107 protein-coding genes, 1 pseudogene and 1 other annotated feature (1 of these 109 running past the window's edge) are annotated in these 115,343 nt (G+C 58.4%); of the genes and pseudogenes, 61 read left to right on the forward strand and 47 right to left on the reverse strand.

Translation table 11 applies throughout. From position 1 onward, the window contains the following. Positions 1-54: 54 nt before the first annotated feature. Positions 55-471, reverse strand: coding sequence for an Rrf2 family transcriptional regulator (locus GPK94_RS06245; protein ID WP_215655104.1), 417 nt, complete (start codon positions 469-471; stop codon positions 55-57). 187 nt (positions 472-658) lie between these two features. On the opposite strand from GPK94_RS06245, the gene GPK94_RS06250 reads away from it, so the two are divergent. The 4 genes from GPK94_RS06250 (at position 659) to GPK94_RS16415 (ending at position 2,745) form a co-directional block, all read left to right on the forward strand. Further along, on the forward strand, positions 659-1,660 hold the full coding sequence (locus GPK94_RS06250; protein WP_215655106.1) for an NADP-dependent oxidoreductase: 1,002 nt from the start codon (positions 659-661) through the stop codon (positions 1,658-1,660). Between the two features lie 22 nt (positions 1,661-1,682). After that, positions 1,683-1,982 (forward strand): hypothetical protein, encoded by a 300-nt coding sequence (locus GPK94_RS16405; RefSeq protein WP_346727997.1) that lies wholly within the window; start codon positions 1,683-1,685, stop codon positions 1,980-1,982. Between the two features lie 219 nt (positions 1,983-2,201). Then, entirely contained in the window at positions 2,202-2,444 is a 243-nt protein-coding gene (locus GPK94_RS16410) for a 4Fe-4S binding protein (RefSeq protein ID WP_346727998.1), read from the forward strand. 109 nt (positions 2,445-2,553) lie between these two features. After that, positions 2,554-2,745 carry a hypothetical protein gene (locus tag GPK94_RS16415; protein ID WP_346728001.1) on the forward strand — a complete coding sequence of 64 codons (192 nt, stop codon included), beginning with the start codon at positions 2,554-2,556 and terminating at the stop codon, positions 2,743-2,745. A gap of 70 nt (positions 2,746-2,815) precedes the next feature. On the opposite strand, the pseudogene GPK94_RS06260 reads toward GPK94_RS16415, so the two are convergent. From GPK94_RS06260 to GPK94_RS06290, 7 genes and pseudogenes are all read right to left on the reverse strand, one after another. Then, positions 2,816-3,898: pseudogene (locus GPK94_RS06260) on the reverse strand (site-specific integrase); the annotation flags it as partial. Between the two features lie 4 nt (positions 3,899-3,902). Then, positions 3,903-5,060, reverse strand: coding sequence for a site-specific integrase (locus GPK94_RS06265; RefSeq protein WP_215655114.1), 1,158 nt, complete (start codon positions 5,058-5,060; stop codon positions 3,903-3,905). 4 nt (positions 5,061-5,064) lie between these two features. Then, a complete protein-coding gene (locus GPK94_RS06270) occupies positions 5,065-5,370 on the reverse strand; it encodes a hypothetical protein (protein ID WP_215655118.1) in 306 nt (101 codons plus the stop codon). A 137-nt stretch (positions 5,371-5,507) separates the two neighbouring features. Beyond that, entirely contained in the window at positions 5,508-7,289 is a 1,782-nt protein-coding gene (gene mobP3, locus GPK94_RS06275; protein WP_215655120.1) for a MobP3 family relaxase, read from the reverse strand. Next, positions 7,286-7,696 carry a hypothetical protein gene (locus GPK94_RS06280; protein WP_215655122.1) on the reverse strand — a complete coding sequence of 137 codons (411 nt, stop codon included), beginning with the start codon at positions 7,694-7,696 and terminating at the stop codon, positions 7,286-7,288. Before GPK94_RS06280 ends, mobP3 begins: the two co-directional genes overlap by 4 nt. Positions 7,697-8,002: 306 nt before the next feature. Continuing rightward, complete coding sequence (locus GPK94_RS06285) at positions 8,003-8,419, reverse strand: helix-turn-helix domain-containing protein (protein WP_215655123.1); 417 nt, start codon at positions 8,417-8,419, stop codon at positions 8,003-8,005. Beyond that, positions 8,416-8,625, reverse strand: coding sequence for a helix-turn-helix domain-containing protein (locus GPK94_RS06290; RefSeq protein ID WP_215655125.1), 210 nt, complete (start codon positions 8,623-8,625; stop codon positions 8,416-8,418). Before GPK94_RS06290 ends, GPK94_RS06285 begins: the two co-directional genes overlap by 4 nt. Before the next feature lie 150 nt (positions 8,626-8,775). On the opposite strand from GPK94_RS06290, the gene GPK94_RS06295 reads away from it, so the two are divergent. The 13 genes from GPK94_RS06295 to GPK94_RS06345 all read left to right on the forward strand — a co-directional run bounded on the left by GPK94_RS06295 (position 8,776) and on the right by GPK94_RS06345 (position 18,211). After that, complete coding sequence (locus GPK94_RS06295; RefSeq protein ID WP_215655127.1) at positions 8,776-9,996, forward strand: DUF6076 domain-containing protein; 1,221 nt, start codon at positions 8,776-8,778, stop codon at positions 9,994-9,996. After that, entirely contained in the window at positions 9,993-10,127 is a 135-nt protein-coding gene (locus GPK94_RS16260; protein ID WP_256447316.1) for a hypothetical protein, read from the forward strand. The genes GPK94_RS06295 and GPK94_RS16260 overlap by 4 nt, the downstream gene beginning before the upstream one ends. A gap of 57 nt (positions 10,128-10,184) precedes the next feature. Next, positions 10,185-10,826 carry a hypothetical protein gene (locus tag GPK94_RS06300; protein ID WP_215655129.1) on the forward strand — a complete coding sequence of 214 codons (642 nt, stop codon included), beginning with the start codon at positions 10,185-10,187 and terminating at the stop codon, positions 10,824-10,826. 283 nt (positions 10,827-11,109) lie between these two features. Next, entirely contained in the window at positions 11,110-11,781 is a 672-nt protein-coding gene (locus GPK94_RS06305) for a response regulator transcription factor (RefSeq protein ID WP_215655131.1), read from the forward strand. Continuing rightward, complete coding sequence (locus GPK94_RS06310; protein ID WP_215655133.1) at positions 11,778-12,869, forward strand: HAMP domain-containing sensor histidine kinase; 1,092 nt, start codon at positions 11,778-11,780, stop codon at positions 12,867-12,869. The genes GPK94_RS06305 and GPK94_RS06310 overlap by 4 nt, the downstream gene beginning before the upstream one ends. Further along, a complete protein-coding gene (locus GPK94_RS06315) occupies positions 12,866-13,393 on the forward strand; it encodes a hypothetical protein (protein ID WP_215655135.1) in 528 nt (175 codons plus the stop codon). The genes GPK94_RS06310 and GPK94_RS06315 overlap by 4 nt, the downstream gene beginning before the upstream one ends. Positions 13,394-13,517: 124 nt before the next feature. Then, positions 13,518-13,652, forward strand: a complete 135-nt coding sequence (locus GPK94_RS16265) for a hypothetical protein (protein ID WP_256447317.1) — start codon at positions 13,518-13,520, stop codon at positions 13,650-13,652. A gap of 49 nt (positions 13,653-13,701) precedes the next feature. Continuing rightward, on the forward strand, positions 13,702-13,971 hold the full coding sequence (locus tag GPK94_RS06320; RefSeq protein ID WP_215655137.1) for a hypothetical protein: 270 nt from the start codon (positions 13,702-13,704) through the stop codon (positions 13,969-13,971). Between the two features lie 189 nt (positions 13,972-14,160). Continuing rightward, positions 14,161-15,642 (forward strand): phospholipase D-like domain-containing protein, encoded by a 1,482-nt coding sequence (locus tag GPK94_RS06325; protein WP_215655139.1) that lies wholly within the window; start codon positions 14,161-14,163, stop codon positions 15,640-15,642. Between the two features lie 23 nt (positions 15,643-15,665). After that, entirely contained in the window at positions 15,666-16,190 is a 525-nt protein-coding gene (locus GPK94_RS06330) for a hypothetical protein (RefSeq protein WP_215655367.1), read from the forward strand. Positions 16,191-16,253: 63 nt separating this feature from the next. After that, entirely contained in the window at positions 16,254-16,415 is a 162-nt protein-coding gene (locus tag GPK94_RS06335) for a hypothetical protein (RefSeq protein WP_215655141.1), read from the forward strand. A 136-nt stretch (positions 16,416-16,551) separates the two neighbouring features. Continuing rightward, positions 16,552-17,463: an ATP-binding cassette domain-containing protein gene (locus GPK94_RS06340; protein ID WP_215655143.1), complete on the forward strand. Its 912-nt coding sequence runs from the start codon at positions 16,552-16,554 to the stop codon at positions 17,461-17,463. After that, positions 17,456-18,211 (forward strand): hypothetical protein, encoded by a 756-nt coding sequence (locus GPK94_RS06345; protein ID WP_215655145.1) that lies wholly within the window; start codon positions 17,456-17,458, stop codon positions 18,209-18,211. Before GPK94_RS06340 ends, GPK94_RS06345 begins: the two co-directional genes overlap by 8 nt. 342 nt (positions 18,212-18,553) lie before the next feature. Here the strand turns inward: GPK94_RS06345 and GPK94_RS06350 are convergent, their stop codons facing one another. After that, positions 18,554-18,694: a hypothetical protein gene (locus GPK94_RS06350; RefSeq protein ID WP_215655147.1), complete on the reverse strand. Its 141-nt coding sequence runs from the start codon at positions 18,692-18,694 to the stop codon at positions 18,554-18,556. Positions 18,695-18,837: 143 nt separating this feature from the next. Beyond that, positions 18,838-19,179 carry a dihydropteridine reductase gene (locus GPK94_RS06355; RefSeq protein ID WP_215655149.1) on the reverse strand — a complete coding sequence of 114 codons (342 nt, stop codon included), beginning with the start codon at positions 19,177-19,179 and terminating at the stop codon, positions 18,838-18,840. Between the two features lie 263 nt (positions 19,180-19,442). Here GPK94_RS06355 and GPK94_RS06360 point away from each other — a divergent pair, with 263 nt between their 5' ends. From GPK94_RS06360 to GPK94_RS06370, 3 genes are all read left to right on the forward strand, one after another. Then, positions 19,443-19,712, forward strand: a complete 270-nt coding sequence (locus GPK94_RS06360) for a hypothetical protein (protein WP_215655151.1) — start codon at positions 19,443-19,445, stop codon at positions 19,710-19,712. A 109-nt stretch (positions 19,713-19,821) separates the two neighbouring features. Then, positions 19,822-20,190, forward strand: coding sequence for a hypothetical protein (locus GPK94_RS06365; RefSeq protein WP_215655153.1), 369 nt, complete (start codon positions 19,822-19,824; stop codon positions 20,188-20,190). Between the two features lie 194 nt (positions 20,191-20,384). Next, positions 20,385-21,320, forward strand: a complete 936-nt coding sequence (locus GPK94_RS06370) for a hypothetical protein (protein WP_215655155.1) — start codon at positions 20,385-20,387, stop codon at positions 21,318-21,320. On the opposite strand, the gene GPK94_RS06375 is transcribed toward GPK94_RS06370, so the two are convergent. Both GPK94_RS06375 and GPK94_RS06380 read right to left on the reverse strand, forming a co-directional pair. After that, positions 21,286-21,567: a GNAT family N-acetyltransferase gene (locus tag GPK94_RS06375; protein ID WP_215655162.1), complete on the reverse strand. Its 282-nt coding sequence runs from the start codon at positions 21,565-21,567 to the stop codon at positions 21,286-21,288. The genes GPK94_RS06370 and GPK94_RS06375 overlap by 35 nt on opposite strands. 945 nt (positions 21,568-22,512) lie before the next feature. After that, a complete protein-coding gene (locus GPK94_RS06380; RefSeq protein WP_215655164.1) occupies positions 22,513-22,959 on the reverse strand; it encodes an Rrf2 family transcriptional regulator in 447 nt (148 codons plus the stop codon). 185 nt (positions 22,960-23,144) lie between these two features. Here GPK94_RS06380 and GPK94_RS06385 point away from each other — a divergent pair, with 185 nt between their 5' ends. The 12 genes from GPK94_RS06385 (at position 23,145) to GPK94_RS06440 (ending at position 33,656) form a co-directional block, all read left to right on the forward strand. Then, positions 23,145-24,146 carry an NADP-dependent oxidoreductase gene (locus GPK94_RS06385; protein WP_215655166.1) on the forward strand — a complete coding sequence of 334 codons (1,002 nt, stop codon included), beginning with the start codon at positions 23,145-23,147 and terminating at the stop codon, positions 24,144-24,146. Between the two features lie 22 nt (positions 24,147-24,168). Next, a complete protein-coding gene (locus GPK94_RS06390; protein WP_256447326.1) occupies positions 24,169-25,005 on the forward strand; it encodes a nitroreductase family protein in 837 nt (278 codons plus the stop codon). A gap of 15 nt (positions 25,006-25,020) precedes the next feature. Then, positions 25,021-25,782 carry a 4Fe-4S binding protein gene (locus tag GPK94_RS06395; RefSeq protein WP_215655171.1) on the forward strand — a complete coding sequence of 254 codons (762 nt, stop codon included), beginning with the start codon at positions 25,021-25,023 and terminating at the stop codon, positions 25,780-25,782. Continuing rightward, the gene (locus GPK94_RS15995) at positions 25,766-26,029 is read left to right on the forward strand and encodes a hypothetical protein (protein ID WP_252192537.1); all 264 of its coding nucleotides are present in this window, start codon (positions 25,766-25,768) and stop codon (positions 26,027-26,029) included. The genes GPK94_RS06395 and GPK94_RS15995 overlap by 17 nt, the downstream gene beginning before the upstream one ends. Before the next feature lie 460 nt (positions 26,030-26,489). Next, positions 26,490-27,527 (forward strand): anaerobic sulfite reductase subunit AsrA, encoded by a 1,038-nt coding sequence (gene asrA / locus GPK94_RS06405; protein WP_215655179.1) that lies wholly within the window; start codon positions 26,490-26,492, stop codon positions 27,525-27,527. Between the two features lie 14 nt (positions 27,528-27,541). Further along, positions 27,542-28,333 (forward strand): anaerobic sulfite reductase subunit AsrB, encoded by a 792-nt coding sequence (gene asrB, locus GPK94_RS06410; protein ID WP_215655188.1) that lies wholly within the window; start codon positions 27,542-27,544, stop codon positions 28,331-28,333. A gap of 18 nt (positions 28,334-28,351) precedes the next feature. Beyond that, entirely contained in the window at positions 28,352-29,419 is a 1,068-nt protein-coding gene (gene asrC, locus GPK94_RS06415) for a sulfite reductase subunit C (RefSeq protein WP_215655196.1), read from the forward strand. 394 nt (positions 29,420-29,813) lie between these two features. Beyond that, a complete protein-coding gene (locus tag GPK94_RS06420) occupies positions 29,814-30,182 on the forward strand; it encodes a nuclear transport factor 2 family protein (RefSeq protein ID WP_215655198.1) in 369 nt (122 codons plus the stop codon). A gap of 192 nt (positions 30,183-30,374) precedes the next feature. Continuing rightward, complete coding sequence (locus GPK94_RS06425; RefSeq protein ID WP_215655200.1) at positions 30,375-30,719, forward strand: aldo/keto reductase; 345 nt, start codon at positions 30,375-30,377, stop codon at positions 30,717-30,719. A gap of 254 nt (positions 30,720-30,973) precedes the next feature. Continuing rightward, a complete protein-coding gene (locus GPK94_RS06430; protein ID WP_215655202.1) occupies positions 30,974-31,852 on the forward strand; it encodes a LysR family transcriptional regulator in 879 nt (292 codons plus the stop codon). Between the two features lie 150 nt (positions 31,853-32,002). After that, the gene (locus GPK94_RS06435; protein WP_215655204.1) at positions 32,003-32,533 is read left to right on the forward strand and encodes a flavodoxin family protein; all 531 of its coding nucleotides are present in this window, start codon (positions 32,003-32,005) and stop codon (positions 32,531-32,533) included. Between the two features lie 13 nt (positions 32,534-32,546). Continuing rightward, positions 32,547-33,656, forward strand: coding sequence for an aldo/keto reductase (locus tag GPK94_RS06440; RefSeq protein WP_215655205.1), 1,110 nt, complete (start codon positions 32,547-32,549; stop codon positions 33,654-33,656). A 205-nt stretch (positions 33,657-33,861) separates the two neighbouring features. Here GPK94_RS06440 and GPK94_RS06445 read toward each other — a convergent pair whose 3' ends face one another. The 12 genes from GPK94_RS06445 to GPK94_RS06495 all read right to left on the reverse strand — a co-directional run bounded on the left by GPK94_RS06445 (position 33,862) and on the right by GPK94_RS06495 (position 52,388). Continuing rightward, the gene (locus GPK94_RS06445; protein WP_215655207.1) at positions 33,862-34,914 is read right to left on the reverse strand and encodes a hypothetical protein; all 1,053 of its coding nucleotides are present in this window, start codon (positions 34,912-34,914) and stop codon (positions 33,862-33,864) included. A gap of 62 nt (positions 34,915-34,976) precedes the next feature. Continuing rightward, entirely contained in the window at positions 34,977-35,561 is a 585-nt protein-coding gene (locus GPK94_RS06450) for a hypothetical protein (protein ID WP_215655209.1), read from the reverse strand. Positions 35,562-35,863: 302 nt separating this feature from the next. Next, complete coding sequence (locus GPK94_RS06455; protein WP_215655211.1) at positions 35,864-45,115, reverse strand: S-layer homology domain-containing protein; 9,252 nt, start codon at positions 45,113-45,115, stop codon at positions 35,864-35,866. Positions 45,116-45,129: 14 nt separating this feature from the next. After that, entirely contained in the window at positions 45,130-45,378 is a 249-nt protein-coding gene (locus GPK94_RS06460; protein ID WP_101691926.1) for a DUF2442 domain-containing protein, read from the reverse strand. A gap of 105 nt (positions 45,379-45,483) precedes the next feature. Beyond that, complete coding sequence (locus GPK94_RS06465; protein ID WP_215655213.1) at positions 45,484-47,868, reverse strand: LuxR C-terminal-related transcriptional regulator; 2,385 nt, start codon at positions 47,866-47,868, stop codon at positions 45,484-45,486. A 282-nt stretch (positions 47,869-48,150) separates the two neighbouring features. Next, entirely contained in the window at positions 48,151-48,777 is a 627-nt protein-coding gene (locus GPK94_RS06470) for an N-acetyltransferase (RefSeq protein WP_215655215.1), read from the reverse strand. A 29-nt stretch (positions 48,778-48,806) separates the two neighbouring features. Then, a complete protein-coding gene (locus tag GPK94_RS06475; protein ID WP_215655217.1) occupies positions 48,807-49,364 on the reverse strand; it encodes a DNA-3-methyladenine glycosylase I in 558 nt (185 codons plus the stop codon). Between the two features lie 72 nt (positions 49,365-49,436). Beyond that, positions 49,437-50,054, reverse strand: coding sequence for a type A chloramphenicol O-acetyltransferase (gene catA / locus GPK94_RS06480; RefSeq protein WP_215655219.1), 618 nt, complete (start codon positions 50,052-50,054; stop codon positions 49,437-49,439). Between the two features lie 120 nt (positions 50,055-50,174). Then, positions 50,175-50,708 (reverse strand): TlpA disulfide reductase family protein, encoded by a 534-nt coding sequence (locus GPK94_RS06485; RefSeq protein ID WP_195279581.1) that lies wholly within the window; start codon positions 50,706-50,708, stop codon positions 50,175-50,177. Further along, positions 50,701-51,576 carry a 4Fe-4S binding protein gene (locus GPK94_RS06490; protein ID WP_215655221.1) on the reverse strand — a complete coding sequence of 292 codons (876 nt, stop codon included), beginning with the start codon at positions 51,574-51,576 and terminating at the stop codon, positions 50,701-50,703. Before GPK94_RS06490 ends, GPK94_RS06485 begins: the two co-directional genes overlap by 8 nt. After that, entirely contained in the window at positions 51,569-51,700 is a 132-nt protein-coding gene (locus GPK94_RS16000) for a CD1871A family CXXC motif-containing protein (protein WP_252192538.1), read from the reverse strand. The genes GPK94_RS06490 and GPK94_RS16000 overlap by 8 nt, the downstream gene beginning before the upstream one ends. 13 nt (positions 51,701-51,713) lie before the next feature. Next, entirely contained in the window at positions 51,714-52,388 is a 675-nt protein-coding gene (locus tag GPK94_RS06495; protein WP_215655222.1) for a hypothetical protein, read from the reverse strand. A 131-nt stretch (positions 52,389-52,519) separates the two neighbouring features. Between GPK94_RS06495 and GPK94_RS06500 the strand changes: the two genes are divergently transcribed. The 3 genes from GPK94_RS06500 to GPK94_RS06510 all read left to right on the forward strand — a co-directional run bounded on the left by GPK94_RS06500 (position 52,520) and on the right by GPK94_RS06510 (position 55,702). Then, entirely contained in the window at positions 52,520-53,194 is a 675-nt protein-coding gene (locus tag GPK94_RS06500) for a response regulator transcription factor (protein ID WP_215655224.1), read from the forward strand. Beyond that, positions 53,191-54,333 (forward strand): HAMP domain-containing sensor histidine kinase, encoded by a 1,143-nt coding sequence (locus GPK94_RS06505; RefSeq protein WP_215655226.1) that lies wholly within the window; start codon positions 53,191-53,193, stop codon positions 54,331-54,333. Before GPK94_RS06500 ends, GPK94_RS06505 begins: the two co-directional genes overlap by 4 nt. Positions 54,334-54,571: 238 nt before the next feature. Then, entirely contained in the window at positions 54,572-55,702 is a 1,131-nt protein-coding gene (locus tag GPK94_RS06510) for a DUF4317 domain-containing protein (protein ID WP_186963356.1), read from the forward strand. A 75-nt stretch (positions 55,703-55,777) separates the two neighbouring features. Here the strand turns inward: GPK94_RS06510 and ilvD are convergent, their stop codons facing one another. Beyond that, complete coding sequence (ilvD, locus tag GPK94_RS06515) at positions 55,778-57,460, reverse strand: dihydroxy-acid dehydratase (RefSeq protein ID WP_101691915.1); 1,683 nt, start codon at positions 57,458-57,460, stop codon at positions 55,778-55,780. 559 nt (positions 57,461-58,019) lie between these two features. Here ilvD and nrdD point away from each other — a divergent pair. The 5 genes from nrdD (at position 58,020) to GPK94_RS06540 (ending at position 66,826) form a co-directional block, all read left to right on the forward strand. Next, a complete protein-coding gene (nrdD, locus tag GPK94_RS06520; RefSeq protein WP_215655228.1) occupies positions 58,020-60,200 on the forward strand; it encodes an anaerobic ribonucleoside-triphosphate reductase in 2,181 nt (726 codons plus the stop codon). Between the two features lie 23 nt (positions 60,201-60,223). Then, on the forward strand, positions 60,224-60,751 hold the full coding sequence (nrdG, locus tag GPK94_RS06525) for an anaerobic ribonucleoside-triphosphate reductase activating protein (RefSeq protein ID WP_101691913.1): 528 nt from the start codon (positions 60,224-60,226) through the stop codon (positions 60,749-60,751). Between the two features lie 157 nt (positions 60,752-60,908). Continuing rightward, complete coding sequence (locus GPK94_RS06530; protein WP_215655230.1) at positions 60,909-62,483, forward strand: glycosyl hydrolase family 18 protein; 1,575 nt, start codon at positions 60,909-60,911, stop codon at positions 62,481-62,483. A 225-nt stretch (positions 62,484-62,708) separates the two neighbouring features. Further along, positions 62,709-64,223, forward strand: coding sequence for a 4Fe-4S dicluster domain-containing protein (locus GPK94_RS06535; protein ID WP_193537291.1), 1,515 nt, complete (start codon positions 62,709-62,711; stop codon positions 64,221-64,223). Positions 64,224-64,399: 176 nt separating this feature from the next. Next, complete coding sequence (locus tag GPK94_RS06540; RefSeq protein ID WP_215655233.1) at positions 64,400-66,826, forward strand: HAD-IC family P-type ATPase; 2,427 nt, start codon at positions 64,400-64,402, stop codon at positions 66,824-66,826. A 61-nt stretch (positions 66,827-66,887) separates the two neighbouring features. Here the strand turns inward: GPK94_RS06540 and GPK94_RS06545 are convergent, their stop codons facing one another. The 11 genes from GPK94_RS06545 to GPK94_RS06595 all read right to left on the reverse strand — a co-directional run bounded on the left by GPK94_RS06545 (position 66,888) and on the right by GPK94_RS06595 (position 82,445). Next, positions 66,888-67,961 (reverse strand): HD domain-containing phosphohydrolase, encoded by a 1,074-nt coding sequence (locus GPK94_RS06545; protein ID WP_186963360.1) that lies wholly within the window; start codon positions 67,959-67,961, stop codon positions 66,888-66,890. Positions 67,962-67,992: 31 nt separating this feature from the next. Next, entirely contained in the window at positions 67,993-68,340 is a 348-nt protein-coding gene (locus GPK94_RS06550) for an Hpt domain-containing protein (RefSeq protein ID WP_215655234.1), read from the reverse strand. Between the two features lie 192 nt (positions 68,341-68,532). Then, the gene (locus GPK94_RS06555; RefSeq protein ID WP_193537285.1) at positions 68,533-69,882 is read right to left on the reverse strand and encodes an amidohydrolase; all 1,350 of its coding nucleotides are present in this window, start codon (positions 69,880-69,882) and stop codon (positions 68,533-68,535) included. 42 nt (positions 69,883-69,924) lie between these two features. Beyond that, positions 69,925-72,180, reverse strand: coding sequence for a xanthine dehydrogenase family protein molybdopterin-binding subunit (locus GPK94_RS06560; RefSeq protein ID WP_101691906.1), 2,256 nt, complete (start codon positions 72,178-72,180; stop codon positions 69,925-69,927). A 15-nt stretch (positions 72,181-72,195) separates the two neighbouring features. After that, entirely contained in the window at positions 72,196-74,415 is a 2,220-nt protein-coding gene (locus GPK94_RS06565; RefSeq protein ID WP_215655241.1) for a molybdopterin cofactor-binding domain-containing protein, read from the reverse strand. A 454-nt stretch (positions 74,416-74,869) separates the two neighbouring features. Then, on the reverse strand, positions 74,870-76,075 hold the full coding sequence (locus GPK94_RS06570) for a 4Fe-4S binding protein (protein ID WP_215655244.1): 1,206 nt from the start codon (positions 76,073-76,075) through the stop codon (positions 74,870-74,872). 26 nt (positions 76,076-76,101) lie between these two features. Then, entirely contained in the window at positions 76,102-76,578 is a 477-nt protein-coding gene (locus tag GPK94_RS06575; protein WP_101691903.1) for a (2Fe-2S)-binding protein, read from the reverse strand. A 14-nt stretch (positions 76,579-76,592) separates the two neighbouring features. After that, positions 76,593-77,462, reverse strand: a complete 870-nt coding sequence (locus GPK94_RS06580) for an FAD binding domain-containing protein (protein ID WP_186963363.1) — start codon at positions 77,460-77,462, stop codon at positions 76,593-76,595. A 10-nt stretch (positions 77,463-77,472) separates the two neighbouring features. Beyond that, positions 77,473-79,797 (reverse strand): xanthine dehydrogenase family protein molybdopterin-binding subunit, encoded by a 2,325-nt coding sequence (locus GPK94_RS06585; RefSeq protein WP_215655247.1) that lies wholly within the window; start codon positions 79,795-79,797, stop codon positions 77,473-77,475. Between the two features lie 89 nt (positions 79,798-79,886). Beyond that, complete coding sequence (locus tag GPK94_RS06590) at positions 79,887-81,203, reverse strand: amidohydrolase family protein (RefSeq protein ID WP_193537279.1); 1,317 nt, start codon at positions 81,201-81,203, stop codon at positions 79,887-79,889. 234 nt (positions 81,204-81,437) lie between these two features. Then, on the reverse strand, positions 81,438-82,445 hold the full coding sequence (locus GPK94_RS06595) for an ornithine carbamoyltransferase (RefSeq protein ID WP_101691899.1): 1,008 nt from the start codon (positions 82,443-82,445) through the stop codon (positions 81,438-81,440). A 104-nt stretch (positions 82,446-82,549) separates the two neighbouring features. Here GPK94_RS06595 and GPK94_RS06600 point away from each other — a divergent pair, with 104 nt between their 5' ends. The 3 genes from GPK94_RS06600 (at position 82,550) to GPK94_RS06610 (ending at position 85,769) form a co-directional block, all read left to right on the forward strand. Beyond that, positions 82,550-83,767, forward strand: a complete 1,218-nt coding sequence (locus GPK94_RS06600; protein ID WP_101691898.1) for a YgeY family selenium metabolism-linked hydrolase — start codon at positions 82,550-82,552, stop codon at positions 83,765-83,767. A gap of 168 nt (positions 83,768-83,935) precedes the next feature. Next, entirely contained in the window at positions 83,936-85,393 is a 1,458-nt protein-coding gene (locus GPK94_RS06605; protein ID WP_215655249.1) for a PLP-dependent aminotransferase family protein, read from the forward strand. Between the two features lie 52 nt (positions 85,394-85,445). After that, the gene (locus GPK94_RS06610; protein WP_215655251.1) at positions 85,446-85,769 is read left to right on the forward strand and encodes a hypothetical protein; all 324 of its coding nucleotides are present in this window, start codon (positions 85,446-85,448) and stop codon (positions 85,767-85,769) included. Between the two features lie 110 nt (positions 85,770-85,879). Here the strand turns inward: GPK94_RS06610 and sigK are convergent, their stop codons facing one another. Next, positions 85,880-86,587, reverse strand: coding sequence for an RNA polymerase sporulation sigma factor SigK (gene sigK, locus GPK94_RS06615; RefSeq protein WP_193537273.1), 708 nt, complete (start codon positions 86,585-86,587; stop codon positions 85,880-85,882). A 252-nt stretch (positions 86,588-86,839) separates the two neighbouring features. Here sigK and GPK94_RS06620 point away from each other — a divergent pair, with 252 nt between their 5' ends. Further along, the gene (locus tag GPK94_RS06620; protein ID WP_252192539.1) at positions 86,840-88,633 is read left to right on the forward strand and encodes a Na/Pi cotransporter family protein; all 1,794 of its coding nucleotides are present in this window, start codon (positions 86,840-86,842) and stop codon (positions 88,631-88,633) included. A 63-nt stretch (positions 88,634-88,696) separates the two neighbouring features. On the opposite strand, the gene GPK94_RS06625 is transcribed toward GPK94_RS06620, so the two are convergent. Further along, positions 88,697-89,467, reverse strand: a complete 771-nt coding sequence (locus tag GPK94_RS06625) for a hypothetical protein (RefSeq protein WP_193537270.1) — start codon at positions 89,465-89,467, stop codon at positions 88,697-88,699. Between the two features lie 191 nt (positions 89,468-89,658). Between GPK94_RS06625 and GPK94_RS06630 the strand changes: the two genes are divergently transcribed. From GPK94_RS06630 to GPK94_RS06700, 15 genes are all read left to right on the forward strand, one after another. Beyond that, positions 89,659-90,729: an FAD:protein FMN transferase gene (locus GPK94_RS06630; RefSeq protein WP_215655254.1), complete on the forward strand. Its 1,071-nt coding sequence runs from the start codon at positions 89,659-89,661 to the stop codon at positions 90,727-90,729. Then, entirely contained in the window at positions 90,698-91,117 is a 420-nt protein-coding gene (locus tag GPK94_RS06635; protein WP_195279596.1) for a NusG domain II-containing protein, read from the forward strand. Before GPK94_RS06630 ends, GPK94_RS06635 begins: the two co-directional genes overlap by 32 nt. 70 nt (positions 91,118-91,187) lie before the next feature. Continuing rightward, positions 91,188-92,675: a glycerol kinase GlpK gene (glpK, locus tag GPK94_RS06640; protein WP_215655256.1), complete on the forward strand. Its 1,488-nt coding sequence runs from the start codon at positions 91,188-91,190 to the stop codon at positions 92,673-92,675. Positions 92,676-92,771: 96 nt separating this feature from the next. Next, a complete protein-coding gene (locus tag GPK94_RS06645; protein ID WP_101691869.1) occupies positions 92,772-93,203 on the forward strand; it encodes a hypothetical protein in 432 nt (143 codons plus the stop codon). Between the two features lie 45 nt (positions 93,204-93,248). Further along, positions 93,249-93,483: a binding site (T-box leader), on the forward strand. Positions 93,484-93,548: 65 nt separating this feature from the next. After that, positions 93,549-95,237: a 2-isopropylmalate synthase gene (gene leuA / locus GPK94_RS06650; protein ID WP_101691868.1), complete on the forward strand. Its 1,689-nt coding sequence runs from the start codon at positions 93,549-93,551 to the stop codon at positions 95,235-95,237. 130 nt (positions 95,238-95,367) lie between these two features. Further along, entirely contained in the window at positions 95,368-96,093 is a 726-nt protein-coding gene (locus GPK94_RS06655) for a phosphatase (RefSeq protein ID WP_215655258.1), read from the forward strand. 1 nt (position 96,094) lies between these two features. Then, entirely contained in the window at positions 96,095-97,135 is a 1,041-nt protein-coding gene (locus tag GPK94_RS06660; protein ID WP_215655260.1) for a transglutaminase domain-containing protein, read from the forward strand. A gap of 196 nt (positions 97,136-97,331) precedes the next feature. Next, positions 97,332-98,420 carry an iron chelate uptake ABC transporter family permease subunit gene (locus tag GPK94_RS06665; protein ID WP_346728000.1) on the forward strand — a complete coding sequence of 363 codons (1,089 nt, stop codon included), beginning with the start codon at positions 97,332-97,334 and terminating at the stop codon, positions 98,418-98,420. Continuing rightward, positions 98,420-99,397, forward strand: coding sequence for an iron chelate uptake ABC transporter family permease subunit (locus GPK94_RS06670; RefSeq protein WP_186963386.1), 978 nt, complete (start codon positions 98,420-98,422; stop codon positions 99,395-99,397). The genes GPK94_RS06665 and GPK94_RS06670 overlap by 1 nt, the downstream gene beginning before the upstream one ends. A 4-nt stretch (positions 99,398-99,401) precedes the next feature. Further along, a complete protein-coding gene (locus GPK94_RS06675) occupies positions 99,402-100,154 on the forward strand; it encodes an ATP-binding cassette domain-containing protein (protein ID WP_215655262.1) in 753 nt (250 codons plus the stop codon). Positions 100,155-100,192: 38 nt separating this feature from the next. Beyond that, positions 100,193-101,191: an ABC transporter substrate-binding protein gene (locus GPK94_RS06680; RefSeq protein ID WP_193537260.1), complete on the forward strand. Its 999-nt coding sequence runs from the start codon at positions 100,193-100,195 to the stop codon at positions 101,189-101,191. 127 nt (positions 101,192-101,318) lie between these two features. Next, positions 101,319-102,275: a tRNA-dihydrouridine synthase family protein gene (locus GPK94_RS06685; RefSeq protein WP_215655264.1), complete on the forward strand. Its 957-nt coding sequence runs from the start codon at positions 101,319-101,321 to the stop codon at positions 102,273-102,275. Next, on the forward strand, positions 102,269-104,323 hold the full coding sequence (locus GPK94_RS06690; protein WP_215655266.1) for an ASKHA domain-containing protein: 2,055 nt from the start codon (positions 102,269-102,271) through the stop codon (positions 104,321-104,323). The genes GPK94_RS06685 and GPK94_RS06690 overlap by 7 nt, the downstream gene beginning before the upstream one ends. Positions 104,324-104,502: 179 nt before the next feature. Next, a complete protein-coding gene (locus tag GPK94_RS06695) occupies positions 104,503-105,228 on the forward strand; it encodes a GntR family transcriptional regulator (protein ID WP_215655268.1) in 726 nt (241 codons plus the stop codon). Between the two features lie 75 nt (positions 105,229-105,303). Next, positions 105,304-105,594, forward strand: coding sequence for a hypothetical protein (locus GPK94_RS06700; protein ID WP_101691859.1), 291 nt, complete (start codon positions 105,304-105,306; stop codon positions 105,592-105,594). 84 nt (positions 105,595-105,678) lie between these two features. Here GPK94_RS06700 and GPK94_RS06705 read toward each other — a convergent pair whose 3' ends face one another. The 8 genes from GPK94_RS06705 to GPK94_RS06740 all read right to left on the reverse strand — a co-directional run bounded on the left by GPK94_RS06705 (position 105,679) and on the right by GPK94_RS06740 (position 112,905). Further along, a complete protein-coding gene (locus GPK94_RS06705; protein WP_215655270.1) occupies positions 105,679-107,088 on the reverse strand; it encodes a DUF4340 domain-containing protein in 1,410 nt (469 codons plus the stop codon). Beyond that, entirely contained in the window at positions 107,075-108,523 is a 1,449-nt protein-coding gene (locus GPK94_RS06710) for a GldG family protein (RefSeq protein WP_215655272.1), read from the reverse strand. The genes GPK94_RS06705 and GPK94_RS06710 overlap by 14 nt, the downstream gene beginning before the upstream one ends. Next, positions 108,523-109,386, reverse strand: a complete 864-nt coding sequence (locus tag GPK94_RS06715) for an ABC transporter permease (RefSeq protein ID WP_193537250.1) — start codon at positions 109,384-109,386, stop codon at positions 108,523-108,525. Before GPK94_RS06715 ends, GPK94_RS06710 begins: the two co-directional genes overlap by 1 nt. Further along, positions 109,383-110,381, reverse strand: coding sequence for an ABC transporter ATP-binding protein (locus tag GPK94_RS06720; RefSeq protein WP_215655274.1), 999 nt, complete (start codon positions 110,379-110,381; stop codon positions 109,383-109,385). The genes GPK94_RS06715 and GPK94_RS06720 overlap by 4 nt, the downstream gene beginning before the upstream one ends. Positions 110,382-110,852: 471 nt before the next feature. Then, complete coding sequence (rpsR, locus tag GPK94_RS06725) at positions 110,853-111,092, reverse strand: 30S ribosomal protein S18 (RefSeq protein WP_087238992.1); 240 nt, start codon at positions 111,090-111,092, stop codon at positions 110,853-110,855. A 113-nt stretch (positions 111,093-111,205) separates the two neighbouring features. Continuing rightward, positions 111,206-111,679: a single-stranded DNA-binding protein gene (locus tag GPK94_RS06730; protein WP_101691856.1), complete on the reverse strand. Its 474-nt coding sequence runs from the start codon at positions 111,677-111,679 to the stop codon at positions 111,206-111,208. A 12-nt stretch (positions 111,680-111,691) separates the two neighbouring features. Then, positions 111,692-111,988 carry a 30S ribosomal protein S6 gene (gene rpsF, locus GPK94_RS06735; RefSeq protein WP_101691855.1) on the reverse strand — a complete coding sequence of 99 codons (297 nt, stop codon included), beginning with the start codon at positions 111,986-111,988 and terminating at the stop codon, positions 111,692-111,694. 149 nt (positions 111,989-112,137) lie between these two features. Continuing rightward, on the reverse strand, positions 112,138-112,905 hold the full coding sequence (locus tag GPK94_RS06740) for a hypothetical protein (protein WP_215655276.1): 768 nt from the start codon (positions 112,903-112,905) through the stop codon (positions 112,138-112,140). A gap of 231 nt (positions 112,906-113,136) precedes the next feature. On the opposite strand from GPK94_RS06740, the gene GPK94_RS06745 reads away from it, so the two are divergent. Together GPK94_RS06745 and GPK94_RS06750 are read left to right on the forward strand one after the other, a co-directional pair. Next, the gene (locus GPK94_RS06745) at positions 113,137-114,492 is read left to right on the forward strand and encodes an MATE family efflux transporter (RefSeq protein ID WP_186963401.1); all 1,356 of its coding nucleotides are present in this window, start codon (positions 113,137-113,139) and stop codon (positions 114,490-114,492) included. Between the two features lie 96 nt (positions 114,493-114,588). Further along, entirely contained in the window at positions 114,589-115,044 is a 456-nt protein-coding gene (locus tag GPK94_RS06750; protein WP_215655278.1) for a hypothetical protein, read from the forward strand. A 74-nt stretch (positions 115,045-115,118) separates the two neighbouring features. Here the strand turns inward: GPK94_RS06750 and galU are convergent, their stop codons facing one another. Beyond that, positions 115,119-115,343: the 3' end of a UTP--glucose-1-phosphate uridylyltransferase GalU gene (gene galU, locus GPK94_RS06755; RefSeq protein WP_101691851.1), read on the reverse strand. The gene runs 645 nt beyond the window's last position; 225 of the gene's 870 nt are visible here — the last part of the coding sequence; its start codon lies off the right edge, out of view; its stop codon occupies positions 115,119-115,121.

Genomic DNA, 115,343 nt, shown 5'->3' on the forward strand with positions numbered 1-115,343 from the left:
TTTGATCTCATTCTTGACTCAGTCGAAGATTTTCATACTGTCGAGGAACGTCGATTACACAGAATTTTCTGCGGTCTCCAGCGTAATGCTTTCCATGGTTTTCTGGACTGCGTCCTCGATTTTTCTGTACGGTATCTGCAATACCTTACGGATGTTTTGGGCCACTGGGCAGCTTCTCCCCTCACAGGGATGAATCCCAATGATGGAGGTCACACCCTCCGGCTCCAGTGCAGAATAGATCTGGTACAGGGTAATCTGGGATGGGTCGGCGCACAGCTCCGCACCGCCGGTTCCACGGGGCACGGTAATAAGCCCCGCCTTTTTCAAAGCGCTGAGAATGTTGCGGATGACCACAGGATTGCTCCCCGTACTTTGGGCCAGAAGATTGCTGGTCACCTTGGCAATCCCTTTCGCTTCATGAATGAAAATCAGGCAGTGAACCGCAACAGAACATTTTATACTGATCTGCATAGATACCTCTATATCCTTTCAAAGATAAACACGCTATAACTTGATGTAACTATTGACTTTACATCTATCAGGTGCTAAACTGGAGGAGATGTAATTTCATTATTTACATCTATTATTTTATCGGTTCTTGTGAAAAAAAGCAAGTGAGATTCCATAAAAACTGTTTCTATGCAAAAAGAGGTCTTCCATGAAAGCAGTCCAGATCAAAAACTACTCCAAAAATATCAATACAACCCTGAACGATATCCCGAAACCCCAAATTTCAGATTCCGAAGTGCTGATTCAAGTAAAGGCGGCAGCAGTCAATCCGGTGGAACTTCTGATTCTGACAGGCAGTGTCAAGTTGATTCAGGACTATCCGATGCCCCTGACTTTGGGTAATGAGTGCTCCGGTATTGTAGAGCAAACCGGCAGCAAGGTCAGAGAATTTCAAAAGGGAGACCGAGTCTATACTCGCCTTCCCATCAACAAAATCGGTGCCTTTGCGGAATATGTAGCTGTGGATCAAAAAGAGATTGCCAAAATGCCCAAAGGATACGATTTTGCCACTGCCGCAGCCATCCCTCTGACCGGCTTGACCGCCTATCAAGCCATCACGGAGGAATTGGAGGCAACGCCCGGGCAAACGCTTCTGATTCCCGGTGGTTCGGGCAGTTTTGGTCAGATGGCGGTTCCTATCGCTAAGGCCCTGGGACTGCGCGTAGTTGTGACCGGCAACGCCCGGGCAAAAGAGCAGTTTCTCGCCACGGGAGTTGACCGGTATCTCGACTACAAAACCGAAAACTATTGGGAAATATTGTCCGATGTGGACCATGTGATTGACACTTTAGGTCCTGACGAGTTTGAACACGAACTGGCGGTGCTGAAAAAGGGTGGGCGGCTGGTGAGCCTGCGAACCGGCCCCAACAAAGCATTTGCCCAGCGCAAGCAGTTTTCTGGCTTGAAAAAACTGCTCTTTTCTCTGGCAGGCAGCAAATATGACAAGGCCGCTAAAAAACAGGGCAAGGAATACCGGTTTGTATTTGTCCGTTCCGACGGCGCGCAGCTCCGGAAAATCACAGAAATCGTGGAACAGCAGCAGGTCAAGCCTGCCGTAGATCCCCATATTTTTTCTCTGGATCAGGTCAAGGACGCGCTGCAGCTTGTGGCCAAGGGACCGCTCAACGGCAAAGTGATCATCCAACTTTAACTCACACAAGGAGGAATTACACATGAAACTTTATAACATCGTGTTCAGTCCTACGGGCGGAACAAAACAGGTGGCCGACTGTTTCACCGGCGCACTGGAGGGAGATGTAACCACCGTTGACCTAACCGACAGCAAGCAGGATTTTCGTACCGTTTCACTGACAAAAGAGGATGTAGCGGTCATTTCCGTGCCGTCCTACGGTGGCCGTGTTCCCGCTGTGGTGGCAGAGCGACTGGGTATGGTACACGGCAACGGCGCTCGTGCCGTTCTGGTCTGCGTCTATGGCAACCGCGCCTATGAGGACACGCTGGTAGAGCTGTAGGACACCGCCAAGCAGGCTGGTTTTCAGGTAATTGCCGCCATAGCTGCGGTAGCGGAGCACTCCATTGCCCGGCAGTTTGCTGCTGGACGGCCTGATGTACAGGATGCAAAGCAGTTTGCCGCCTTTGCCCAGCAGATTCAGAATAAACTTTCCACCGGAGCCTCTTCGGAACCCGCCCTTCCCGGCAACCGTCCCTACAAAAAAGCCGGAAGAGCCGGTATGGTACCCAAGCCCACCAAGGATTGTACCCGGTGTGGTGTGTGCGCGGCAGAATGTCCCGTACAGGCCATCAGCAAGGAAGATCCAAAAAAGGTGGACGAAAAGGCATGCATCTCCTGTATGCGCTGCATCGCTGTATGCCCGCAGGGCGCTCGCAAGGTAAATCCTGTCATGCTCTCGGCAGCCAGTCTGATGCTGAAAAAGGTATGCTCTGAGCGTAAAGAATGCGAGCTGTTCCTTTGATATCGGGAGCAACCCACTTTGGAAGTGAGAACATAGTATGAAAATAGGCGTGATAGATGTAGGCGGCGGGCTGAGAGGGATCTATGCCGTCGGCGTATTCGATTATTGTATGGATCACGATATTCACTTTGATTTGGGAATCGGCATCTCAGCGGGCAGCGCCAACTTGGCATCTTTTGCTGCAGGCCAAAGAGGACGCAACTATCAATTCTACATGGAATACGCTTTTCGCAAACAGTATATGGCGGCTCTACTGGCACAAAGTCCTGCTTTTGGGGTTCATCTGTCTGTTCCGGCATGAGGTCCACTTCTGCCTTGGCGATACCCTGGTCGATGTTCAGCGCCGCTTTTCGCCGCATCTCATCGGTGATATGGGTATAGGTGTTCAGCGTGGTCGCCGAGGAGACATGACCGATGATGGTGGAGAGGGTCTTTACATCCATCCCATTCTCCAATGACAGCGTGGCAAATGTGTGCCGCAAGTCGTGAAATCTTACCCGCTTACACCCTGCACGCTCCAAAATCACTTGGAGCCGCTTTCGGACATAGCCGGGGTCGATGGGCTGTTCCGGCTTGGTTCTTGACGGGAACATTAGCTCAGAGAAGACGCCTTTTTTGTACTCTGCCAGCAGCTCCACCATGGCGGGCGGCAGGATGATGGTGCGGTTGGCCGCCTTGGTCTTGGGTTCGCTGATGATCAGTTTGCCGCCCACCGGATAGACCTGCTTGTCGATACGCAGTTTCCCGGTGGCGAAGTCCAGGTCGTCCCATCGGAGGGCCAACAGCTCGCCCCGGCGCATCCCGGTGGTCAGCTCCAGCAGGAAGGGCTCGTACATCCCCTCTGCCTTGGCCTGGATGAGAAAGCGCTGGATCTCCTCTTGAGTCAGGATTTTCATCTCCTTGCCCTTCAAAGGCGGAAGCTTACAGCCCACCGCTGGGTTGGAGTGAATCAGCTTTTCCTCCACCGCCTTGTCCAGCGCCATCTGACAGACGGCGTGGCAGCTGTGCACCGAGCGGTCCGCCATACCAGGGCCTCGTCGCTCCACATTGGCCTTCCGCCCGCTCTCCTTCATGCGCCGGAAAAACTGCTGGAGCTCCGCCTGAGTCAGTTGGTTCAGTGGGATGTCTCCCAAGCCCGGGATCAGATGATTGTAGATCCACCCCTCATAACTGAGCTGGGTTGTCTGCCGGAGCCTGGGTTTGGAGTAATTCTGGTACCAGTAGTCCAGCCAGTCACGTACAAGCATATCGGACCGCACCTGGACAGGGCGCACCACCTGGCAGGTACTTTTCAGGGCCTCCAGTTTTACGATACATTCTTTCTTCGTTTTGGCCAGCACATTTTTTGTCTTAGGGTTGCCCGCCTCATCGTAGCCCACCACCACACGACCCTCCCAGCGGCCGTCCTTGCGTAGGCGAACAGTGCCTTCGCCCTTCTTTCTCTTGCCCGCCATTCTATCACCTCACCATGATATTTTCCATGAAGCCACCCACGATCTCACTGGCCCGCTTCTGCATATCGCCCGTCACATGGGTATAAGTATCCAGGGTAAACGACGCCTGAGTGTGGCCCAGGATTCCCGATAGGGTCTTGGCATCCACTCCGCTGGCCAGAGCGTGGGTGGCGAAGGTGTGACGGAGATCGTGAAAGCGGATGCTGGGCAGCCCTGCCCGTTTCAGCAGCGTTTTTAAGTGATTGTAGGCGGTGCCGGGACTGGCGGGCTGCTCCGGCCGGAGCGGATTTGGGAAGATCCACTGGGAGCAGGAGTGTTTCTTCCTCTGAGCCAGAAGCCCCGCCGTGCTGGGCGGCAAGGTGATGGTCCGCTTGCCTGTGCCTGTCTTAGTCTCGCCGGCAACCAACCTGCCACCTTTCTGGACATGGAGCGTCCTGCGGACGGAGAGGGTCCCATGTGCCTCGTCGAAGTCACTCCACATAAGGCCGCAGATCTCACCCTGCCGCAATCCGGTGGTCAGCTCAGTATAGAAGAAGTCGTGCCAGGTGCTGTCCGCCCGGATCACATCCATGAATTGCTCCAGCTGAGCGTCATTAAGAATCTGCTTCGGGGCCGTTTTCTTCTTGGGCAGGGTGATGCCCTCAGTTGGGTTTCGGGCGATAAGGTTTTCCCGCACCGCCGCGTCCATGGCCTGGTGGAATACCCCGTGGATGCGGCGGATGGTCGCGCCGGACAACTGGTATCCGTACTCCGGGTGGAGTTCCTTCCGCCCGTTTTTCTGGAGTTCCCGGTACAGCTTCTGGACATCCTCTCGGGTAACCTTCCCCACCGGCTTGTCTCCCAGGTAAGGCTTGATATTTCGCTCGACATATCCCCGGTAACCCTCCATTGTAGAGGGTCGCACCGAGGGGGCAGCGTACTCCTCCAGCCAGCGATCCAGCCACTGGCCCAGGGGCATTTTGCTGTTCTCGCTCAGATCCACATCCCGATATTCCTCAATGTTCTGATGGAGCTTTTTCAACAGTTCCTTTTGAGTTTTGGCGGATAGATAGCGGAAGATGGGCTCACCGCTTTCCTTGTGACCGACGACGATGCGCCCTTCCCAGCGGCCATCCTCCCGCTTGCGGACCATGCCGTCCCCAGATGGTCTGCGCTTTCCCATATACTCACCCCTCCTTTCCTATTTGACGGCAGACACGCTCTGTCTCCTCCTCATCGAAGGAATACAGACCATCCACCTCCAGTTCTTTGCTCAGTCCCCAGGCCAGTTTGAATCCAGCCATAAAGCTGGCCAGGGAAGTCTCCTCCCGCAGCAGATTCTGAGTATCCACCAAGTGCATGAGCCTGCGGCGCTGCATCTTATCTAAGAAGTCTCGGACCTCCTGGCGGGTGTTCTCGATGTCCTCTTCCAACTCACTGAAGTCTGGTTCCCGGTAAAATCGCTGGTGCAGGGCTCTCATGTAATCGTTCATGTGTACCACCTCCTGTCAGCGACACAACATACCACAAGGTTTTGTCAATAGCCATCCCAATCCCAGCGAGTTATCAATTTGTTATCAATTGCCCGGCGCTTATTTTTGTTTATGCGGCGCAAGTTTAGAAGGGCGCATCACATCCCGCCCATGGTCATGCCATCCATGTTCTGCTCCTCCTCATGGTCATCCGGCTTGTGGCCCATGGCGATCTTCTTCTGACGGATCTTCTGGCGCAGTTTGCGATCCGCTCTCTGACTGCCCGGCGGGCAGGGCGGAATGGAGTTATCCTGAAATATCCGGCCCATGTGATGGAGCAGTTTGGTGACAGAGAGGAGCACATTGGGACTGCGGTTGTCATTGAAGTGATCCAGGAAGAACTGGGCGTACTCGTTTCCCTGTGATGCGGACGCCCAGAACCAGCGGTACGCCTGCTCCCGATCTTGAGCCACATCCTGGCCGGTGAGGTACAGCTTGCCCAGGGTGTACTGCGCATACTGGTTGCCCTCCTGAGCGGCATCGCTCAGATACTCTACCGCCTTGGCCGTATCCTTTGGGACATTCTTTCCCTCCAGATACAGTTTCCCCAGCCGGTAGGCGGCCCAGGTGTTGCCCTGCACCGCTGCTTTCTCATACCAGGACACCGCTTCCTCCATCCGCTTTTGACTTTGCAGCAGTTTACCAAGGGCGTACTGTGAGAAGTCATGGCCGGCTTCGGCGGCACGGCGGAACCACAGCTCCGCCTGTTCGTCGTCCGGCAGCACACCCATACCATCCCGCCAGCATTTGCCCAACAGGTGAGCTGCCACGGTGAAGCCGACATCCCAGAGCTGTTCCAGCATCCGAACCTGCTCCGCCTTTTCCGCTTCTGTGTTTTCATATACCGAGAGGATTTCTTTCGCGTTCTGGTAGGCCTCGGCCATCTGCCAGCGGGAGGACCAGGCGTAATATACCTCCGCCTGGTCCTCGTCCACCTCATCTTTCATGGCCGTATCTTCGAAGGTGAAGGTACCCAAGCGCAGTTCCTCCGCCTCCCGGATGACCATGTTCTTGATGGCCTTGAATTCCGGTTGCTGGGACAATGGTTTGTGTTCTCTTGGCGTGTCTTTGTAGTACCGCTCCAACTCATCCCGCATTCGGTTCCATTGTTCATAGCACTCCGCCACCTCTGGGAGCCTGGCCAGCTCATCCACGATGGCATCCACCTGCGCCTTTACTGGCTTTTTGAGGTAGCCGTACATCTTTTTACCTTTGACCTCAGATAACATTTCGGCCAGCGTTTCCATCTGCCCAGCGATGATAGGACTGTCGCAGAGTCCGGACTTCATCTCCCGAATGAGACGACCCATAGCTGCGTCCCGTATCTCTTGGTATGACAGATCCTTCTCCTGATAGAGGGACAACAGCTCGTCCTGGAAGATATCGTTGGACAGCTGGGAGCGCATCTGCTCGATGCCTTTCTCGGTCAGATAGCCCTGCTTGGGATCGGCAGACCAGGCCATCATGTGGATGTGTGGGTGGTGCTTTTCATCGTGGAAGGCGGCGCACCAATGAAAGCTGCTGGGCGGAATTTTCATCGCCGCTGCCAGTTCTGCCTGATGGGCCAGCAGCAATCTGCGCCAGCTCTCACCGTTTTCGTAGCCCAGCCGTGCGGCATCCTCCCGTTTCAGCGAGTAGATGAAGGTCCACACCGGACCGGCGTGTGCGTTGATCTCCTCCATGGTTTGCTCCAGATCAGCAGCACCGTCTGCGGAGAACAGCCCGTGAGATCGGGGCCGCTCCGCAATGTACTCCAGGTAACCACCGCCTGCCATGGGTTCCATCAGTTCCACACCATCTCGGGTGGCGATGTACTCAGCGTAGTGTCCGCCGCCGCTTCCCGGCTTGATGTAGCCGGACTTTTGAATGAGACCCTTCATTCCTCAATCCTCTTCTGAAACCGAAACGCATCCTGGAAATCAATTTCCCCGTTGGTCTCTTTCACATTTTTCACGCAGCGCACCCGAAGTTTTTGCAGCGTATCCAGGTCTGCATTGATATCGCTGGCAAGCAGATTCGCCATCAGATCCTGGTCCACTGCCTGCTTGAAGAGCAGATGCCCCATGCGTTTTCCGAAGGCACCCAGCTTTCCCTCCAGCACATCTGAGAGGACACGAGGCAGATACTCTTCCGCGTGTTTCGTGTCCAGGTAGCCGGAATAGAATCGGACAGCCTTCTCAATGTACTCGCTCTGGCTTTTGCAGTTGTCCTGTTTGTAGTGAGCTTCCACTTCTTTTTTAGCCTCCGGCGTGATCCAGAGGGCAAATTTCTCTTTCCCGATAACCATGCTTTGAAACCTCCTTTTTTCGTAGGAACGCCCTGAATTTTCTTGTGATTCGTGGATTTTGTGCCGGGAGAACCCCCTAATGAGGAAATTTTTGTTTTTGGAACGCCCTCGTCCATCCCCCGAAACTGCCCGCACTGCGGGCAGTTGTGCCTCTGCCGTGGGGCACATGACCCCGGCAGTTTCTCCTGCTTTTTCTTTCGTCCTCGCCTTGCTCTCTCATCCGGGCCGACAGCGGCCCAATTCCGCCTCGAAAGCCCCTGGCGGGGCAGGGACACTGCCCAGCCCCGAAGGAGGACACACAGCGCCTTACGCTGGGGAACACGGGCTTTTTTCGGTTTGCTTCTCCAAGTGCTTTTGCACCCGCCGCCGTTCTGTTGCCACTTCCAACTCCGCCAGTTTTTCCTCGTAGTGTCGGGCAATCACATTCTGAGGCGGCAGCAGAGTAAACTGCAAGGTCCCGTTGCGCGTCACACCAGCCTTTGTTGTGACCTTAGTGGGCTCCACTACAATGAGCCCATGCTCCTCCAGCTTTTTCACATACCGGCTCACGGTATTTGCGCACATACCGACTGCCTCCCCGATGGTCTTGTAGCTGGGCCAGCACTGGTGCGTCTTCTGGTTCTCGCACCGGCGTAGATAGCAGTACACTGACAGCTCACCGGGACTCAGTCCCAGGAGGAAGATCTCATTTGGCAGAGAGAAAAAGTTTCCCATGTACTTCATCCTGCACCTCCCGTATGCTCCTCCACCCACTGAATAAATCTTTCTTTAGGCACCACCATGCGGCTGCCCACACGCAGTACCGGGAAGTCCGGTTCGTGCATCAGTTCATACCCACTGGACGGTGATACGCCCAGTACCTTCGCCACCAATTCCGAATTGAGAAACAGCGGCAGTTCGTCGTAACTTTTGTAGACAGATTCTTTCATTTTAGATTCTCCTTTACAAAAAAGTAAGGACATCAGCGGCGGTACTGATGTCCTTCTGCTTGTATTGTGTCGGAGATTTTGATAGACTGAGAAAAAGGTGTGACCATTTATTTTTCAGGTGGGACAATTTTGAGAGGGGGCGGAGTTTGCATGTATGGAGAGATCGTATTCTATACCCACGGCAGTACTGTGGAATACGGCGGCGAACTATTTCCGGCCGGTGAACTGACTGCGGACATTTTGAACTTTACTCCCGAGGACTATCGCCCCATCCAGCGTATTTTAGACCGCATGAAAGATTTAGCTGAGCAGTATGAGGACACATTGGATCGAGGCGTGTGGTGGGAGCTGAACAACCAGCTTATCGAGCTGCGCAGTAAGTTGATGCGGTATCGGGTATTTCAAATCCTTTTGAAAGAGGATGACCAGTTTCTCAATGAAACCCAACAGTACACGGAGAGTTATTCCTTTTTTACCGACGAGGAAATGGACGAGCAAGAATGCTCCAAGGACCGGTGGCTTGACATGTACCAGCAGAAAGAAGAAGGCTGGACGCCACCTTTTCTCCTCATAGTAGATGGAGGCCGGGAGGACAAGTGGCGGTACTACAAACTGCAGATGGCCCGCTACCGGCGATATATTGATGATGTCATCGTGTTCAATCCCACCATCCATAACTTCATCAACTTTCTTCTCTCCAAATTGAAACGGAACTCCCCGGAGGAGTACGCCGCCGCACTGTATCAGTTTTATAATGACGAGCGTCTGGTGGAGAAGTTGATTGTGAACCCCACCAGCCTTGAGCGCCCCTTCTATCAGAAGTACGATCCCTGCGTGGTGAGTTATCTGCCCAGGGAACTGCCCGACGGAACCTTCGCCATCGCGCAGGAGCACACAACGAACAGTTTGCAGATGCTGCTGAAGGCCGACTTCATGACAGCGCTGAATGCCGGACATAATATCCGCCGCTGCATTGTCTGCAAGAAATACTTTCTGGTTCGCAGCGGTGTCCATGCCCTCTACTGTGAGGGACGCTGCCCGTTGGATGAACGCTTCACCTGCAGACAGTATGGCAGTTACGAAATCCAAAAAGAGTTGGCGCGTGATGTGCCGAAAATCAAGGCTAAGATCACCGCTTTTAACCGCATCCGTAAGGACTATCAGCGAGGAGTCATTACGGAGGAAAAAATGCGGCGGCTGAAGGATGCCGTGCGTGATAGGCTATTTGACGCACTGAGTAACCCTGACATTTCTAATGAGGATTTCGAGACCTCCATATCCTCCCGGCATCTTTATCCTCTTTGTAGAGTGGCTCGCCAGGCCAAGCCCAGAGGCCGTCCCCCAAAGGAGAAGGACGGTGACGGCACATGACCAACGAGGATCTGTTGGAACGGATCGCTAATGGTGATGAGGCGGCTCTGGCCAAACTGTGCCTGATGAACACGGGCCTTGTCAAAGATCGTGCCCGATTGATTGCCCGACAGTATCATTGCCTGCGGTAAACCAAATACGGCGGCCTGAGCGATTACGCAAAAGAAACGCTCTCCGAACTGGAGAGCGTGGGGAAACTGGTGCTGGTTGAGTGCGTTCGGACCGGTGGCTATGATTCGGAGAAAGGCCGTTTCACCACTTACATCACTCCGTTTCTGGACGGAGCCATGCGGCGGCATCTGGAATGCAGCATGGGAACACTTTCTCTGGATCGTGACAGTATGGGATTGGTACGAAAGGCACAACGCCTTTATTATCAGGAAGGAAATGAACCCCGTGAGATTTGTGCGTCACTTGGACTTTCTTTGCGTGCAGTGCTCAGAGCGATTGCTTATCCCACACATTTCTTCTCCGTCTATGACCTGCAGAACCCGGAAGATGACGGAGATATTTTTGAACGGCTTGCTGTAAGCCGACTGTCTGGATCTGCAGAAGATGCGGTGATCCGCATGGTGACTATGGAATGCCTGCGAGAAGAGTTTTTGCGACTTTCCAAGAAAGAGCAGGACATCTTGGGTCGGTGTTTCGGTGTGTACGGCTACCACAAGTCAGAACTGAGGGAGATCGCTATGCGAAACCGCATGAAAGAGTCCGGTGTGGAAAAATCCAAAGATCAGGCGGTGAAACGGCTGCGGGATCGGTGCCTGGATACCTTTGCCTGGAAACTCCGTAGGGCCAGACGGATGATGGGGCAGGCGACACCGAGATAGGTTAAGTTGCTGCCATACCTTGCATGTTGGATAGAATTATAGCAACAGTTCCGTTTTTATTAACAGCGTACTAAAATATATTATACAGTCGAGGAGGGGTATTTTGAGGTGCCCCGCCTCGACTGTGCTGTCATACCGCATTAACAATTCTCAAACAATTTACAAACAATAAGGAAATATAAAATGGCTACAATAATTATATCTTTATATTTCTCCAAGATTGCTTAACAGTGAAAGCATATTATATAATAACCAAAAACAGATTTGAAAGCGAGGGGGATATATGGTTCATATTCTTGTTCTGGAAGATGACGCAAAACTGAATCAGACGGTCTGCACCTATCTTAATGACAGTGGATTTTCTGCCAAAGGCTGTCTGTCTGCCAATGCTGCATACGACGAACTCTATAACCATTTGTACGATGTAATCGTATCCGATATTATGATGCCGGAAGTGGATGGCTTTGAATTTGCAGAGACGGTGCGGAGGGTAAATAAGACAATTCCGATTCTGTTTATGTCGGCCAAAGACGATCTGCCGTCCAAGCAAAAGGGATTTCTGCTGGGCATTGACGATTACATGGTGAAGCCTATTGAGCTGGACGAGCTGCTGCTGCGGATTCGGGCGCTACTGCGGCGGGCCAATATCGAAATGGAACGCAAACTGACCGTAGGAAATTTGACACTGGACGCGGATGCAGTATCTGCGACTGTGGCCGGGGAAGATGTTCCGGTGACTACAAGAGAGTTTAACATTCTCTATAAACTGCTGTCTTACCCTAACAAGACCTTCTCCAGAGCGCAGTTGATGGACGAATTTTGGGGAGTTGAATCGGAAACCAGCCTGCGGGCTGTGGATGTATATATCACGAAGTTGAGAGACAAATTTTCCAGCTGCAATGGGTTTGAAATCAAAACCGTTCGTGGACTTGGTTACAAGGCGGTGCTGTTATGAAAGCCGTCAGCAAATTCTCCGATAAGCGCGTAAAAAAAGGGCTTTTCCCGCTTTCAACATTTGTCTTGTTCTTTTTCATGTTTGCTTTGCTGACAACCATGCAGATGTTCATGATCGGGCAGGCGATTGATTACAAAAACTTACCAGTCAAAAACAGTATTGCGGTCATTGTGTTCTGGGTGCTAGCATCGGTTTGCTCGACGCTGATTACCAGCTGGACCATCAAACGACATTATCAAAAGCCCATTGAAGAATTTTCCGAAGCAGCACGCAAGGTGGCCTCTGGCGATTTTTCCGTTTACCTTCCCCCAAAGCATCCTATGGATAAGACTACGCACCTGGATGTTCTGTTTATGGACTTCAATAAGATGGTGGAGGAACTGGGCAGCATTGAGACGCTGAAAACTGATTTTTTCTCCAATGTATCCCATGAGATCAAAACTCCGCTGGCTGTTATCCAAAACAATGCAGAACTATTGCAGAAAAAGCAGTTGACGGAAGAACAGCGTCAGGAATGTACCGCAACGATTCTCCAGGCAACCAAACGGCTGTCCAATTTGATTACCAATATGCTCAAACTCAACAAGCTGGAAAAGCAGGTAATCAAGCCGCTCCCGCAGGTATATGATGTCTGCAATCAGCTCTGTATGTGTGCATTGCAGTTTGAGGATACATGGGAGAAAAAGCATATCGAATTTGAAGCAGAGATTGAGGATCGTGTCATGATCTGCGCTGACGAGGGATTGTTAGAAATCGTATGGACCAATCTCTTATCCAATGCACTGAAATTCACCCCGGACGGGGGCCGAGTCAAGCTGGCACAAACTTCGGAAGCCAATGAGATTACCGTTGTTGTATCCGATACCGGCTGTGGCATGGATGAAAAAACCATGAAGAAAATCTTTGATAAATTTTATCAGGGGGATACCTCTCATGCTACTGAGGGCAATGGACTTGGACTTGCCCTGGTGCAGAGAATTCTGGAACTGTCCGATGGCACCATTGCCGTGACGAGCGTCCCTGGGAACGGCAGCACCTTTACTGTGAAGCTCCCGGTATCTATTCCCAATGAGGAGCTGCAAACATGAATCAAGGGCCTGAAAATACATATATCGGTTATGAATATAAAGAAATATCGGTTCCGAGTAAGGACGCTTCTTTATTTTTAGATTGCTATGAAAACTTTGGATGGATACCGGACGAAAACCGTCCAACGGATCATAGCGGAGGAATAACAACAATTCACCTGAAGCGGAATCGAAAGATCATCAATAAAATGGAACTGACACGCTTGCAGCGGAATTTTGAATCGTGTATGCAGGAGATTCAGCAGATGGAGCGTTCCAAAAAGCAGACTGCAACCGTGTGGGCTATGATTGTAGGGGTTATTGGAACGGTTTTTATGGCGGGTTCTGTTTTTGCAGTCACAAGCGAACCGCCGCACTATGTTCTGATGATTTTGCTGGCCATTCCGGCGTTTGCTGGTTGGATACTTCCTGTGTTTATTTACCGCTACAAACTTCAGAAGCAAAGCCGCAAGGTTCAGCCTTTTATCGAAGCTAAGTACGACGAAATTTACCAGTTGTGTGAAAAAGGACATTCTCTACTGTGAACTTAAAGCTGGTGGTGTTTTTAGACGCCACCAGCTTTTTAATATTTCACAAACAAAATTGAAGCAGTCGATAAACAAATCGCCCCTATAATAAAGGCACACCAACGGGAAAGGAGGAATCGTAATGAAGAAAGCTGCATTGGCAGTCGGAGGCCTTCTCGGCGTTCTGGCTGGCGGCGTCCTGATTTGGACACTGGTACTTCCGTTTATCGGTATGGTATTTCAGAGTATGTGGTCCTGTGTCACATCCCTGCTGTAAGATAAAGCATCAATATAGTCAATATAGATTCAAATATGGAGGTTATCGTATGAGTGAGTACAAAATGAAACCCGGAAAAATCGGTGAGAAGGTGATCGGTGCCTATAAGAACGTCGAAGAAAAGTTTGTAGGCACTTTCCTGGAAGAGGACGGCAGCATGAAAACTGGCGGCATGGCCGAGAAAGTCACCGGTGCCTACAAAAAGGTGGAGGACTCCGTTGTCGGCGGCTACAAGAAGGTGGAAGACGCTTTTGTGGATGCCTTCCTGGAGAAGTCGGAGGACGGCAGCTCGGCGGACACTGAACACACCGAAGAGTAATTGGATGCAAGATAAAGCGGTCTCCGGCAGAGCGTTTCCTACTCCACATTACCATTTCAACAACAGCGAAGCTGGCGTATAGAAATGCGTCAGCTTCGCTGTTTTTAATATAACAGAAACAAAACAAAAGCAATTGGTAAACATACCGCCCGTACAATACAAGAAATAGTTTGGTAAGGAGCAAGGGGTATGAAAGCGATGGAAAAATATATTTACAGTCAAGCAAGTCCGAAAAAGAAACATCACTTTATTCCGGTTCGCTACTACCTTGCGTTTCTTCTGCTTGTACTGGAGACCGTGATGGTGATCGGCATCGTCTACCTGCTGGATCATTATGTACCTTACTTTTCCATTCTGGTGTGGGCAACACAGATCGGGTGCGTGGTGCAGATCATTGCCTCCAACGACAACCCGGATTACAAGATTCCTTGGTTGCTCCTGATGCTGGTGGTTCCCGTCGCGGGGTTTATGCTGTATTTCCTGTTCTATTCCCGAACCTTGAAAAAGAAGTTTGTCCGGCGTATGGATAACATGAAGAAAGACTCCTATCACATGGATGATTCTGCTGTATTTGAACAGCTTGCTGCTGAAAACCCTACCGCCCACAATCAAGCCAAATTTCTGTGCAAGATCGCAGAATCTCATTTATTTACTGACACCAGGCAGACTTACTTTCCATTGGGTGAATGTATGCATCAGGCCATGCTGAAGGATTTGCGGCAAGCGGAGCGCTTCATCTTTCTGGAGTATTTTATCATCGAGGAAGGGGTGTTCTGGAATTCCATTCTGGAAATTTTGAAAGAAAAGGCCGCGCAGGGGCTGGAGGTTAAGGTCGTATATGACGATATTGGTTGTATCAATACCCTGCCCGGTGATTACTTCCGGACACTTGGCAGCTATGGGATCGAAGCCGTCCCCTTTTCAATTGTAAGAGGAAATGCCGATAGTGAGTTCAACAACCGAAGCCACCGAAAAATTATGGTCATCGACGGGAAGGTCGGTTACACGGGCGGTGTAAATCTGGCAGACGAATATATCAACCAGGTCGTAAAGTTCGGACATTGGAAGGACATCGGTATCCGGTTGGAGGGAGAGGCCGTCAAAGAGCTGACCAAGCTATTTTTGATTGACTATGGGATGAATTCACGAAAAGCACCGGAGATTTCAAGCAAGCATTTCCCCAAAAGTCCAACTTTCGAGGAATCCGGGTATATGGTTCCCTTCGGGGATGGCCCCAGCCCGATCTATCAGTACCGGGTTGGAAAGTGTGTCATTCAAAATATAGTTTCCCAGGCGGTTCGCTATGTGAATAAAGTGACGGAGCAAGAGCAAAAACAAGCGGAGCAGATCCGCCGTCAGTATATTCCGCATGAGGAAAACAAAATGGAGCAGCTTCGAGAGCTGGACCGCCGGGTCAAGTTTCCCGGAAAGATGGTCGCAGGTGGTTTGGGCCTTGTGGGTTCGCTGATTATGGGTGCCGGTATGGCGAAAATCATGGTAAATGACAGTTCTTCGGTGGGGAGCGATCTCAAAAAAGGCCTTGCCATGAGTATTCCCGGCATGATCTTTACCCTTTTGTCCTATCCGGCCTACAAGCTGGTTACCGAAAAGCGCAAAGAAGAATACGCCGACGAGGTTCTGCATCTGTCCGGTGAATTGACGGAGCAATAAGGGGGAGGATCATCGTGGAGCAAATGAAACGACCGTTCGTTGGGTATGAATACCTGGATGTGACGGTAAAACGAAATATGGCGCACCTGTATGCGGACAGCTATGAAAATTTCGGCTGGGAGTTGGAGGGAACCGGCGAGCAGATCGGAAAAGTGGATTCCATCGCCATGAAGTTCCGGCGGGATCGGAAAATCCTCAACAAAGTAGAACTGACCAGGCTTCAGCGCAACTTTGATGCCTGTGTGTCCGAGATCACGGCTCTGGAAACACAGAAATATATCAAGGCATCGGCGGTTGCCTATGCGATTGGCGTGATTGGAACCGCATTTATGGCCGGGGCCGTATTTGCAGTCACATCTGAGCATATTGTGGCGTGTATTCTGCTGGCAATTCCGGCCTTCCTCGGGTGGATAGCTCCCTACTTTCTGTACCGTTCCATTGTGAGAGCTAAGACCAAGGAAATCACCCCGTTGATCGATCAGAAGTATGAGGAGATCTACACTGTTTGCGAAAAGGCAAATGCCCTGTTGAATCACACAGGAATCTAATCTCATCCAGGAATCAGCCATTTAGGTTGATTATATTACAATCCTATGTTAGGAGGTGAAGGTATGCAGTACGAGGTAAAAACTCTGAAGAAGGTTGGCGTGAACGCCTATGAGAACGATCTGAACAGTCTGATCAAGGACAAGGCGAACGACGGATGGAAGGTTCAGCAGCTTCTCGGAAACCCTGACCAGGGCTTTGTGGTCCTGTTTGTCAAAGAAAACTGAATGATGCAGAGCCTGCCTGCAAAAATTGCGGGCAGGCTCTACTTTTGCAAATTAACAATTCAAAAATATAACTTAAGCGATTTGCAAACAAAGCATCGCTATTCTATACATATAAAAAGCAGAAAGGACTGATCTTATGGATGCAATACAGACAATCGGTCTGTGTAAGCGGTATGGCAATAAAAATGCCGTCAACAATCTGAGTATTCAGGTGCCCAAGGGTTCCGTATACGGCTTTATTGGCAGAAACGGAGCTGGAAAATCGACAACGCAGCGCATGATCTGCGGCTTGGCCAGCCCGACCGCAGGTGAAATCAAGCTGTTTGAGAGGCCCGTCACCGACCCTGCTGTACGGCGCAAAATCGGAACACTAATCGAGCAGCCGGGGATTTATCCCGGAATGTCCGCTTTGGAAAATGTGATTCTTCAAGGATACAGCATTGGCTTGGAGAATCCCCAAAAGAGCGCGCTGGAAGCGCTGGATGCGGTGGGACTTTCCAAGGCCGTGAAGAAGAAGGCGAAGCACCTGTCTTTGGGCATGAAGCAGCGTCTGGGGCTTGCCATTGCGATGCTGGGAAATCCGGAATTGCTCATTCTGGACGAACCGATCAACGGCCTTGATCCAGAAGGTATCGTGCAGCTGCGCGAGGTAATCGCTAATCTCCATCGAGATCGTGGAGTCACTATTTTTATCAGCTCCCATATTTTGGGCGAGCTTTCCAAGATCGCCACCCATTACGGCATTATCAAAGACGGAGAATTGATTGAGCAGACCAGTGCAGAGGAACTTGCCAACAAGCGAAAAGACTATCTGACCGTGAAGGTGGAAGATGCCCAAAAGGCCGCACAGTTGCTCTCCAAAGAGCTTCATATCCCGGCTATGGAAGTAGTATCGTCTCGTGAAATCCATCTTCCCGGCTTTAAGGATACTGCCGCAGTCAACCGGATTCTTTACAGCAACAACTACAATGTGGAAGAAGTGTTCCTGCATCAGCAAGATCTGGAAGAATACTTTATTGAGTTGATGGGAGGAACAGACCATGAATAACATTTTCAAGATGGATATGCACCGGCTTCTTCACTCCAAGGTTTTCTATGTTTCGATTGCATTTTTGCTGGCGATGGCGGTCGGCCAAATTATGGGCGGCATGAGTACGACGATGGATGCCCTGATGGGTGTGGCTTTGACCGGCGATGCGGGTACGGATTTTATGAGTTCCGCTATGGGAGCCGGTGTCATCTACATTCTGATTAGTATTATCATTGCCATTTTTGTATGTGGGGACTATGCGGGTGGATTTGCGAAGAATCTCTTTGCCGTCCATGCAGATCCCAAAGAGTATGTGGGTGGCAAAATGTTCTCGATGGCAGTTGTCAGCGCCCTCATGCTGGTCCTTTATGCAATGATTGCCCTGCCAGTTCTGGGTTATGATGTGGTCTTATCCGGTGGCGTTTTGGGATTGATTGTATTTTTGCTGGAAAAGTGGATGGTAGGCTGCGCCATGAGTGCAGTGGTACTGCTGGTGTCTTTTTTTACGCGCAATATGGCGTGGACCATGTTTGTCGGCTTCCTCATTGCAACCGGTGGCCTCACAATGGGGATTTCCCTCTTTGCACAAGCCTTTGGGCTGGAGTGGATCGAAACTGTTTTTTCTGTTCTGATTTCCGGGGCAGCCAAACTTTGCTCCATGCAGTTTGATCCGATTATCCTTTTGCGGGTATTGGTCACCTGTGGAGTTTGGACCGTTGCCGCATATGTGTGCGGGAAAAAAGTGCTTTTGAAAAAAGATATTTGATGCCTTGATACCCATATTGATACGAGCAGTCCCACAAGCCATGAGCTTGTGGGACTGCTTTTTCTTTCTTCCCAAAGAGTAGGTTTACTACGCTCTTTGTCCACCAAAAGTGGATTTTTCCAGATTAATATTACAAAAACACTTTTGAATTACTTTTACAACAAACCTCATGTAATATACAGCCATCCTGATTGAAGCAAACCACTTCATTCCGAAAGGAGGTATGCAGAATGATCGTCAAGGTTGCTATTGCTGCTGTTGCAGCTGTTGTTGCGATTGCCGGAGGCGTTATTGTGCACAAGAAGCGGAAGTAAGTCACGCTTTACCCTTAACATACAGAAATCAATGAAGGGAGGTGTTTCCATGAACACTGCTGTCGTTGTTGTGGTAGTCGTCGCGGTTGTTGTGGTTGCGGTGATTGCCGCTATTGTGAAAAAGCGCAAGAAATAACCAATGAGGAGGCACATGACGTGCGATTGTCATGTGCCTCCTCATTCTAAACTCGCTTAGGTGAAATGTTTTTACTCAATGGAGCTGCCATGTTTTAGCGCCTATAAAATGTTTCGAGATCTACACAGGTAAGAGGACGGTGCATCACCACAGCACCGCCCTTTTGTTTATATGGATTATCTTGTAACGGTTTCTTCCAGCCATATTTCCCTGGCTAAGACTATAATGTCCCAAGCGTACCTCTTTTTGCTGGAGTCCAGTAGCTTTTCATAGAGTAACGGGTTGATTCCCATAAGGATAAATCCTAAAAGCCAGCATACTCCCCACCAGTCTGTCCCCGATCCCAAAGACATTCCCATTGCCGTAAGTGCCAGAGCGGCTGCTCCTAACACAAACGAGATGGTTTTAGGGAGCTGCTTAGCCCTCTTATCTAATTTCTTTAATGCAATTACTTTTCTCGACGCTGTTTGCGCATACTCGCTCGCAACAGCGGCAGCAATCAATTTATCTGTGTTCATACATCGTTCTCCTTTCTCGTGCTACTTAAAGCATAACAGCTTAGTCTGAGAAAAGAAACGACACAAACCATCCGATGTGTTGAGTTCAAAAAGTCCAAATTAATATTTCATAAATATTCTTCAAGCACTTTTCAAACAAAGCTTCTGTAATATTACAATCGTTGATACAGAGTACCGGCAGAGCTTTTTCAATGATTTATAGAAGAGGCAGGCGGGCGTAAGACAATTACATAACTTGTTTTTATGAAAGGCGGTTAGCTCAAATGAAAAAAAGAAATATTGCTTTGGCAGCGCTTCTTGTACTTGGCAGTGCTGTACTGGCGGCATCCATGGTGCTGGTTGTGGTCCCTCAGATGAAATCTGGTACGGCCACGGATGTGTCAGAGAGGATCCAGGTTATCCAGGAGGAAATCCAGCAGCGGATTGACGAGTACAAGGTTGACGATGTGGCGCAGGACTCCATCGTAAAGGAAAGTCTGGATCAGACGAAGGAGATTGTAGAGGAAGCCCAAGAAATCGCTGGCCTGAAGTAATGGCGTGGGTTTAATATTTCAGAAACAAAACTCAAATCTTTCACAAATATCTGTTTCGTAAAATTGAGACATCAAAACAAACAACGACTGTTATGGGAGGTATTCATCCATGAAAAAGAAAGACTTTGTTACGCTGATTCTCAGCACCATCGGCGGCATTTTGTTTGCACTGGGTATGTGTATGGCACTTCTGCCGGAGTGGGGCGTGCTGAACCAGGGCATCGTCATCGGTGCCATCGGCCTGGTTGTCCTGCTGGCGATGCTGCTGGTGCGGCGCAAGATGGACGGTAAGCCCGCCATCGTTTTCAACGCAAGAGCCATTGGTATCACCCTGCTGGGGGTAATCGGAGCTATTGTTCTGGGTGTCGGTATGTGTATGACGATGATCTGGAACATGATGGTTCCCGGCATCATTGTGGGTATCGTGGGCATCGTGCTACTGCTGTGCCTGATTCCCGTGGTCAAGGGTCTGGAATAAAACAAGACACGCAGGTGGCCCAAAGCGGTTCGTCTGCGTGTTATTTTTTCATTCGAATTCCGGTGATTAACAAATCTCAAACATTACTCTAACAGTTGAGCAACATGAATTTCCTATCATATCAATGATATAATCTCCATCATCGCAGAAAATCTCAACTTTTCTCAAATTTCAGAGTATAGGATGAAAAGCATATGTGCTACAGGAACAAACGATCTCCGGAGAAAAAAGGAAATACGATATGGGAGAAAATACGCCGGTTTAGGCCTCCGCTTATTTTGTCCTGCATTGGCGCAGTAATTTTTTGCACTGCCTCTTTGGTAGCTGTTTCTACACAGTGGGGAGAAGCCGTTCCCGCACCAATTTTGTACAGTATCTATGTCTTGGCAGCCATATTTTTATTTGCAGTTGTCTGGGCGCTGCTGTTGTTTTTTCAGACTGCATCGCCTTTTGAAACTGCTTCTGGCATCGCGCACAGGAATATCCTTCTTTCTAAGTTGTTGGATGACGATACCTTCCGAATCATTTCGATGGGATATGGTTCTTTGGTGTTTAACAGTTTATTGGCTGCATCCAAGATCGTGGCCGGATGGTGGTTTTCTTCTACATGGCTTATGGTATTGGCCGGATACTATCTGGTTCTATGTGTGACAAAATTCCTGATTTTGCGCAATACTTGCGCTGAAACTGCACAATTACATGGACAATCGCAGATCGTAAAAGAATGGAAAGCATATAGACTATGCGGGTGCCTTCTTGTTGTACTATCATTTGCTTTGCAGGGCGTAGCAATCATGATCGTCAAAGAAGGAAACGGTTTTCGCTATCATGGTTATCTGATTTTTGTCGTAGCTCTTTATGATTTTTATTGCCTCATCACATCGGTTATGTATTTAGTGAAAAAAAGGAAAGTCCATTCCCCGGCAATTATGGCCATTAAGTATATCAGTTTTGCGACATCTCTTGTATCCATGCTCTCCCTTCAAACCGCTATGTTTGCTTCATTTGGGCAAGAAATGACACTGGAGAATCAGCAGCTGATGAATCTTTTGACTGGCACAGCGGTTTGCGGCATTCTGGCGGTTTTAGGAGTTGCTATGGTAATGGTAGCCAACAAACGGCTAAAATAATAATCAATCCATTATTACAGTAAAAAGGTTTTGCAGTAATGGAAGCATGGGTTGTGATGTTGCCCGGAACCGCCTGCTCCAACTGATCGCAGATAGCAGAAGCAATTCCTTTTCCCTGATAGTCAGCATGAAAAAACAGACGGTCAAGGTATCCAGTGCTGTCTATATCGCCAAAGCCTACAATAGCATCATTTTCAACAGAGACAATGCTGTAATGCGCTTGAAGCGACTGGTTCCATTTTTCCAAATCTACTCTTCATCCAGTTAGGCTCAGTCTTCTCAATATCAGGTTCCATATGGTTTTTTCTCACCATTTCTCAAGATGGCGTTCTAAAATTACAGACAGTGGGTAAGATCCAGATCTTCACAACCGAGAGACGCTCTTCTCAACGACGCCTTGATCTTATATCGCGAAATTCAAAAGCAATCGGCTAATGCGGTCATTTGGATCGAGTTGGAGGCATTGCAGAATACATCAAAGGATATATTCTGCAATGCCTCCAACTTATTTTTGTTTACAGTTCCCCAATTTCTGAGCCGCAGATAGCACAGAAATGACTTGCTTAATCCTGTACACAGAGGTACAATGCAGGCAGTTAGAGGCATGAAAAACGCTCTCCGTTCCTGTCGGCGAAAGACTCCGGCAAGGGCTGGGGAGCGTTGCTGACCACAGAACCCACCACACACCGCTTCGGACCACACGGAAACAGCATGGTCAAAGAGGCCCAGAGATGAAGTGGAGCGGAGCGGAAACGGCCAAAAATGGCCCGAAATGATTGAAAAAAGTTTCAGGGGCTTGTTCGCATTGTAGGGGTCGTCGGTTCGAATCCGATCAGGTCCACCATATATGGAAATCGCCGCAGTTTTCACTGCGGCGATTTTTTTGTTTGACCGCAGAAATATCACAGACGGATTTCTGTTTTGACCACTTGATGATCCCCTCTTTTGGGAGTGCCCGTCTTTTTTGTTTACAGCGGCTCAGGATTTGAGGGCGTTTCTCAATATTTGAAAAACTCTCTAAGCTCCCCACACCTGGATTGGATGTCAATTATAATCTCGGCGTTCCTCTCAACACTGAAAAAACGGGGCTTCAGCAAGCCTATACCCTGGGGAATTCCATTCACTAACATAAAAATGACACAACAAGAACCGCCATGGCAAATTGCCATGGCGGTTCTTGTTGTATGGGATTTCAAGAGATATCGTTTTGCTGAACAAGTCCGTGAAAATCATCGATCATGGATTGCAGCGTAATGCTTTCCATGGTTGTTTGGACTGCATCCTCAATTTTTCGGTATGGCGTTTGCAGTACCTTGCGGATGTTTTGGGCCACTGGGCAAGGCCTCCCCTGACAAGGATGGATCCCAATGATGGAAGTCACACCCTCCGGCTCCAGCGCGGAATAGATCTGGTACAAGGTAATCTGGGACGGGTCGGCGCACAGCTCCGCACCGCCGGTTCCACGGGGTACCGTAATAAGCCCAGCCTTTTTCAAAGCGCTGAGAATGTTGCGAATCACGACAGGATTACTCCCCGTACTTTCCGCCAGAAGATTGCTGGTTACCTTGGCGATCCCTTTCGCTTCGTGGATGAAAATCAGGCAGTGAACCGCAACAGAACATTTCATACTGATCTGCATAGATACTCGATGTCCTTTCAAAAGCAAACACATCTCGCTTCGATGTAACTATTGACATTACAACTTACAAATGCTAAACTGAAGGAGATGTAATTTTTTTATTTACATCTTACATTTTATCGTCTCTCATGAAAAAAAGCAAGAGAGATTCCGCAAAACAAATTGTATGCAGAAAGAGGTTTTCCATGAAAGCGGTCCAGATCAAAGGCTACTCCAAAAATATCAATACAACCTTAAACGATATCCCAATCCCCCAAATTTCAGATTCTGAAGTACTGATTCAGGTAAAGGCGGCGGCAGTCAATCCGGTGGAGCTTTTGATCCTGACAGGAAGCGTAAAACTGATTCAGGATTATCCGATGCCCCTGACACTGGGCAATGAATGCTCCGGTATTGTGGAGCAGGTAGGCAGCAAGGTTCGAGATTTTCAAAAAGGAGACCGAGTCTATACTCGCCTTCCGATCAACAAAATCGGCGCCTTTGCGGAATATGTGGCGGTAGAGCAGGATGCAATTGCCAAGATGCCGGAGGGGTATGATTTCAATACTGCCGCTGCCATTCCGCTGACCGGTTTGACGGCGTATCAGGCCATTGTAGAGGAACTGGAAGCAAAGTCAGGGGAAACCATTTTGATTCCTGGCGGCTCTGGAAGCTTTGGTCAGATGGCGGTTCCTATCGCCAAGGCGCTGGGGCTGCGAGTGATTGTGACCGGTAATGCACGGGCGAAAGAGCAGTTTCTCGCCATGGGAGTTGACCGGTATCTCGACTACAAGACAGAACACTATTGGGAAGTATTGTCTGATATGGACCATGTGATCGATACCCTGGGTCCTTCCGAATTTGAACGTGAATTGGCAGTGCTGAAAAAAGGTGGGCGGTTGGTGAGCCTGCGGACCGGCCCCAATAAAGCGTTTGCCCTGCGGCATCCGTTTGGTGGCCTGAAAAAACAGATGTTCACCCTTGCGGGCAGTAAATTTGACAAGGCTGCTCAGAAGCAGGGCAAGGAATATCGGTTCGTATTTGTCCGTTCTAATGGGGCACAGCTGCAAAAAATCACCGAGATTGTGGAGAAGCAGCAGGTCAAGCCTGCCGTTGACGCTCGTGTCTTTTCTCTGGATCAGGCCAATGAGGCATTGCATCTTGTGGCTAAGGGCCAGCTCAATGGTAAAGTCATGATCCAGCTGTGAGAGAGGGAGAAATGCATTGAAATTGTCCATTCCTGTTGTAGACACCATCCAAACGCGGCACAGTGTCCGCACTTATGAGCGCAAGCCCTTGCTACCCCAGGATCGGGAAGCCCTGCTTATGTGCATGAAGCAGTTGGATAATCCCTTTGATGTTCCTGTTCATACCTACATCATTGAGCGGAAGCTGAATACAGACGGTGAAAAGCTGGGAACCTACGGCGTTATTAAGGGAGCGAGCACTTTCCTGGGGGTCTCCATCCCCGATATGGAGCTTGCACCGTTGGCGGCCGGATATGAATTTGAAAATCTGATCCTGTCAGCCACCCATATGGGACTGGGCACGGTGTGGTTAGCGGCGACCTTCAATCGGGACAGCTTTGCTTCCGCCATGAAGATTCCAAAGGACGAACTGTTTCCGGCAATTGCACCGGTGGGGTATCCCGCAGCCAAACGCAGCCTGACGGAAAATCTGATGCGCTCCACTATGAAATCTTCTTCTCGAAAAGAGTGGACGGATCTGTTTTTTCAGGCGGATTTTCACACTCCGTTGACCAAGGACATGGCCGGAGCTTATGCTCAGGCGCTGGAAATGGTGCGGCTGGCTCCGTCCGCCAAAAATGCACAGCCTTGGCGGGTGCGTAAAACCGAAAACGCCTATCATTTTTATGCGGACTACAAACCCGGGCTCTCCAAAGGGGAAGAAATGATCAAACAGGTCGATCTTGGCATTGCCTTGTCCCATTTCCATCAGACCGCTTTGGAGCTGGGGTTGACTGGAGCCTTTGAACAGATGCCACAGGAAGATGAAAACCTTCCTGAAAACCTGCATTACATGATTTCATGGCGTATTGCCGAGTAAAAGGAGGATGTTCTGATGAAACTTTATAACATCGTGTTTAGTCCCACGGGCGGAACAAAAAAGGTGGCCGACTATTTAACCGGTGCACTGGAGGGGGATATAACCACCGTTGATCTGACCGACAGCAAGCCGGATTTGAATGCCGTTTCACTGACAAAAGAGGATGTGGCAGTCATTTCCGTGCCCTCCTATGGTGGCCGTGTTCCTGCTGTGGCGGTAGAGCGGCTGGGTATGGTGCATGGCAACCGTGCTCGCGCCGTTCTGGTCTGTGTCTATGGCAACCGTGCTTATGAGGACACGTTGGTGGAGCTGGAGGACGCCGCAAAGCAGGCTGGTTTTCAGGTCATTGCGGCAGTTGCCGCCATCGCGGAACATTCCATCGCCCGTCAGTTTGCCGCCGGTCGGCCTGATGCGCAGGACGCAGCACAGCTTTCCGATTTTGCCAAACAGATCCAGCATAAGCTTTCTGCGGCAGACACGTCAGAACCTGTGATTCCTGGCAATCGTCCCTATAAGAAAGCTGGCGGAGCCGGTATGGTGCCCAAAGCAACAAAAGCATGCACCAACTGTGGTGCCTGTGCAGCAGAGTGTCCTGTGCAGGCCATCGACAAGAACAATCCGAAGAACGTGGATGAGAAGGCGTGCATCTCCTGCATGCGCTGTATCACCGTCTGTCCGCAGGGCGCTCGCAAGGTAAATCCCGTCATGCTCTCTGCGGCCAGCCTGATGCTGAAGAAGGTTTGCTCTGGGCGGAAGGAATGTGAGCTGTTCCTTTGATGCTGGAAACATACAGTCACCGGTTGGGGAATGCTCCTGTACCAACTCTTTGGGCGGCGAGAAGGCAGCAATAAAAACAGGCGTGATCGATGTAGGCGGCGGTTTGAGCGGTATCTATGCCGTCGGCATATTTGATTATTGCATGGATCACAACATCCATTTTGATTTGGGAATTGGCATCTCAGCGGGCAGCGCCAACTTGACATCCTTCGCAGCAGGACAAAGCTCTCATCCTCTCGCCGGATGATACCTGTGGCGTCAGTACTCTAAAAAAGGACAGGACGTCTCTGCAGCGCTTATACGATAAGAGGTATACAGACGGGAAAAAGATTTCGGACTTTCTGCTCGCCTTAAAATAAGAAAATATCGCCAAAGGTCTCTTGGGTGCGTTTCTGGCCAAAGAAACACAAACTTGCAGAGGGTTCGTTCCCCTTTGATGCCATCCAAACGCGCCGCAAAGTTTCATGGAGTTTTCTCTTACAATGGAAGCTCTTCCGCCGCCATCATTGCAGCATATCACATAACATTTTATAAATTATCCTTTAATATTTGTGCAGTACCGCTATTCAAACTGTGTAGGCCGTGCTATACTGAGATTGGCTATGTGGAAATTTTCTGCGGAACTGACACAAACCGCAATCTCACCTGTTGAGTGGTTCCGGGACGGACGGTTTTCAATGGCACACTATATCAGGGAGGTACTGAATATGGGCTTTTCTCTCTCCGTCTCCCAGGCGGACGCCGTGCTGCGTGCACTGAAAAAAGACTACCGTGTCTACGCACCAAAGCGTTTCCCCAAACAGGGCCGTTACTCCGACACCGATATCGTTCGCTATGATGAAATAGAAGCATTTGCCGACATTGTATGGGATACGAAATCCGATTATCCAGCCAAAGAGGTCATCACGCCCATTCAGCAACCTATTTTTTATTTTACCGAAGACGAATACCGCGCCAGCAAGGCCAAAACAAAACCGATTCTGCTGCTGGCCCGCCCCTGCGACATCAACGCCCAGCGGATTCAAGCCCGCATCTACGCCGGAAACGGCGGCTATGACGATCTATACTACACCCGAATCCGGGAACTGGTAAAATTCGCTGTTATGGACTGTAACGGCGGCGACGATACCTGCTTCTGTGTCTCCATGGGCACCAACCACACCGACGATTACGCCCTGGCTCTGAAGTTTTCTGCCGACGGGCTGCTGGTTGAGGTGGCCGACGAGTCCCTGGCTCCCTATTTTCAGGACATGCCCCAGGCCGATTACATCCACACCTTTGTGGAAGAAAATGAGCTGAAGGTCACCGTTCCCGATCTCAGCGACAAGGAGGTCCGCAAGGCCCTCAAAACCCATCCCATGTGGCAGGAGTACAACAGCCGCTGTATCTCCTGCGGTGCCTGCACCGTGGCCTGCTCCACCTGCACCTGCTTCACCACCCGGGACATCATCTACGGCGACAACCCTGAGGTGGGCGAACGCCGCCGGGTGACCGCCTCCTGCCAGATCGCCGGCTTCGATCAAATGGCCGGCCAGCGTGAGTTCCGCTCCACCCCCGCCGACCGCATGCGCTACAAGGTGCTGCATAAGTTCCATGACTATAAAGCCCGGTTTGGGGAGGAGCATATGTGCGTGGGCTGTGGCCGCTGTACCCACCGCTGTCCCGAATTGATCTCCATTTCTGCCACCGTCAACAAAATGTCCGCCGCCGTGGAAGAAATCAAGGCTTCCATGGACAGCCAGTAAAGGAGGTCTGCACCATGATGAATCCTGTTCAGCCTCAGGCCTGTACGATCCTGAGCGTCAAAAAAGAAAGCAGTCATGAGTGGACCTTCCGGGTTGCTACCGACGCCAAGCCCGCCCACGGTCAATTCATGCAGCTGTCCATTCCCATGATCGGCGAGGCACCCATCTCCGTCTCTGCCCAGGGCGACGGATGGCTGGAGTTTACCATCCGTTCCGTGGGCAAGGTCACCAACGTCATCTTTGAGAAGGAGGCGGGAGATACCCTGTTCCTGCGGGGTCCCTACGGCAAGGGGTGGCCCGTGGAACAGTTCCGTGACAAGCACCTGGTGGTCATCACCGGCGGCACCGGCCTCGCTCCCGTCCGTTCCATGCTCAACATGCTGGCCCAGACTCCCGGCTATGCCCGGTCGGTCCATCTGATCTGCGGTTTCAAAAACGCCGACGGCATCGTGTTCCACAGCGAGCTGGAAGAATGGCAGAAACACTTTTCTACCATCTATACCCTGGACAACGGCACCCTGGAGGGCTGGCGCACCGGTATGGTGACGGCCTTTGTACCGGAGCTCCCCGTTGACACCTTCGGCAGCGACTATGCTGTGGTGGTGGTAGGCCCGCCGCCTATGATGAAATTTACGGGTCTGGCCCTCTTGGACCACGGCGTGGACCCGGAAAAGATCTGGATGAGCTTCGAGCGCAAAATGTCCTGCGCGGTGGGCAAGTGCGGCCACTGCCGCATCGACGAGGTATATGTCTGTCTTGACGGCCCGGTGTTCCCCTATACCATAGCCCGGGACCTGGTGGACTGAGAAAGGAGGGGCCAGAGGATGAATCAGGACATCAACATCAAAAAGGTGCGGCTGAACTGCTATCGACAGTCCAAGGTACCGGGAGAATTCATGCTGCAAATGCGCGTACCCGGCGGCACGGTGGACGCTAAGTACCTCAGCTATGTGGAGCACATTGCCAAAACCTGGGGCGACGGCACCTTCCATTTAGGCACCCGGCAGAACTTTGACATTCCCGGCATTCCCTACGAAAATATCCCGGCGGTCAATGCCTATCTGGAGACCTACATCAAGGAAGTGGATGCTGAGCTGTGCAACGTGGACATGGATACCATTGCCCATGAGCCCCACCCCTGGGACCCTACGGAGGGCTACCCCACCATTGGCGCCCGCAATATCACCGCCTGCATCGGCAATTACCACTGCATTTGCGGCAACTGCAACACCTTTGAGCTGGCCCGGAAGATTGAGCCCATCATTTTCCCCAGCCACTACCACATCAAGATCAACATTGCCGGCTGTCCCAACGACTGCAACAAGGCCCACATGTGCGACTTTGGCATCATCGGCGTGGCACGCATGACGTATCATCCCGAGCGCTGCATCGCCTGCGGTGCCTGCGTGCGGGCCTGCCAGAACGGAGCCACACGGGTCCTGTCCGCCAATCCGGCCATCGGCAAGGTGGAGAAGGACGCCTGCTGCTGCGTGGGCTGCGGCGAGTGCGTCCGTGTCTGCCCCACCAGCGCCTGGACCCGTCAGGAGACCAAGTTCTACCGGGTAATTCTGGGCGGCCGCACAGGCCGGCAGACCCCCCGCACCGGCAAAATGTTCCTCAATTGGGCCACGGAGGACGTGATTCTGGGCGTTCTGAAGAACTGGCAGAAGTTCTCCGCATGGGTCATGGACTACAAGCCTGAATACCTCCACGGCGGCCATCTCATCGACCGGGCCGGTTACAAGAAATTCAAAGAAATCATCCTGGATGGCGTGGAACTGAACCCCGAGTGTCTGGTAGCGGAGGACTTGTATTGGCATGAGACCGAATACCGCTCCAACTTCAATGTTAAACCCCTGTCTATGCACCACACCGCCGGTCCAAAAGAATAACGCAACCGAAATACACCGCATTCTCCTGTAACTCAATTCGCAGTGCACGATGTTGGATTATTCGCACCTTCCTTTTAAATCTGATCCGGTGCACGAAAAGAGGAGACAAAATAGTCGGAGGTCACATGAATCGCATGTGACCTCCGACGTTTTCATTTGCTCGGACAGACTCAGAAAATTCAACTTCGGTGCTAACACGGCGGAGCCTGCTGGGTGTCCTCCTCGGAGAGCGCACAGCTGCCGTCAGGCAGCACTACCGCCCGCTTGCGGGCGGTGAGTAAGTGCGCTCTTGGTATCATTACTTTCTGGGCAGGGGCAACTTGAAAGCGATTTTTTCTGTGTGCTATAATTGCCTTGAACAGAGCGATAAACCGGAATTGATAGGTGATGTGAAGTGGATATAAAAAAGTTTTGGAGCGCCATTCTTGCTCAAAATGAACAGGAAATCAGAGAATATTTTCATCAAGAAGCATATGTAAACTGGCACTGCACAAACGAGCATTTTAATGTAGACGAATTTGTCGTTGCTAACTGCGAGTATCCGGGAAACTGGGATGGAATTGTTGAAAGAGTAGAAACTATAGAAGATTTAATTATCACAGTTACGCTTGTCTATCCAAAAGAAAGGAATATTTCCTTTCATGTCACATCTTTTATTAAAATCAAAAATGACAAAATTGTATCAATGGACGAATATTGGGCAGATGACGAAAATGCACCTCAGTGGAGATTAGATAAACATATTGGTACAGCAATCCGATAACTTCCCATTTGTCGGGGAGTCGAATAAGACGGGGCATGGCCATCTCCCACCGTGCCATGCCTCATTGCATATACGTCTCCCTTCCCTCTGCTGGTTGTCACTTTGCCACAAATGAACCGTCAGCCGATGTAATGATGTAATATAGTAGGTAGCGCAAACCACCCTTTATACAGTAACTCCCAGAAAGAGACCATGAAAACCATGTCGGACTACGGCGTGACCCCCCAGGCATGGGGGCCCTTTGCCGAGGGTCAGTTCGGCATCTTCACAAACCCCATCCTCACAGAGATTGGCCGTGCCCATGGTAAGACTGCCGCCCAGGTGGCCCTGCGTTGGAATATCCAGCGTGGTGTGGTGGTCATCCCCAAGAGCGTTCACCGGGACCGCATAGAACAGAATTTTGATATTTGGGATTTCTCTCTCTCCAAGGAGGAGATGGCGAAAATCGACACTCTGGATATGGGACACAGCAGCATTGTGGATCACAACAACCCTGAGTTCATCAAGATGCTCCACAGCCTGAAAATCCACCCGTAAGCCTCTTTTTGTTTCCCGGCTCTGGTTCCCTTCCAGTTTAGCAGTCCGTTTTTCCGGACTTACCCTCCAAAGACTGATTTCTGTTTTGACCACTTGGCGGGCACCCTCTTTCGAGAGTGCCCGTCTTTTTGTTTTCTGCGGCGCAGTTTTTGAAATGAAACCGCGGGTATTCTCGCCTGGATTACTCATCTCTTTTGAAAACTGGTGCGGATGTGCTATAATGACAAAAATATGTTTCAGCGGGAGGTGGGCCCTTGTTACGACAGGTTCGATATTTTCAAGCCGTTGTGCGCAACAACAGCTTTTCAGAGGCGGCGGAGGAATGCCACATTTCCCAGTCTGCCATCTCTCAGCAGATCAAGGCACTGGAGCAGGAACTGGGCTTTTCTCTGCTGGAACGGCAGAATCGGAAATTTGTACTGACTCCTGCGGGAGAGCATTTTTACAAAAAGAGCCTGATATTACTTGCGGATTATGAGCAGATGTGCAGCGAAGCCGCTAAGATCGCCCGTGGAGATGAAGCGATTCTAAAAATAGGATACCTCCGCAACCATAACAGCCCGGAAGTTCATCAGGCGTTGGAGGAATTTTCAGAAAAGTACCCTCGTGTTGACCTTCAACTGCTGTACGGCAACCATGAAGATTTATTTGACCTGCTGCGCACCGGCGGCGCGGATCTGGTAGTCAACGATCAGCGTCGTGCCTTTTCCGACGAATATGTCAATTTGATTTTAGCCACCAACAAAATGTATATTGAGTTGGCAGCCCGAAACCCTGCGGCGGAACTTTCTTCTGTTACTGTACAGGAATTGAAAAACATTCCCTGTATTCTGGTGGCGTCCAAAGAACAGCAAGCCACTGAAAAAGAGTTTTACCAGACCATCATCGGTATACAGAGTGAGATCCTCTTTGCAGAGAATCTGGAAGAGGCACGCATGATGGTCATCAGCGGTCAGGGCTTTTTACCGGTGGAAGGCAACGGCCCGGCGATGACCTTCGGCACTTCCATTCGCCGTGTTCCACTTTGCCGCGGAGAGGAGCAGATTGCCCGCAACTACTGTCTGTTCTTCAAGAAAGATAACTCCGGCTATTATGTAGAGGAATTTGCGGACATTTTGAAACGTAAATTTTAATAGTTACCCGGCTATATTACGGCTGCCCTTGCTCTGCAAGGGCAGCTTTTTCATATAAGCAAAACTTATCAAATGCGGCGGAAACTCAAATTGATGGACCGCGCAGGGATTTTTATAATAAAAGCAGACCAACCCAAAGGAGAGTCTGCTATGAAGGTCCTGATTGTCAGTTCCAGCCCCCGGAAGGGAGGCAATTCCGATGTACTGTGTGACCAGTTTGCCAAAGGTGCGGCGGCGGCCGGACATGAGGTAGAAAAAGTAAATCTGCGGGAGAAGCAGCTGTCCCCCTGTCGGGCCTGTTACGCCTGCATGGAAAACCATATCTGCGCCGTCAAGGACGATATGGCGGAGATTTTTCCCAAACTGGTGGCAGCCGATGTCATTGTGCTGGCATCCCCGGTGTACTTTTACTCCATATGCAGCCAGATGAAGATGCTGATCGACCGCTGCCTGGTCAATCACAAGGCCATTGCAAACAAGCGGTTTTATTTTATCATCACGGCTGCCGATCCCCAGCACGAAGCCGGGGATGGGACGCTGGCGGCATTCCGGGGCTTTCTGCGCTGCCTGCCGGATGCAAAGGAAGCGGGCGTGATCTACGGCACCGGCACCTGGGACAAGGGGGATGTCTATCAGCACCCGGCCTATACCCAGGCTTATGAGATGGGGAAACAGATGTAAGGAGGAGCACAGCATGGAACACATCAAAAAGAACTTTGGCTTTGGATGTATGCGCTTGCCCATGAAAGACGGCGAGGTGGATATTGAGCAGACCTGCCGGATGGTGGACGCTTTTCTGGAAAACGGCTTCAACTATTTTGATACGGCCCATGGCTATCTGAACGGCAAGAGCGAGGGTGCTTTGAAAACCTGCCTGACCAGCCGTTACCCCCGTGACCGCTATATCCTCACAGATAAGCTCACCAACTTTTTCTTCAAAAAGCAGGAGGACATCCGTCCTCTGTTTCAGAGCCAGTTGGAAGCCTGTGGCGTGGATTATTTTGACTTCTATCTGATGCACGCCCAGGGAGCCGCCACCTTTGCCTACTTCAAGCAGTGCCGGGCCTATGAGACGGCGCTGGAACTAAAGGCCGAGGGTAAAATCCGGCACTTTGGCATCTCGTTCCATGACCGGGCGGAGGTATTGGAGCAGATTCTGACCGAGTACCCCCAGGTGGAGGTGGTTCAGATCCAGTTCAACTATCTGGACTATGAGGACCCCGCCGTGGAGAGCCGGAAATGCTATGAGGTCTGCCGCAAATACGGCAAGCCGGTCATTGTTATGGAGCCGGTGAAAGGCGGCACTCTGGCAAACTTACCAGAAAGGGCCAAGGCGGTTTTGGATCAGCTGGGCGGCGGTTCCGCCGCAAGCTACGCCATCCGCTATGCTGCCGGGTTTGAAGGCATGATGATGGTTCTCTCCGGCATGAGCAGCATGGAGCAGATGGAGGAAAACATCCGCTTTATGAAGGACTTCCGTCCGCTGGACGCCAAAGAGCTGGAGGCTATTGATCAGGTACGGGAAATCTACCACTCCATGAATTTGATTCCCTGCACCGCCTGCCGCTACTGCGTGGCCGGATGTCCCAAGCACATCTCCATCCCCGACCTGCTGGCGGTCATGAACACGAAGCAGATTCATCACGACTGGAACGCCGATTATTATTACAACGTGGTCCACACCGGCGGAGGAAAAGGCAAGGCATCCGACTGCATCCAGTGCGGAAAATGCGAAAAGGCCTGCCCACAGCACTTGCCCATCCGCAAACTGTTGGTGGACGTGGCAAAGGAATTTGAAAAGTAAGGAGAATCCCGAATGGCAAAACTTGTTGTGTTTTATTCTCCATCTTATTGAAAACCTCCACATTACCTATACGTTTTGGTAACCGTATAGGTAATGTGGAGGTTCTATTTGCCAAAGTATTTTACCCCAGGTTTAATCAGTAGTCTTGTTTGCTTTGAGTGTGTAAAAGTAGGTGTCTGATGTTCCCGAACGCTCCGTCCTTCCTTTATAATTGTGCAAATTCTGCAGCAATTTGTTCAGTATAACGGTCATATTCATAATACTCTGCAAGGTAGGTGCCATACTCTTCAAACAAATGTCTGAGGACGTCCATCGTCATAGAAATGCTATTGTCATAGTCCAAAAGGATCTGTTTTCGATCCGCCTTATTTTTCAACAGTGTAACAACGCCAAATCCAGCACCAATTAGTGTAACAACTAGCAGTGACAGACTGGTGAGTGGAGATGCAATGGCTGCCGCAATTCCCAATGCGAATCCTACATATGCAGGCCAATTTTTAACCTGTGTAAGGCTATTGTCCCGCTTGGCCGCAAAGAATTGCTCCACTTTCTGCTGTTCACTAGCTTCATTTGAAAAATCTGCGGTTGTTGTATATTCCCCTATGGTAATGGGCAGATGTATCTTATCGATGGCACGGTAGGCCGCTGTATGATTGTTGATGGCTTTTTCGTGGATTTCCCGGGTCAAGGCAAACATATTAAGACGGCTCTGTCCATTTACCTCTTTTTCGTCTGCAGTAAACACCCAATCGATTATCTCCGCAATCAAACAGAGTTCGGATGCATCATGGGTCTGCTCTGCCGCAAACTTCTCCTTCGCAACCTCCACCTCACCTTGATAACGGATAATCAATTCATTGTAGCGAATCTCATCATAGACCGCTTTCTCCATAGGATTGGCCCGGGCAATCAATTCATCAATATAATTTTTGACAAAGGCATTGTGTTTTCCCGCCTCTGCATGAATCAGTTTTTTGAGAAATTCTAAAATTGTAAGATTGGCGCTAGCCATTCGCATAGCAGTTGCTAAAGCAGTGAACTCGCCGCAATACTTTTTCAGCAGCGGATAAGCCGGTTCCTCCTTACCATCCATGCGACTGTAAAAAGCCTGGGCTCTGGATACCATTTCCTCTTCACTGTATCCTTTGGCATTAATATTGGCCTGTATTACCTTTTTGATAAATGTCTGAATTTCTGAACGGGTTGTCTCACTGACGTTCTCACTGGTGTTGACCGCCCTGCTCATCAATGCAAACAACAGCAGAAAATTCCGTTGGTCAGATCCTTTCAGCGAACACTCCTGATAAGTGAAAAACCACTTCAGAGCAGATTCATCCCTCTGCATTCGAAGATTAAACAGCATAAAAAAAATAGCACTATTTTTTTATCTAATGTAATAGCCCGTTCGATCGCCCGTTCAGCTAACGAGCGATCATCATTTTTCCATGCCATAACAGCAATTAAAACACACGTCAACCAGTAATCCGGAGTTTTGAGATGCTGTATTTCCACAGACTTATAGATAACTGCGTCACTAACCATATCCATATCCAGGTTGTCCATCATACCCTGAACTAGTTTTCGGATAGTCCTATAATTGGAAAAGTCATAATACTTTTTATTGTTACATTCGCGAATTTTCTTATTTGCAAGCTCCATCTGTTTGAATCGGACATACATCTTGTCAATTTCGCCTTGAAGTTCGATTGCTGCAATTCCCTTTTGATGACTGTCCTCAAATTTAGCCGTACTTTCATTTAAAGTACTACAAATTTTGTTGTTGCAGTCCTCCAGCACACGGTAACCGTTGCTAACACCCCTCTCAATTTCATTGAGTTCGTGCTTAAGCTCCCGGTTGATTGCTCTTTGGCGGCTCAGCTCCGCCTCAAGCGATGATATGCTCATGTGGTCACACCTCCTGATTTTCCGAAGCATTCACCGCGCGCTCCACTCCCCATGCACGCAGTTTTTCTAATGTCTCCGGATTTGTTTTTGCATAGGGAATCATCTGACGGAAGCGTTCGAGCAATGCCCAAGTCGATAACTCCGCCTCAGAGTATAGCAACTGTTCCTCCGCCAAGCTTTTCACAGCATATTCAAACTGTATGCTAATATGCTATTGCCTAAGTCTTATGTAACAAGGCGCGGACAGCCAGCTGGCTGTCCGCGCCTTGTTTTCGCAGGTAACGGGATCGGATCCCTCCGTGTTACCAGGTCACGTATTTCTCACAGAACTGCTTAAGCATCACCGCGACCTGGGCGCGGGTCGCGCTGCCCCGGGGACTGAGCATCGCTTTCCCGGTCCCGTTGATGATGCCGGAACCAACCGCCCACTGCATCGCGGGAACGGCATACTCACCCAGCTCCGCAACGTCCGCATAGGAGAGGAGATTGGTGCTCTCTCCCACGCTCACATCATAGCCCTTATACTGCGCGTAGCGATACAGCATAGCGGCCATCTGCTCGCGGGTGATCGGATTGTCCGGACCAAATTTGTTGTCTCCGTATCCGGCGACGATCCCCTCGCTGGCGGCCCATCGGACCGCCTCGCCATACCAGGAGCCCTGGTCCACATCATCGAATGTCATGGCATAATTCACCACAGGACTGCCTTCCACTCTCCACAGAATGGCGGCAATCATGCTGCGCGAGGTGGTTACCTCGGGGCTGAAGGTGGTGGCACTGGTGCCCGCCATCAAGCCATGCTCGTAGACATAGCGTACCCCCTCTTCATACCAGGACCCTGCGGGCACATCCACAAAGGGCAGTCCGTCCGAGGTCATCTCCGCAAAAGAGGCCTTCACGGTAACGGCACCGGCCGGCATGGTAAAGGTGTACGTGCCATCCCCCTTGCCGTTGAGAGGGATCGTCTTTCCGGTCGGATCGGTGGCGGTCAGACCAGCGAGCCGGTAGCCTTCCTCCGGCGCGGGGGTCAGTGTGATGGCCGTGCCCGCGGTGGCCATGCTCCGGCTGGCAGTCACGGTTCCGTGGTCGCCGGATTCCACCGTGATCTTATAGCTGGGGTTTCCCCCACCCCCGCCGCCGCTGGTGTGTGTGCTGGTGATGTGCAGGGCGTAGGCGGTGCTGCCGATATGCACGGTGATGACCGTTTCTCCTGCGCCAATAGGGATGTACTGGCTGCCGCTGCCGGTGAATTCCGTACCGTTGATGGTGACCTTCTCCCCGCTGCCGGAGATGGCGGTGACCAGGGTACCATAGTCGGAGATCCCGGAGATGGCATAGGTGAGCACCCCGTTTTCGTCCGGTTTGAAGTCATCTCGGGTCACAGGCAGCCCCTCAAAGGTGAGGCTGTCCTCGCCCGCCGCCGCGGCGTGGACCACCACGCGGCTGCCCAGACGGGTGAACGGGATCGTGCTGGTCTGCACGGTCTCGCCAGGCAGCGTTCCGCGGATGTCGGTGGTCTTGGTCTCCAGCACCTGGCCGTCCTCGTCCAGCAGGGAGGCCACCAGAGTCGCGGTGGTCTGATCCTGGAGCGAATTGTTCTTCAGCTCCACCACAGCGGTGGTGACGTCGGTATTGGTCTGCGTCACGTTCCGCGTGGTCTTTTCCCCGGTGCGGGCATATGCGCCGGTGAGCAGGACCGCGGAGGTGTTATTGCCGGTGGCATACTCCGCCATGGTCTGGCTGTTTTCCTTCACTTCCGCCTTGGCGTAGAGGTACACGCCGCTGGCGGGGACCTCCTCCTGCTGCAAGGTGTTGCACACATAATCCTTCAGATCATAGGTGAACTGGAAGGTCATGCTGCCCTGGTCCATGCGCCGCAGGGCGTCGCCGCGGAGGGTGACCGTGTTGCCGGATACGGATACGCCGTCCTGGCTGCCCTCCAGGGTGACCGCAGCGGCGCTGGTGTACTCGGAATCGGTGTAGAGGCTCAGCTCCACCGTGCGCCCCGTGTTCTCCAGCAGGGCTGCGGAATCGTTGTACAGGGTCACCTGGACGGTGCGCTTGCCCTCATGCTCACGGACCACCTCCATAGAGGAGATCCCCACGTCGTTGTAGTCCAGGTGGAGGGTGTCGCCGGCAAGCGGTCCGCTGCCGTCGGCAGTGATGGTATAGGTGGGATTGGCGATGGCGGCGCCCGTCTTGTACAGCACCGTCACGCTGGCGCTCTCACCGGGATTCAGGGCAACGGCATCGGAGGCATATCCGCCCACCTCCGCCGTCAGGCCGGTAAGCGGGGTAGTGCCGGTGTTGCGAAGTGTGAACCCGACCGGAGTGAAGGCGTTTACCTGCAGATTTGCATAGTCCACCGAGATGGCGTCCACCGACACGGCCTCCGCCGTCAGGCTGCCGCCGCCGGTGAGCAGCTGATCGGTGTCGGCGGGCACCGCATATCCGGCCACATTTTCCGTTGCCGACTCACTGTACTGAGTGCCGAAGATGTAGGCGCTGATCTTGCCGTCGCTGTCCTTCCAGGCGCTGAAGGAGTTGGACAGGGTACGGCTGGGCAGGGTGACCAGAGGCTGAGGCGTGGAGAGATACACCTCTCCCCCGCTCTTGCACAGCTGGGTGCCATAGAGGAGGCTGTGGTCGGCCTCGCCCTTGGCGTTGGATGCCGTCTCCGCCCACACCAGGGTCAGGCCGTGGACACTCTGGCCGCTCTCTTTTGCAAACTGGAAATTGGAGTTGATGTTCAGATTCTCCTCCTGGGAGATGGCCTTGACACTGGCCGGGATGGCGTTTTCGCTGCTGCCGTTGTAGAGCTGCCCATCGGCGCCCACGGCCTGCAGACGGATGTCGCCGCCGTCCTGCGTGCTGTACCAGCCCAGGATAAAGGAGCCATCCGCCGCCGCCACCTGGGGATTGGCGTCGGTCTCCTTATCGTTGGTGAGCACCACCAGATCGCCCAGGGTGCCGTCCTTCTCCACCACACGGTAGGCCAGCTCGTAGCCCTCCATGGGTTGATTCTCCGGGTCACTGGACCCGCGATCCAGGGTAAAGACCACGATGGAGGTGCCGTTCTCCAGCATAGCGGTTTTCAGGCCGACCACGCCGCCCTGGGAACCGTTGTAGGCCATCTTGGCATCGCTCCAGCTGTTTCCGTCAAAGATGCTGAAGCAGATGCTGTCTCTGGTGTCGAAAGAAGTCAGATCATTCGCATCCGAGGCATAGACGCTCCGCCAGAAGACCACGGCATGGCTGCCGCCCACCGCCGTCACCGGCGCCAGGTCGGGGGAGGCGTTGTCGGTGAGCTGCTTGGTGGTCCAGCTGCTTCCACCGTCGGAGGTAGCAGCCACCATAATCTCGGTGCTGTTGAGCAGCTGCTTCTGCTCATCGGGGGAAATGGGATCGCCGGCGTTTTTGTCCAGATTGGTGCTCAGACGGGACCAGGCAGCCACGGTAAATCCGCTGGTGCCGGAGAGCGAGGGGGACAGGTCGCCGAAGCCGTTGTTGGTGTCGTCCCCGTCGTCGTCGATGACCGCGCCCTCATCGCCCACCTTGCCGGCCCGGATGCGGCTGGCATAGAAGTCCTCGCTGTTGCCGTCGCTGATGTAGGCCGAGAGGCTGCCGTCGTCATTCACCACCGGCTCCGAGCCGGGGTTGGCGTCGTTCTGCACCACGGTCGCGTCGCTGTCAAAGCCGGGGGTATTCCAGGCGCGCTCCCCATTGGCGTAGGCCTCCAGATAGCTGCGGCTGAGCAGGGTGGGCGTACCCGCCAGAGACGTGGTGCTGGTGCCGTTTCCGGTCCAGTAGTCGTTGATGTACTGATAATCGCCGAATTTTTCGTTGTAATTGACCTTGCCGGAGACCAGCGCTCCGTCATAGGAGATGAAGAGCAGCTTGACCACCACTTTGAGGCCCACCTCGCCTTCCACGCCGAGGGCCTGTCCGTTGCGCTGCTGGCCGCTGGTCAGATAGGTCCGGGAGAGGAACTGGTTGGTGGAGTCGCCGGTGAGCTTGCCGAATAGGCCGATCTTCAGCGCCACGATGCTGTAATCAAAGCCCACGCCGCCAAAGGCGCTGATATAGCCGTTGATGCGCAGGGTGGTGAGGAAATCGTTGACGGAGTCGGAGGCCTTGGCCTCTTCGCTCCAGCCGGAGGTATCCTTCACCTGGTCGGTGTAGACCGTGGCGGCCTTGTAGTCCAGCTGGAGGGACAGACCCGCGCCGAAGGAGGCGGTGATGGGGATCGGACCGGCAAAGAAGTTCACGTTGGCCTCAAAGCCCACGCCCGCACCGGCGGTAAAGCCGCCGCTCACCACACGGAAGGCCCACGCGTGCTGGTCGGTGTCGTAGTAGAACTGGCCCTCGTAGCAGCCGGTCAGCTGCGCGCCGAAATCCAGGCCGGAGTTGGTGGTCTTCAGATAGTTCTGTCTCAGGTCCTGTCTGGGGTGGTAGTTGCCCTGGGCCATATCGCTGAGGTCGCCCACGCTGGGCACACCCACCTGCCGCTCGGTGTCCAGCAGCTCATAGTTCATGGACAGGCCGTCCTGGTCGTAGTCGAAGTCCTCCAGTTCCAGGCTGTCATAGCCGCCCCAGATGAGCACATTGAAGACCGTGCTGTCCTCCGTGGGGGTGATGAGTACTTTGAACAGGGGGTTGCTGGAATTGGCCACCGAGCGCAGCATGGAGGCGATATCCCCGTTAAAGGCGCTGCTGATGGAGCTGTTGCCAAAGGTGAAGCGGCTGCTGTTGCTGTTCAGGCCGTTCTGGAAGCTGCCCTGCATGTCCAGCACCACCGCCTTGGCGTCCTCGTTGACCAGCTTCACATCGGTCAGGTCAATGACCTGGAAGGGCATGGACACGTCCTTGAGCAGCTGGTCATTCTGGTACACGCAGGCCCGGAGCTTGGCGGCCGTCTCGGGCTTGAGCCAGCCGGACTCCGTCATGGTCTTCTTGGTCAGGACCATGGTGTTGGTGACGATAGGGATGGAGGAGAAGGGGAAGGTGCTGTCCTCCACGGTCTGTCCCTCGGGGACAAATCCATTTTCCCCGGTCATGGAGACCGTGGCCTTGCCATTTTCCGTCTCCACGCCCCAGAGCATAAAGCGGCTGGTGAGCTCGGCATACTTGTAGGTACTGTTGGGACCCACTCGGCCGGTGGAGCCCATGACATCCCGGATTTGCAGATCGGTTCCGCTCTCTTTGCCGTAGGCCATGGTCTGGGCGGTGAGGAAGGGCTGCTCCTCCTGGCCCTGGGGAACCTCCTCCAGGGTGACCACCGCACTGCCGGTGCGCAGGATGCGGTCGGCGGACATGCTGCCCTGGATGTTCACCAGAGTGGGATAATATTTGTTATTGTCCATGTCACTGAGCTCGAACCAGTAGTCCAGCGCAGCGTTGGTCAGCTGTCCGGTATAGCCATCGGCCGCAAACTGGGTGGCATCCATGTACACCGTCAGCTTGCCGTCTTGATCGGTGGTGTATTTACCGTCGGTGGCCCCGGAGATCAGGCTGCCGGAGGTGGGTCCCATCTGGGCGCTTTCACAGTAGTAGCCGCCCAGGTACACGCCGCCCCGGAGGGTGAAGGTCTCGTTGGCAAAGGGCGTGCCGTCGGGCTGCACCAGGTACAGCTCCGCCTTGGCGGCGGGACGGAGGGTGACGGTGTTCAGGGGATAGAGCTGCAGCTTGGCCGCGTCCCGCTCCCCGCTGGAGAGGGCGCTGTTGAGAATGGTGCCCAGATTGGGCTCCTTCTCGCTGCCCGAGCGGAAATACACGTCGCTTTGGATGCCGCTGGGCTCATAGAGGGCCAGGAGGCCGTCCGCATTGGTTTGGACCGTCTTGCTCTCGCCCGCGCCGTTGGTGTAGGTGACCTCCGTGGTCACCGCGGGCGTGACCTGGAAGAGGTAGAACTTGTCCCGCAGGGTGTTCACATTCACGGTCACACTGTCGCTCATGCCGGTGGCCGCGTGGGTGGCCGTGATGGTGGCGGAGCCGTCCGTGGTGGCGGAGAGCGCCATCTGCGTCCGGGGCAGATAGGTCTCGTAGCTCAGATCCGCAATGTTGTCCCACAGACCGCCCTGGCGGTAGTAGATGCCCACGGCCTCCGGGTGGTCCGAGACCCACCGGATGCCGTCCCGGAAGCTGCTCCAGTTGTAGGCATCCGCGTTGATGCTCACGTACTCGATGAGGCCCAGCTCCTGGCGCAGTTCCAGAATGCTTTTGCTGTCCGTGGGAAGGCTGCCGCTCACCTTGGAGGTGTTATCCATGGTGATCGGGCCTTCCGGCTGGATCTCCAGCGCGCCGGAGCGGTAGACCCGCAGCACGATGGAGTCGGAGCTGGGGGCAAAGTTCGGGCTGCCGGTCTCATTTTCGGTAAAGGTGATGGTGTAGGTGTCGTAGAGGCCGCTGCCCACCGCTGCCGGTGTAAAGCGCACCGTACCGCTGCCCCCGTCTACCGATGCGGCGGACAGGCACTGGCTGGTGACCTCTTCCGCCGTCGACGCACCGTCCGCCATACGGGCGGCGGACAGGGTGCCCTTTGCATCCGGATTGCCCGAGATAGTGCAGGTGAGCGCGGCGGTCTCCGCATCGGTGAGGTCGGTCTTGTCCGAGGTGATGCGCAGCTGGGTGGGCGGGGAGAGCACCGTAATGGAAGAGGTGGCCGCGCGTTTCTCGGGGCTCTCCATCCCGACCTCCACGGTGTACTGGCTCTGGGGATAAGTCACCGGCAGGTCTGTGGCTGGGATGGTACAGGAGGTGATCCGCTCTCCCCCGGCCGTACTCTTCACCTCATAGCTCTTGCTGGGCTCGCCGGTGGCCTGCGTGCCCGCAAAGAGCTTGATGGTGAAGGTGATATCCTGTCCCGGATAGAGGTCAAAGACATTGGTGTTCCACTTCACCGTGGCGCTGCTGCCGCTCTGGAGCAGGGACTCCTGGGCATACTGGGGGATGCCCAGATACAGCTTGTCGCCGGCGGTGATGGTAAACTCCAAATGATTGGATTCCTTATCATCCTTTGTATCCTCCGGCGTGCCGTTGTCAGCCACGTAGTAGAAACTCACTTTGCCGGTTTTGGACTGGAGCTCGATCTGGCCCTCCTTGGTAATGGTGGCAATGGTTTCGTCTGTGCTGTGCCAGGTGCCGCTGGTGGCCGCCCCCTCCGGGCTGGTCTGCGCCTGGAGCTTGGGGATGGCTTCGTCGCTGAGGGCAATCGTGTAGTTGTAGTCCGGCCCAGCGCCGACCACACTGATGACTACATCGGCCACATCCACGCGCCTGGCGATGGTGACCGATTTTGTCTCCCAGGGCACCGTCTCCCAGCTCTCTCCGTTCTTTACCTGGAGCTGGACGGTGACGTTCTGGTCCACCGTTGTGGGCGTGAGGGGGTACGGCTTTGCGGTGAAGGTGTAGGAGTCATTGGCCCCTTCCTCCATGGTAACCGTATGCTCCTGATCCGGGGCGCCGTTCACGCTGACGAGCAGCCGCATCAGGCCGGTGGGATTGGTCAGATATTCGCTGTACATCTGCTGATACTTGGGATTCTGATCCACAGCAATCGAGAAGTTCAGCGCCTTGCCGCTCTCATCATAGGTGACATCTAGACCTTCCACGGCATTTCTCAGAATGGGGGTATCCAGGGTCACGCCGGAGACGGTAACGTTATTCACCTCTTTGGCCTTGTTGCCCCAGTAGTCTGTGATGCCGGAGTTGGAGGCCACGCCCACAGTAAGGACGCCGTCATCCATTTCCTTGACCTCATAGAAGAAGGTGATGTACTTGCCGCTGGTGGAGCCGTGGAGCTCTTCCAGCGTGTACGGAGTATTGTTGATGGTGATTTGGGTATCATTCGTGGCCTGAATGAACTCATCGGCAGTAATGGTAATGGGAATCACATCGCCGCTCCGGTAGGTACCCAGCGGTGCGGAGACGGTGAGGATGGGGGCCTCGCCGTCATTTACCAGTTCAAAACTGGACTTGGTGGTAGTGGCGGTATAGCCGTTTACATAGTAAACGTAGGTTTCGTCAAAGTCGCCATCGCTGATCTGATCCCATTGTACCGTGTCATCCTTGCAGATACTTAATTTCAGAAGAAAATTCAGGGGATAGACCGCGGGGTAAGAGGACATCGTTGTGGAGATGATATTGTAGGAGATGTCCGCCGTCCCCCTGCCGGAGGGGAGGCTGAGCGGAAAACCGTTGACACTGTTTGCGTCGATGTAGGGGTTTGCGCCGAGAAGGACGCTCTGCGGCACAATCAGCGTGCGGTGCTGTTCCCCGGTGATATTTTGGTAATCATCGGTGTTCTCCTGCTTGATGGTGGCGGTGACGTGGGTGCGTATCGCGCTGTCGGAGTCGAGCGTGTCAAGGCACTGCTGGAGATAAGTCAGCGTCTGCTCCAGTGCCTCGAGATCGGTGCTCAACGCCAGTGAAAACCCTATTTGGCTAACGAGCTCGTAATCGATCTTGTTAGAAGAGGTCATCTCTTGGGAGGCGCTTGCAGAGCCTGGCATGGCCGGCAACGGATTGGAGATGGAAAAGTAGCCGTTCCAGCAGTCGCTCAGGCCGCTCCCGTCCTGGAAGAAGAAGCCCTGGGCGTCATAGAAGGACACATTCTGCCAGATATCCCCGAAGGAAATCTCACCAAATGAAAGATAATTTTTCCATGTTGTCGCATAATCCGAGATCCCAGGCGCACTAATGCAGAGATACAGCGGCCCGGTGTAATCATTCCTGAACGCATCTGTCGTCAGTGTGTACTCTGTTCCGTCCACCTGTAACATTTCCTCTGGGGTAAAAAAGTAAATGATTTCACCGCTGTTGTTCCCCAGAGAATAACGGTTGCTGGTCTGATCGGACAGGTAGACGGCAAGCCCACGGTTAAACATATTGCTCACAGACTCTTCGCCCCAGAATCCCATGGCCTTGAGCACATTGGAAAAATCCACCTTGAATTTGATCGAGAGGGTGGTGCCCCGCGGGATGGTCACGTCGGGGGTGCTGATGTAATAGGTGTCGTCCTTCACCTGCACGTTGCTGGTGTCAAAGACGACCTGATCGCGGTTGGCCGTCAGGGTCATACCCTCGCCCTGGAGCTGCTCCAGCAGGCTGTTGAGATTCTCCAGGGTCTCCCCCTCGAAGGTGGCCCCAGTAAAATACTTCTCCTGCAGATACTGCAGCTGCCGCTCGATGGCGATGATGGTCTTGAGGTCCTTCAGGGCGATGGGCACCCCGTCCACCTCTGCCACCTGGGTGAGATCGGTGGCCGGATCGCTGAGCAGGGCCTCCATCTCCTCCAGGGTATAGGTCTCCCCGTCCAGGTCGATGGTCCGGTCGGTGACCAGATTGCCGTCCTCGTCCAGGAGACCCAGGGTGTCGAGCAGGTCATAGACCTCCTCATAGCTCTCGCCGGTGAACTGCTCCAGCTGCTGGAGCAGGCTTTCATTCCGTTCCGGCGGATTGCCCAACAAGCCGCCTACGGCGGCATAAGCCGTGGCCGGCAGCAATGACAGGGTCATGCAGACTGCCAGCAGCAGGCTCAACACTCTCTTCTTCACACACATTCCTCCTTCTATCCGTCCATCTGCATGGAATCCAGCAGCTCATTGATGGATGCACGCACGCAGTAGGCCCCATTGTCCCAGACCACCTCGCTGTCCACCAACCGGGCGGTTTTAAACAGCTCCGGCGACGACAGCCTTCCAAACCGGATGGCGTGGACCCGCTGCTTCATGTCAATGACCGCCTCGCTGCCGTTGGGAAAACTCAGCTTGAGCTGATAGTTGGGAAGTACCTGTAAAGTGATGCCGGAGGCGTCCATAAGCTCTCCTCCTTTCGCACAAAAATAACAGCATAGGAACTCTGTATTTATCATACCGAGTTCCTATGCTGCGCACATCCCCCGAAAGGGGGATTTTGGGGGGAGTTATTTCAAAAGATCCACCAGTTTGCTCCGGCGGTCGATGTTGGTCTTGTTGAAGATACTGCGGATATGGCTCTTCACGGTCTCCTCCGAGATGAAGAGGCGCTTAGCGATCTCCTTGTTGCGCAGGCCCTCCGCCGCCAGCCGGGCCACTTCCCGCTCCCGCTCGCTGAGTTCGGTCATCTGATCCGGGTACTTCTCCAGCATGGCAAAGATCCGGCTCTCCTCCGCCCTGGTATAGTGGATCTCCATGGCTTTGATCTCCGCGATGGCGGTCTCATGCTTCTTTTTGATGGAGGGAAGCAGAAACAAAACCGAGAGATACTTTCGGAAGCAGGCCAGGAAGGTATAGTTCTTGTCCTGCTCCGCCAGGGACAGGGACTGCTCCAGCCACTCCGCCGCCCGGGGGATCGCCCCCATGGACAGATAACACAGGGATAGGCCCACACACATGAAATTGCGCGTGGACAGGGAGATGAGACGGCTGTCCAGCTGGAGGGAGGCCTCTACGCTGGCAATGGCCCGCTTGTACTCCTTCTTCAAAATCAGGTCGGTGATGCGGTTGGTCTTGGCCATGAAGTTCGTAAAGGTGAGGTCCCCCAGCATGTCCGCCGCCCCTCTGGCCCAGGCCGCGGAGCGGTCCGGCTCCATCATGAGGCCCAGCAGATAGGTACGGACGGTCTCCGCCATCTGGGTGTTGATGGCGGTGTGCTGCAAAAAGGGATAGGCCAGGGCCTTGGTCTCCAGATATTCGATGGCCTTCTGCAGGGAGATCATGTCCGACTGATAGATGGCGTTGATGCCCAGCAGCAGGGCCGCGCCGTAGGTCACCGTGGCGTTCTGCCACTGTTCCGACAGCAGCGCTGCCCGGTGGGCGTAGATGTCCGACTCGTCAAACCGCCCCTGGACGCTGAGGGCCTCGCCCAGGTAGAGCTCGTAAGCCCCGGCCCCGTGATTGCCGGTGAGGGGGTTGTAGACCTCCAGCATGTCCCGCAGCGCCTCTGCCGTCTCCATCATCTTCCCCGGTGTATGGTAAAAGAGATACCACATGGAGGTGGTGCCGAACAGATAAGGCTCCCGCCGGTTGAAGAGCCGGGAGGGCTCGCTCATCCAGGCGGCAGCCTCCTGGTAACATGCCTTCATGCGGGGGATGTCGGGAAACTCCCGGAAGGCGGAGAGGAGATACCACTCCCCCATGAGCTGCCGGCTGCCGTTTTCCGCCAGGATCTCCCGGCTCTCCTCCAGCGCGGCTTCAAAGCCCCGGAAATCCGTACCTGCAAACAGGGCCAGGCACAGCCGCAGCATGGAGAGCGGGTATTGGGCCAATGTCTCCCGGGGACAGCGCTGCAGCACCCTGCGGGCCAGGGCGGTGTAGCTGATCGAGCCGAAGGTCTCCCCCAGGAGACCCACCAGCTCACAGGAGAGCAGCTGTTCGTCGTTGCCCGCCTGGAAAAAGCACTCCACGGCCTTTTTGTTGTTCCCGGTCCGGCGGTAGATGGTGCCCGCGGCCTCATAGACCTGACAGCGGAAGTCCGGGGGCATGGATTCCAGCATCTCCAGCAGGAAATGCCGCAGCAGCTCGTGGGGGTAGCTGGTTCTGGCCCGGATGTCGTGGTGCATGAGAGGCGTGCGCACCAGGAGGTTCTGCAAAGCCGCCTCCTGACCGGGGGCAATGTCCGGCAGCTGTTCCTCCTGGATGCAGTCATACACCGCCACCCGCAGCAACATCTCCTGCTCCTTGCAGGAGACTTTCCGCCAGAAAAATTCGTGGAGCAGCCCGTCCATATCGTGAAATTCCGGCAGCTTGTCAGGATTGTCCTGTAAGCTCTTCAAATACAGGGCCACCGCGGCGGCCCAGCCCTCGGTATTGCGGTAGACCATGTCGGCCTGCTGCCGGGTCAGGTTCAGGCCCAGCTGCTGGGCATATTGCAGGATGTCCTTCTTGCCCAGCAGAAAATCCAGGGAATTCAGCCGGGAGACGCCGGAGCTGCTTTCAAAGACGGCCCGCAGCTTTTTAAAGTTCTGGGAGATCAGCACCACATGCAGACCATCCCGGGGCCGGTCCGCTATCGCCTGCAGAAGGGGCAACGGCCAGTTGTCGCCGATCAGCTGAAAATTGTCCAAAATGAGATAGCAGGGTGAGGAGACCGAAAGGCGGGCCAGGATGTCCGCAGCGGCGCTGACATTGCTGCGGTTCAGAAAGCCAAGCCCCCGCAGTGCGGCGCCTGCGTCCGCGTCCAGGGTGCCGATCTGCCGGATAAACCAGTCCAGGCTGGTGTCCTGCAAAAAGCTCACCGCTGTGAACCAGTGGACCTGCTCGGGAGGAATCTCCCGCATGGCCCAGCGGACCGCCGTGCTTTTCCCATAGCCCGCAGGCGCTTCGATCATGGTCAGACTGCTTTGATAGATGTGAGAAAGTTTCTGTTGGATATCTTGCGAAAAATAGAGCGTATCCATTTGCTCACCCCGTTCCTATCTTTTATTATAGGAAAAAAGGGGGTCCTTGTCACTCCCTCGAAAGGGGGATTTTGGGGGAGAGGGGCAGCGCTGTGCGGCTGCGGCAGAGGCGCCCTCCGTCTTCGGAATCGTTCCTTTCCATGCACTCCGATCCGCCCTATATGAAACATCGGCCGCAGTTTTTCCTGCGGCCGATTTTAACATGCGCCCGGATTAAAACAGCTGTCCCGGCAGCCTTAATTTTTCCTTGGGCGGGAAGTTCCGGTCAAATTCCTCCGCCGCGGCCTCATCCACATAGTAGTCCTTCGGCGTGTGGTAGACCCCGGTGACGCCCTTCAAAAAGTCCGGCTGAAGCTCCCTGAGCAGGACATAGGGGACGATCTCCTGCTCCGGCTCCCCGTGGTAGTGGACGCCCCGGGTCCCGGCCACTACAAAGCCGGACTTGCCGTAGAAGTCGATGTTGCCCTCGATGCACAGGGCCCCCGCCCCCAGCTCTCTGGCCCGCTCCATGGACTCGTCCAGTAGATATTTGCCCAGGCCCTGCCGCTGGAGGTCCGGGCGGATGCTGATGGGCCCGAAGGTCATCATGGGGAGCTCCCGGCCGTCATCGGCCACAATTTTGGCGCGCATATACAGCACATGGCCGATGAGCACTCCGTCCCGCTCCATGACCAGGTCCAGCTCGGGCACAAAGTCCGGGTCCCGGCGCAGCACATGGACCACATAGTGCTCCAGGCAGCCGGGGCGGTATACGTTCCAGAAGGCCTCCCGGGTGAGATGTTCTACGGCAGCGTAGTCCGCCGGTGTTTCCCGGCGGATGATGATATTGTCCTGTCTCATAGTTCCTCCTCGATATGGTGCGGTCGAAGTTATGCTCTCTTTCCCTGCCTGCAAAAGCAAGTCTCCTCATGGGAGTCGATCACGCCCACCGCCTGCAGGTAGGAGTAGATGATGACGCTCCCCACGAACTTCATGCCCCGCCGCTTCAGGTCCTCAGACACCGCGTCGGACAGCTCGGAGCGGACCTGTCCGGTCTCATGGATGCTCTTCCCCTCCGTCCAGTGCCAGAGGTAGCGGTCAAAGCTCCCCCACTCCCGCTGCATGTCCCGAAAAATCCTGGCGTTCTTTACCGCGGCGCGGATCTTCAGCCTGTTCCGGACAATGCCGGGATCCTGCCTCAGTGCCTCCAGCTTTTCCGCGTCGTACTCACAGACCTTCTCCAGATCAAAGCCGTCAAAGGCCCGGCGGAATGCCTCCCGCTTGTTGAGGATGCACTCCCAGGAGAGGCCCGCCTGAAAGCCCTCCAGAACCAGCATCTCAAACAGCCTCCGGTCGTCGTGGACGGGAATGCCCCACTCCTCATCGTGGTAGCGGATATAGAGAGGATTCTTGGGATTGGCCCAGCTGCATCTGATTTTTTCCGTCATATGACCACGCTCCATTTCTTTCTCCATTCCGTGCGGGGAATTCCGTCCGTCTGACCGCAGGGTGGAAGCTCTTCAGATCATCTCCCGCAGCGCAGCGATGAACCGGCAGACGTGGAAGCCGTCGCAGACCGCGTGATTTACCTGAATGGACAGCGGCAGCCACACCCCGCGCTCGTCTCGCTGGTATTTCCCCATGGTAAAAATGGGGGGCAGGTAGCGGTAGCCGTTTTGCAGGTTCAGGTTGAATCCCTCAAAGCTCTCCCACGGGACCATGGAGACCGGGAAGGTGTTGACCGGCACGTCCGGCTTTGCCATCATGTCCTTACAGCTTCCGAACTGCTCCAGATCTTGCTGATAGGCCCGGCAGAAGGCCTCGTAATCGTCGGTGTATTCGGTCCACAGATTGGAAAAAGTCTCGCTGTCCTGGTGAAAAATCGTGTAGCAGGGATGCATTTCCGTATAAAATCCCAGCGTCCCGTCGGGCCCCAGGTCCATGCGAAACTCCTGATACTGATTGACCGCCTTTGCGATCCGGTAGAGCATGGCCGGATAAAGCCGCTCCTTTGCCTCGATGAGCGGCGTGATGTCCAGCTTTGTCGTCATGCTGTATGTGCAGGGCACCTGGTGAAAGTAGTGCTCAAAGTGCTCCTTTCGGGCCCAGGTGTCCAGATCGACCGGTATAAACTCCATGTTGCTCCCGCCTCCAGTTTTCCTTCTCTTGTCTCTGATCTATTATTATAGCATAGAAACCGGGTCATACCAGTCCAGACGACGGATATGACCCGGTTTTTCGGCCTGACCGCTAGGGACTCAGCCGTCCATGGCCTGCTCCAGGCGGGCGTTCAGGGTGTCCTCCTGGGCTTTTACGTTCCCGATGATGGGCGCGCCGACGATATTGCCCTCGCTGTCGATCACGTATGTGGTGGGGTATCCCGCCAGCTGGGAGATAAAGTCCGTATAGAGCGCCTGGTCGGGGTCCGGAGAGAGATTGGTGTAGGTGACCCCTTTTTCCTTCAAAATCTTCCGGGCGGTCTCCAGCTGCTCTTCACTCTCGCCGGAATCGGACGCCACGCCGATGAGATTGATGTTCTTCTCCTGAAAATCCTGGAAATACTCCTCCAGCTCCGGCATCTCCTCGATGCAGGTGCCGCAGCCGTTGTTCCAGAAGTTGACGATGGTGGCGTCGTACTCGGAAAAGATGTCGTTTGTCACCTCATTTCCCTCGGTGTCCACCTCGGAGAAGGTGGGAAATGGCGTCTTGGAGACCAGTTCGTCGGAAGAGGAACAGGCGCTCAGCCCCAGAACCAGGGCCGTGGTCAGAAGGGTAGCAATTCTTTTATCCATGGTTTGTGCTCCTTTTTTCGTTCATGATCCAGGGGGCCTGTCTCTGGATGGCCTGGTGGGGGCAGGCCCGGATGCAGTCCCCGCACCGAATGCATTCGGCGTGGTTGGGATGGCGGAACACATCCACATCCATGCCGCACACGCGGCTGCACACGCCGCAGGCGGTACACTTCTCCCCATCCACCGACAGACGGTAGAGGGAGACCTTGTGAAACAGGCCGTAAAAGGCCCCCAGAGGACAGATCCACTTGCAGAAGGGCCGGTAGAAAAAGACGGCCAGCAGGATGACACCCAGGAGGATACAGCTCTTCCAGGTGAACAGCGCCCCCAGGCTGGCCCGGATGCTCTCGTTGGCCAGTGCCAGGGGAATGCCCCCCTCCAGAATCCCGGCGGGGCAGATGTACTTGCAGAAAAACGGGTCGGCCAGTCCCACCTCATTGACCACCGTCATGGGCAGCACGATCACAAAGAGGACCAGGATACCGTATTTCAGATAGGTCAGCCAGCGCAGCCGGCGGGTCCCAAACTTTTTCGTGGGGATCTTATGGAGCAGCTCCTGAAACCACCCGAAGGGGCACAGAAACCCGCACACCGCCCGCCCCAGCAGGACGCCGAAGAAGAGCAGGATTCCCATGATATAGTAGGACACCTGATATTTCGGCGCGCCGATGACCGCCTGCAGCGATCCAATGGGGCAGGAGCCCGCCGCCGCCGGGCAGGAGTAGCAGTTGAGTCCGGGCACACAGAGGCTTTTCAGCCGCCCCCGGTATAATTTCCCGCTGAAAAAATGGAGCAGAAAGGGGTTGGAAGCCAGGGCTGCCGCTGCCTGGATCTTCCACCGTCCGCTTGTTTTCCGTTGTTTAGCCAATGCCCACACACTCCAGACACAGATTGATGCCCTTGTTCCAGACGGTGGCCGTTTCCCCGCGCAGGATGCCCGCGGCGATCAGGACACCCGCAGCCAGCAGAAGGCAGACCGGGATCTTTTTCATCGTCCCGCTCCTCTCATCCCATCGCAGCGGCGGCCATCCCATCCTCCCCGGAGGGGTCGTCCTCCTGGGCCATGGCGACAAAGCTGGGCGCGGAGGCCGCCAGATCCTCCGCCTCCACCTGGGAAGTCCAGGCGGAGATCAGGGAGCCGTTCACATACCACACGCCCACACAGGGGATCTCCGAGGCCATCTCGTCATTCTGGGCCAGCGCCTCCTGCATGGACTCGTTGTAGGCCACCACCGGGAAGGGCGCGCCCTGGAACAGCTCGTGGTCCATGTCCCCCTTGCTGCACACCACGATGTCCGCCCCCGCGGCGCGGACATCCTCCACCGCGTCCACCAGTCCGGTGTAGAAGTCCGCGGCTCCGGGGTCCTCCGGGTCCAGAAAGACCAGAAAGGCGGGGTCCGGAAGATCCGCCCCGGTGTAGGTCTCTCCGGTCAGGGTCTCCGTCTCAAATGCGCCCACCTTGTTCACGGCCATTTTGTCCGCCGCAGGGACCGAGCGCTCTTCCAGATAGCTGTCCGCCCACTCCTGGGTGATCCAGCCCTTGTCCAGGGCGTCCTCGATGGTCACCGAGCCGTCGCGGATGGCCGCCTCCACTTCCTCCGGGCTGGGGGCCTTGCTCCCGCAGGCGGAGAGGGTCAGGCACAGCGCCAGCGCGCCGGCCAGAATCGCGTTTTGTTTCATGGGGATTCCTCCTGTGTTTTCATTTGACGCCGGACATGATACCATAGAGCGTGTCAAGTCCCTGTCAAGTTCTTGACACAGATTTGACCGGGACTGTGTTACCATAGGAGAAAAACAGCAGGCGTTTTGTGATGAAGATTTTCGTGGTAGAGGACGAGCGCCAGCTGTGCGACGACATTGCCGAGGACCTGGAGCTGGAGCGCTACACCGTGGAGCGCTGCTATGACGGTCTGGAAGCCTGGGAGCGCATTCTGGTGGAATCCTACGATCTGGTGATTTTGGATCTGAACTTGCCCGGCATGGACGGGCTGGATATCCTGCGGGCGGTCCGCAGGGAAAAGCCCGAGCAGCGGGTGCTCATCCTGTCCGCCCGGAGCACCCTGGCCGACCGGGTGGCCGGACTGGACCTGGGGGCGGACGACTACCTCACCAAGCCCTTTGCCCTGGAGGAACTGGAGGCCCGGGTGCGCGCCCTGCTGCGCCGGGATTTTGCCTCCCGGGATACGGCCCTCGTGGTGGGGCCACTCACGCTGGATACCCAGCGGCGGGAGATCTCCGCGGAAGGTCTCCCCCTCTCCCTGACCCGCAAGGAATTTGGGATCCTGGAGTATCTCATGCTCCGGGCGGGGCAGGCGGTCAGCCAGGAGGAGCTCCTGGAGCACATCTGGGAGGCCGACTCCAACCCCTTCAGCCACGCGGTACGGATGCACATCTCCTCCCTGCGGAAAAAGCTGCGCACCGCCCTGGGCTATGACCCCATCGTGACCAAGATCGGACAGGGATACCGTCTGGAGGTGAGGACTTGAGCCGGAAGATCTCTCTGCGTCTGCGGGTGACGCTGGTCTGCGGCGTGCTGCTGGCCGTGTGCTGCCTGCTGCTGACTGTCAGCCATACTTACTCCGCCTATGAGATGGCTGACGCCATTGAGGCCACCCCCCTTCAGCCGGCCCAGGCGATCGGCGCATGCGAGACGGGAGCGCTCTCCCAGCTCCCCATGGCGGCGGTCAGCCGCCCCGCCCGGGAGACCTTCCGGATGCAGAGCGTGGCCGCCATGGGGATCATCGTGGTGAGCGGCTGCCTGATGGTCTACTGGCTCACTGGGAAGGCACTCGCCCCCCTGCGCCGGCTGGACGAACAGATCCGCAGCCGGACCGCCTCCGACCTGGACCCCCCTCTTCCCGTGCCCGCCAGCGGGGACGAGGTGGCCGGACTGACGGTTTCCTTCAACCAGATGTCCCAAAACCTCAGCCGGGCTTTCCAGCAGCAAAAGCAGTTTGCCCAGTGTGCCGCCCATAAGCTGCGCACGCCCCTGGCTGTGCTCAAGACCCGCATGGCCCTCTTCCGGAAGAAGGGGCTGTGCACCACGCCCGAGACAGCCGCGCCGCTGGACGTACTGGAGGAGCAGACGGAGCGGCTCTCCGCTCTGGTGAACGACCTTCTCTCCCTCACCAACCTGGACGATCTGGAGCGCAGCGCGCGCGTGGATCTCTCCCAGCTGCTCACCCAGGTGGCCGGGACCCTGGAGGAGGCGGCCCGGGCGCAGAACATTGCCATCCAACTGGAGCGCGAACCTGTAACGGTATTGGGAAATGCCATCCTGCTGGAGCGTGCCCTCTTCAATCTCATGGAAAACGCCGTCAAATACAACCGTCCCGGCGGGACCGTGACCGTCCGGGCCACGCACGCGGGAGCATATGCCCATGTGGAGGTCTGCGACGAGGGCCTTGGAATCCCTCCGGAGTTCCGGGAGCAGATCTTTGAGCCCTTTTTCCGGGTGGACAAATCCCGCTCCCGGCAGCTGGGCGGGGCCGGGCTGGGCCTCTCCCTGGTGCGGGCCATTGCGGAGCTCCACGGCGGCAGCGTGCGGGCGGAGGCGGTCCAGGGCGGTGGAAGCCGCTTTCTCCTGGTGCTGCCCTGCCCGGAGGAGGCGCAGTGTAAAATTTGATGATGCAAAAGTCCGCTCCCATATGGTAAAATGATAGGACCGATCCGGGAGGACCCGGATCGGTCCGGAATCACGAAGGTCTGAAGCACTCCATCTGCGCATGAGAAACCGCCGCACAAGCCGGCCCCGCCCCCTCACCTCTCCCACGAGGTGGGGATGTTTCATGTTCTGTGACACTGTCCTCTTACCTTCTCTGCCGCATTCCATTGACCGATGATAGATAGAAGGAAGGTTCCCTATGAACGAAAAAGAAGTTGCTGAAATTCGCCGCCGCTTTCGCAAGGACAAGAGCAATATCACCCATATCCGCGGCTGCTATGTGAATGAAAATCAGGAGATCGTCGCCCGCTTCGACCAGTCTCTCGCCATGATGTCCGAGGAGGAGACCGACACCTTTCTCTCCATCCTCAAGCGCACCCTCAGCGGAAGCCTGGGCAAAAATCTGATCGATCTGGCCTTTGACACCCAGCAGGTGGTCAGCAGTGAGGAGCACCGTCTGCTCATGGCCCTGCGTGACTCCTCCCTGAAGGATGAGGAGGCGGTGGACACCTTCTTCCAGAAGGTCATTCAGTCCGCCGCGCTGGAGGGAAATTATCTCATCCTGCTGGCCCACGACACCTACGATGTCCCCTACCGCTCCAAGGACGGGGATACCCAGGCCGACGCCTCCTCCGAGGTCTTTTCCTACATTCTGTGCAGCGTCTGCCCCATCAAGTTGACCAAGCCCGCCCTGAGCTACTATGTGGCGGAAAATGCCTTCCACAACCGCACCTCCGACTGGCTGGTCTCGGCCCCGGAGCTGGGCTTCATCTTCCCCTCCTTTGACGACCGGAGCACCAACCTCTATAACACCCTCTACTACACCCGCAACAGTGCCGAGAACCACGCCTCGTTCGTGGAGGCCGTGTTCTCCCGCACCCTCCCCATGCCCGCCGATGAGCAGAAGGAGGCCTTCCAGAGCATTCTGGAGGAGACCCTGGAGGACGATTGCAGCTTTGATGCGGTCCAGGCCGTCCATGAGCAGATCCGGGACCTCATCGAGGCCCACAAGCTCAACAAGGAGGAGGAGCCTCTGGTCATGACCAAGGACATGGTCAAGCAGATACTCGGCTCCTGCGGCGTCAACGAGACCCAGATGGCCCTCTTCGACACCAAGTTCGACACCCATTTCGGCTCGGACACCCAGCTGCCCCCCCAGAACCTGGTGGACCCCAAGCGCTTTGAGGTGCGCACCCCCAACGTCACCATCCGGGTCAACCCGGAGCGGGGCGATCTGGTGGAGACCCGGGTCATCAACGGCGTCAAGTACATCCTCATCCGCGCCGACGAGGGCGTGGAGGTCAACGGCGTGAATATCCACATTCCCTGATATTAAGTGCAAAAAAGGGCCGGAATGCAGATCGCATTCCGGCCCTCTTGATTGTGTATTTCGGTCTGATTTGTCTTACAGCAGGCTGTAATCCATGATGGCGCCCTTCGCGCCGGAGGCCGCCAGCTTGCAGTACAGGCCCAGATAGCCCTTCTTGAACTTGGGCTCGGGACGCTTCCAGTGCTTGAGGCGCTCGGCGATCTCCTCCTCGCTGACCAGCAGGTTCAGGCTGCTGTTGTCCACGTCGATCTCGATCTTGTCGCCGTCCTGCACGATGGCGATGGGGCCGCCCTCAGCCGCCTCGGGAGAGATGTGTCCCACGAAGCAGCCGTTGTTGGTGCCCGAGAACCGGCCGTCGGTGATCAGCGCGGTGGTCAGAGCCAGGCCGCGGCCATAGAGGTACTTCATGGCCTTGAACATCTCGCGCATGCCGGGGCCGCCCTTGGGGCCCTCGTAGCGGATGACCACCACGTGGCCCTCCCGCACCTTGCCGGCGATGATGGCCTCCTCGGCCTCCTCCTCAGAGTCGAAGCAGATGGCCTCGCCCACAAAGTGATGCAGGCTCTTGTCAAAGGCGCCGGGCTTGGTGATGCCGGTGTCGGGGGCCAGGTTGCCCCGCAGCACGGCCACGCCGCCGGTGTAGCCGAAGGGATCGTCCAGAGTGCGGATGACCCGGCGGTCCACCGGATAGAGGTAGCGGTGGCCGGCGATGTTCTCGGCCACGGTCTTGCCGCTGACCGTCATCTGGTCGGTGTCCAGGATGGAGGACATCTCGCTCATCAGGCGCACCACGCCGCCGGCCCGGTAGAAGTCCACCATGTTGTACTTGGAGGCGGGGTTGATCTTGGCCACCTGGGGCGTGGTCTTGGACAGGGTGCCGAACTCCTCCAGCACGTCGATGTCCAGCTCAGCCTCGTGGGCAATGGCGGTCAGGTGCATCACCGCGTTGGTGGAGCCGCTCATGGCCAGGCACACCTTGATGGCGTTGCGGATGCTCTCATTGGTGATGATCTTCCGGGAGGTGATGCCCTTCTCCAGCAGCTCCATGATCTTGATGCCGGTCTCCTCCGCCACGGCCAGACGGGCGGCCGAGGAGGCGGGAACGATGCCGCCGTCGGGCAGGGTCATGCCCAGAGCCTCGGAGAGGGAGCACATGGTGTTGGCGGTGCCCAGGTAGGAGCAGGAGCCGCAGGTGGGGCAGGAGCACTCCTCCAGCACCTTATACTCCTCCTCGGTGATCTTGTTGGCCGAGAGCATGCCGTAGGCCTCGGCGCTGGAGGTCTGGTCGGACTGACGGCCGTCGAACACGATGCCGCCCTCCATGGGTCCGCCGGGCAGCAGGATGCAGGGGATGTCCAGACGGGCGGCCGCCATCAGCAGGCCGGGCACGATCTTGTCGCAGGAGCCCAGCAGCACGATGGCGTCAAAGAGGTTGATCTGGGCCATGGACTCCACCGAGTTGGCAATGATCTCACGGGAGGGCAGGATATAGTGCATGCCGTCGTGTCCCTGGGCCATACCGTCACAGCCGCCGATCACGCCGAACTCCACCGGCGTACCGCCGGCCCGGTAAATGCCGTCCTTGACCCGCTGGGCCACCTGCCGGAGATTGAAGTGTCCGGGCACGCACTCGCTCCAGGCATTGGCGATACCGATGATGGGCCGCTTCAGATCTTCGGTCGTAAAGCCCATGGACTTGTAAGTCGCTCTGTAGTACTGGTTGTCGATTCCGCGCAGAATTTTCTCACTGCGATGCATTATACATTCTCCTCTCTGCATCCGTTTATCTCTCACAAAATTCCGATATACGAATCGTTTTTATATATGCGAATTTGACATTTGATATAGTAGCATTCTCGCCCCGCCGCGTCAACCGCTCTTTTTCCCTTTCTCATAAAATTTTTGGGGGTACTTGACACATTATATATGGTTATGTCTACTCCCCCTGTTTTGGGGCGTGTGTCAACCCTCTTTTTCACTTCCGTCGATTTGCTGTTTTTCCATCCATGGGCCTATCTCTTTTCCGGTCCACCGGCGGGTCATTTCCCCGGTCATAAGACCGCAACCCCTTCCTGCGGCATGGGTTTTCTCCCCTTCATGCAAATTGACTGCGCCTCGCCTCTCGATTCCTTCCCAACGCTAAATATGGGTTGCTTTTTCAAAACAGGCACTATATAATGTACACAGTTTTCCAGTTCGAGGGCATTCTCCCCCCAAGATCTTGTGTGTGGGAGATTGCCTCTTTTCATGGGCCGCTATGTCCGCCGCTGAGGCGGCGGGCGGTCCAAATAGATACGTAAGAGGAGCGAGCGCAAATATGAAGATCATGAAGCGAAGCGGCGCCGAGGCCCTGTTTGACCGGGAGAAAATCGTCGCCGCTGTCACCAAGGCCAGCCGGGCCGCCTCTACCATTCCGGAACTCACCGAGGAGCAGATCGAGGCCATTGCGCAAAAAATCGAGGCCGACTGCCTCCGGATGGGCCGGGCTCCCTCTGTGGAAGAGGTCCAGGAGATGGTGGAGACCGAGCTCATGAAGGACGGCGCTTACGAGACGGCCAAGCACTACATCCGTTACCGCTATGACCACAACCTCCGCCGGTCGGCAAACACCACCGACGATCAGATCCTCTCCCTCATCGAGTGCAACAACGAGGAGGCCAAGCAGGAGAACTCCAACAAGAACCCCACCGTCAACTCGGTCCAGCGGGACTACATGGCCGGCGAGGTATCCAAGGATATCACCAAGCGTCACCTCCTCCCCCGGGAGATCGTGGAGGCCCATGAGGCCGGCATCATCCACTTCCACGACATGGACTACTACGCCCAGCACATGCACAACTGCGATCTGGTCAACCTGGAGGACATGCTCCAGAACGGCACCGTCATCACCGGCACCATGATCGAAAAGCCCCACAGCTTCTCCACCGCCTGCAACATCGCCACCCAGATCATCGCCCAGGTGGCCTCCAACCAGTACGGCGGACAGTCCATCTCCCTGGCCCACCTGGCCCCCTTCGTGGACGTCTCCCGCAAGAAGATCCTGGCCGAGGTGCTGGCCGATCTGGCCATCTGCGGCGGCTCCACCGAACCCGACGTGGTCCACAAGATCGTGGAGAAGCGCCTGCGGGAGGAGATCCGCCGGGGCGTGCAGACCATCCAGTACCAGGTGGTCACCCTGATGACCACCAACGGACAGGCCCCCTTCATCACCGTGTTCATGTACCTGGGCGAGGCCAAGAACGAGCAGGAGAAAAAGGACCTGGCCCTCATCATCGAGGAGACCCTCAATCAGCGCTACCAGGGCGTGAAGAACGAGGTGGGCGTCTGGGTCACCCCCGCCTTCCCCAAGCTCATCTATGTGCTGGAGGAGGACAACGTCCGTCCCGGCACCCCCTACTACTACCTGACCAAGCTGGCCGCCAAGTGCACCGCCAAGCGCCTGGTGCCCGACTATATCTCGGAAAAGATCATGCTCCAGAACAAGGTGGACCAGAACGGCGAGGGCCACTGCTACACCTGCATGGGCTGCCGCTCCTTCCTCACCCCCTATGTGGACCCCGAGACCGGCAAGCCCAAGTACTACGGCCGCTTCAACCAGGGCGTGGTCACCATCAACCTGGTGGACGTGGCCCTCTCCTCCGGCGGGGACATGGATGCCTTCTGGAAGGTCTTTGACGAGCGCCTGGACCTGTGCTACCGGGCCCTCATGTGCCGCCACAACCGCCTCAAGGGCACCCTCTCGGACGCCGCCCCCATCCTGTGGCAGTACGGCGCCATCGCCCGCCTGAAAAAGGGCGAGCCCATCGACAAGCTCCTCTACAACGGCTACTCCACCATCTCCCTGGGCTACGCCGGCCTCTACGAGTGCGTCAAGTACATGACCGGCAAGTCCCACACCGATCCCGAGGCCACCCCCTTCGCCCTGGCGGTCATGGAGCACATGAACCAGGCCACCGCCCGCTGGAAGGCCAAGGAGCACATGGACTTCTCCCTCTACGGCACCCCCATGGAGTCCACCACCTACCGCTTTGCCAAGTGCCTCCAGAAGCGCTTCGGCATCATCCCCGGCGTGACCGACAAGGCCTATATCACCAACAGCTACCATGTCCACGTCACGGAGGAGATCGACGCCTTCCAGAAGCTCTCCTTTGAGGCCCAGTTCCAGACCCTCTCCCCCGGCGGCGCCATCAGCTATGTGGAAGTGCCCAACATGCAGAACAACCTGGAGGCCGTGCTCCAGCTCATGCAGTTCATCTACGACAACATCATGTATGCTGAGCTCAACACCAAGAGCGACTACTGCCAGGTCTGCGGCTATGACGGCGAGATCAGCATCGTCACCGACGAGGACGGCAAGCTGGTCTGGGAGTGCCCCCACTGCCACAACCGCAACCAGGACAAGATGAACGTGGCCCGCCGCACCTGCGGCTATATCGGCACCCAGTACTGGAATCAGGGCCGCACCCAGGAGATCAAGGAGCGGGTGCTCCACCTGTAAGGCACCGGAAAGGACGGATCGCTATGAACTACGCCGCTATCAAACGGCGGGACATCGCCAACGGCATCGGCGTGCGGGTCTCCCTCTTTGTCTCCGGCTGTACCCACCACTGCAAGGGCTGCTTCAATGAGGAGGCCCAGGACTTCCACTACGGCCAGCCCTTCACCCCCGCGGTGGAGGACGCCATTCTGGAGGACCTCTCCCCTTCCTATATGAACGGACTCACCCTCCTGGGCGGAGAGCCCTTTGAGCCGGACAATCAGCGTGCCCTCCTCCCCTTCCTGCGCCGGGTCAAGGCCCGCTTCCCGGACAAGGATATCTGGGCCTTCTCCGGATACGTCTATGATACCGAGCTTTTGGGCGAGAGCCGGGCCCGGTGCGAGGTCACCGACGAGATGCTCTCTCTCATCGACGTACTGGTGGACGGGGAATTTGTGGAGGAGAAGAAGGACATTACCCTGCGTTTCCGCGGCTCCTCCAACCAGCGTCTCATCGATCTCAATCGCTCCCGCGCAGCCGGGACCGTGGTCCTGTGGAGCGACGACAACTGAATGTTCAACCTCTGCAAAGGGTCCGCCGGGACAGATCACTGTCCCCGGCGGACCCTTTTTTCCTGTACTCTCCTAATGCATTGCCCCTGTTCTCCATGGTATCATGCTCTCTGTGGTATCTTCCACACGCAATCTTGAGAAAGGCAGGAATTTTATCATGCACCGACGAACAACATGCGCCCTCTCCTTTCTGGCGCTGCTGCTCGCCTTGTTCACCGCGTTCTCCCTGGTCTCCCCCGGGCTGGAGGCCGCCGGCGGCACCTCTTCCCAGAAAAAAGTGGTGGGCTATGTCCCCTATTGGCGCAGCGGCTATTTCTCCCAGATCCCCTATGACCAGGTGACCCATCTCAACTACGCCTTTGCCATCCCCACCGCGGAGGGCGGTCTGCGCCCCCTGGAAAACGCCCAGGCGGCCCGGCAGCTCATCCAGACCGCCCACCAGAAGGGGGTCAAGGTCCTCCTGGCCGTGGGCGGCTGGAGCTACAACGGCGTGGTCCTGGAGCCCACTTTTGCCGCCGCCACCGCCACCGAGGCCAAGCGGAAGGCCTTTGCCGATGCCATCATCGCCATGTGCGATCAGTACGGCTTTGACGGCGTGGACATGGACTGGGAGCACCCCCGCCTTAAGGACGGTACATACCGGCAGTACGAGGCCCTCATGCTGGACTTGGCCCAGCGCCTCCACGCCAAGGGGAAGCTCCTCACCAGCGCCGTGCTCTGCGGGGTGTCTCCGGAGGGCGCGGTCTACTCCGACTCGGCCGCCCACACCGACGCAGTCCTCCAGGCCGTGGACTGGATCAATGTCATGGCCTATGACGGGGACGAGGGCGCCCGTCACTCCACCTACCAGTTCGCCCGCTATTCCGGGGACTACTGGCACAAGACCCGGGGGGTGCCCGCCGAAAAGGTGATCCTGGGCCTCCCCTTCTATGCCCGCCCCGGCGGGACGGCCTACCGGGACATCCTCTCCGCCGTCCCCAACGCCCACCTGAGCGACTCGGTGACCTACCAGGGCCGCACGGTCTGGTACAACGGCCTGTCCACCATCCAGGCCAAGACCCGGTATGCCCGGGATGAGCTGGGGGGCGTCATGATCTGGGAGATCACCCAGGACACCTCCGACCCCGCCAAGAGCCTCCTCGCCGCCATTACCCGCACCCTGCGGGAGGATGCCTCCCACCCCTTCACCGACCTGGTGCCGGGCAGCTGGTACTATGAGGACGTATGCGCGGCCTATGAGGCCGGACTCATGAAGGGGACGGGCGGCACCTCCTTCTCCCCCCTGCGCACCCTCACCCGGGCCGAGGGCATCGCCCTGGCCAGCCGCATCCACGACCGCCATCACAACGGCCGGGAGACCATCTCCCCAGGCTCTCCCTGGTATCAGCCCTATGTGGACTATGCCCGTACCCAGGGCATCCTGACCCAGAATCTCTCCGCCGCGGAGCTGAGCGCCCCCCTCACCCGGGCGGAATTTGCCACCTTCCTGGCCCGCTCTCTGCCGGGGAGTGCCCTGCCCCCCATCAACACGGTGGAGCGCATTCCCGATCTGGCCGAGAGCGACCTCCACGGCCCCGCCGTCTATCAGCTCTACCGGGCCGGTATTTTTGCCGGGTCGGATGCCAGCGGCTCCTTCCGCCCCAACAGCGTCATCACCCGGGCCGAGACCGCCGCGCTGGTGGTCCGCATGACCGATCCCGACCGCCGGGTGTCCTTTTCCCTGACCGGTTAGTTTGTTTGAACCGACCCGTTCATTCCCGTCACATCTTTTCCCCTTAGATTCTTCTCATTTCCGTCTTTTTTGCCATCCATTTTTCTTTTTTCTTGTTTATATGTTGTAAATTTTTGCAAAACTGCTCAGTCTCCGTTGCCAATCCACTGGTTTCCGGCTATACTTAAAACTGAACTTGAATTGAGACAGCTGCAAGGCAAGCAGTGAAAGGTGGACTTTTTGGATATGCGTGGAATTTACACCTCCATTACCGACATCCGTCGCAGTATTTTTACCGAGATCGCCCGTATGGCTTACGAGGACGGGGACTACGCCCGGAAGCTGGAGGAGCTTCCCTATGAGATCCTCCCCGGCGAGCAGGCCCAGTACCGGGAGAGCATCTTCCTGGAGCGCGCCATCGTAGGCGAGCGTCTGCGTCTGGCCATGGGACTGCCCGTGCGCTCCGCGGCGGAGTCGGCCCCCATCTCCAAGGGCATTGAGGACAGCACCCGGCCCGAGACCTACTATGAGCCTCCCCTCATCAACATCATCAAATTCGCCTGCCATGCCTGCCCGGAAAAGCAGGTCATCTCCACGGAGGGGTGCCAGGGCTGTCTGGCCCACCCCTGTACTCTGGTCTGTCCCAAGGACGCCATCCACATCGTGGGCGGCAAGTCGGTGGTGGACCAGGACAAGTGCATCAAGTGCGGCCGCTGTGTGGACGCCTGCCCCTACAACGCCATCATCAAGCAGGAGCGCCCCTGTGCCGCCGCCTGCGGTGTGAAGGCCATCGGCTCCGACGAGTACGGCCGGGCCGAGATCGACTATGACAAGTGCGTCTCCTGCGGCATGTGCCTGGTCAACTGCCCCTTCGGCGCCATCGCCGACAAGAGCCAGATCTTCCAGCTCATCACCGCTATGAAGGGCGGCTCCCATGTCTATGCCGCCGTGGCCCCCGCTTTCGTGGACCAGTTCGGCCCCAACGTCACCCCGGAGAAGCTCCGCGCCGCCATGAAGCAGCTGGGCTTTACCGACGTCATCGAGGTGGCCGTGGGCGCCGACCTGTGCGCCGCCGAGGAGGCCGAGGACTTCATCAAGAACGTGCCTGAGAATCTCCCCTTCATGGCCACCTCCTGCTGCCCTGCCTGGTCCGTCATGGCCAAGAAGCAGTTCCCGGAGCTTGCCCACTGCGTCTCCATGGCCCTCACGCCCATGGTGCTCACCGGCCGCCTCATCAAGATGAAGCACCCCAACGCCCAGGTGGCCTTCATCGGTCCCTGTGCCGCCAAGAAGCTGGAGGCCATGCGCAAGAGCATCCGCAGCGACATCGATTTCGTCCTCACCTTTGAGGAGATGATGGGCCTCTTCAACGCCCGGAACATCGACATCCAGAACATCGAGGAGGAGGAGTTCCTCTCCGAGTCCAGCGCCGACGGCCGTAACTTTGCCGTCAGCGGCGGCGTGGCCCAGGCCGTGGTCAACTGCATCAAGAAGATGTACCCCGAGCACGGCGAGATCAAGGTGGCCAGCGCCCAGGGTCTGGAGGACTGCCGCAAGATGATGGTCATGGCCAAGGCCGGTAAGTACAACGGCTACCTGCTGGAGGGCATGGCCTGCCCCGGCGGCTGTGTGGCGGGTGCGGGCTCCATGCAGCCCATCGACAAGTCGGCCGCCGCCGTGAAGAAGTATGCCAAGAAGGCCGAAAAGCAGTTCTGCTGTGAAACCGACTACCTGAAGGATCTGGAGCGTCTGGAGGAGTAATTTCCCCTCCGCATCCGCAAATGTTTTCCCCCCTGCCTACGGGCAGGGGGGATTTTTTGCATCTTTTGCGGTTTTTGCCCGCTTTTTTAAAAAATCGTAAGAAAAGACTCATTGACTCTTCATACAAAGCTGGTACACTTTCCTTAGCAAAAGATCCCAACGAGAGGACGATGCCTATGAAGCCCCGCGCCAAAGCGCCTCAGCGCACGCCGGTCTCCCGGCTGGACCCCGCCCCTGCCCAGGGCCTCACCACCCGGGAGGCCGCTGTGCGCGCCGCCGCCGGATGGTCCAACCGGGACCCCAATCAGCTGCCCAAACGGGTCAGCCAGATCATCCGGGACAACCTGTGCACCTTTTTCAACGCGCTCTTTGTGGCCCTGGCCCTGTGCCTCTTCGCGGTGGGGGCCTACCGGGACATGCTCTTTCTGGGCATCGTGGTGTGCAACGTCCTCATCGGCATCGTGCAGGAGCTGCGGGTCAAGCGCACCCTGGACCGCATCGCCCTGCTCTCCGCCCCCACGGCCACCGTGGTGCGGGACGGAAAGCGCCTTACCCTCCCCACGGAGGAGCTGGTGCTGGACGACATCATCCTGCTCTCCGCCGGAGACCAGATCTGCGCCGACGCCGTTTTGAAGGAGGGCTGCGCCGAGGTCAACGAGTCTCTCCTCACCGGCGAGTCCGACCCCGTTCTCAAGCGCCCGGGCGATCCTCTGCTCTCGGGCAGCTTTCTGGCATCAGGCCGGTGTTCCGCCCGTCTGGAGAAGGTGGGCGGCGACTCCTATGCCGCCGGGATCGCCCGGGCCGCCAAGGGCCGGCGTACCAGCCGCTCGGAGATGATGCGCTCCCTGGACCGGCTGCTCCGCTTCATCGGGGTGGCCATCGTCCCCCTGGGCACCGTGCTCTTCTACAAGCAGTATGTGCTCCTCCACACCTCCCTCCCCTACGCGGTCAGCTCCACGGTGGCCGCCATGGTGGGGATGATCCCCGAGGGGCTCTATCTCCTGGTCAGCGTGGCCCTGGCGGTGAGCGTGGCCAATCTGGCCCGCCGCCGCACCCTGGTCCATGAGCTCTCCTGCATCGAGCATCTGGCCCGTGTGGATATCCTCTGTCTGGACAAGACCGGGACCCTGACCCAGGGGAAGATGGAGGTCTCCCGGCTCCTCCCCCTCTCCATCCCAGCCCACCGGGCCGAGGAACTGCTGGGGGCCTTTGTCCACGCTTCGGCCAGTGACAACGCCACGGCCCAGGCTCTCAAGGCCCGCTTTGCCCCGCCGGAGGTCCCCTGGTCCCCGGTGCGGGAGGTCTTCTTCTCCTCCGAGCGCAAGTGGAGCGCCCTCGTCCTCCCGGAGGAAGAGAGCTATCTGCTGGGCGCCCCGGAGGGGCTGCTGGGTCCCGACTGGGCCCGGTACGCCCCCGGTCTGGAGGAGGCGGCCGCCGCCGGGCAGCGTGTGCTCCTGCTGGCCCGGGGCCGTGAGATTCTGGCAGGGGACAAGCTCTCCGCCCGGCCGGAGCCGCTGGCCTTCCTCTTCCTCTCCGACCAGCTCCGCCCGGACGCCGCCGAGACCCTGGCCTATTTCCGGGAGCAGGGGGTGACCGTCAAGGTCATCTCGGGGGATCACGCCGCCTCGGTGGCCCACATCGCCCAGCGTGCCGGGGTAAGCGGCGCCGAGCGCTGGCTGGACCTCTCCGCCCTGCCCCCCGACGCCGATCTGGAACTCCTGGCGGAGCAGTACACCGTCTTCGGCCGGGTCACGCCCCAGCAGAAGCAGCAGCTCCTCCACGCCCTCCAGCGACGGGGCCACGCGGTGGCCATGCTGGGGGACGGGGTCAACGATGTGCTGGCCCTCAAGGACGCCGATTGCAGCATCGCCATGGCAGCGGGCAGCGACGCGGCCCAGCAGGTCTCCCATCTGGTCCTGCTGGACTCCAACTTCTCCGCTCTGCCCCAGGTGGTGCGGGAGGGCCGCCGGGTCATCAACAACATCGCCCGCTCGGCCTCCCTCTTTCTGGTCAAGAACATCTTCTCCTTCCTGGCCTCGGCCATCCTGCTGGTCCTCCCGCTGCTCTACCCCCTCCGCCCGGCCCAGGTCAGCCTGGTGAGCGGCCTGCTCATCGGCGTGCCCTCCTTCCTGCTGACCTTTGAGCCCTCCTACGAGCGCATCCGGGGCCACTTCTTGCGCAGCGTCTTTGTCAACGCCCTGCCCGGCGGACTGGCCGACGTGTGCGCCATCTTCGCCTGTGTCTGGGCGGGCAGCGCCATGGCGCTGCCCATGGAACAGATCTCCACGGTCTGCACCCTGCTCCTCAGTCTGAACGGATTTCTGGTCCTGGTGCTCCTGTGCCGGCCCTTCACCCCCTACCGGGGGCTGGTACTGGGCCTGATTCTGGCCGCCTTTGCAGGGGCTGTCCTCCTCTTCTTCCCCTGGTTCCAGCTCACGCCCCTCACCCGGGACGGCTGGAACCTCCTGGGCCTGCTGGCCCCGCCCACCGCACTGGCCCTGCTGGGGCTCACCTTTCTGTGCCGGCGCTTCCGCCCCTGGCTCCTGCGCCTCTTCCGCAGCACGGCCAACCGCTCCGCGCCCCGGCCGGAAAACACACTCTGAGCACAAAAAACTGCGCCGGCCTCGCTCTGAGACCGGCGCAGCAGCGCAGTATGGAAAACAATCAGGACTTCCCGTCCTTGCGGACCTGGAGATACCGGGTGCGCATCTCGCCCGCCATCTCCCGCAGGCACTCCATGAGCTCGGGGTTGAAGACCCCGCACTCCCCGTTCAAAATCATATCCACGGCCTTTTCGTGGGAGAAGGCCTTCTTATAGACCCGCTCGCTCACCAGCGCGTCATAGACGTCGGCCAGAGCCACCACCTGGGCCCAGATGCTGATCTCATCCCCGGCCAGACCGTCCGGATACCCGCGGCCGTTCCAGCGCTCATGGTGGTGCCGGCAGATGTCGTAGGCGTAGTCGTACACCGGGTTGGAGCGGACCTGGGGCACACTGTCCAGCAGGATGCACCCCTGGGTGGTGTGGGTCTTCATGATGGCAAACTCCTCCGGTGTCAGCTTGCCCGGCTTATTGAGGATCTGATCCGGTATGGCGATCTTGCCCAGATCGTGCATGACTGCCGCGTCTCCGATCAGGCGCAGTTCCTCCTCGTCAAACTGGTAGCGCTGGGGATAGCGCTCCATCATCCCGTGCAGCAGCAGCATGGTCAGCTCCCGGATGCGCAGGACGTGCTCCCCCGACTCCTGGTCCCGGAACTCGATGGCGGTGGCCAGGGTCTCCAGAATGGAGCTGTTGAGCGAGCGGATCTCCTCCGCCTGCTCCCGGAGCATCTCATCCTGGGTGCGCACCAGATTGTTGAGCTGGATCACATTTCCGATGCGCCGCTTGATGAAGTAGGGGGTAATGGGCTTCTCGATGATATCCACCGCCCCCAGGTCATACCCCCGCTTGAGTACATTGGGATCGTTCTCCGCCGTGATGAGAAAGACCGGCAGCTGCTCCAGCAGTCCCCGCTTCCCCAGCTCTTCCAGAACCTGAAACCCGTCCATGACCGGCATGACCACATCCAGCAGCACGGCCGCCAGGCCGCTGGGATGTGCGTCGATGGCAGAGAGGGCTTCCGCACCGTTCTCCGCCTCCAGGATCTCAAATTCCTCTTCAAAGACCATATGGAGAATGGCGCGGTTGAGTTCCACGTCATCGACGATCAATATGGTCTGTCGTTCCTCCTGCATATCACGGCTTCCTCCTCGTTTTGGCTCAACTTTACAGCTTCTCCAGTGCGGACAGGATGGCCGCATGGTCCTCCCGCACCTGGGCGAAGAGGGCGGGGACGCCCTCTGTCTCCCCCTTGCGCACCGCCGCCACAAGGGCGTCACTGTGCTCCTTCAGCCGCTCCAGGCCCAGATTGGCCGCGACTCCCTTCAGGGTGTGAGCGGCGTGCTCCACCCCCTGCATATCCCCCTGCTCCACCGCGGCGCAGAGGGCCGCAAAGCTTCCGTCCTGGGGAAATTTCTTTAAAAACCGCACCAGCAGCGCCTCGCTTCCGCCAAAGCGCGCCAGTGTTCCCGTCAAATCCAGGCCCAGTGTCTGTGCTATTGTGTTCAGATCCATCTCTGTTCCTCCCACGCTCTGTCGGGGTCTTCCTGTTTCCATGTCCTCCATACAGAGCCTTTTACACCTAGCATACCCTTTTTCCCCCGGACTGTTAACGTTTTTCCCTTCTCGCAGCGCTTTCCGTTACATTTTAAGCCCCGTTTCGCCGGAATCCGGCGAAACGGGGCCTTTCTTTGTAACTTTACGAACTTACATCTTGGATTTGATGTACTCGATGCGCTTCTGACACTCGTCGATCAGGGCGATCTCGTCGATCTTGGTGGACTTCTTGTTGCGCACCACGATCTCGCCGTTGACCATGACGGTGTCCACGTCGTTGCCGTTGGCGTTGTTCACCAGGGCGGACTCGGGATGGTGGACCGGGGCGATGTGGGGCTTCTTCCAGTCCACCAGGATGATGTCGGCCTTCATGCCCGGGACGATCTGGCCCATCTGGCCGTCCATGCCCATGGCCACGGCGCCGTTGCGGGTGGCCATGGTGAGCACGTCCTTGTTGGAGATGATGTGGGCATTCAGGTTGTGGTTCTTGTGCATCAGGGCGGTGTACTTCAGGGTGCCCAGCATATCCTGGGCGTTGTTGCTGCCCGGTCCGTCGGTGCCCAGGGCCACGGGCAGACCCATCTTCAGCATCTCGGGCACACGGGCCACGCCGTCGGCCAGATAGGCATTGGCCACAGGGCAGTGGATGGGCTGGCAGCGGCGCTTCTCCAGGATCTCCATCTCGTGGTCGTCCAGCCAGATGGCGTGGGCCAGCTGGGTGTCCTCATCCAGGATGCCCAGGGAGTCGAAGAACTCCAGGTTGCGCATGCCGTCGTACATGGCGGCCGTCTTGGTCACCACGTCCTGGTCCTCCGCCGTGTGGACCTGGAACTTGACGCCCAGGTCCTTGGAGAGCTGCTTGCTCTTCTGGAACAAGTCGGGGGAGACGCCCCAGGGATTCAGGGGGCCTACACTCAGGGAGAGGCGGCCATTCTCGGTGCCCGCCCACTGGCTGTGCAGGCGCTTGATGTCGTCCAGGATGCGGTCCTGGTCCTCCTCCCGGAACTTCTCATAGTAGACGATGTTGGCGAAGCACCGGCACATATTGCCGCGGATACCGGAGTCCCGCATGGCCTCAAAGATGTGGTCCCCGTTGTTCAGGGAGGTGAAGATATAGTGCTGGTCGATGCAGCTGGTGGCGCCCGTCTTCAGGTTCTCCAGACAGCCGATGAGGCCCGCGTAGTAGAAGTCCTCCTCAGTCATCAGCTCCGAGAAGGGCCACACCTGGGTGGACAGCCAGGGATAGAGCTCCAGGTCGTCGGCCAGGCCCCGCATGAAGGTCTGGAAGAGATGGGTGTGGGCGCTCACCATACCGGGCATCAGGATCTTGTCGGCCGCGTCGATGACCGAATCGGCCTCCAGGCTCAGCTGCGCCATGCGCATCGGGTCGGAGCCCACCTCGCTGATCTTATCCTCCACGACGTAGACGTATCCGTTGCGGATCATCTCAAAGTCGTCGTTCATCGTCACGATCCAGGGATTGCGGAAGAGGGTGTTCATACCGATCATTTCCTTTCCATTTGTTTCACTTCACGGCGTCGCTTATTTGCTCATGGAATGACCCAGGACAATGCGCTCCAGATTGGCAGGCAGCTCCCGAATCCGCTTTCCGCAGGCGTCGTCGATGGCATTGATGATGGCGGGGGCCACGTTGCAGGTGGCCGGCTCGCCCAGGCCCTTGGCCCCCAGGGGTCCGATCTCACTGGGGATCTCCAGGGCGATGGCGTGGATCTGGTCCGGCACATCCAGCGCCGTGGGCACGATGTAGTTCTCCAGGTTCAGGTTCCGGATGCGGCCCTCCTTGAGGTCCACCTCTTCGGTGAGGGCATAGCCGATGCCCATGGCCACGCCGCCCCGGATCTGTCCCTTGACTTCCTCCATATCCAGTGCATGGCCCACGTCGTGGACGGCAAAGTAGTCGTCCACCGACACGGCGCCCGTCTTCAGGTCCACCGTGACCTCGGCCGCTGCCGCACCGTAGACCCAGGACCAATAGGCGTCGCCCACGCCGGTGCTCCGGTCGTAGTTGAAAGGAGGAGCCGCAAAGTAGCCCAGGGAGTTGAGGTGATCGGAGTTATTGAAGGCGTCCCCGATGACCTCCAGAAGGGCCACCGAGTTGGCCGGATTTTTGGCGTCGGTGATCTTTTCCTCGGCAAAGACCACATCCCGGGTGCCCAGGCGCTTCTCGGCGTAGCCGGTCAGCTTCTCCCGCACGCTGAGGCAGGCCTTCCACACCGCGCCGCCGGAGAACACGGTGCCGCGGGTGGCCACCGTGGGACCGGCATCGGTGAGGTAGCCGGTATCCACCGGGGTGACGTGGATCTTCTCCCGGGCCACGCCCAGGGTCTCATGGACCACGCTCACCAGCATGTTGGGGCCGCCCTGGCCCACCTCGGCGATGGAGGAGGCCACAGTGACGCTCCCATCGGGCTGGAGGGCGATCATGCCGCTGGCGGTGTCAATGCCCTGACCGGCCGCGCCGAAGGACTCGCCCCGGTGCAGGAAGGCGATCCCCAGGCCCTTTTTCGTGCCGGTGTGGCTGGCGTTGTAGGCGGCAATGCGCGCCCGCCGCTCCTGGATCTGAGCCGCTTTGTCCAGGGCCTCATAGCACTGGTCCAGGGTCACGTTGGTCATGTGCTGGCCGGTGGTGGAGGTACATCCCTCATAGAGCATGTTCTTCTTGCGCAACTCCACCGGGTCCATGTGCAGCTCCTTGGCGATCTCGTCCATGAGGGACTCGGAGCAGAAGTCCACCTGGGGCGAACCGAAGCCACGCAGGGCGTCGGAGTAGACGTTGTTGGTGTAGACGCTGGTGGAAATCGTGTCGATGTTAGGCACGATATAGGGACCCGCCGCCTCAATGGCCATACGGGTGGTGACCGGGAAGGTCTTGCTCTTATAGGCTCCGCCGTCCAGCACCAGCCGGACCTGCATGGCCTGGAGCTTGCCGTCGTCATTGAAGCCCACCTTGTAATGGGCGTGGATGGGATGGCGCTTGGTCCCCTCCATGATGGACTCCTCCCGGGTGAGCCACACCTTACAGGGCCGGCCCAGCAGGGTGCTCACCAGCGCCGCCCGGCTGGAGGCCATGGCGATGTCGTAGTTCTTGCCGCCGAAGGAGGCGCCGATGGTGGCCAAGATCACCCGCACCTGGGTGTAGGGCACGCCCAGGGTCTCGGCCACCGTCTTGCGGATGACAAAGGGGCTGTTGACCGGGCAGCGGACGATGACCTCGTTGGTCACCGGGTCGGTGTAGGCCACGGCCGCCTCGGTCTCAATGCAGACATGCTGGACCCGGGAGGTCACATAGTCCCGCTCCAGGATGTGGTCGCAGTGCTGGAAGGCCTCTTCCACATCGCCCCGCTGGGTCTTCCAGCGGCAGATGGTGTTTCCGCCCTCGTGGATCAGAGGGGCGTCCTCATCCAGGGCGCGGAGGGGATCGAAATTGGCGGGGAGCTCCTCATACTCCACCTGCACCAGGGCGGCGGCCTCCTCGGCCTGCTCCCGGGTCTCGGCGGCGATGAGAGCCACCGCGTCGCCGATGTAGCGCACCCGGTCGCCGCAGATGACGGGCCGGTCACAGGGCTGGTTGGGGATGCCGGGGATGTCCTTGGCGGTGAACACCCGAAGCACGCCGGGGACCTGCTCGGCCCGGGCCGTGTCGATGGAGCGAATGCGCCCGCTGGCGATGGTGGAGCGCACGACCTTACAGAAGACCATACCCGGCATCTGGATATCATTGGCATAGATGGCCTTGCCGGTGACCTTGGCCAGGACATCCCTGCGGTTGTTGCTCATAAACGATCCCCCTTCTCAGTTCTCTTCCCAATCCCGGTAGGGAGAGCTGTAAATTTCCTTCCCCAGGGCGTCGCACACCGCGTTGAGCACCGCCGGATTGGAGGGCACCACGGCAGCCTCGCCGATGCTCTTGGCACCATAGGGGCCGTTGGGCTCATAGGCCTCAATGAAGTCCACCTGGATGCTGGGCATCTGGTCGGCGGTGAACATCTTGTACTTGCGGAAATTGTTGTACACGTTGCGGCCGTTCTCATCATACTTGAGTCCCTCGCACAGGGCGTAGCCCAGGCCCATCTGGATGCCGCCGTGGAGCTGGCCCTCAATGCCCATGCGGTTGATGACCTTGCCCACGTCGTGGACGGCCACATAGTCGGTGACGGTCACCTTGCCCGTGGCCTTCTCCACCTTGACCCGGGCGAAGTGGGCGCCGTAGGCGGTGGGACCGTTGGGCATGGGATAGGTCTCGGAGCAGATGATCTCCCGCTTGGACTTATCCTGGGCATAGACCACCACGTCGCTGAGCGAGACCGTCTTGTCCGTGGCCTTGGAGTGGACGCCGCCGGGGACCAGCTCCAGGTCCTCCTCCTTCTCCTCCAGGAGAAGGGCGGCCTCCTTCACCAGCTCACGGCCCACCGACTCGGCGCACTTCTTGGCAGCGCTGGCCACCACGAAGATGCCGTGGCTGGAGTAGTCGCCCAGCTGCCAGGGACAGGCATCGGTATCTGCTTCCATGGTGGTGATGGACTCCAGGGGGATCTGGAGGGTGTTGGAGACCACCTGAGTCTGGGCCGTGACCGAGCCGTTGCCCATGTCGTGGGTACCGGTGAAGTAGGTGCAGGTTCCGTCCTCGTTCATCTTGAGCATGACGCAGGCCTGATCCCGGTGTGCGCCGAAGCAGCCGCAGCCGTGGGCGCCCACTGCCATGCCGACGCCGATGGAGTATTTTCCGTCCTCATCGGAGAGAGGCTTCCAGTTGGCCATCAGCTCCACGCCCCGACGGACGCAGTCCTTGGGATGGGGGTTGCCCAGCTTGAAGCCCATGGGATCGCTGTCCTCCGGGTTGACCAGGTTCTTCATCTGGAAGTCCACCAGGGACATGCCCAGGGCCTTGGCGATCTTCTGGAACTGGCGCTGCTGGCCGAAGAAGGCCTGGGGAGAACCATAGCCGCGCATGGCGCCGGCGATGGGGGTGTTGGTGTACACCGGGATGCCGGTAAAGCGCATATTGGGGATCTTGTAGACCTTGAATACCTTATGGCTCAGGGCACCCAGCACGTTGAGGGCGCTGGTGGCATAGGCGCCGGTATTCGTGATGATGCGGATATCCTGGGCCACGATGGTGCCGTCGTTCTTCACGCCGGTCTTGAGGTAGACCACCGAGGCGTGGCGGGTACGGGTGGAGTCGATGCAGGCCTGACGGGAGTAGGTCACCTTCACCGGACGGCCGGCCTTCATGGAGAGGAGGGCGGCCACCGGCTCCAGAGTCATCTCCAGCTTGCCGCCGAAGGCGCCGCCGATGGCGGGGGTCACCACCCGGATGCGGCTCATGGGCAGCTTGAAGATGCGGTGGAGGGCGATGCGGTAACCGAAGGTATTCTGGCAGGAGGTGTAGACCGTCAGCTTGCCGGAATAGTCGTAGTCGGCGATGGACACATGGGGCTCAATGGCGCAGTGGTGCACCGCCTGCGTGGTATACCGGTCCTCAAAGATGCGGTCGGCCTGGGCAAAGCCCTGCTCCAGATCACCGGCGTTGTGGACCATGGTGGTGATGGCGTTCTTGTCGCCGTGGATGGGGTAGGCCCCCTCCTGCATGGCCTCCTCCGGGTCCAGATAGACCGGCAGGGGCTCATATTCCACCTTGATGAGTCCCACGGCCTTCTTGGCGATGGCCTGGGTATCGGCGGCTACCGCCGCCACACGGTCCCCCACAAAGCGGACCGTATCGTCAAAGACCCGCTCGGTGTCGGGGATCTGGTGCTCATAGAAGCGCACGGCGCTGTTGTACAGGGTATCGGGGGAATTCTTGTAGCACACCACGGCGCGCACGCCGGGCAGGGCCTCGGCCTCACTGGTATCAATGGACTTGATCTTGGCATGGGCCACCTTGCTGAACAGGACCTCGCCGTACAGCATCCCGTGGAGCTTCATGTCACCAACATACATCTTTCGGCCGGTCACCTTCAGTGCCGCGTCCCGAATGGGGGTACTCTCACCAATCCGGCTATAATCCTCCATATGTATTCATCTCCTCATCCGATTTACGGCCATCTGAGCTGCCCACGGCATCCTTTGACGTAGCCCGTACACGATTCACATAGCCTGGAGCCCGGTGCCGATGCCGCCGGTGCTCTCTGCACCGCCCGGTGGTTCCGACACTCAGGTATGCCCGGCGTACAGTAGCCGTTTTGTTTGCCTTGTGATTGAAAAATGCGTATAAAAAAGCAGGCGCTCCATCTTTTTTTGGATGGAGGCGCCTGCTTCCCTGTATTCTTCGTGCCAAACAAAGCTGCAGTTCCGCCTCCATCCAAACGGAGTGGTTCACATGCACGTCTTCATACACCCGCACCTTACCCTCACGGGCTCTCCCGGCGGCCAGGGTAGCAAGCACAATAGCTCTACCGCGCATAAGAGAGGGTCATACCTCGGTGTTCAGGTCACTTTGTCGGGACTTTGCGCTGCTCCTGGAAGCTTAGTGCTCCAGCAGCTTGGGGGACTGCTCCTTCACCAGAGCGTCGAACTCCTTGGAAGCGGCGGCCCGCTTGGCGTTCTCGGCGGACTGCTCCTCCACGAAGCTGGTGAGCGCGTGGGTGGGGCAGACGTCGGCGCACAGGCCACAGGAGCGGCACAGGGTGCGGTCCAGCTTCATCTCGGGGAACTCCACCTTGCGGGCGTTGTAGCAGCAGACGGTCTCACAGCGGCCGCACTTGGTGCACTTGCCGGGCTCGTAGTGGAAGCCCATGTCGGTGATGTTCTCGGTGCTGGGGAAGTTGGGCAGGGCCACGCCCATAGCCTCCTGGATGGAGGAGAAGCCCAGCTGAGCCAGACGGTCGGAGAGCTGATAGCACATCTTCTCCACATAGTCCAGGCCCTTCAGGATGCCCACGGAGCAGATGCCCACGGCGTTACAGCCGATCATCAGGTACTCGATGGCGTCGTCCGCCTTCATCACGCCGCCGGTGCCGTACAGGTTCTTGTAGCCGGGGATGTTGCGGGTGATCTGGCTGTTGATGCGCATGGAGATGGGCTTGATGGGGGCGCCGGTCATCCAGCCGTAGCCGTCGTTGCTCATCATGACAGGGGCGCGCTTCTCCACATCGATCATCAGGGTGGGGCCGATGGAGTCGATGGCGCAGATGCCGTCGGCGCCGTGCTCATAGCACTTCTTGGCGGTAGCCGCCGCGTCGGGCCAGTTGCCGGAGAGCTTGCAGATCACGGGGATGTTCACGTGAGCCTTGGCGTAGTCCAGCATGGGCAGCAGGGTGTCCTCGGTGTAGGAGACCAGCTCGATGATGTGCGCGCCGGCCTTCTCCACGTCCTTCACGATGGCCTGAGCCTCCATGGGGGTGTGGCCCACGGAGCCGATGACGATGGCGCCCGCCTTGACGGCCTCGGGGATCTCCTTCTCATACCACTGGAAGCGGTCGGAGTCGGCCCACTTCTCGCAGTTCAGAATGGCCTCGTTGTTGATCTTGGCCATGTGGTGGGCGGGGTTGATGGCGGCGCCCAGGCGGATGGTCTTGGTGACCACAGCGCCCACGCCGGCCTGATAGGCACGGATCATGCCCTCGGAGCCATAGGTGAGGGGGCCGGAGCCTACGATAAAGGGACTCTGGAGGTCATAACCACAGAACTTGACGCCAATGGAGGCGCCTTTCACCTTTTCCTTATCAAACATCTATTTCTCCTCTTTTCTCCGTCAGATTAGCCTTTCTGATACTCTTTGGCCGCGTCCTCAAAGGCCTCCACCAGCTGCTGATATCCGGTGCAGCGGCACAGGTTGCCGGCAATGGCCATCTTGATCTCGTCGCGGGTGGGGTTGGGCTTCTTGTCCAGCAGCGCCTTGGCGCTCATCAGGAAGCCGGGGGTGCAGAATCCGCACTGGAGGGCGTGGTGGTCCAGCACAGCCTGCTGCACCGGGTCCAGCTTGCCGTTCTTGGCCAGACCCTCCACGGTGGTGACATGCTTGCCCTCCACCGAGGCGGCCAGGACGATACAGGAGTCCACGGCCTCCCCTTCCAGGATGACGGTGCAGGCACCGCACTCGCCCACGCCGCAGCCTTCCTTGGTGCCGGTGAGGCCGGCCACGTCGCGGATGACGTCCAGCAGGCGGGCGTTCTCGTCGATCTCCAGGGAGACCGGCTCCTCATTGAGGATAAAATTCAAAGTGATCTTCTTCATATCCATTTACCCCCTCAGTCCTCGGGCAGCCCGGCGGCACGGCACAGCGCGCGCTGGATGAGGGCCTCGATGACAGGCTTCTTGTACTCGGTGGACCAGCGGATGCCGGTACGGGCGATCATCTCCTCGGAGACGGCCTTGCCGGCCTCCTCGAAGAGAGCGGCGGAGGGAGCCTTGCCCACGATGAGGGCCTCGGCCTTCTCCACCCGGTCGGGGGTGGAGAACACACAGCCGGGAGCGATGCGGGCGGCGGCGATGACGCCGTTTTCCATCTTCAGAGCCACGGCGGCGTTCATACGGGAGATGGCCAGAGCCTTGCGGCGGCCCAGCTTGATGAACGCGGTGGAGTAGTCGTCGATCCGGTCGATGAGAATGCTGGTGACCATCTCATGGGGAGCCAGCTTGAGCTTGCCGGCCTTCTCCATGGCGTCCTTCACCATCACTTCCCGCTCCCCGTCCACGCTGACCACTACCAGGCGGGCGTTCAGCGCCACAAAGGGAGAGAGGGTGTCGGCCGCGGGGGAGGCGTTGCAGATGTTGCCGCCCACGGTGCCCTTGTTGCGGATCTGGGTGGAACCCACGGTGGAAGAGGCGATGGAGAGGAAGGGCACATGCTTGCGCAGGACCTCCGACTCGTTGACCTCGGTGTGGCTGGTCATGGCGCCGATGCGGATGGAGTCCTCCCGGACCTCAATGCCGCGCAGCTCGGGCAGCGCCTGCACATCCATCAGGTATTCCACGTCCTTCAGGCGGGAGGAACCCTCCCGCAGCTGCACCATCAGATCGGTGCCGCCGGCGTAAGGCTTAACCTTCTCGCCGTATTCCTTCAGATAGCCCAGAGCTTCCTTCAGGGTCTGGGGCTTCAGATAACTCAGCTTCTGCATGGTATCCCCCTTATCTCAGCTTCTTGCCCAGCAGCACCCGCTCCAGGTTGGCGGGATTCTCACGGATGCGCTTTCCGGTGGCGTTGTAGATGGCGTTGGCGATGGCGGCGCCCACCACCTCGGTGGCCGGCTCGCCGATGCTCTTGGCGCCAAAGGTGCCGCGGGGGTCGTCGCACTCGAAGATGTTCACGTCCATCTCGGGCATATCGGCCGCGGTGGGCACGATGTAGTTCTCAAAGTTCTGGTTGCGGACCTTGCCGTTGCTCACTTCCACTTCCTCGGTGGTAGCGTAGCCCTGGCCCATCAGGATGCCGCCGTAGATCTGGCCCATGACCAGAGCGGGGTTGACGGCGGTGCCCACGTCGTGGCTGGCGGTGACCTTCTGCACGTCCACGTAGCCGGTCTCCATATCCACTTCGATCTCAGCCACCACGCAGCCGTAGGCGTAGTTGGGGAAGGCGACGCCCTGTCCGGTGTGGTGATCCTGGATGCAGGCGGGGGGCATATACCACTCATAGGCGGCCATCTGGCGGCCGGTCCACAGAGAGGCGTTGCACACGTCCTTGAAGGCGACCTTCACGTCGGGCTTCTCAGTGGTGTGGAAGAAGCCGTCCTCCAGCACGATCTGCTCGATGCTCTTCACGTTCTCCTGGTCCTTGAAGAAGCCCAGAGCCAGGGCGTTGGCGCGCATGATCTCGTTGAGCTTGTAGCCCACCTTGCGGGTGGACTGGGAGCCCATCACGGTGCCGCGGGAGGCCACGGTCATGCCGGAGTCGGCGATGGCCTGGGTATCGGTGCCGTAGAAGCGGCTGGCCTCGTAGGGCACGCCGATGGCCTCGGCAGCGATCTGGGCAAAGGCGGTCTTCAGGCCCTGGCCGTTCTCGGCAAGGCCGGTGTTGATGAGCACGGTGCCGTCCTCATTGGCGATAGCCATGGCGCCGGAGGCGTCGGGCGACTCGGCGCCCAGGCCGCAGCCGCGGTGGCCGATGGCGATGCCGATGCCCTTGCGCTTCTTGGTGGAGGTCTGGTGCTTATACTCCTCATGCTTGCGCTGGTAGTCGGTCTTCTCTGCGGTGTAGTCCATGACTTCCTGCATGTTCACGTGGTCCAGCACGGTGCCGGTGGCATTGGTGGTGCCGTCCTTGAGGCAGTTGATGCGGCGGAACTCCAGGGGGTCCATGCCCAGCTCCTCGGCGATCTCCTCAATGAGCTGCTCCTGGCCCCAGATCAGCTGGGGAGAGCTGTAACCGCGCATGGCGCCGCCGTGGATGTTGTTGGTGAACACGCCGTAAGTATCGGTCTTGACGTTGGGGATGGTGTAGGCGCCGCAGCTGTGGATGCTGGCGCGGGAGTTCATGAACTGGGTCTGGTTGTTGTAGGCGCCGCAGTTGTCGATCTGGGTGCCCTCCCAGGCCACGATATGTCCGTCCTTCTTCACGCCCACCTTGTAGCGCAGCAGGAAGGGATGGCGCTTGGCGCTCTCCAGGAAGGACTCCTCCCGGGAGAAGGTCATCTTGACGGGGCGGCCCACCAGGCGGCACAGATAGGCGCAGCGGGCGGCCAGCATGCCGACGCCCTCCTCCTTACCGCCGAAGCTTCCGCCCAGGGTCTCCTGGAACACGCGCACGTCGTGCATGCCCACACCCAGGATGTCGGCCACATAGCGGCGGGTAAAGAAGGGGTTCTGGCTGGAGGAGTGGACGGTCATCACGCCGTCAGCGGGATTCTGGATGCAGACCACGGCCTCGGGCTCGATGTAGGAGTGCTCGATGTACTGAGTCTCGTACTCCCGCTCGATGATGAGGTCGGCCTCGGCAAAGCCCTTCTCCACGTCGCCCTTGCGGATGGGGTAGATGGAGTCGGTAAAGACGTTGTCGGGATACTGCTCATGCACCGCAGGGGCGCCGGGCTTGATGGCGTCGCGGATGGTGTAGACGCCGGGCAGATCCTCATACTCCACCTCGATGGCCTTGAGGGCCTCGTCCACCAGGGCCTTGGTCTCGGCACACACGATGGCCACCACGTCGCCGGCATATTTGACCTCTTTGGTCAGGTACATGTAGGGGGCGTTGCCCGCGCAGCTCTTGGGCTTGGGCATATCGTCCGCCGTCACCACGGCCAGCACGCCGGGAATGGCCTTGGCCTTCTCGGTGTCGATCCGGGTCACCTTGGCGTGGGAGCGGCCGCTGCGCAGGCAGCCGCCGTACACCATATCGACAAATTTCAGGTCCGCGGCGTAGTGCGCGCGTCCGGTCACCTTGTCGATACCGTCGATGCGGGGGACCGAGTGGTTGACAATTTTATAATTCTTCTTCAGCTCGCCTAACAGGGGCATGAAATCACCTTCCTCTTGCATGGAAATCCCATCCGGAACGGGACCTTTTCTCCGGTGTTAAAGGTACAGTCGGGTCGAAAAAGTCCGGATTACTTGAACTTCCAGAACTCCGCACAGGCCTGACGCATGTCGGCGCGGGCCTTCTCAACGTCCAGCGTCGTGATAACGCCGTCCTTCTTGAGCTGCTTTCCGCCGACAAAGACGTTTTTCACGTCGGCGGGGTTCCGGTACAGGATCAGTTGGTCGTAAATATTCTTTTCGTTGATGGGCGTGGGCGTATCGTTCATGCTGACCGTGATCACGTCCGCCAGCATTCCCGGGGCAATACACCCCGTATTTTCCATGCCGAGGGCTTTGGCCCCCATATCCGTGGCCATCTGGTAGACCTGCCGGGCGCCCATCGCCTGTGGGTCCTGCCGATGTGCCTTGTGGATAAGAAATGCGCCGCGCATAACCTCGAAGAAATTATTGATGTAGCCGTCGGTGCCAATCCCAACCTTGACCCCGGCCTCCAGGAGCTCGGTGACCGGTGCGACTCCGCCGCCCACCTCGCAGTTGGACAGGGGCATGGTCACGGCACTGGCGCCGCTGCGGCCCAGGATGTCGATCTCCTCCTGGTTGACCTGTACGACCTGGGAGGCCAGGACATCGCTGTCCAGACAGCCCAGCTCATCATAGATGCACACGGGCTGCTTGCCGTAGTGCTCCTGGGTCCAGTTGGGTTCAAACACGCTCTCAGAGAGGTGCATATGGAATTTGGAGCCCAGCTCCTTTGCCATGGCGCGGGCCTTCTGCACATATTCCTTGGAGCAGGTAAAGAGGGTATGGATGCTCATCGCGCCCTTTACCAGAGGATCGTCGGCGTGATTCCGGATGAAATCCGCGTTCTCCTTCAGTCCAAGTTCTGCATTCTCGCTGCTCATCCGCTCGCAGGCCTCGAAGGTGAGGATGCCGCGCAGACCGGCCTCACGGATGACCTGAGCCTCCCGCTCCAGCGCGCCCGGAATGGCATTGGGCGCCTCCAGAATATCAAAGAAGGTGGTCACGCCGCTGTCGATCATCTCGACACTGGCCCAGCGGGTGGTGATCTCCGCCAGCTCCGGAGTGATCCGGTTCTCGATGTAGGGCCACCAGAAGTCGTCCAGGAAGCTGGAGAACTCGGTCACCACCGCATCGGTGCTGATGCCGCGGGAGAATACATTATACATATGGTTGTGCCCGTTGATGAAACCGGGCAGGATGACCTGGTCGGTAGCCTCGATCACCGTATCCTGCGCCTGAGCGCTCAGGGTCTCGTTGGGCCCCACTTCTGCAATGAGACCGTCCCTGAGCTTGACGCCCCATCCGGTCTTGAGACCTTCCTTCAGGAGCACTGCTCCGCCACGGATGATAGTTGCCGCTTCCATACATACACCCTTCCCGGCAGTCCCGGCGCCGAAACGTGTTCCGTTCTCTGGTAAACTCTCTGGTTTTCCCCAGACCGGTGAAAAAATGGCGACACATCTTGTCGCATGTGCCGCCATGTTTCGTTTCAGCGCACAGGCGCCTGTTTTTGAGTTCCTGCATCGCAGGGGAATGTTCCCCCCGCCCGCCGGCGCTGGGCCGGCGGGCGGAATGGGTCAATTGTGATTTGCCGAGGCTTAGCGGCGGCTGGCCACGTTGCCCATGGTCAGAGCCATCAGAGCCTTGATGGTGTGCATGCGGTTCTCGGCCTCGTCGTAGATGACGGACTGAGCGCTGTCGGCGACCTCGTCGGTGACCTCGATGCCGCGGTCAGCGGGCATGCAGTGCATGTAGATAGCGGTGTTCTTGGCCAGGCTCATGCGGCGGCTGTCGACGCACCAACCGGGATTGGCGTTGATCATCTCGACGCCGGTCTTCTCGTCGTCGCCCACGGCCATGATGGGGCCCCAGCCCTTGGCGTAGACCACGTCGGCGCCCTCGCAGGCGGCGTCCATGTCGTTGCAGACCTCGAACTTGGAGCCGTAGAACTCAGCGTTCTTGCGGGCGGTCTCCATGGCCTCGGGCATCAGCTCGAAGTCCTTGTTGGGCACAGCCAGGGTCACGTCCATGCCGAAGCGGGGCATCAGGGTGATCAGGGACTGAGCCATGGACAGGGGACGCATGTAGTTGCCGGCGGAGGTCCAGGAGATGACGAACTTGCGGCCCTTCAGCTCATTGTGGAACTTCTCCTTGATGGTGAACAGGTCGGCAATGGACTGAGTGGGGTGCCACAGGTCGCACTGCATGTTGTAGATGGGAATCTTGGAGTACTTAGCCAGCTTCTGCATGTAAGCATGGCCGCCCACCAGAGTGTTGCGCACGCCGATGCCGTGGCCCATGCGGGAGAGAACCTCGATGGTGTCCTGGGGGGTCTCGCCGTGGTCGATCTGAGTGGCCTTGGGGGTCAGGTAGTTGCCGTGGCCGCCCAGCTGGGTGATGCCGCACTCGAAAGCGTTACGGGTACGGGTGGACTCCTCGAAGAACAGCATGAACAGAGACTTGTTCTTCAGCAGCTCATCATACTTGTGGGTGTCCAGCAGGTTGTCCATCTTCAGAGCGGACGCCACGTCCATGAGGGTCTCCAGCTCCTCGTTCGTCCAATCCTGCTCACAGAGAAAATGCTTACCTTTGAGACCTGTCTGCATGATAAAAACCTCCCAAAAAATTTTTTCAAAAGTCTCTATATCTCTAGAATACTTTATGGTATAATCATACCAGCATCTCTCGAAAAAATCAAGGAGGAATTCACATGATTACAAAAAAAGAAGCGCTGGAAAAAATCAAGGAGTACGTGGCCTCTCAGGAAGAGGAAGTCATTCAGTTCCTGAAGGACTTCATCGCCATCGAGAGCGTCACCTACAACGAGGGAAAGGCCGTTGAATTTCTCGCCAATAAGATGAAGGAGTTCGGCTTCGACGAGGTCCGCATCGACAAGGTCGGCAACGTGGTTGGCCGCGTTGGCTCCGGCAAGACCGTCCTCCTCTACGATGCCCACATCGACACCGTGGAGCTGGGCGAGCCCGCCGACTGGGGCGGCATGAACCCCCTGGAGGCCCAGATGGAGGAGGGCAAGGTCCTCCGCGGCCGCGGCGCCGTGGACGACAAGGGCTGCCTGACCGGCATCACCTTCGCCGGCAAGGCCCTCAAGGCCCTGGGTCTGGATCAGGACTTCACCCTGTGGGTGTCCGGCTCCCTGTCCGAGGAGGACGTGGAGGGCTCCTGCGTGAAGGCCATGACCGAGGAGAACCCCGACATTAAGCCCGACTTCGTGCTGGTGGCCGAGGCCTCCGAGGGCCGCGTGATCCGTGGTCACAAGGGCCGCGCCCTCATCAAGATCACCGTTCCCGGCAAGTGCGCCCACGCCTCCACCGCTTGGCGCGGCGACAACGCCCTGATCAAGGCTCTGCCCATCATGGAGCGCGTGGACAAGTTCCAGGACTTCGTGGAGGATCCCTTCCTGGGTAAGGGCTCCATCGAGGTGACCAAGGTCGACTGTAAGACCCCCTCCCTGAACACCATCCCCGGTGAGGCCGTCATCACCTGCGACCGCCGCATCTCCTGCGGTGAGTCCATCGACGACCTGCTGGCCGAGGTCTCCCAGTTCTATAAGGATATCCCCGGTGTCACCGCTGCCATCGACACCGAGAAGGTCCAGACCTACACCGGCTATGACATCACCTGCGTGGACTACTTCCCCTCTTGGGTGCTGCCCGAGGATCATCCCCTGATCCAGTCCGGCGTGGATGCCTACACTGAGCTGTGGGGCGAGAAGCCCGTGGTCGGCTCCTGGGAGTTCTGCACCAACGCCACCCACCTGTGCGGCCGCATGGGCGTGCCCGCCATCGGCTACGGCCCCGGCGACGGCTCCCTGTGCCACTCCACTCAGGACAAGATGCCCATCGATGAGCTGATGAAGGCCATTTCCTTCTACGCTTCCCTGCCCCTGTTCGTTCCCAAGAAGGGCTAATCTACATCCCCTGTCCGGGGGGCGCGGTCCAAGCGGCCGCGCCCCCCGGCTTTTTGCTGTGCAGAAGCACGGCATGAAGTTTCTTTCTCTTGCCGGCCGGTATCCTTTCTTTTATAATAGAGTGAACTTTGACCGGGCGCTCCGGCCGCCGGATCGGGAGGTAATGCCATGCTCACACCTGTCCTGGACCCAAATGCTTCTCAGCCCCTGTATGAACAGATCTACCGCCATATCCGCCGGGAGATCGAAGGGGGCGCTCTCCGCCCCGGGGAGCGCCTCCCCTCCAAGCGCGCCCTGGCCGCCCACCTGAAGGTGGGGGTCATCACGGTGGAAAACGCCTATGAACAGCTGCTGGCCGAGGGCTACGTGTACACCCAGGCCAAGCGGGGCTTCTTTGTCCAGTCCCAGGAGACCGAGCGTCCCCTTTCCCCGGCCGCTCCCTCTGCGCCCGCCCCACCCGAGCCTGCGGAGGTGTCCCCTCTTCCCTATGACTTTTCCACCAACGCCGTGGACACGGAGCACTTCCCCTTCTCCACCTGGGCCCGTCTGATGCGGGAGGTCCTCAGCGAGGAGGACAGCGCCCTCCTCTCCTCCCCCCACCCCCAGGGCGTGCCGGCGCTGCGCGCGGCCATCGTGCGCTACCTCCATGACTTCCGGGGCATCGACGTCCACCCGGACCAGATCGTAGTGGGGGCCGGCGCGGAATATCTCACCACCCTGCTCTTCCAGCTTCTTGGCCGGGGCGGAGGATGGGCGGTGGAGGACCCCGGCTACCGGAAGGTCCAGCGCATCCTCTCCCACACCGGCGCGCTGGTCTGCCCCATTCCGCTGGACCGGGAGGGGCTGCGCACCGATGCCCTGCGCTGGTCGGGCGCCCGGGTGGTCCACGTCACCCCCTCCCACCATTTTCCCCTGGGCACCGTTATGTCCATGCCCCGGCGGGAGGCCCTCCTCCGCTGGGCCGGAGAGCAGCCCGACCGGTATATCATCGAGGACGACTACGACAGCGAGTTCCGCTTTGACGGCCGCCCCGTCCCCGCCCTCCAGAGCCTGGACAAGAATGAGCGGGTCATCTACCTCAACACCTTTGCCAAGAGCCTGGCCCCCTCTCTCCGCATCGGATATATGGTCCTGCCGCCCCATCTGATCCGGCGCTATCGGGAGGAATTCCGGCTCTACTCCTCCACGGTCCCCTCCTTTGAACAGTACACCCTGGCCCGTTTTCTGGAGCGGGGCCACTTCGAGCGCCACATCCGCCGCATGCGGACCATCTACTGCCAGCGCCGGGATGCCCTGCTGGCGGCGGCGGAGGGGGCCGGGCTCCTGGCGTGGGGCTCCTTCGCCGGCATGGAGGCCGGGCTCCACCTGCTCTTTCGGGTGTCCTCTCCCGTTCCGGAGGGTGCTCTGGTAGAGGCCGCGGCGGAGGCCGGTGTGGGGGTCTCCCCGCTCAGCGCCTACTCCATCACGCCCCCGGATACACCCGGCCCCGTCCTGGTCCTGGGCTATGGACGGCTGGACCCCGCCGACATGGTCCCCGCCATGGAGCGGCTGGCCGCGGCCTGGCGGCCCTTCTTTTCTCCCGGCAGCCCCTCCGGGCGCCGCACCTCTTCGTCCTCCCTCCCATAGTATGGTGCAGGCGGGTCCTTCCCGCCGTACTCTGATATGGGGGAATCTCGTTATGTGCTGCTATCGAAACAACGCGCTTCGTTCCTGTTCCCGCTGCTCCTGCTGTTCGGGCTGCTGTGGCTGCTCCTGCGGCGGCTCCGCCCGTTCCAATGGCTGCGGCTGCTCCAGCTCCACCAGCTCGGCCTCCTGCTCCGGCTGGAACCGCAGCTCCGGCTCCGGCTGCGCCTCTTCCTACTGGGTGTCGGTCCCCTCGTTCCTCTGCGGCAGCGGATGCGCCCAGGCCGAGGAAGCCCGCAGCTGTGGGTGGGCCCTGGCCGAGGCGGCCCGCAGCTGCGGATGGGAGCTGGCAGAGGAAATCCGAAGCTGCTGTGACTGATCCTGGTCTTGATCCACCGATATGCCGTCCTCACGGACGGCATACTTACCCCATATCAAAGAGAGAGCGCCGCAGGGATTCCTCCCTGCGGCGCTCCTATTTCTTATTATTTATGATACGCCGCCCTTCCCGCTCTCCATGGCGGCCTCCAGCTTTTTGAGGGCCTTCTTTTCGATGCGGGATACATAGGAGCGGCTGATGCCGCACTGCGCGGCCACCTCCCGCTGGGTCAGGGGGTGGCTGCGGGCCAGCCCATAGCGCATCCGGATGACCATTGCCTCCCGCTCGTCCAGGCACTGCTCCACGCAGGCGCGGACCTTTGCGCAGGCATCCCGGGTGTCCAGCTCCTCCAGCATATTGTCATCCACCCGGATGGTGTCCAAAATGGAGAGGGAATTGCTGTCGCCGTCCCCATCCAGCGTGTCCGACAGGGAGACCTCCCCCTGCAGCTTGCGCTGGGAGCGAAAATACATCAGGATCTCATTTTCAATGCATCGGCTGGCATAGGTGGCAAGGCGCACCTTCTTGTCCGGCTTGAAGGTGGTGATGCCCTTGATGAGTCCGATCGTTCCGATGGAGATCAGGTCGTCCTGATCCCCGTTGGGGGTATAGTACTTTTTCACGATGTGGGCCACCAGGCGCAGGTTGTGCTCGATCAGCCGGTTGCGGGCCTCCAGATCTCCCGCCGCCATCCGCTCCAGACATTCCTGCTCCTCCTCCGCCTTCAGGGGTCTGGGAAAGGACCCTCCCTCTCCTCCCGAAAGCCGAAGCGTGAGAAACAGCCCGTTGAGTATCAGGGCAATCCATGCCGGGATCATGCTTCATTCCTCCCTTTCCGTCACAATGCGTATGGGCTCCATCCCATCCTATTCCCCCGGTGCAAGTCCCTATGTATCGCCCTGATATGCAAGAACTAATTTTGACAAAATATCTCTTTCCCTTTTATTCGAAACAGAAATTTTTTCTTCCCACCCCCCTCCGGGCATTTACGCTGTGCAAAAAGACGTATATAATAAAAAAAGACACGCTGAATTTTGTTTTGATTTGGAGAATTGAGGGGGCCACCGCAAATGGGGATCACAGACATCATTACCATGCTGGGCGCCATTGCCACATTCCTGTTCGGAATGTCCACGATGACCGACGGTCTGGAAAAACTGTCCAGCGGACGTTTGGAGTCCATTCTGGAGCGTCTGACCAGCAACGTCTGGAAGGGCGTTCTTCTGGGGGCGCTGGTCACCGGACTCATCCAGAGCTCGGCCGCCACCACCGTCATGTGCGTGGGCTTCGTCAACGCCGGCATCATGAAGCTCCGGCAGACTGTGGGCATCATCATGGGCGCAAATATCGGCACCACGGTCACCGCCCAGCTGCTCCGTCTGGGTGATCTCTCCTCTGATCAGCCCCTCCTGCTCCTGCTGAAGCCGGCCACCCTGGGTCCCATCCTGGCGGTGATCGGCATTCTCTTCTACATGTTCCTCCGGGGCGGACGGAAAAAGATCATCGGGCAGATCATTCTGGGTCTGGGTCTCCTCTTTATTGGAATGAAAACCCTGGAGGGCGCGGTGGCTCCCCTTCAGGACCTGCCGGAATTCCGGGAGCTCTTCGTGGCCTTCTCCAATCCCTTCCTGGGCGTCCTGGTGGGCGCGCTGGTCACCGCCCTGATCCAGAGCTCCTCCGCCTCCATGGGCATTTTGCAGGCCATGACCTCCACCGGTGTGGTGACCTTTCACATCGCCATCCCCCTCATCATGGGACAGAACATCGGCACCTGCGTCACCGCCCTGCTCTCCGGCATCGGCGCCAGCAAAAACGCTAAGCGCACCGCCTGCATCCACCTGCTCTTCAATGTGATCGGCACCCTCTTCTTCCTCATCCTGCTGTACGGCTGCAACGCCCTGTTCCACTTCTCCTTCTGGACCGCCCAGATGGACCGGGGCAGCATCGCCAACCTCCACCTAGCCTTCAATGTGGGCTGTACCCTCCTCCTCCTGCCCTTCAACGGCCTGCTGGTCACCCTGGTGGAGCGGCTCATCCCCGGCGATACCGACCAGAAGGAGGTCTCCGTGCTGGATGAGCGCTTCCTCTCCACCCCCTCCCTGGCCCTGGAAAAGTCCCACGACACCGTGGTGCAGATGGGCCATTTCGCCCTGGAAAACTACCGCTTGTCGGTGGAGCTCCTCAACCATTTTGACTCCAAAAAGCTGGAGCGCCTCCAGGAGACCGAGGCCGCTCTGGACAAGCTGGAGGGCCTGCTGGACAACTACCTGGTCCGCCTGAGCGACCGCTCCTCCCTCTCTCCAGAGGACAGCGCCAAGGTCTCGGAGCTGCTCCACACCCTGTCCGATTTTGAGCGCATCGGCGACTATGCGGTCAATCTCTCCGACTGCGCCGTCCTGCTCCACGACCGGGGGATCGTCTTTTCGCCCTCGGCCAAGCAGGAGCTGCGCCTCATGACCTCCGCGGTGGAGGAGACTATCGTCCGCGCGCTGGAGTGCTACACCAAGCGCTCCCACGATCTGGCCATGGAGGTGGAGCCCATCGAGGAGGTGGTGGACCTCCTGCGGGACGAGCTGCGCAGCCGCCACATCGAGCGCCTGAAAAACGGCGAGTGCACCGTGGAGCTGGGCAGCCAGTTCCTGGAGCTGCTCATCAGCCTGGAGCGCATCTCCGACCACTGCTCCAACATCGCCCTCTACATCGTCCGGGAGACCTCCCCCGCCGACGCGCTCATCCGGACCGACTCCCACGCCTATATGCACGCCCTGCACCACGGTGAGGACCAGGAGTTTGACGCCATGTTCCAGGAGTACCGCCAGAAATACTACGCGCCCCTGGAGGCCGCGCCCCTCACCTCGCGCTGAGTCAACCAGACAAAAAGAGCCGGGATCGCAATCGATCCCGGCTCTTTTCATACATATTCGATTTTACATCAGCTTTACGGTGTAGTAGACCGCCATGGCCAGGAGCCACACGATGAGCACCCCGTACAGGAGCATCATCGGCCCCATCACCAGGCCGATCACCTGGATGAGGGCCACCACCAGGCAGGTGGCGTAAAGCATGGTGTAGTTGGCGTCCTTGGGCAGGAGCACCATGCGCTTGTCGCCCCGCTGGAACACGCCGTTACGCTCCTGAAGCAGATGAGACGTGACCGCCACGGCTACCAGGAAGAGGATCTCCACCGCCAGATACCCGTAGACCTCCATCGGATGGGCCAGACGGCGGTTGAGCAGCCACAGGCCCAGCAGCCCGGCACCGCTCATCAGGGACATGACGAAAAATTCCCGCTGATAGAGGTAGTAGATCAGGGCCAGCACCGCCAGACAGGGCACACCCACATACAGGGCCTTGACGCCGGTCTTGTCGTAAAAATGCACGATCAGGGCGCAGGCCGCCAGAACTCCGGCTATGGTGGTCAGCACCTGGGGCATCACCCGACGGGACCCCTTCTTCCAGGAAGTCACCCACCAGGCCAGACAGCCCAGGAAACACACCGGAAGGACCACCGCCAGCACGCTGAACACGTTCCGCAGCGCCATGGCGATCTCGATATCTTTTACCTGATAATTGACATAATAGCGATTGAGGAGCAAAAGCAGAGCCTCCAGCACGACCGAACCGCCGATCCAGATGAGGACCCGGTTCATGGCCGCTTCCTCCTGCTTGGCCCGCTCCGCTCGTTCTCTCTTATCCATGTATTCATCTCCTGTGCTATGCAGCATTCGTCTCGCATTCGTATATTTTAGCAGATTACAGCCCCTTTTGCAACAAGAAAAACCCCCGGATTCCCAAGTGCGCTCTTTACCCATCCTGTTTTTCTGTGCTAGAATAGAGCCGGTTCTCTTCTTCTGTTTTCCAGAATCTATCCCATAGGAGTTTATTTTTTATGTCAAGTCGTGCCATCCCCACCTTTTTCCTGCTCTCCGCGCTTCTGCTCTCCTCCTGCGCCCTCCCCGGCGGAGAGACCTCCGCCGCAGAGCCGGCCCAGCGGCAATTTTTTGCCATGAACACCCTGATGACCCTCCAGATCACCGGCGAGGAGGCCGAGGACGCCCTCTCTGCCGCGGTGGAGGAGGTCAACCGGCTGGACCGGCTCTTCTCCCGCAGTCAGTCCGAGAGCGACATCGCCCGCCTCAACGCCCACGCCGGGGACGGAACCGACGTCCCCCTCTCCCCCGAGACCACGGAGCTGCTCTCCCTGGCGCTGGAGGAAACGTCGGCCACCGCCGGCGCCTTTGACGTGACCGTGGCTCCGGTGATCGACGCCTGGGGCTTCGGCACCGGGGACGCCGGGCAGTACCGCCTCCCCTCGGAAGGGGAGCTGGAGGCCCTCCTGCCCCTGGTGGACAGCGCCGCTCTCCACGTGGATACCGCCGGGAACACCGCCCGGCTGGACCGCTCCGGCATGGAGGTGGATCTGGGCGGCATCGCCAAGGGGTATACCGCCGACCGGCTGGTGGAGCTGCTGGGGGAGTACGACGTCTCCTCCGCCCTGCTGAATCTGGGCTCCAGCACCATCACCCTGGTGGGGAACAATCCCTCCGGCCAGCCCTGGCGGGTGGCCCTCAAGGACCCCCAGGACGAGGAGCAGCAGATCCTGCTCCTCTCCCTGTCCGACCAGGCCCTGTCCACCTCGGGGGCCTATGAGCAGCACTTTGAGGAGAACGGCGTCACCTACCACCACATTCTGGACCCTCGGACCGGCTATCCCGCCCAGACCGGCATCCTCTCGGTCACGGTGGTCTCCGACAACGGCGCTCGGGCCGACGCCCTCTCCACCGCTCTGTTCGTGGCCGGGCCGGAGCAGGCGCTGGAGCTCTGGCGGGCGGACGACTCCTTTGAGTGTGTGCTCTGCCTGGAGGACGGACGCATCCTGATCACCCAGGGACTGGAGGACCAGTTCCTGTACAATGAGGAGGACTCCCATGGCTACACCTGCGAGATCGTCCGCCGCTGACCGCCTCCGCCCCGCTCCGGGGGACGCTCTGGTGGTCCTGCTGGTCCTGTGCGCTGCGCTGGCGCTGCTCTGGCTGCTCCGTCCCGCCCCGGCCGGGGAGCTGACGGTGGAGGTCCGGCTGGACGGCACCCTGATCGGCTCCTATCCTCTGGAGGAGGCCGACGCCCCCGTCTATGTGGACGTGGACGCCCCCTGGCCCCTCACGCTGGAACTGGACGGCCGCCGGGTCCGCATCTCCCACAGCGACTGTCCCAGCCAGGACTGTGTCCACACCGGCTGGATCGACGAGGCCGGAGAGCAGATCATCTGTCTTCCCAACAAGCTCATTATCTCCCTGGTAGGAGAACAAGATACGCAGTCAAAAGACTTTGACGTGATCGTTGGGTAAAAAGTTCCATCAACGCGCCATTTTTCCCCGCCGCCCCACGCACAACCATATGCACTCAGGAGGGAATCTTATGCCGACCTATCTGCTGGCCCTGGATCAGGGCACTACCAGTTCCCGCGCCATCCTCTTTGACCGGGAGCAGCGCATCGTGGGCACCGCCCAGAAGGAGTTCACCCAGCACTATCCCCGGGAGGGCTGGGTGGAGCACGACGCCATGGAGATCTGGTCCTCCCAGTACAGCGTCATGATGGAGGTGCTGGCCCAGTCCGGCGTGGACCCGGCCGACATCGCCGCCATCGGCATCACCAACCAGCGGGAGACCACCATCCTCTGGGACAAGGAGACCGGACGCCCCATCCACAACGCCATCGTCTGGCAGTGCCGCCGCACCGCCCCCATGGTGGACGCCCTGCTGGAGCAGGGCCTGGGGGAGCACATCCGGCGGACCACCGGACTGGTCCCCGACGCCTACTTCTCGGCCACCAAGATCAAATGGCTGCTGGACCATGTGGAGGGGGCCCGGGCTCTGGCCGACCAGGGCCGCCTCCTCTTCGGCACGGTGGATACCTGGCTGCTCTGGAAGCTCACCGGCGGCGCCGTCCACGTCACCGACTACACCAACGCCTCCCGCACCATGCTCTATGACATCCGCCGCCTGTGCTGGGATGAGACCCTTCTCCAGGCCCTGGATATCCCCCGCTCCATCCTTCCCGAGGTGCGGGACTCCAGCGCCATCTACGGCTATACCGACCTCCAGGGAGTGCGGGTGCCCATCGCCGGGATCGCCGGGGATCAGCAGGCCGCCCTCTTCGGCCAGGGCTGCTTCTCCCCGGGTGAGGCGAAAAACACCTACGGCACCGGCTGCTTCCTCCTGATGAACACCGGCGAGACCCCCTGTGAGAGCAGCAACGGCCTCATCACCACCATCGCCGTGGGCCTGGACGGCGCGGTCCAGTACGCCCTGGAGGGGTCGGTCTTTGTGGGGGGCGCCGTCATCCAGTGGCTGCGGGACGAGCTGCGCCTGCTCACCGAGAGCCGGGATGCCGAGTACTATGCCCAGAAAGTCCCCGACACCGGGGGCGTCTATCTGGTCCCCGCCTTCACCGGTCTTGGCGCCCCCTACTGGGACATGTACGCCCGGGGCTGTCTGATGGGCCTCACCCGGGGCACCCGGCGGGAGCACATCATCCGGGCCGCCCAGGAGTCCATCGCCTATCAGGTGGCCGACCTGGTGGCGGCCATGGAGAAGGACACCGGCCTTCCCCTCTCGGCTCTGCGGGCCGACGGCGGGGCCAGCCGGGACGCCTTCCTCCTTCAGTTCCAGGCCGACATACTGGACCGGCCCGTCCTGCGCCCTGTCATCCGGGAGACCACCGCTCTGGGCGCGGCCTGCCTGGCCGGACTGGCCGTGGGCGTGTGGAAAGACCGGGAGGAGATCCGCGCCCTGTGGAAGGAGGACGCCCGCTTCTCCCCCGCCCTCCCCGCACCCCGCCGGGAGGAGCTCCTCCGGGGCTGGCACAAGGCAGTGGGCCGCAGCCTGGACTGGGCCGAGCACTGATTCTCCTGCTCCCGTTCCTGTTTCTTCCTTTTTCTCTTGCAGGGCCCGGTCAAACGCAGTACAATAGACTCGTATGTCAGACAGGAGGCCCTAATCATGGAACAACGTGATTCCTTTTCCTATCAGTGCGGCGTGGTGGACGCCTTCAACGAGATGGTGGCAGCCGAGGTCAAGGCCCTGGCCCTGAGCCACCCCATGGATACCCGGGAGGAGATGGAGGCCCTCATCGCCTATGCCCACGAGAGCTGCCGCCGGCACGGCACCAAGCTCTATCCCGAGTGCGATCCCCTCATCACCGATCTCTTTCCCGCCTCCCTCAACCGCGGGAAGTACAATATCCTCTTCTACAAGGCCGATCATGTGATCGAAGAGTACATCCGGCTCAAGGACCGCAAGGCCGCCACGGTGGAGGCCGGCGCCTATTTCGGCGGTAACCGCAGCCGCATCGCCCGGGACTACGGCCGCCTCCTCTCCTATCCGGAGGAGACCATCCGCCGCCTGCTCTCCGAGAACACCGACCGGGAGTGAGGAACGTCCCGGGGTTGACAAACCGGCACGTCCACGCTATAATGTGGCAAAGCGATGAAGGGAAAAAAGACAGGTTTCCTCCGTTCAGAGAGCCGGTGGCTGGTGTGAACCGGTACGTGCAGGGCCTGTGTATTCTGGTCCCCGAGCGGTCCGCCTGAACCTCAGTAGGGCGGGACGGCTGGCCCCGTTAGCGGCCGTGGCCTTGTTGGAGGCCGTGAGCGTCCGCCGGTGACGGCGGACGGAACCAGGGTGGTACCGCGTATGAAATGACGCCCCTGACCTTAACCGGTCAGGGGCTTTTTGTTTTGTCTTCTGACCAATCGCTCAAGTTCGGAGGTATGCATCATGAGCAAGTCGTTTGAGAAGTATATTCCCTTTGTCCCCCTCAAGATGGAGCACCGCTCCTGGCCCGACAAGCAGATCACCAAGGCCCCCATCTGGTGCTCTGTGGACCTGCGGGACGGCAATCAGGCCCTGGTGGACCCCATGAATCTCCAGGAAAAGCTGGAGTATTTCCACACCCTGCTGGACATCGGCATCAAGGAGATCGAGATCGGCTTCCCCTCCGCCTCGGAGACCGAGTTTGAGATCTGCCGGGAGCTCATCGAGGGCGGCCACATCCCCGACGACGTGACCATCCAGGTGCTGGTCCAGGCCCGGCCCCATCTGATCCAGCGGACCTTTGAGGCCATCCGGGGCGCCAAGCACGTGATCCTGCACTTCTATAATTCCACCTCCACCCTCCAGCGCAAGGTGGTCTTCCACATGGATATGCCCGGCATCACCAAGATCGCCACCGACGCGGCCAAGCTCATCTACGAGCTCTCCCAGAGCGTCATCGCCGAGGGCATGGACCTGCGGTATGAGTACTCCCCTGAGTCCTTCATGGGCACCGAGATGGACTACGCGGTGGAGATCTGCCAGGCCGTGCTGGAGGAGCTCCATGCCACGCCGGAGAAGCGGGTCATCCTCAATCTCCCCACCACGGTGGAAAACTGCATGCCCAACTACTTTGCCGACGAGCTGGAGTACTTCATCTCCAAGCTGCCCAGCCGGGACTGCGCCATCATCTCCCTCCATCCCCACAACGACCGGGGCTGCGGCGTGGCCACCGCCGAGATGGGCCTGCTGGCCGGGGCCGAGCGCATCGAGGCCACCCTCTTCGGCAACGGCGAGCGCACCGGCAACGTGGACATCGTCACCCTGGCCCTCAACATGCACACCCAGGGCGTGGACCCGGAGCTGGACTTCTCCCACATCAACCGCATCAAGGAGATGTACGAGCGCTGCACCAAGATGAAGGTGGGCGAGCGGCAGCCTTACGCCGGCGAGCTGGTCTTTACCGCCTTCTCCGGCTCCCACCAGGACGCCATCAACAAGGGCACCCAGTACATGCGCGACAGCGGCAGCGGCAAGTGGGAGATCCCCTATCTCCCCATCGACCCGGCCGACGTGGGCCGGGAGTACGAGCCCATCATCCGCATCAACTCCCAGTCGGGCAAGGGCGGCGCGGCCTTCGTCATGCAGCACTCCTTCGGCTTCGACCTGCCCAAGGCCATGCACCCGGAGTTCGGCCACATCGTCCAGGTGGAGACCGACCGGGTGGGCACCGAGCTCAAGCCCGAGCGCATCTATGAGCTCTTCCGGGAGAACTACATCGACGCCGTCAAGCCCTATGAGCTGGTGCGCCACTCCTTCGCCGAGTTCACCGACGAGGAGGGTCACTCCCACGTCACCTTCGCCGGCACCCTCCGCCATGCCGACACCACCTTCCAGGTCCAGGGCTCGGGCAACGGCCCCATCGACGCCTTCTTCAACGCCATCCACGGCCAGAAGATGGACCACTTCACCTTCGTGGACTACAAGGAGCACGCCATCAAGCAGGGCTCCGACTCCCAGGCCGTGGCCTATATCCACCTCCGGGACGAGAACGGAGCGGACTGGTTCGGCGTGGGCATGAGCCACAACATCAACCTGGCTCCCCTCAAGGGCATCCTCTCGGCCATCAACCGGGCGGCCCTTCACCGGGACTGATTTGTCTCTTCCGACGAAATTCGCCAGGCATCGGGCACTCGCCCGGTGCCTGGCTTGCTTTTTGTATGGGATTCAGGTATTCTGTTAATCGTAATCATTGAAATCTGAACCATGAATGAGGCGAATCACCATGAAATATCTCCTGGACAGCCATACTCATACCATCGCCAGCGGACATGCCTACTGCACCGTGCTGGAGATGGCCCGCGCCGCCGCCGACCGGGGGCTGGAGCTGCTGTGCATCACCGACCACGCCCCCGCCATGGAGGGCACCACCTGCCGGGACTACTTTGCCAATCTGGGGGTCATCGACCGGGAGCTCTTCGGCGTGCAGATCTTGATGGGCGTGGAGCTCAATCTGCTGGACACCGAGGGCACCGTGGACCTGGACGAGCCCCTCCTGCGCCGCACCGATATGGCCATCGTCAGCCTGCACACCAAGTGCATCCCCACCGGCGGCACCGCCGAGGGCTATACCAACGGCCTCTTGCAGGCCATGAAGAACCCCTATGTGAACATCATCGGTCATCCCGACGACGGCCGCTATCCCCTGGACTACCCCACCCTGGTCCGCGCCGCCGCCGACGCGGGCGTGCTGCTGGAGGTCAACAACAGCTCCCTCACCCCCGGCGGCTTCCGGGTCAACGGCCCGCTCCACTGCGCTGAGATGCTCCGGGAGTGCAAAAAGCAGGGGGTTCCCGTGGTGGTGGGGAGCGACGCCCACTTTGTCTCCTACGTGGGCAACCACCAGTACGCCGACGCCCTCTTCCAGGAGCTGAACTTCCCCGAGGAGCTGATCATGAACCGGGACAGCGCCGCTTTCCTCGCCTTCCTGAAGGCACGCCGCGCCCGCTGAGATGGAGGCCTATTATTTCCGCCAGCTGGACAAGTACGGCCAGAGCGTCTACCACGCCATCCAGGAGGGGCTCACCGACCTGAGTCCCTCCTTTCCGGTCCCCCGGATGGAGGGGAAGGAGCTCAGTGAGGTTCTCTTCCGCCTGCGGCTAGACCGCCCGGAGCTCTTCTATGTCACCGGCTTTTCCTACCGGGTACACCCCCAGGCCGCCAGTGTGGAGTTCATTCCCCAGTACCTCTTTGACAAGGGGAAGATCCGGGAGCACCAGCGGGCCCTGTCCGCCCGGGTGACCAAGCTGGCCCGTCCGGCCCAGTCCATGACCGACGGGGAGAAGGAGCGCTATGTCCACGACTTCATCTGCCAGAACGTGCGCTATGACAAGCTGAAAAAGCCCTATTCCCACGAGATCCTGGGCCCTCTGGGCCAGGGGGTGGGGGTGTGCGAGGGGATGGCCAAGTCGGTCAAGGCCCTGTGCGACGCCCTGGGGCTCTGGTGCATCGTGGTGGTCTCCCACGCCGCCCCCGAGCAGGGAATCCGCTACCGCCACGCCTGGAATATCCTGCGTCTGGGGGGAAGCTATTACCACCTGGACGCCACCTTTGACCGCACCCTGAGCGGGGAGGGGCCCATCCGCTACGACTATTTCAATCTGGATGACCGGCGCATCTTCCGGGACCACCAGCCCCTGGTCTACCCCGCGCCCGCCTGCACCGACGGGGACGCCTTCTACTACCGGGTGCAGAAGCGCTCCTTCACCCGCGTGGAGGAGGTGGTCCGGCGGGGGGAGCAGGCCCTGCGCAAGAAGCAGCCCCTCCTCTTCCACTGGCGGGGCGGGGCACTCACCCGGAGCGTGCTGGAGGAGCTCCTCCCCCCGCTGGAGGAGGCCGCCCGGGCCCGTGGCCGCTATGTCCAGGTCCGGGTCAACTGGCCCCAGGCCGTGCTCCACATCACCTTTCCCGACCAGCCCCCCGAGCAGACCTGTACCACCGAGGAGGCCAACGAGGGGGAGGCCCTTTCCGCATCCGAGCCTTCTGAGGCGTAACGCGGGGGGACCTCCCCCCTGCGTTCTATTCCAAAAAATAACACTTGCATCTGGGATTTGGCTATGCTATAATGGCGCAGAAATGAGCAGAGGAGGAATTTCTTCCCTACCCATTCTTTTTTACGCCATTAGTTAGCATCTACTAACCGCTTCGTGATGGCACGATACCCACCCGGCCTTCTGTCCGGTGGATACCGTGCTTTTTCATGCCCAGCCGTTAGCTATCGCTAACCATCAGGAGGAATGTACCATCAAAGCAAAGCACATCACCCTTTTTCTGGCCCTCGCCCTGGCGCTGCTCTCCGTCGTGTCCCTCTTCGTGGGGGTCATCGACCTGGACGCCGCCGCCCTGCTGCGGGGTGACCTGGAGCATCTCCAGCTCTTTCTCATCTCCCGCCTTCCCCGGCTCATGGCCATCCTGTGCACCGGCGTGGGGATGAGCGTGGCGGGACTCATCATGCAGAATCTCTGCCGGAACAAGTTTGTCTCCCCCACCACCGGGGCCACCATCTCTTCCGCCCAGTTCGGCATCCTGCTGGCCCTGCTCTTCCTGCCCAACTCCACCCTCTGGAGCCGGGCCCTCTTCGCCTTCTGCACCGCCACCCTGGGCACCTGGATCTTCGTGTGGTTCATCCAGCGGGTCCAGTTCAAGGACGTGGTCATGGTCCCGCTGGTTGGCATCATGTTCGGCAACATCATCGGCGGCGTCACCAGCTATCTGGCCTACCAGTATGAGCTGACCCAGGCCCTCTCCTCCTGGCTGGTGGGGCACTTCTCCCTGGTGCTCCGGGGGAGGTATGAGCTGGTCTACCTGACCCTCCCCCTGGTGGCCCTGGCCTTTCTCTTCGCCAACCACTTCAACATCGTGGGAATGGGCCGGGACATGTCCCACAACCTGGGAGTCCCCTACCGCCTGGTGCTCTTTCTGGGGCTGACCCTGTCCGCCCTCATCACGGCCAGCGTGGTGGTGGTCGTGGGGTCCATCTCCTACATCGGTCTCATCGTCCCCAACGTGGTGGCCATGTTCAAGGGGGACAAGATCCAGGGCACCCTGGTGGACACCGCCCTGTTCGGCGCCCTCTTCGTGCTGGTCTGCGACCTCATCGGACGGGTGGTCCTCTTCCCCTATGAGCTCCCCATCGAGCTGATCTCGGGTATCCTGGGCAGCCTCCTCTTTGTGCTTCTGCTCTTCTACCGCCTGCGCCACGGGCAGAAGGCCATCCGCCTGGGCGGGAATCCCGGCAGCGGATGCTGCTCTCCCCTCCCGGAAGGAGGTGAGGGCTGATGCACACTGCCGCCTACCGCGCCAATGTGCGCAAGCTGGTCCTGCTGGCCGGCCTGGCCGCTCTGGCGGCCCTGGCCTACCTGCTGGTGGAGGTCTCCCTGGAGCACACCCGTCTCTTCCAGTACGCCATGAAGCTCCGCCTCCCCAAGCTGGCGGCCATGGTGGTCACCGCCTTTGCCATCGGCGGAGCCTCCATCGTCTTTCAGTCCATCATCCAGAATACCATCGTCACCCCCTGCCTGCTGGGCATGAACGCCCTGTATACCCTCATCCACACCGCGGTGGTCTTTTTTGCCGGTTCGGGCAGCCTGCTGGCCCGGAATGCCAACCTGTCCTTTGCCGCAGACCTGCTCATCATGGGGGTGGTGGCCACTCTGATCTACAGCGTGCTCTTCCAGAAGACCAACCACAACATTCTCTATGTCCTGCTCATCGGCACCGTGCTCAGCTCCTTCTTCTCCAGCATCCAGACCACCCTCACCCGTGTGATGGACCCCAATGAGTACGACAGCCTCCTCACCACCCTGGTGGCCAGCTTCAGCAACATCAACGGGAGCATTCTGGCCTTCTCGGTGCTCCTGCTGGCCCTGCTGGTCCTGGTCCTGCGCCGGGAGCTTGCCCTGCTGGATGTGCTCACCCTGGGAAAGGACCAGGCCATCAACCTGGGGGTGGACTATGACAAGTGCGTCCGGCGGCTGCTGCTGGGCGTGACCCTCTCCATCGCCGTGGCCACCGCCCTGGTAGGCCCCATCTCCTTCCTGGGCCTCATCATCGCCAACCTCTCCCGCCAGCTTCTCAAGACCTACCGCCATGCCCACCTGATCCTGGGTGCCGCCCTTCTGGGCACGGCCGTGCTGGTGGGAGGACAGCTCCTGGTGGAGCATGTCTACACCTACGCCATCCCCGTCAGCGTGTTCATCACCGTGGGGGGCGGCGTGTACTTCCTCTATCTTCTGCTGACCGACAGGAGGGTCTGAAACCATGTTGATCAAAGAACTGACCAAGCGATACGGGGAGAAGACCGTGGTGGATTCCATCAGCTTCTCCCTGCCCAAGGGGGCGGTCATCTCCCTCATCGGCCCCAACGGCGCGGGAAAATCCACCGTGCTCAATATGCTCTCCCGCCTCATCGCCCGGGACAGCGGCCTGGTGGAGCTGGGCGGCCGGGACATCACCAGCTGGAAAAACAAGGAGCTGGCCAAGCACCTGGCCATCCTGACCCAGAGCAACAACGCACAGATGAAGCTCACCGTGCGGGAGCTGGTCTCCTTCGGTCGCTTCCCCTACTCGGGCAGCCGCCTCACCGGGGAGGACCAGGCCATCGTGGACCGGGCCATCGCCTACATGGAGTTGGAGGAGTTCCAGGACCGCTTCATCGACGAGCTCTCAGGCGGCCAGCGCCAGCGGGCCTACATCGCCATGGTGATCGCCCAGGACACCGAGTACATCCTCCTGGACGAGCCCACCAACAACCTGGACATCTACCACGCTACCAACCTCATGAAGATCGTCCGCCGCCTGTGCGACGAGCTGGGCAAGACCGTGATCCTCGTGCTCCACGAGATCAACTATGCCGCCTTCTACTCCGACTACATCTGCGCCTTCAAGGACGGCAGGATCGCCAAGTTCGGCACCGTCGCCGAGGTCATGACCAAGGAGACCCTCTCCGACATCTACCGGGTCCAATTTGAGATCATGGAGGTGGAGGGGCGTCCCCTGTCCATCTACTACTAAATTCCCATATTGAAACACTGCAAAGGAGCGTATATCCCATGAAGATTCTTCCTACCCTCGCCCTCACCCTTCTCCTCGGCCTGGGCCTCACCGCCTGCGGCACCGCCGCCGCCCCCACCTCCACGCCCTCCGCCCAGCCCGAGGGTGAGCCCTCCACCGTGACCATCCAGACCCTGAACGGCGACAAGGAGACCGTGGAGCTGGAGGTCCCCTACGATCCCCAGCGCCTGGCCGTGCTGGACATGGCCTCCCTGGACATTCTGGACGCCCTGGGCGTGGGCGACCGGGTGGTGGGCAGCGCCGACACCACCCTGGAATACCTCCAGTCCTACATCAACAGCGACTCCGTGGCCCCTCTGGGCACCATCAAGGAGGCCGATCTGGAGGCGGTCATGGCCTGTGAGCCCGACCTCATCTTCATCGGCGGCCGTCTGGCCAGCAGCTACCAGGCTCTGAGTGAGATCGCCCCTGTGGTCTACCTGTCCACCGACACCCAGCTGGGCGTGGTGGAGAGCGTGCGCCGCAACGCCTCCACCGTCGCCTCCCTCTTCGGTCTGGAGGCACGGGCCGAGGAGCTCCTGTCCGGCTTTGAGGCGCGCATCCAGACCCTGTCCGAGTTCGCCGCCGGAAAGACCGCCATCATCGGCATGTGCACCAGCGGCAGCTTCAACGTGCTGGGAGACGACGGCCGCTGCTCCCTCATCGGCCGGGAGGTTGGCTTCACCAACGTCGGCGTAGACGAGGCCGCCGCCACCTCCACCCACGGCAATGAGGCCTCCTTTGAGTTCGTGCTCCAGCAGAATCCGGAGTATCTCTTCGTTCTGGACAAGGACGCCGCCATCGCCGCCGAGGGCGCCAAGCTGGCCCAGGACATTGTGGAGAACGAGCTGGTCATGGGCACCCAGGCCTATCAGGACGGCCACATCGTCTACCTGGCCCATCCCGCCGTGTGGTACACCGCCGAGGGCGGCATCACCGCGCTGGACTGGATGCTTCAGGACCTGGAGTCCCTCCTGCCCGCGCAGACCGCCGCGTAATTTTCCCCTTCCCCATACGCTCCGGCCCGGCCGCACAATGCGCCGGGCCGGAGTTTCATTTTCAACTGGAAAAATGACTCTTGTATATGTTATAATATAAAAATATCCATTTATACAGGAGGACCCCATGCGATATTATGTAGCGCCGCTGGAGGGATTGACGGGCACGATCTTCCGCCGCATCCACCACCGCTATTTTCCCGGCGCGGAAAAGTACTACACCCCCTTTCTCTCCCCCAGCCACGACCATGTCTTTACCAAGCGGGAGAAACGGGAGATCCTGCCGGAATATAATGAGGGCCTGCCCGTGGTGCCCCAGCTTCTGACCCGCCGGGCGGAGGACTTTCTCTGGGCCGCCAACCGCCTTTTCGAGATGGGCTATCCGGAGGTCAACCTCAACCTGGGCTGTCCCTCGGGCACCGTCACCGCCAAGGGGAAGGGTTCGGGCTTTCTGGCCTTTCCCGAGGAGCTGGACGCCTTTCTGGCAGAAATCTTTGCCGGGGCACAGGGCCCGGTCTCCATCAAGACCCGGCTGGGCATCCGGGACCCTGAGGAGTTCTGGCCCATTCTGGAGTGCTACAACCGCTATCCGGTGTACGAGCTCACCGTCCATCTCCGGGTGCAGAAGGATATGTACCGCCACCCCGTCCGGGGGGAATATCTGGCCCCCATCCTGGCACAAAGCCGCAATCCGGTCTGCTATAACGGGGATCTGATCCGTCCGGGGGACCTCCCGGCTCTGACCAACTCCTTCCCCGGGCTGGAGGCCGTGATGATCGGCCGGGGCCTGATGGCCGACCCCGCCCTCATCTCGGTGCTACAGGGCGGCAAGCCTCTGGAGCGCGCGACCCTGCGCGCCTTCCACGACGCCCTCTACGAGGCGTATGCCCAGGCCTTTGACAGCCGCCGCAACGCCATGCTGCGCATGAAGGAGCTCTGGTTCTATCTGATCCACCGCTTCGAGGGGGCCGAGCGCTATGGAAAACAGCTCCGGAAGGCCTCCGACCCCCGGGATTTTGAGGCCGCTGTGGAGCGCATCTTCACCGAGCTCCCCCTCCGGCCGGAGACCGTGCCGGGATGGTAGGCGCGGAAAAGAGCTGGTGGGTCTACATCCTTCTCTGTGCCGACGGGACACTGTACACCGGCATGACCGACGACATCCCCCGCCGCCTGCGCGCCCATAATACGGGCCGGGGCGCCAAATATACCCGGGGCCGCCGCCCCGTCCTTCTGGTCTATCGGGAGCGCTGTGCCAGCCGCTCCCAGGCCCTCCGGCGGGAGGCCGCCCTCAAGCGGCTCAGCCGGAGCCAAAAATGGGATCTCATTCAGACGAATCGGAATGAATTGGAGGGTATGCATACCATGGAAGAAAAACAGGTACGCTTTTTCCCGGCGGATGTGCGCTGCTCCGTCCCCCTGGGAAGCACGCTGATGGAGGCCTGCCGTGCGGCCGGTCTCTGGCTGGACAGCCCCTGCGGCGGAAATGGAACCTGCGGCAAGTGCCGTGTGGAGCTCCGCCGGGGCACCGAATGGGTCTCGGTCCTGGCCTGTCAGACCCCGGTCACCGAGGATCTGGAAGTCCGCCTGCCCCAGGAATCCGGAGGGCTGCACATCCTCACCGACGGAGCCGGGCGGCGCATCGCAGCCGACCCCCTGGTCCGCTGGTATCCGGTCTCCCTTGCGGACTGCCGCCGCAGCCGCAGCCTGTGGGAGGGCTTCTCCCAGGCCCTCCATACCGCCTTTGGGATCGCCCCCGCTGTCCCCTCCCCCGCGGTGCTGGGGGAGCTGGCCCGGTATCTGGCGGAGGAGACCACCCAGGTCTGGGCCCTTCTGTCCGGGGAGACCCTTTTGGCGCTGCGCGCCGATCCCCCCGCCCCCCTGCTGCTGGCCTTTGACCTGGGCACCACCACTCTGGCCGGCTACCTGCTGGACGGTGTGACCGGGGAGACGCTGGCGGTGGGCAGCGACCGCAATCCCCAGGCCTCCTTCGGCGCCGACGTGATCGCCCGCATCGACGCGGCCCGGGAGCTGGGCCCCGCTCCCCTGCGGGAGGCCCTGCTCCAGACCCTCTCCCGTATGACCGCGGAGATGGCCGCCCGGGCCGGCCGCCCGGCGGAGGAGATCGTCCTCACCGTCCTGGCCGGAAACACCTGTATGCACCACCTGGCCCTGGGCCTCTCCCCCGCCTCCCTGGGCCTGGCCCCCTACCTGCCCGTCCTGCGGGAGCCCCTTCTCCTCCCGGCCGCCGGGTGGAATCTCCCCGTCCACCCCGCCGGACAGGTGGCCATGCTCCCCAACCTGGCGGGCTTCGTGGGGGCGGACACCGTCGCCTGCCTCCTCGCCGGGGACTTTGTCCGCCGGGAGGAGCTCACCCTGCTCCTGGACATCGGCACCAACGGCGAGCTGGTACTGGGCAACCGGGAACGGCGGATCACCTGCTCCACGGCGGCCGGTCCCGCCTTTGAGGGGGCCAAGATCCGCTGCGGCATGCGGGGCGCCGAGGGGGCCATCGACCACGTCCATCTGGAGGACGGACGCCTGGTCTGTCATGTCATCGGAGAGGGCGCGGCCCGGGGCATCTGCGGCTCCGGCCTGCTGGACGCCGTGGCCGCCCTGCTGGACGGCGGGGTCCTGGACGAGTCGGGCTGCCTGCTGGAGCCCGAAGAGCTCTCCGATCCCCGGCTGGCCGCCTGCCTCACCGAGGTGGACGGGGCCTCCGCTGTTCTCCTGGCTCCGGCTCCGGAGCCGGACGGGGAGCCGGTGGTCCTCACCCAGAAGGACATCCGGGAGCTCCAGCTGGCCAAGGGGGCCATTGCCGCCGGCATCCATCTGCTGGCCCAGGCCTACGGCGCCGAGCTGGAGGACATCCAGACGGTACTCATCGCCGGGGCCTTCGGCAATTTCATGCGCCCGGAGAGCGCCTGCCGCATCGGCCTCATCCCGCCCCAGCTGCTGGGGAAGATCCGCCCCGTGGGCAACGCCGCGGGAGAGGGGGCCTGTCTGGCCGCCCTCAGCTGGGCGGAGTATGCCCGGTGCGCCTCCCTGGCCTCCGGGACGGAGTATCTGGAGCTGGCCCAGCACCCCGGCTTCTCCACCTGTTACATGGAAGAGATGGCTTTCCCGGAAGGTTAGGCTTACCTCTGGTAAATGTGCAACGTTTTTTAATATAAAATAAAAAATTTTTATTCAATATTGATATTTGCTAAAATATGCGTTATGATACTTAACGGGAGCCATCCCAATTTGATATAGTGATATGAAGAATTCGTATCATCCCGCCCTGACGGACCGGTACGAGAGAGGAAGACGGCATGTCCAGAACGAATTACAGTGCCTACATGGCCATAAAAAACAAGATCATGGAGATTTTCCGTACGGAAACCTTCGAAAAAAACAAGCTGCCTTCGGAAGCCGCACTGGCCAGCCGACTGGGGATCAGTCTTGTGACATTGCGGGAGTCGCTGATGATGCTGGCTCTGGAGGGCTATATCACCAAGCGGCACGGCTCGGGCAACTATGTCCACCCCAGTACGCTGGACTATGAGAACCGCAGCTATTACTTCACCGAATATCTGAAAAAAGAGGGCTATCAGACCGCCATCAAGCTGCTCTCTCAGGAGTGGCGTCCCGCCGACGAGGAGGCCCGCAAGATGCTCCGTCTGGAGGAGGGCGAGCGGGTGCTGGTCAACCGTCTGGTCTATCTGGCCGACGATCACCCGGCGGTCTACACCATGGGCATGATGCCGGAAAAGCTTCTCATCCGCACTGATGTGGAGGAGATGTCCTTTGCCTATATCCATGTGCTCATCCGGGATTATATGGGCCGGGATGTGGCTCACGCCCTCAACGAGTATGTGCCCATGGGCGTGCCCGACGAACTGGTGGACATTTTCAAGGTCCCCAAGGGTACCCCCATCGACAGCAGCCACCAGGTCTTCTATGACATCGGGGATGAGCCGGTGGTCTACAACACCCACTACTTCAACCCCGACTACTACCGTCTGCGCACCATGCAGAACTGGGATCTGGGCCGGTGATCCCCCCTCTTGCCAACCGCCGTCAAATGCGCTAGAATGGAGTCATTCATACTGGTATGACAGGAGGAACTTCCCATGAAAGCGTACGACACCATTCACAAGGAAGAGCTGGAGGTAGACCGCCAGGGTCTCATTGACCTGATGCTCAACAACCGTCAGGTGGACCTCTATCTCCCCGAGAAAAAGACCGATGAGGACGGCTACCTCACCTGGGACGTGGAGCACTGGAGCACGGTGGACGGCCGGCGGTTCATCCGCTGCTATTCCCTGGAAGGCCGGGTCCTGCGGGACTCCACCGCCCACAACAAGTACGATCTGGACAACTCCTTCTTCCCCGAGCAGGCCAAGGAAGTCAAGATCAGCTGATTCACCCAAAAAAGCCCCTGCGCTGACATCCATCTGTCAGCGCAGGGGCTTTTCGTTATCTCGTGTTTCCGGATTGCTGCCAGATCACAGCACGATGGCGTTGACTGCTTCGATCAGATCCACCACCGCAGAGCGGGGGATCAGGGAGACGGGCTCCCCGTCGATGACGGCCAGACAGTTCTCCCCGTCATAGCGGTAGAGCTGGATCTGCACGCTGGGATGGACCTCACTGTCCAGGTAGACCGTCAGGGCGATCTCCTCCTTCTGGGTGGGCTCCTCCTGGGTGAAGCTGTCGGCAGTCAGTCCCTCCAGAGCCGATTGCAGGTCCGCCACGTCCACTTCCTCCTCGCCGAAGCGGAAGGTCTTGTCCTCTCCGCTTCCCTCGGAAGTCAGGTTGTAGACCGTGCCCTCCAGGGTGATGTCCAGGCCGGTCACCTGGGTAAAGTCCGCCGTCAGCGCCTCTTTGTGCCGCAGGTCATCATATCCGGCCGCGATCAGCTTCTCATAGCTCTCGCCGGTGATCTGATAGACGATCTCAGAGTCTCCCACCCGGGCATAGGCGGTGATCTCCTCTTCCTCGTCCTCCTCCGACGCGGTGTCGTTCTCGGCCGCAGCCCGCTCCTCGGGAGAGCGGCTGATGTGGAGGGTAAAGGTCTGGCTCTCGCCCTCCTCATCCTCCTCCGGCGTGTACGTGACGGTGACCGTCAGCTCCGGTGCATCCAGTCCGTACTGGGACAGATCCTCCGTCCCGGCCTGATAAGTCATATAGTTATCCAGGGTCAGATTCTCGATCCCGCTGAGATAGCTCTCCACCAGGTTGGTGTCCAGGGGCTTGAGGTCCTCCCCCTCCTGCCGGAAGTAGACGTCCTCGCTGCAATAGGTGTAGGGGCTCTCCTCCGAGTACTCCTGATAGACCACCTGGTAGGAGTCCGCGCCCTCAAACTGAATGCCCGTGACCTGGCCGAACGAGGGGGTCTCATCGTTGGCGATCATGTCGCGGATGGTAATTTCGTAGTCTTCCATGGGATCGTCCTCTACCAGATAGACGTTGCCGTCCCCGGTGGAGAGATAGCGCTGGGAATCCATGGTGCTGTAATTGCCCAGCTTGATCTCATAGTCCTCCTCCCCGGCGGAGAGGTGGATGGTGCAGACCGGATTGTCCAGCCCATACTGGCTGTAATCGGTGACTTCCTCGATGATGAAGGCCGCCTCCAGCGCCTGGAAGGGCTCCAGCAGCTCCTGGATCTTCTCCTCACTCACCGGGAAGGCCGCGTCCTCATCGTACTGCCAGGTCTCATCCTTGTGGAAGGCCAGGCTCTCCGATTCGTATTCCCAGGAGAGGGCATCCACCGTCTCGGGGTCGATCTCCAGGACGATCTCGCCGCTGTTGCGGATCTCCTCCTGCCGCTCCTCGTGCTTCACCACGGCAAAGGCGGCGATGCAGACCACCACCAGAACGCCCAGCAGCACATAGAGCCGTTTAGCCCGCTTCATGTTGCTCCCTCCTTCTCTTCACAATGACGCAGACGCCAATGCCCAGGTAGCCCAGGGGGAATACGCCGATCATCAGGGTCTTGAGCAGCGACGCGGTGGAGTCGCTGATGGACAGATAGTTATAGTTCAGAGATTTGCTGCGGATGGCCATGGCCTCGCTCTCTCCGATCAGGGAGGACAGGGCGTTCATGGCCATATCCGAGTTGGACCCGGAGGAGAGGGCGTTGTACATATCGTCCAGGAAGGCCGCCGAGGAGAACCAGACGATCTGTCCCTCATTGGAGCAGTCGATGGAGAGGCCCACGGCAAAGGGACCGTCCACGTCGCCCTCCTCCTTCTCATAGCTGGTGAGCTGATAGCCCGCGCTCTTGCTGAAGGCCTCCTCCGAGGTGGAGAGCAGCACCGTGACCGCGCTGCCCGCCGTCTCATCCACCGTCATGCCCTGCGAGATGGGCATGTTGGGATAGTAGTGCTCCTCCATGAGGGGGTCGGTGATGGCATGGCTGGACATCTCGGGGAGAAGGACGTAGGGATAGCCGGTATAGTGCTCCCGGTCTCCCTCCACCACGATGCCCTCGGTGGTGCTCACTCCGTAGGCGGAGAGCAGGCTGTACAGATTGCTCAGGGAACCCTCTTCGGTGGGGCCGGCCATGACCAGCAGCTTTCCGCCCGCTTCCGCGTAGCTGGAGAGCATCTCCACCTCCTGCTCGGAGAGGTCGGAGGAGGGCTCATAGATCAGGACACAGTCGGCCTCTTCCGGGATGGCGTCCACGGTAAGGAGGGAGAGGGTATTGATCTCGATGTTCTCCTTCTCGATCTGCTCCTGGAAATTGTCGGGCAGAGCCTGCTCGCCATGTCCCTCCACCACATACAGCTGGGGGAGATCCTCGGTGACCACATAGTCGATGGCGGAGGTGATGGCACCCTCACCGTCAAAGGAGGTGTTGTAGGAGTAGGAGTAGATATCGGGCTCCTGGACGTAGATGTCGTCGTACCCGATGAAGCGGCTGCGCTCCCCGCACTCCACCACGAGGCTGTTGTTCTGCACCGTCTCGCTGGTGTACTGCTCGGCAAAGGTGGGATAGACGTCGGGATTCTTCTTGACCACCGTGATGTGGTCGGAGAGGCTGTCATATTTGTTCAGGAGGGTCTCGATCACATCGTCCTCCTCGCCGGACTGGACGATCCAGTAGATGGTCACGTCCTCCTCCAGCGCATTGACCACCACCTTGGTGTTGCTGGTGATGGAGTAGAGCTTGCTGGCGCTGATGTCATATTTCATCAGATTGGCCGGCAGGGCCGAGACCAGGATATTCAGTGCGATCAGGATGGCCAGCACCACCGCGGTGGCGATGAGCGAATAGGAGCCTCCCTGGAAGGCGATGCGGTTTCTCTCCGCCCGTCCCCCGTCAGAAAGGAGTTTCCAGCGTTTCATCAATGATACCTCCTTTTCTCCAGGGACTGGACCGACAGGAACAGGAAAAAGACGATGACCGACAGGTAATAGACGATGGCGGTCAGGTCAAAGACGCCGCTGACAAAGGTATTGAACCGCTCAAAGAGGGACAGCTGCCGCATGATGTTTGGCAGGAGTCCTTCAAAGGCCTCCGGATCCACAAAGCCCGTGATGCAGATGGCGGCCAGCAGCACAAAGGCGACGGCGTAGGCCAGATACTCGTTCCGGGTCAGATACCGGATCAACGCACCCAGGGCCAGCACCAGGACGCCCAGGGCGATCACCGTGCCGGCGGCCGTGGAGGAGACATACTCCGAGAGGCTCACGCTGTAATAGTTGAACAGGATCACGGCGATCCCGATTCCGGCCGCCAGGCCCTGGTTATCGGTCAGGGAGGAGATGAATACCCCCAGCGCCACCAGGGCCGCGCCCATGATGAAGATGGCCACCAGGGACCCATAGGAGGTGGGCAGGTACACATCGCCAAACTGGGCAAAGATGAGCGGATAGATGGAAATGACGGCCAGGGGGATCAGATAGACCGCCAGCAGGGCCAGATACTTCCCCAAAATCACCTGGGTGGTGGTGATGGGGAGGGAGTAGAGGAGCTGATCGGTCTTCTGCTTGCGCTCCTCGGCAATGACCCGCATGGTCAGGATGGGCACGATGACCACAAACACGATGCTGCCGAAGCTGAGCACATATTCGAAATTGCTCACCGCCGCCTGCAAATTGTACAGCATGGCGCCGAAGCCCACGATGGCCAGCAGAAACGCGCCGAACACATAGGCGGTGAAGGAGTGGAAATAGCTTCTCAATTCATGCTTTAAAACGGCTGTCATGCGCCTTCTCCCTCCTGTTCCTCCGTGGTCTCTCCGGCCGGTGTCTGGTCGGCCGGGTCTCCGTTTTCAGTCAGCTCCAGGAAGATGTCCTCCAGGCTGGCCCGTTTCAGCGTCAGCTCCAGCAGGGCCTGACCCTGCCCGGCAAAGGCGAAGAAGAGGGCACGGGAGACCTCATAGATGTCCTCTGCCGCGGTCTTCATCCGCACCGAGAGCAGTCCGCCCTCCTTCTCCTCCCAGGTGACCTCCCCGATCTGGTCCAGTCCCGCGAGGATCTCCTGTACCTGGTCGGCGCCGGCGTCGGTGGTGAAGAGGATCTCGTTGCCGGAGAGGAGGCTCCGCTCCAGCTTGTCCGGATCGTCAAAGGCCACCAGCTTCCCGTGGGCGATGATGAGGATCTTGTCGCAGATGGCTTGGACCTCCGAGAGGATGTGGGAGCTGAGAATGACCGTGTGGTCCTGTCCCAGCTGCTTGATGAGATCCCGGATCTCGATGATCTGGATGGGGTCCAGACCCACTGTGGGCTCATCCAGGATGATGACTTTCGGGTTGCCCAGCAGGGCCTGGGCGATCCCGACCCGCTGCTTGTAGCCCTTGGACAGGGCGGAGATGCGCCGGTTCTTGACCTCAGCGATCCGGACCTGCTCGATCACCGCCTGGATCTGGCGCTCCAGCTCGGCGCCCCGGAGCCCCTTAGCCTCTCCCACGAAGCGCAGGTACTCCGCCGGCGTCTCGTTCATGTAGAGGGGGGGCTGTTCGGGCAGATAGCCGATCAGCTTCTTGGCCTGATCGGCGTCCTCGAACAGATCGAATCCGCCCACTTCCACACGGCCGGAAGTGGCCGACAGACAGCCTGTCATCATATTCATCGTGGTACTCTTTCCCGCGCCGTTGGGCCCCAGGAATCCATACACATGGCCCTCGTCGATCTCAAAAGACAGATCGTCCACCGCCAGGAAATCGCCGTAGTACTTTGTCAAGTGCTCGACCTTGATCATGGAGGAACCTCCTCGCTTGTTATTCTCGGCCTGCGGACGGCCCCCGTCCGCGGGCCTGTCTAGTATACTCCGCCGTCCTAAAGTGAACCTAAAGAAACCGGGATGGCCCCAAAAAATACGCCCCCTTCCCGGATCAGACCCGGAAAGGGGGGTAAAACAAAAAAGCGGATCAGCAAAAGGCTGGTCCGCTCCGTCTAGCAATAAAGTGCATTTCTGCGATACTAGGTACAAAAGCCTCGCAGAGTTCTGCCGTCCGCAGACGGCAGAAAAAAGTCCAATCGTGTTTTCCGGCGGCGTGTACGTCGGAAAACACACTTCTCAGGACGCAAGTGTGGGCGCTTTGCGCGTGCGACGCAGGGGGCTGCATCCCCTCTCAAAAATGCAAGCATTTTTGAGAAGCGTGTCGAACTTATTCGACACGCGAAAAAGAGCGGACCAGCAAAAGGCTGGTCCGCTCTCAAATCGTTCCGATTAGTCGGTCACGAAGGGCAGCAGGGCGATCTGACGGGCGCGCTTGATGGCCTCGGTCAGCTGGCGCTGATGCATCGCGCAGGTGCCGGTGGTACGGCGGGGCAGGATCTTGGAACGCTCAGACAGGAAACGGCGCAGCTTGGCCGCGTCCTTGTAGTCGATGTGCTCCACCTTGTCCACACAGAAGGTGCAGACCTTGCGGCGCTTGCGGCCGCGGGGACGCTCTCTATCCATAGCCATGGTACAGTACTCCTTTCAACGATGCTTCCGCAAGAGCCGGAGCGCTTTCGCGGAGCGGAATGGCGCTTAACGCCAAGCCGGAAGAACCGGCTGAACTGCAAAACAGTCGCTCCTCAGAAGGGGAGCTCGCCGTCGTCGTCGGACAGGTCGGCGAACTGGTCGCCGCCGCTGAGCGGCGCGGCATAAGCGGGCGCGGACGGCGCCGGGGCGCTGTATCCGCCATAAGCCGGCGGCGGGGGCGCATAGCCGCCGCCCTCGGCATCCCGCTTGGAGTCGCCAAAGTAGACATTGTCGGCCACGACCTCGGCGCTGCGGCGCTTGTTCCCGTCTTTGTCGGTCCAGTCGCGCAGCTGGAGGCGGCCCTCCACCACGGCCAGGCGGCCCTTGGTGAAGAAGCGGGAGACGAACTCAGCCGTCTGCCGCCAGGCCACGATATCGATGAAATCGGTGGCCTTTTCGCCGGTGGTCTTGTCTTTGAAATCCCGGTCCACCGCCAGAGAGAAGGAGGCCACAGGGGTCCCCGTCTGGGTGTGGCGGAGCTCAGGATCCCGGGTCAGGCGACCCATGAGGATAATGCGATTCAGCATGGAAGCGCCTCCTTACTCATCCTTGCAGATGATCATGGAGCGCATCACGCCGTCAGTAATGCGGAAGATTCGGTCCAGCTCCTGGGGGAAGGCGGGAGCGGAGCTAAAGGTCATCAGGACATAGTAGCCCTCGTTCAGGTCGTTGATGGGATAGGCCAGATGGCGCTTGCCCCACTCGTCAACCTCGGCCAGAGTGCCGTTGTTCTCGACCAGAGTCTTGAACTTCGCCACCAGAGCGGCGGTAGCCTCCTCGCCCAGGTTGGGATCGAGGATGTAGACGGCCTCGTAGTTCGCATTCAGCTTTGCCATTTTCGTTGCACCTCCTTATGGACATATGGCCCCCGTATCATGCGGGGGCAAGGATGTGCTTGTTTTCTAAACAAGCCTTTTTATTATATCGGATTTTCCGGGAAAGTCAAGCCCCTTTCCCCATTTTCTGCAAAGATTTCTTTCCGCCTTTATTGCGGTTCCAGGTACTCGGACGGGACCTCTCCGATCACATGGTCATCATTGAATACCAGGATATCGCCGGATTGATACGCCTCTCCATAGACGGTCTCCCCTTTTTCCAGCTTCTGGGGGAACAGCATCCGGATCAGATCGTCCCCGCCTTTGACCGTCAGCATACTTCCGCGATAGCTTTCATTTACATACCGTTTTACGGCCACCGTTTCTTTGACGGTGTACACCTGCTCATAGGACGTGCTGTTTTGCTCATAGTACGCATGCTCCGCATATCCGTGCACGGCAAATACCGGAACGATCAAAATCAGGCAGGAGAGCAGGCTGAAGAGCACACTGCTTCCCGTTTTTGGTGTCTGATACGACTTGCGGAAGAACACCGCGAACAGCAGGGACAGCACAACTGCAGCCAGGATCGACCACAGAAAAACGGCGTTTTTATGGATCGTCAGGGTACCCAGGGTTTCCAAGCTGACACTCTCGAGCCATCGCTGCGACAGGCAGAGGCTCTGCTTGAACACGCTGGTGGCGAACGCCCCAAACACCAGGAAGAGCGCACCGGGGAGCAGAAGATAGGCTCTCTTGGTGGAGACGGCTTTCGAGATGGATACAAAGAAGGTATAGATCCCCCCGATGACCGTCAGAAACGTGGTGATCGTAAAGAGGAGCACATACATCTCCGTGACGATATGATAGATTCCGCCGATGGCAATGAGAATGGCCGCCAAGATGACATATACAGGGATGATATAGACAAAAATCATACTCTCTCCCCCTTTTTGTACCTTACATGCATTTTAGCACATCAAAGCGTGAATGACAAGCAGAGAACCCCTCCCGCAGTTTGCTGCTACTATATCGGATATCTGGAGGAAGGCCGCACCTCTTTCCCATTTTTTTGCAAAATTTTTCTCTCGCCCGTCCTCCCCCCTTTTGCAGGCGGCCCTTTCATGTTATAGTAGTACAGAATCTGTGCTTTTGAGAGGAGGACGGATATGTCCGGCGATCTGACCCGCGGCCCTATCACCGCCACCATGCTGCTCTTTGCGCTGCCCATGATGCTGGGAAATCTGCTCCAGCAGTGCTATAACGTGGCCGACACCCTCATCGTGGGCCGCTTTCTCGGCGCCTCCGCCCTGGCGGCGGTGGGGTCGTCCTACACTCTGATGACCTTCCTCACCTCCATCCTGCTGGGGCTTTGCATGGGGAGCGGGGCCGTCTTTTCCATCTGCCATGGCGCCGGGGACAAAGACCGGCTCCAGCGCAGTCTGGCCGCCTCCTTCCTGCTCATCGGCGGGGTGACTTTGGTCCTCAACCTGGCGGTCTTTCTCCTGCTGGACCCCATTCTCACCCTCCTTCAGGTACCACCGGATACCCGCCCCCTGATGCGGGAGTACCTGTGGGTGATCTTCTGGGGCATCGCGGCCACCTTCCTCTACAATTATTTTGCCTCTCTTCTGCGGGCAGTGGGCAACTCCCTGGTGCCCCTGCTCTTTCTGGCAGTGTGTGCCCTGCTCAACATCGCCCTGGACCTGGTCTTTGTCCTGGTGTTCCACTGGGGAGTGGCGGGAGCGGCCGGGGCCACGGTGCTGTCCCAGTATGTCTCGGGCCTGGGCATCGGCCTTTACACCTGGGTGCGCTGTCCCCAGTTCCGCCCCGATCGGAGCAGCTTCCGTATCCGGATGGAGCAGCTGCGGGAGATCGCCCAGTTCTCCTTCCTCACCTCCCTCCAGCAGTCGGTGATGAACTTCGGCATTCTCATGGTCCAGGGGCTCATCAACAGCTTCGGCACCACCGTCATGGCCGCCTTTGCCGCGGCGGTCAAGATCGACTCCTTCGCCTATATGCCGGTGCAGGACTTCGGCAACGCCTTTTCCACCTTTGTGGCCCAGAATTACGGTGCCCGGAAGGCCGGGCGCATCCGCTCCGGCATCCGCAGCGCCGTGGCGGCCGCCCTGCTCTTCTGTGTGGTGATTTCGGCGGCGGTCTGTCTCTTCGCCCGTCCCCTGATGCTCCTCTTCGTCCAGCCCGAGGAAGTGGAAATCCTCGCCATCGGCGTGCAGTACCTCCGGGTGGAGGGGGCCTTCTACTGCGGCATCGGGTGTCTCTTCCTCCTCTACGGCCTGTACCGGGCGGTGGGCCGTCCCGGGATGTCCCTGGTCCTCACCGTGATCTCCCTGGGGACCCGGGTGCTGCTGGCCTACACCCTCTCCGCCATCCCCGCCGTGGGCGTGCTGGGCATCTGGTGGTCGGTGCCCATCGGCTGGCTCCTGGCCGATCTGGCCGGCTTCCTCTACTACCGCCGCCGGCGGGCCGTCCTCTTCGCCGGGCTGGAGGAATCGGCGGTCTGATCCTGCTCCTTTGTGCCTTTTGTTGCGCTTTCTCTCCACATTCGGTATACTGTATGTGCAATCATCCAGCAAGATCGTAAATCGGAGGTGCGCACCATGAAGAGAAACATCGCGTTGCTGCTGCTTGGTATCCTCCCCCTGCCGCTGGGGTATGCCCTGAATTTCGTCATACTCTCTCTGCCCAGTTCCAGCATTTTGCTATATGCCGTATCGATCGGTTTTCTGCTCCTCTGGGTCCTGCTGGCCCGCCGCGTCTCCGCCCGGGAGGGGCAGCCCATCGTCCAGGCCCTTCTCCTCAGTGCCTTTGGTCTTTTGATGCTCCTCCTGGTGTTCTATCAGGAATTGGTGATGGGGCGATACTGGCTCAACCTGTTGGGCGCTGCCCCGCAGCTCTACTTTCTCCCCCTTCTGTCCCTGGGCTTTACCCTCTCCAATGTTTTGATCCAGCCCTTCCTGCCCACTTTGGAGATGTGGCTTGTCTACCTTCTGGCCTGGCTCCTTCTCTTTGCCGCCGGGTGCGCGGGCTGCTTTTGGAAGGCCAGAGGCAAATGATCAAAATAAAAAACATCCTCCCCACGGCCGTTCCGACCACAGGGAGGATGTTTTCTTTTATTTGGAAGTGACTCTTACAGCACCCGGGCCTTCTCCTTGATGAAGTGGCGCAGCCAGTCCCCGGTGGCGGGGTGGTCCAGGGCGAAGTCCAGGGTGGCCTCCAGGAAGCCCTGGAGGTTGCCGGTGTCGTAGCGGCGGCCCTCAAAGTCCACCGCTACCATCCGGTCCCGGCGGCACAGCTCCTTCAGTCCGTCGGTGAGCTGGATCTCTCCGCCGTAGCCCGGCTGGAGGTTCTCCAG

The sequence above is a fragment of the Pseudoflavonifractor sp. MCC625 genome, assembly GCF_018784545.1.
Lineage (GTDB): Bacteria > Bacillota > Clostridia > Oscillospirales > Oscillospiraceae > Pseudoflavonifractor_A > Pseudoflavonifractor_A gallinarum.

Coding starts and splice junctions, on each gene's coding strand:
- GPK94_RS06245 (WP_215655104.1), bottom strand. CDS start 471: ATGCAGATCAGTATAAAATGTTCTGTTGCGGTTCACTGCCTGATTTTC.
- GPK94_RS06250 (WP_215655106.1), top strand. CDS start 659: ATGAAAGCAGTCCAGATCAAAAACTACTCCAAAAATATCAATACAACC.
- GPK94_RS16405 (WP_346727997.1), top strand. CDS start 1,683: ATGAAACTTTATAACATCGTGTTCAGTCCTACGGGCGGAACAAAACAG.
- GPK94_RS16410 (WP_346727998.1), top strand. CDS start 2,202: ATGGTACCCAAGCCCACCAAGGATTGTACCCGGTGTGGTGTGTGCGCG.
- GPK94_RS16415 (WP_346728001.1), top strand. CDS start 2,554: ATGGATCACGATATTCACTTTGATTTGGGAATCGGCATCTCAGCGGGC.
- GPK94_RS06265 (WP_215655114.1), bottom strand. CDS start 5,060: ATGGGAAAGCGCAGACCATCTGGGGACGGCATGGTCCGCAAGCGGGAG.
- GPK94_RS06270 (WP_215655118.1), bottom strand. CDS start 5,370: ATGAACGATTACATGAGAGCCCTGCACCAGCGATTTTACCGGGAACCA.
- mobP3 (WP_215655120.1), bottom strand. CDS start 7,289: ATGAAGGGTCTCATTCAAAAGTCCGGCTACATCAAGCCGGGAAGCGGC.
- GPK94_RS06280 (WP_215655122.1), bottom strand. CDS start 7,696: ATGGTTATCGGGAAAGAGAAATTTGCCCTCTGGATCACGCCGGAGGCT.
- GPK94_RS06285 (WP_215655123.1), bottom strand. CDS start 8,419: ATGAAGTACATGGGAAACTTTTTCTCTCTGCCAAATGAGATCTTCCTC.
- GPK94_RS06290 (WP_215655125.1), bottom strand. CDS start 8,625: ATGAAAGAATCTGTCTACAAAAGTTACGACGAACTGCCGCTGTTTCTC.
- GPK94_RS06295 (WP_215655127.1), top strand. CDS start 8,776: ATGTATGGAGAGATCGTATTCTATACCCACGGCAGTACTGTGGAATAC.
- GPK94_RS16260 (WP_256447316.1), top strand. CDS start 9,993: ATGACCAACGAGGATCTGTTGGAACGGATCGCTAATGGTGATGAGGCG.
- GPK94_RS06305 (WP_215655131.1), top strand. CDS start 11,110: ATGGTTCATATTCTTGTTCTGGAAGATGACGCAAAACTGAATCAGACG.
- GPK94_RS06310 (WP_215655133.1), top strand. CDS start 11,778: ATGAAAGCCGTCAGCAAATTCTCCGATAAGCGCGTAAAAAAAGGGCTT.
- GPK94_RS06315 (WP_215655135.1), top strand. CDS start 12,866: ATGAATCAAGGGCCTGAAAATACATATATCGGTTATGAATATAAAGAA.
- GPK94_RS16265 (WP_256447317.1), top strand. CDS start 13,518: ATGAAGAAAGCTGCATTGGCAGTCGGAGGCCTTCTCGGCGTTCTGGCT.
- GPK94_RS06320 (WP_215655137.1), top strand. CDS start 13,702: ATGAGTGAGTACAAAATGAAACCCGGAAAAATCGGTGAGAAGGTGATC.
- GPK94_RS06325 (WP_215655139.1), top strand. CDS start 14,161: ATGAAAGCGATGGAAAAATATATTTACAGTCAAGCAAGTCCGAAAAAG.
- GPK94_RS06330 (WP_215655367.1), top strand. CDS start 15,666: ATGAAACGACCGTTCGTTGGGTATGAATACCTGGATGTGACGGTAAAA.
- GPK94_RS06335 (WP_215655141.1), top strand. CDS start 16,254: ATGCAGTACGAGGTAAAAACTCTGAAGAAGGTTGGCGTGAACGCCTAT.
- GPK94_RS06340 (WP_215655143.1), top strand. CDS start 16,552: ATGGATGCAATACAGACAATCGGTCTGTGTAAGCGGTATGGCAATAAA.
- GPK94_RS06345 (WP_215655145.1), top strand. CDS start 17,456: ATGAATAACATTTTCAAGATGGATATGCACCGGCTTCTTCACTCCAAG.
- GPK94_RS06350 (WP_215655147.1), bottom strand. CDS start 18,694: ATGACAATCGCACGTCATGTGCCTCCTCATTGGTTATTTCTTGCGCTT.
- GPK94_RS06355 (WP_215655149.1), bottom strand. CDS start 19,179: ATGAACACAGATAAATTGATTGCTGCCGCTGTTGCGAGCGAGTATGCG.
- GPK94_RS06360 (WP_215655151.1), top strand. CDS start 19,443: ATGAAAAAAAGAAATATTGCTTTGGCAGCGCTTCTTGTACTTGGCAGT.
- GPK94_RS06365 (WP_215655153.1), top strand. CDS start 19,822: ATGAAAAAGAAAGACTTTGTTACGCTGATTCTCAGCACCATCGGCGGC.
- GPK94_RS06370 (WP_215655155.1), top strand. CDS start 20,385: ATGTGCTACAGGAACAAACGATCTCCGGAGAAAAAAGGAAATACGATA.
- GPK94_RS06380 (WP_215655164.1), bottom strand. CDS start 22,959: ATGCAGATCAGTATGAAATGTTCTGTTGCGGTTCACTGCCTGATTTTC.
- GPK94_RS06385 (WP_215655166.1), top strand. CDS start 23,145: ATGAAAGCGGTCCAGATCAAAGGCTACTCCAAAAATATCAATACAACC.
- GPK94_RS06395 (WP_215655171.1), top strand. CDS start 25,021: ATGAAACTTTATAACATCGTGTTTAGTCCCACGGGCGGAACAAAAAAG.
- asrA (WP_215655179.1), top strand. CDS start 26,490: ATGGGCTTTTCTCTCTCCGTCTCCCAGGCGGACGCCGTGCTGCGTGCA.
- asrB (WP_215655188.1), top strand. CDS start 27,542: ATGATGAATCCTGTTCAGCCTCAGGCCTGTACGATCCTGAGCGTCAAA.
- asrC (WP_215655196.1), top strand. CDS start 28,352: ATGAATCAGGACATCAACATCAAAAAGGTGCGGCTGAACTGCTATCGA.
- GPK94_RS06425 (WP_215655200.1), top strand. CDS start 30,375: ATGAAAACCATGTCGGACTACGGCGTGACCCCCCAGGCATGGGGGCCC.
- GPK94_RS06435 (WP_215655204.1), top strand. CDS start 32,003: ATGAAGGTCCTGATTGTCAGTTCCAGCCCCCGGAAGGGAGGCAATTCC.
- GPK94_RS06440 (WP_215655205.1), top strand. CDS start 32,547: ATGGAACACATCAAAAAGAACTTTGGCTTTGGATGTATGCGCTTGCCC.
- GPK94_RS06450 (WP_215655209.1), bottom strand. CDS start 35,561: ATGAGCATATCATCGCTTGAGGCGGAGCTGAGCCGCCAAAGAGCAATC.
- GPK94_RS06460 (WP_101691926.1), bottom strand. CDS start 45,378: ATGGACGCCTCCGGCATCACTTTACAGGTACTTCCCAACTATCAGCTC.
- GPK94_RS06465 (WP_215655213.1), bottom strand. CDS start 47,868: ATGATCGAAGCGCCTGCGGGCTATGGGAAAAGCACGGCGGTCCGCTGG.
- GPK94_RS06470 (WP_215655215.1), bottom strand. CDS start 48,777: ATGAGACAGGACAATATCATCATCCGCCGGGAAACACCGGCGGACTAC.
- GPK94_RS06475 (WP_215655217.1), bottom strand. CDS start 49,364: ATGACGGAAAAAATCAGATGCAGCTGGGCCAATCCCAAGAATCCTCTC.
- catA (WP_215655219.1), bottom strand. CDS start 50,054: ATGGAGTTTATACCGGTCGATCTGGACACCTGGGCCCGAAAGGAGCAC.
- GPK94_RS06485 (WP_195279581.1), bottom strand. CDS start 50,708: ATGGATAAAAGAATTGCTACCCTTCTGACCACGGCCCTGGTTCTGGGG.
- GPK94_RS16000 (WP_252192538.1), bottom strand. CDS start 51,700: ATGAAAAAGATCCCGGTCTGCCTTCTGCTGGCTGCGGGTGTCCTGATC.
- GPK94_RS06495 (WP_215655222.1), bottom strand. CDS start 52,388: ATGAAACAAAACGCGATTCTGGCCGGCGCGCTGGCGCTGTGCCTGACC.
- GPK94_RS06500 (WP_215655224.1), top strand. CDS start 52,520: ATGAAGATTTTCGTGGTAGAGGACGAGCGCCAGCTGTGCGACGACATT.
- GPK94_RS06510 (WP_186963356.1), top strand. CDS start 54,572: ATGAACGAAAAAGAAGTTGCTGAAATTCGCCGCCGCTTTCGCAAGGAC.
- ilvD (WP_101691915.1), bottom strand. CDS start 57,460: ATGCATCGCAGTGAGAAAATTCTGCGCGGAATCGACAACCAGTACTAC.
- nrdD (WP_215655228.1), top strand. CDS start 58,020: ATGAAGATCATGAAGCGAAGCGGCGCCGAGGCCCTGTTTGACCGGGAG.
- nrdG (WP_101691913.1), top strand. CDS start 60,224: ATGAACTACGCCGCTATCAAACGGCGGGACATCGCCAACGGCATCGGC.
- GPK94_RS06530 (WP_215655230.1), top strand. CDS start 60,909: ATGCACCGACGAACAACATGCGCCCTCTCCTTTCTGGCGCTGCTGCTC.
- GPK94_RS06535 (WP_193537291.1), top strand. CDS start 62,709: ATGCGTGGAATTTACACCTCCATTACCGACATCCGTCGCAGTATTTTT.
- GPK94_RS06540 (WP_215655233.1), top strand. CDS start 64,400: ATGAAGCCCCGCGCCAAAGCGCCTCAGCGCACGCCGGTCTCCCGGCTG.
- GPK94_RS06545 (WP_186963360.1), bottom strand. CDS start 67,961: ATGCAGGAGGAACGACAGACCATATTGATCGTCGATGACGTGGAACTC.
- GPK94_RS06550 (WP_215655234.1), bottom strand. CDS start 68,340: ATGGATCTGAACACAATAGCACAGACACTGGGCCTGGATTTGACGGGA.
- GPK94_RS06555 (WP_193537285.1), bottom strand. CDS start 69,882: ATGAACACCCTCTTCCGCAATCCCTGGATCGTGACGATGAACGACGAC.
- GPK94_RS06560 (WP_101691906.1), bottom strand. CDS start 72,180: ATGAGCAACAACCGCAGGGATGTCCTGGCCAAGGTCACCGGCAAGGCC.
- GPK94_RS06565 (WP_215655241.1), bottom strand. CDS start 74,415: ATGGAGGATTATAGCCGGATTGGTGAGAGTACCCCCATTCGGGACGCG.
- GPK94_RS06570 (WP_215655244.1), bottom strand. CDS start 76,075: ATGTTTGATAAGGAAAAGGTGAAAGGCGCCTCCATTGGCGTCAAGTTC.
- GPK94_RS06575 (WP_101691903.1), bottom strand. CDS start 76,578: ATGAAGAAGATCACTTTGAATTTTATCCTCAATGAGGAGCCGGTCTCC.
- GPK94_RS06580 (WP_186963363.1), bottom strand. CDS start 77,462: ATGCAGAAGCTGAGTTATCTGAAGCCCCAGACCCTGAAGGAAGCTCTG.
- GPK94_RS06585 (WP_215655247.1), bottom strand. CDS start 79,797: ATGCCCCTGTTAGGCGAGCTGAAGAAGAATTATAAAATTGTCAACCAC.
- GPK94_RS06590 (WP_193537279.1), bottom strand. CDS start 81,203: ATGGAAGCGGCAACTATCATCCGTGGCGGAGCAGTGCTCCTGAAGGAA.
- GPK94_RS06595 (WP_101691899.1), bottom strand. CDS start 82,445: ATGCAGACAGGTCTCAAAGGTAAGCATTTTCTCTGTGAGCAGGATTGG.
- GPK94_RS06600 (WP_101691898.1), top strand. CDS start 82,550: ATGATTACAAAAAAAGAAGCGCTGGAAAAAATCAAGGAGTACGTGGCC.
- GPK94_RS06605 (WP_215655249.1), top strand. CDS start 83,936: ATGCTCACACCTGTCCTGGACCCAAATGCTTCTCAGCCCCTGTATGAA.
- GPK94_RS06610 (WP_215655251.1), top strand. CDS start 85,446: ATGTGCTGCTATCGAAACAACGCGCTTCGTTCCTGTTCCCGCTGCTCC.
- sigK (WP_193537273.1), bottom strand. CDS start 86,587: ATGATCCCGGCATGGATTGCCCTGATACTCAACGGGCTGTTTCTCACG.
- GPK94_RS06620 (WP_252192539.1), top strand. CDS start 86,840: ATGGGGATCACAGACATCATTACCATGCTGGGCGCCATTGCCACATTC.
- GPK94_RS06625 (WP_193537270.1), bottom strand. CDS start 89,467: ATGGATAAGAGAGAACGAGCGGAGCGGGCCAAGCAGGAGGAAGCGGCC.
- GPK94_RS06630 (WP_215655254.1), top strand. CDS start 89,659: ATGTCAAGTCGTGCCATCCCCACCTTTTTCCTGCTCTCCGCGCTTCTG.
- GPK94_RS06635 (WP_195279596.1), top strand. CDS start 90,698: ATGGCTACACCTGCGAGATCGTCCGCCGCTGACCGCCTCCGCCCCGCT.
- glpK (WP_215655256.1), top strand. CDS start 91,188: ATGCCGACCTATCTGCTGGCCCTGGATCAGGGCACTACCAGTTCCCGC.
- GPK94_RS06645 (WP_101691869.1), top strand. CDS start 92,772: ATGGAACAACGTGATTCCTTTTCCTATCAGTGCGGCGTGGTGGACGCC.
- leuA (WP_101691868.1), top strand. CDS start 93,549: ATGAGCAAGTCGTTTGAGAAGTATATTCCCTTTGTCCCCCTCAAGATG.
- GPK94_RS06655 (WP_215655258.1), top strand. CDS start 95,368: ATGAAATATCTCCTGGACAGCCATACTCATACCATCGCCAGCGGACAT.
- GPK94_RS06660 (WP_215655260.1), top strand. CDS start 96,095: ATGGAGGCCTATTATTTCCGCCAGCTGGACAAGTACGGCCAGAGCGTC.
- GPK94_RS06670 (WP_186963386.1), top strand. CDS start 98,420: ATGCACACTGCCGCCTACCGCGCCAATGTGCGCAAGCTGGTCCTGCTG.
- GPK94_RS06675 (WP_215655262.1), top strand. CDS start 99,402: ATGTTGATCAAAGAACTGACCAAGCGATACGGGGAGAAGACCGTGGTG.
- GPK94_RS06680 (WP_193537260.1), top strand. CDS start 100,193: ATGAAGATTCTTCCTACCCTCGCCCTCACCCTTCTCCTCGGCCTGGGC.
- GPK94_RS06685 (WP_215655264.1), top strand. CDS start 101,319: ATGCGATATTATGTAGCGCCGCTGGAGGGATTGACGGGCACGATCTTC.
- GPK94_RS06690 (WP_215655266.1), top strand. CDS start 102,269: ATGGTAGGCGCGGAAAAGAGCTGGTGGGTCTACATCCTTCTCTGTGCC.
- GPK94_RS06695 (WP_215655268.1), top strand. CDS start 104,503: ATGTCCAGAACGAATTACAGTGCCTACATGGCCATAAAAAACAAGATC.
- GPK94_RS06700 (WP_101691859.1), top strand. CDS start 105,304: ATGAAAGCGTACGACACCATTCACAAGGAAGAGCTGGAGGTAGACCGC.
- GPK94_RS06705 (WP_215655270.1), bottom strand. CDS start 107,088: ATGAAGCGGGCTAAACGGCTCTATGTGCTGCTGGGCGTTCTGGTGGTG.
- GPK94_RS06710 (WP_215655272.1), bottom strand. CDS start 108,523: ATGAAACGCTGGAAACTCCTTTCTGACGGGGGACGGGCGGAGAGAAAC.
- GPK94_RS06715 (WP_193537250.1), bottom strand. CDS start 109,386: ATGACAGCCGTTTTAAAGCATGAATTGAGAAGCTATTTCCACTCCTTC.
- GPK94_RS06720 (WP_215655274.1), bottom strand. CDS start 110,381: ATGATCAAGGTCGAGCACTTGACAAAGTACTACGGCGATTTCCTGGCG.
- rpsR (WP_087238992.1), bottom strand. CDS start 111,092: ATGGCTATGGATAGAGAGCGTCCCCGCGGCCGCAAGCGCCGCAAGGTC.
- GPK94_RS06730 (WP_101691856.1), bottom strand. CDS start 111,679: ATGCTGAATCGCATTATCCTCATGGGTCGCCTGACCCGGGATCCTGAG.
- rpsF (WP_101691855.1), bottom strand. CDS start 111,988: ATGGCAAAGCTGAATGCGAACTACGAGGCCGTCTACATCCTCGATCCC.
- GPK94_RS06740 (WP_215655276.1), bottom strand. CDS start 112,905: ATGATTTTTGTCTATATCATCCCTGTATATGTCATCTTGGCGGCCATT.
- GPK94_RS06745 (WP_186963401.1), top strand. CDS start 113,137: ATGTCCGGCGATCTGACCCGCGGCCCTATCACCGCCACCATGCTGCTC.
- GPK94_RS06750 (WP_215655278.1), top strand. CDS start 114,589: ATGAAGAGAAACATCGCGTTGCTGCTGCTTGGTATCCTCCCCCTGCCG.